The organism is Vibrio sp. 2-Bac 85 (assembly GCF_037546705.1).
GTDB lineage: Bacteria > Pseudomonadota > Gammaproteobacteria > Enterobacterales > Psychromonadaceae > Psychromonas.
This window is the reverse complement of the sequence record NZ_JALAAB010000018.1, coordinates 1-109475: the sequence shown is the minus strand read 5'-3', so window position 1 is coordinate 109475 and position 109475 is coordinate 1. Positions and strand designations below refer to the sequence as shown.

The window sequence follows — 109475 nt, the reverse complement described above, 5'->3', positions numbered from 1 at the left end:
TACAAAAACATAACATCACTTTTAAAACCGTTAACCTATGAACAGGAAATATAATGGAATACCTTCCCAAATTATTAGCCCGCCAGTTTAAATGGTTAAGTGATTTCTCTATATTAACCCTCTGGTTAATGTGCATGGGTGCAGCCATCTTATTACCCGTATTAGCAGGATTTTTAGTGAAAATAGATGGTTATTGGGCATTAGTTTTATTAAGTGCTTATTTAATCTGTTTAGTGGGAATGTTGACGGCTAAATACTACTATCAAACAGATTTACTAACAGGCAAACCAGTACCCTACAACCGAAAAAAACACAGACTATTTTTAGTCGTTGTGTATCTATTTTTATCGATGGCCATACTATTAATCTCATCCCCTCTTATTGCCGCCCTCTTATTACAGCCCTAATAGGGTAAACCTAAATAATAAAAACTAGTTAAAATAGCATCGTCTCTAAAGCGCCAAAAATGTAATGCGAGCAACATTACATTTTTGGTATTGAGTAACATCCAGGTTTACGTGGACAAACTGCCCCACGCGAGCAGATTAAACGTGCTTTTTCTTCGATCCCTCGCTCTATCCAATTAATATTAAGAATACGTGCAACGGCAATTAACACCTTTTTAATATGCGCGGGGATCACCGCTTCACCACCATTCTCAATACACAATTTTTTTAATTCATTAACTAAAGCTAACGCGTCATAGCCTTGCGCAGTGATCGCAGGACTTAACTCAATGCCTGCACACAAAACATGCGATGCATCGGTTAAATCTTTAACTTTAATCGACTCACAACAATAGATTTTTGGTATATCACCGTCATTAAGAATAGATAACTGTGCGGCAGTGCCTTCCTGATTAGCCGCGAGCATTCGAAACACAGACCAATGTTGACAAGGGTCATTAACAATACGCATATTTCCCCAAGGTAGTGGAATACCATTACCACGATATACCGCTTTTAGTTTACCGGGACTATAGGCATCAAAATAATGCCAGTGAGGATAAGCTGACACCGCGGTCATTCTGCGCATCACTACCGATGAAGAAACATCAATCACTTTACCGATATTGATTTCATAACCGTGTCTATCTAACAATTGTCTAAAAGCCACTTTAGGGCATAACAAAGCCGCGGCAAAAAAGCTGCATTCAAAATCACGCCATGCGTGTAAAATATCCTGGGATTCTAACTGAGTAGATGGGGGCGAACTGTTTGGTCGTTTCTTTTGCACATCATATTGGGCTCTATCCCCCGCGACCATAATGCTTTTTTCACCGTCATTGTTATGTAAAACACAGTGTGCAATATGTACAGCTAATTCATATTTCAAACGTGCCGAATTTTTTTTCAATTTCTTATTTAAATACACAGTAGATGGTGGTTGTAGATAAGAAGTCACCATGCTTTTCATACTTTGAGATTGTTCGTCCTCCGATAAGTTCTTTTGATCTTTAAGATCACTAAACCAGCGAATACTTAATCCTTTCTGCTCAGCAATTTCTTGTAGATCTTCCACATATAACGGCATTCTTTTTTGCCCAACCTCTTCTGCAGCACGCTCTAAGTCGGGAAAATGATTTTGATGGTGCTCTTGGTAAGCACGTATTAATAAATGTGCAAATTGGCGTCCCGTGGTACCCGTTTGAGACAGCATTTCAGGAATCGCTATTTGCAGAATATCTTGAGAAAACAAAAAGCTAGGCTCAAGCGCCATGCCGCTAATGCCGCCTCGACTCCCCTTTTCAGGCGTTAACTCATCGGGCGCGGGTGCATCATCTAAGAACCATTGCACGTTTTTTTGAAAAACCTGTGCAATTACCTCTAGCATTTCTTCACTAGGGATACGTTTTCCGCGTTCTATCATAGAAAGGTAAGAAACGGATGGTGCATTTTCAGGTGCTAATTTTACACACCTAGATGATAAGTCATCCAAGGTTAAATGGTTACGTTTCCGTAAGTTACGGATTTTTGTACCGAGAAAATGCGACTGTCTAGTTAAACTTTTATTTGATTTCATTTGTAAAATTCACACTGTGTAATTTTCTTTGTGAAATTATATAAAAAAATAATCTAATATCTCTCACATCGGTCACAAAGCAAACAATGAGTAGTGAACGGTTAACGCGATGAAAAGCAAGTTTGTGATCCAAGTTCGTGAACAACGAGAGCTAACAAGCAGTTTTCAACTGTCGGTTTTCAGGAATCGGTTTTCAACAATCACAAACAACGCATTAACTAACCCATATAAGGAATTAAATGATGAGCCTACTACAACAGCAACAAAATCAAATAGATCTTGGTTTTTACGATTTCATCAATAACCAAGTACTACCCCACACAGAGATTAGTCCGACTAATTTTTGGTATGACTTTAATAGTTTGATCAGTGACCTAACGCCACAGAATGTCAACTTACTTAGCATTCGTAAAAACATGCAACAACAAATCAATCAATGGCACCGTAATAACCCAGCAAATGACCCGACTGAATACGAAGCTTTTTTACGCGAGATTGGTTACTTGCAACCTGAAGTAGAAGTTTTTTGTATCGAAACAGAAAATGTTGATGCGGAGATTGCAACCATGGCGGGACCACAATTAGTAGTGCCAGTTCAAAATGCACGCTTTGCATTAAATGCGGCCAATGCAAGATGGGGCAGTTTATATGACGCCTATTACGGTACCGATGCAATCGCACCACTTTCTACAGAGTCAGGCTTTGATGCTCAACGTGGTGCAAGTGTTATTGATGCTGCTAAAACATTTTTAGATGAAGCTTTCCCATTGAATAACGGTTCGCACAAAGATGTGTCTAGCTACTTAGTTTATTTTCAACATCTGTTAGCTTTTTTCCCTGATGGTTCAGAAAGTGGTTTACGTAGTCCTTGTCAATTTGTGGCCTTCGATGGTTCAAAACATGAACCAAAATATTTACTGCTTAAAAACAATGGCTTACATGTCGGCATCACCATTGATAAATACGGAAAAATAGGTGCAAACGATATTGCAAATATTGATGATATTGAAGTTGAATCGGCTCTAACAACGATTGTCGACTTTGAGGACTCTATTGCGGCCGTTGATGCGGAAGATAAAGTTGATGCCTATAAAAATTGGTTAGGGTTAATTAACGGAGACTTAAGCGCGACGTTTAAAAAGCAAGATCAGTTAATCACTCGCAATATGAATCCAGATCGTAGTTACACCGATAAAAGCGGTTGCCCCTATAACGTGCATGGCCGCTCATTACTACTAGTACGTAATGTTGGGCACTTAATGGGCACTGAGCTGATTAAAGACAGCGCTGGTAACAATGCGCCGGAAGGCATTGTTGACGCGGTAGTGACCTCATTGATTGCAAGCATCGATTTGCAAAAAACATCTGGGCTACGTAATTCACGCACTGGCAGTATCTACATCGTTAAGCCCAAAATGCACGGTCCCGATGAAGTTGCTTTTACTAATCTGCTTTTCGAACGTGTTGAACAGATGTTAAACCTGCCAGAGAACACCATTAAAATGGGCATTATGGATGAAGAGCGAAGAACCACACTTAATTTAAAAGCCTGCATCAAAGCGGCAAAATCACGTGTGGTATTTATTAACACCGGCTTTTTAGACCGTACAGGTGATGAAATCCATACCAGTAATGAAGCCGGTCCGTTTTATCCAAAAGCTCAAATCAAACAACAACCTTGGATCCAGGCTTACGAGGACAATAATGTACAAGTTGGATTACGTTGTGGTTTTAGTGGCCGAGCACAAATAGGTAAAGGCATGTGGGCAATGCCCGATGAAATGCAACAAATGATGCAACAAAAAATAGCACACCCGCAATCGGGTGCTAATACAGCTTGGGTTCCTTCGCCCACTGCGGCTACTTTACACGCATTGCATTATCACAGTGTTGATGTCTTTAAGCAGCAGAAAGTAATTCAACAACAGCCAGCAGCAAAATTACGCGATTTGTTGCGCATGCCTGTGATGCCTGCATCTATGGTACTAACTGAAGATCAAATTATCAGCGAATTAGAAAATAATATTCAAGGGATTTTAGGCTACGTGGTGCGCTGGGTTGAGTTAGGCGTGGGTTGCTCAAAAGTACCAGATATTAGCAACACAGGTTTAATGGAAGACCGCGCGACATTACGCATTTCTAGTCAGCATATCTGCAACTGGTTACATCACAATATATGTAATGCCCAGCAGGTTGAGCAAGTTTTACAGAATATGGCCAGCATAGTGGATACACAAAACCAAAGCGTTGCGGGTTACCAAAATATGATGCCGAATTTTTCTAACAATATGGCATTCAAAGCCGCCCGAGATTTAATCTTTAAAGGCGCACAACAACCTAACGGATATACCGAACCTTTATTACATGAATATCGATTATTTGCCAAAAATCACTAGCGCCTATTGCTCTTTCCAATTTTCGCTAGCGTTTATAACCCCCTTAAAGTGCTTACATAACTTAATGACATCAAATGGAGAAATATCATGAACTATAGAACTGAAACAAATAATGCTCGCCAGTTTACTGAACAACAAGGACAAACGTGGAATGCCATTAATCCGGAATATATTGCACGTATGCGCTTACAAAACCGTTTTAAAACGGGGTTAGATATTGCCAAGTATACTGCCAAAATAATGCGTCAAGATATGGATGCCTATGATGCTGACAGCAGCAACTATACGCAGTCATTAGGTTGTTGGCATGGTTTTATAGGTCAACAGAAAATGATCTCCATTAAAAAGCATTTTCAAACCACTAAAGGTACTTACTTGTATTTGTCAGGTTGGATGGTAGCAGCGATGCGTTCCGAGTTTGGTCCACTACCCGATCAATCAATGCATGAAAAAACCACTGTGCCTATGCTTATCGAGGAGTTATATACCTTCCTCAAGCAAGCAGATGCACGAGAGTTAAACCATGTTTTTCAGGAGTTAGACAGTGCAGTCGAGAGTGGTGATCAATTAGCACAACAGGCCATTCATAAACGTATCAATGAATTTGAAACACATATTGTGCCAATCATTGCCGATATTGACGCCGGTTTTGGTAACGAAGAAGCAACTTACCTATTAGCGAAAAAGATGATTGAAGCCGGTGCATGTTGTATTCAAATTGAAAACCAAGTTTCTGACGCAAAACAATGTGGTCATCAAGATGGCAAAGTTACGGTACCACACGAAGATTTCTTGGCAAAAATTAATGCCGTACGCTACGCGTTTATGGAACTGGGTGTAGAAGATGGAATTATTGTTGCGCGTACAGATTCATTAGGAGCAGATTTAACTCAAAAAATTCCTGTATCGCAATATCCTGGTGATTTGGCTGAGCAATATAATGATTTTATTGATGGTGAATCGTTAACATCATTAGACCAATTACAATCCGGTGACATGGTATTAAGTCGAGGCGGAGAACTGATTAAACCACATCGTTTGGCAAATGGTTTAGTACGCTTCAAAGCTGATACGGGCGAAGACAGAGTGGTATTAGATTGCATCACCTCATTGCAACACGGTGCAGACCTATTATGGATTGAAACAGAAGCGCCTAACGTGCAACAAATTGCGGGCATGGTAAACCGTATTAGAGAGGTGGTACCAAATGCAAAATTAGTTTACAACAATAGCCCGTCATTTAACTGGACGCTTAACTTCCGTCAACAAGTATTTGATGCATGGCAAGCTGCAGGTAAAGACTTATCCTCATATCAACGTGGCGATTTAATGAGTCAGTTGTACGATGCTACCGAATTAGCAATAGAAGCGGATTTTAAAATCCAAAACTTCCAACAGGAAGCGTCACAACAGGCTGGGATTTTCCATCACTTGATCACCTTACCGACTTATCACACGGCGGCACTTTCTACTGATAACTTGGCAAAAGAGTACTTTGGTGAACGAGGCATGCTAGCTTATGTTGATAATGTTCAACGCAAAGAGATCAGAGAAGGATTAGCTTCTGTGAAACATCAAGACATGTCCGGCTCTAACATTGGTGATGATCACAAGGAATACTTCTCTGGAGATCAAGCGCTGAAAGCATCCGGTGTCAATAATACAATGAGTCAGTTTTCATAAGAAGTTGTCTATAAGTGCTTGTCCATAAGCTCTGGTTTATAGGCTCTTGTCGATAAGCAATCGCCGATAAGTGATGACGATAAGTAAAGCAGGTAAGGCAATAATGACAGGCTTTGCCGCTCAACAAAAACCAATCCAAGTGATTGGTTTTTTTATGGCAATAGGAATAAAAATAGAAATAAGAATAGTAGCCAGAGCCTAATTAGATTAAGTGACTAAAAACAGAAAAACACAAAAAATAATCAAAGAGCTGAAAATTATTTAGCTGGTATTGATGTAGCTTAACTTCTTTTGCTCTTAAAAAAGATATGTTTCTTAATACTTATTGGCAATGAAAGTTAATCTATCAATGACCCAAAATACGTTATTAAATATGCTAAAAATATCAATTACTATCGGCTTATGTTTAATCGCATTGGGTATTTACTTACACTTGTTCAGTGAAAAAATGCATCAACTTGGTGTCACAGGCATTATTATCAGTGCAACCTGTATCGCAATAGGATTCATATTTTCCTTACCCACTAAAATATTTTTGACCATTCTATTAATGAAGCGTGAAGCCGATATAAAGGCTGCACACACTCCCCATAACGAAACTAAAAGTCATTATAAAGGTTGTTTTGAAAATAGTATTGAAATCAACAGTGTTGAAAGTAATATTGAAAATAGCATCGAAAATAGCATTCAAAGTAGCGTCGAAATTAGTGTTGAAAGCCGCCAGAACAAAAATCAGCACAAGGAAGCTTCATATCCTCTCCATAATAAAGAGTTGAATTAGCAAATCCCTACCCACGACACAGTTTAATCAAACAATTGCTGAAAATAGAATAAATCATTGAAGATCAAGTAAATGTAAATTACTGTATTTTTTTGTATTATGAGCATTGTCATCAACATAGGCATAAAAACCTACACTCTCCATTCTCATTAGGCAGCGTAAAGGAAATCACCATGCAATCTCCTATTTCAACAGATCGTTTGCGCTTTTTACTCAATAGATTGCGAGAACGCCTTTGGGTCAGACCATTAGCCGTTTGTTTAATATCGATTGTAGCGGTTTTTACCGCAAAACTGGCTGATGACAGTGGGTTAGCAGACTTTGTTCCCGAAGTAACGCTGGACTCAATCGAAACACTATTAGCTATCATGGCAAGCAGCATGTTAATGATCGCCACTTTTTCTGTATCTTCAATGGTATCAGCCTATGCATCAACCAGTAATACAGCAACACCACGATCCTTTAGTTTAGTGGTCGCAGATGATGTATCACAAAATGCATTATCGACCTTTGTAGGTGCTTTTATTTTTAGCGTAGTAGCATTAATGGCAGTTAAAAATGCTTACTTTGAAAAATCTGGTTTATTCATATTATTTATTCTCACTGCAATGGTTTTCGCCATCGTGATTGTCACTTTTGTACGTTGGGTAGATAACATTGCTCGCTTAGGAAGGCTTGGCTCAACCATAGATAAAGTTGAAAAAGCCACTGAGCGAGCTTTACAACAGCGAAAAAAATACCCCACTTTGTGTGCGATGCCAGAAACGAGTACCGAGTTACAAGGACAGCCAATATTTGCCACCAGCGTCGGATATGTTCAACATATTGATATGGCGGCAATTCAAAGTTGGGCTGAAGAAACTCACTCACAAGTTTTAATTGCTGCGCTACCCGGAACGCTCGCCGCTCCGGATAGCGCATTAGCTTACATCAGTACTTCTAATCATCTGGTCAATAGCGCTCCACAGAATAAATTATCCCATGACAAATCAGCCGTCGACTGCAGCAGGGTGATTAAAGCGTTTCAGATTGGAAATAATCGACTGTTTGAAGATGATCCTCGTTTTGGTCTGGTGGTTTTATCTGAAATAGCTGCTCGTGCCCTATCGCCTGCAGTCAATGATTCGGGCACGGCGATCAACGTTATCGGCTCTCTATTACGATTATTAACCCTGTGGAATGGGGCGACTATTCACCCAGATAAAGAAACAGAAAGTGAGGAAGAGCAATGCAAATATGACCGAATAGCGGTCCCCACTCTTTCCGTACAAGATATGTTTGATGATGCATTCACAGCCATTGCACGTGATGGTGCGGGCGCTATAGAAGTGTCAGTGCGTTTACAAAAAGCATTGAATACCTTGTCTGCGATCGGAGATACTGAAATGAATGAGGCGGCATTATACCATGCGCGTTTAGCATTAAAGCGTGCTCGACTCGCCCTTGATGTGGAGGAAGACATTGCAATTGTTGAAAAAGCTGCCAGCTTTTCAAAACACACGGGCAAGCAATAACTTTGCTTATATGCTTATACCTAATGGATTCGAGTATAAGCTTAAACACGGCAAGTTTAAGAGCTTAAACATGACAGACTCTCAATATTTCAGAGCCCCATATTTCAAAGCCTAAGTATTTAAAAACCTAAGTATTTAAGAGCCTAAATCGATAAAAACCGAAAATTTCAGGCTCCTTAGCCCCAAGCAAATACCTATGCGAGTAATATTATTTTATCCTTTATAAAGGTTATCAAAATTTGGGATCGCCTCTTCCCATATAGGTTTATCCTTACCAATAAATTCGCGAACAGCATCTAAAAACAAACGTGTTCTTACCGGTAAATCACGATGCGGATAAACAGCATACATTGGGTTATCTTCAGCCATCTTAAGATCCGTTAACAAAGGGACTAAGATGCCATCTTTCACTTCATCTTTAATTAAAAAAGAAGGTAATAAACCATAAGCAGTGCCCGATAGTATTTTCATTTTTAATACTTCACCATCATTTGCCCTAAAAATACTACGCATCTTTTGCTCACAATCCTTGCCATCTTCATCGATATAGGAGATTCGATCTATTCTGACCTGCGAGTTAGCATAGCTGGCAGCCGGAAAGTCACTTAAATCTTCAATGGTTTTTGGAAGCCCATAGGTTTCAATGAATTCTGAAGTAGCTAAGATTAACCAACGATTACGCGCAATCGGTCTAGCAATCAATGAAGAGTCTTTTGGTTTACCTACTCTAAATGCTAAATCAAACCCTTCAGAAATAATATCAACCAAACGGTCATCTAAACGCATCTCCACTTCAACCTGTGGAAAACGTTTTTGAAAATCATTAATTACAGGTTGTAAATAACGTTGACCAATAATAGCGGAAGCAGTAATTTTTAATAAACCGCGAGGTTCTTGGTGATAATTTTCAGCCATACGCAATGTTTCAGATAATACCTGCCGCAACTCAGTGGCTTTTTTAATCATTTCAGCACCGGCTGCTGTTAATGAAAATGATCGTGTGGAACGATTCAATAATCTTACGCCTAACTCATCCTCTAAGCGGCCTATCTGTTTTGACATAACAGAGCGATCTACATTTCGAACTTCAGCGGCTTTAGCAAAAGATCCTTGCTCAACCACTTCAAGTAACATTAAAAGGCGACTGGTCGTATCCATTTTTTCATCCAAAATAGTTAATTATTAAAACATTGATGCGATATTGGCATTAATGAAATTAAAAAACCATTCTTTTTTATCACTACTTAGTTTCGTATTATAGCCTCAATATTTTATTGGAGCCTAGTCATGAAGAAACACCTAATCGCCGCGTCTATTGCAGCGGCAAGCTTTACATTAATCAGCTGTGCTGAAGAACCTGTACCGGCAGTAAGCCAAGCACCTTTACAATCGATTGATGTTGCAGAGGTTTTAATTAAACCAACTCAAAGTTGGCACACCTACACGTCTCGCTTAGAGTCGCCTGAAGAAGTTGCATTAATGCCACGTATTTCAGGATTGATAGAAGAAATTAGCTTTAAAGAAGGTGACCATGTTAAGCAAGGCGATTTATTATTTAAACTAGATAGCCGCCCTTTTGCAGCCGTAGTTGCTAGCTTAAAAGCACAAATGATGAGCGCACAAGCGGCATTAAGCCAAGCTGAAAGTGAAGCAAAGCGTGCAGTTAGTTTGAGACAACGCAAAGCTATTTCTACGGAAGAAGCTGAATCACGCACATCCACATTGCGTCAACGCCAAGCACAACTTGCTGCATTAAAAGCACAGCTAACAGCTGCACAATTAGATTTGGAATTTACAGCTATCCGTTCCCCTATTGATGGCATTATTTCTCGCGCTAATATCACCAAAGGAAATAATGTAATTGCAGGGCAAAGTGTATTGACGTCAATTGTGTCAAACAAAGCAATGTACGCTTACTTTGATGTTGATGAACGTACTTGGAATCGTTCGTTTAACGATGTAACTGCATCAAGCAAGCAACAGGTTGTGATGCAAAAAGTAGGTCAAGAGGACTTCCCGTATTCAGGTTACATCAACTTCATTGATAACCGTATTAACTCAGCAACGGGTACGTTACGTATCCGCGCTATTTTCCATGAAGCGAGCGATGAGTTACGTTCAGGCTCATTTGCACGTATTCGATTAGCGGCAAATGAAGTGACCAAACAGGTAATAATACCCGATCGTGCAATTGGTACAGATTTAAAAAATCGCTTTGTTTTAACCGTAGGTGAAGGCGATATTTTACAATATAAATTAGTCGAAGTTGGCGAGCGTTACGGTAGCCTTCGTGCAATTTCATCAGGTTTAAAGAAAGGTGATGTTATTGCGGTTAACGGCCCTGCACGTGTAGGTCCGGGTATGCCAATTTCTCCAAATGTGACCATGATTGATAGTAGCAGTGCTTCCTTTACGTTAAGTGAACCAGAACAACAATTAGCAGCAAGCCGTAAGGAACCATAATGAAATTTTCACACTTTTTTATTCAGCGCCCTATTTTTGCGGCTATGCTGTCATTGGTAATTTTAATTGCGGGTAGCATCTCGTTATTTCAATTACCAATCAGTGAATACCCTGAAGTCGTGCCTCCGACTGTAGTGGTGACTGCTAATTACCCTGGTGCTAATCCAACGGTTATTGCACAAACGGTAGCAACACCACTGGAGCAAGAGATCAACGGCACAGAAAACATGCTGTACATGTTTTCTCAAGCGACCAGTGATGGACGTATGACGCTAACGGTTACTTTTGCTCTGGGTACAGACCTTGACCGTGCACAAACGCAAGTACAAAACCGCGTCAATAGTGCACTGCCACGTTTACCAGAAGAAGTGCAACGATTAGGTGTGGTAGCTGAAAAGTCTTCGCCAGATTTAACCATGGTAGTGCACCTTTTTTCACCGGAAAAAACACACGATACAACCTACTTATCTAACTATGCTGACTTATATGTTAAAGACCAGTTAGCGCGTTTGGGTGGTGTCGGTGATGTACGTTTATTTGGTGGTGGTCAATATTCAATGCGAGTTTGGCTTAATCCCGATGCATTAGCCGCTCGTGAAATCACAGCAATGGACGTTATACTTGCATTACGCGAGCAAAACCAACAGGTTGCTGCCGGTAGTTTAGGTGCTCAACCCGCTGTAACGGATAGTCAATTTCAAATTTTATTGAATGTGAAAGGTCGTCTTGAAAGTGTTGAAGAGTTTGAGCAAGTTATTATTAAAGTGGGCAACAATGGACAATTAACTCGTCTTAATGATGTTGCTCGCATTGAATTAGGACAAGATAATTATTCTCTTAGGTCGATGTTAGACAGCCAACCTGCGCTGGCTATTCCAATCTTCCAACGCCCTGATGCCAATGCCATTGACTTGTCAGATCAAGTGCGTGAGACGATGAAGCAATTATCTAAAGCCTTTCCGGCTGGGGTAGAATACGATATCGTTTACGATCCAACTATTTTTGTTCGTGATTCTATTGATGCCGTTATTGAGACATTACTTGAAGCTATCGTACTGGTAGTGATTGTTGTTATTCTGTTTTTACAAACATGGCGTGCATCTATTATTCCACTTATTGCTGTGCCAGTTTCCTTGATTGGTACTTTTGCCGTCATGAACTGGTTAGGTCTTTCTATTAATACACTGTCGTTATTTGGCTTAGTACTGGCGATCGGTATTGTGGTAGATGATGCGATTGTGGTGGTAGAAAATGTTGAGCGAAACATTGAAAAAGGCCTATCACCAATAGAAGCAACGCGTGTTGCGATGAGTGAAGTAACCGGCCCAATTATTGCGATTGCATTGGTGTTATGTGCGGTATTTATTCCAACAGCATTCATCAGTGGTTTATCGGGTCAATTCTACAAACAGTTTGCACTGACGATTACTATTTCTACAGTCATTTCAGCGTTTAATTCATTGACGTTATCACCGGCTTTATCGGCATTACTGCTTAAGCCTCACGATAGCGAACCAGACCGACTAACACGTTTTTTAAATGCCCTATTTGGACGTTGGTTATTTAAACCGTTTAATAAATTATTTGACCGAGGAGCACAGGGTTACCAAAAACTAGTTAAAAAGCTAATACGTATGGCAGTGGTTGTAATGGTCGCTTATGTCGCTTTATTAGGTGGAACAATTAGTCTATTTAACTCAGTACCGGGTGGGTTTATTCCTCCACAGGATAAACAATACCTCGTGGCGATTGCGCAATTACCTGATGCGGCAAGTTTAGATCGTACTGAAGCAGTAGTGAAAGAGATGGAAAAAATTGCACTGCAAGTTCCCGGTGTAGCGCATACCGTTGCTTTCCCTGGTCTATCGGTGAATGGTTTTACTAATAGCCCCAATAGCGCCATTATATTCACAACATTAGATGCTTTTTCTGAACGTACTGACCCAAGCCGCTCTGCGATGGCCATTGCTGGAAAATTAAACCAACAATTTACTGCTATCGATGAAGCTTTTGTTGCTGTGTTCCCACCACCACCAATCCAAGGTTTAGGTACAACAGGTGGTTTCAAATTACAGATTGAAGACCGTAATAACAAAGGTTTTGAACCTTTATTTGATAGTTTACAAGCAGTAATAGGTAAGGCTCGTCAAGATCCTGCATTGACAGGACTCTTTTCAAGCTTCCGTATTCAAGTTCCACAAATGGATATTGATGTCGACCGTGAACAAGCATTAATTCAAGGTATTCCATTAGATGAAGTATTTAACGCACTACAAGTCTACTTAGGCTCCGTATATGTTAATGATTTCAATTTATTTGGCCGTACCTATAAAGTAAATGCACAGGCAGAAGCGGAATTCCGTGAAGACCCGTCGCAAATTCTTAATTTGAAAGTGCGTAATCGACGCGGTGATATGGTGCCACTAGGTTCAGTGTTAACCGTTACACCAGCAATTGGTCCAGACCGTGTAATGCATTACAACGGTTACCCAAGTGCTGAACTAAATGGTAGCCCAGCACCTGGTTATAGCTCAGACCAAGCGCAACAAGCAATTGAAAAGATTCTAGCGGATACGTTACCGGCAGGTATCGCATACGAGTGGACAGATGTTACCTTCCAACAAATATTAGCGGGTAATACCATGGTTTATGTATTCCCGTTAGTTGTGTTGTTAGTGTTTATGGTACTGGCTGCACAATATGAAAGCCTGCGTTTACCGCTAGCAATTATTTTGATTGTACCAATGACCATCTTCTCAGCACTATTAGGAGTGTGGTTAGTTGACTCGGATAATAATATCTTTACTCAGATTGCTTTGATTGTATTAGTTGCATTAGCATCCAAGAATGCAATATTAATGGTCGAGTTTGCTAAAGACAGAAATGATCAAGGACTCTCTCATTTAGATGCCATGATTGAAGCGTGTCGTATGCGTTTACGCCCTATTTTAATGACCTCTATCGCATTTACTGCGGGTGTTATTCCATTAGTATTAGCCACTGGCGCGGGTTCAGAAATGCGTCATGCCATGGGTAATGCAGTATTTGCAGGAATGATCGGTGTAACAGTGTTTGGTTTATTATTTACACCTGTATTTTATATGCTGATGAGTAAAACTAAGCAGTTAAAATAAGCAGCAAAAAATATAACGAAAGTAGCTTGGTAAGCTAGGGATATAAACCTAGCTTACTATTAAATTTTGATGATAGTGCTTGGCCTAATAAACTTGTATCTGATGGTACAGTAGTTATGCAAGTCAACCCACAGCCTGAAACACATCAATCTTCAGGCGGTTTTCATCAATATACTATTTTGTTGTATTAAAAATTTTAAAGAAAAATATAAATGTTGTGCTTTTGTTATTTACATCAATTTTGTTATTCATATCAATATTGCACAACGTTTTATTAGATAAAATTAATTTAAATCAATATGTTAGTTTAAAGTAAAAAAGCTAATATATTGATATAAATTAATTCAAACTAGCAATAATTAGATTATACAAGCAGTTATATCTGCCTCAAAGCTCATCAAAATATAAGTAAAGATAAGGTGAGTAAGTCGATAAATAAATGACTCGAGAGGATGGTTTTTTAACTTTGTTATAACCTAATTTAAAGTACCTTTTTGAATATAAGACAGGATGTTGTCACCGTGCGGAATTTACAAATCGTACAATTTTAACATTGCTTATTGGGTGCTTTCCTTATAGGCCTTAAGAGATAGAGTTTAACCATGACAATAGCAAATACTACAATAAATATTCCATCAACAATGTCCGGCATTGTATTAGATGAACCAAACCAAGATATCACCTTATCAAAGGTGGATTTACCTGTACCTGAATGTGATGATAATGAATTATTAATTAAGGTTGAATATGCAGGATTAAATTCCGTCGATGCGCTGTTCGCCGGGAAAGGCTTTTTCCAATGGCAGTACCCACATGTTTTAGGTTTAGATGCGGTAGGCATTGTCGTTAAAGCCAAAAAAGGAGTTTATCCTAATATTGGTGACCGTGTAATGTGGCATGCGAGTCTTGGCGATCAAGGTGTATTAAGCGGTTATGCAAAAGTGACTAATTGTGCAGTTTCTGTTGTGCCTAATAGCATTCCAGCGATTACTGCAGCTGCCTTACCCTGTGCTGGTATGACCGCATTAATTGCATTAGAAAAGCTTGATGTTACAGATGGTGAAGCGATATTTATAGACGGAGGTGCAGGCGCCGTTGGACAATTTGCGATTCAATTTGCAAAACAACGTGGTGCTACGGTTTTTGCTACCGCTTCGCCACATAATCACAAGTTACTTAAAAAATTAGGGGCCGATGCGGTATTTGATTATCACGATAAAAAGTTATGTGAAAAAATTCGTCGTGAATTAGGTCCACAGGGGTTTGATGCAGTGATCGACACCATTGGCGGTGAAAACACCGTACGCAATATAGATTTGATGCGTTTTTGTGGTCGTATTGCTTGTTTAAAAGCACTACCCGCCTTTGAACGTGAGCAAATGTTCCGTAAAGGCCCAACTATCTGTATCGTATCGCTTGCTGGCGCTTGGCTTGCAAAAAGCTTATGTGCACAACAAAAAATGAGCTTTATGAATAATGTACTGCTTGAAGGTGTCGCTAGTGGAGAAATTAAAGTGCCACAAATAAGCACGGTTGATTTTACTGCTGATGCAGTTTCAGCAGCCCTAAAAGGACAACTTGATGGTAGTTTTACCGGCAAAAAAGTGGTTAAGATTAGCGCTTAATATCCAGACAAAATAGCTCAACATTAGCGCTTAATAGCACTTAGTAGTACTTAGAATTAGGGCTTTGCAATGAAGCAGCTGTTGAGGAAAAACATTGAAAGATAGCATTGAAAGAAGCAGTGAGGCATAGCATTAAAACCGAGTGTTAAGCCTCAACTTTAGCTTCTTTCCCTATTGTGTTACATCAACTGCAACCAATACAGTAATGACACACCGAGGCTACAAGTAAGCAGTGACCCTATGGTCGTCATCGCAATCACATTTGCTGCCAAATCTGCATTATGGCCCATTGCACGCGCCATTACATAGCTAGCGGCTGCCGTCGGCGCCGCAGACATAAAGAACACAATACCTAACTCAATACCTGTAAAACCAAATAAATAAGCGCCCCCTGTTATAAAGATCGGCCCCACTATAATTTTTAATAACGTTGAAAATCGGCAATTAAAGCTATTATCTTTTAATGCTTGAATATTTAAGCTCCCTCCGGTGCATAACAGTGCCAACGGTAAGGTCATATCTGAAAAATACTGCCCAGTATTAATCACAATATCCGGTACTGGAATGGCAAGAACAAAGAACACCAAACCGAGCATGATACCAATAATAAGTGGATTTTTAGCGATCGATTTAAACACGCTGATTAACATTACAGGGTTAACGCCCTCTTTTTTAGGCGATAATATGATCACTGATAAAATGTTATATAGCATGGTATGAAAAGCCACATAAACAGCCGCTAATCCAATACCCGCATCACCATAAACATTTGCTACGTAGGCTAAACCGATAATCGCCGTATTACTACGAAATGCACCTTGGATGATCACACCATGATCCTGCTTATCTTTGACCCAATATTTGGTCACTAAAATACTAAACAGAAAAAAAGCAAAATTTGCAATAATAGAGTAAACAATTAAAGGGAAGTCGATTTCTGCATCACGGTTAGTATTAATAATGCCAAGAAATAATAAAGTCGGTAACGTGACTTTAAAAACAACCTTTGATCCTGTTTCAATAAATGCATCGTTAATAGTCCCCGTCTTTCTTAGTAACCAGCCTAAAAATAGCAGTAAACAAATGGGACCAATAATAGAAAATGAAAATTGTAACGACTCAAAAAACATAAAACGCTCTCGAATGAAGGTTGTATATCAACAACTAGAAATAGCGATAAACAGAAATAAACACTTAGCTCAAACAATATACAATCTATTGATAAAAGACTACAAATACCCTTTAAATCAGCTAAATAAACATAAATCCAAATGATTAATCAGGGTCAAACTCTTGTTTTAATAAACGTTTAATCGATGCTTAATCAATATCTAAATATTTGTGCATTTGTATTGATAAGCGCCAGTTTCGTTCAATGCATGTTTTCATACATAAAGCCGTTGCTTTAGGCTTTTGAGAGATCGGTTGCAAACAAATAGTTTTGTCATTTACAGATTTGAGTTGCTGCAATAACGCATCTAATTGTTCAATATCCTTTTCCGTTCCAACTGGATGTTTGATTTCATTGGCTCTGACTAATGCTGTTTTTAGCACTTCTTTTTTGCCACGCATATTAATTTTAGGAGACAGCGTAACCCAGGTTTGATCATCAACCAACACTGGATAAGTACCGCTAGTTTCTAATTGTATTTGAAACCCAAATTCATGTAATACTTGGGTTAACTCTCGCAAATCAAACATGCACGGTTCGCCACCGGTGATCACGATCAGGTTAGCGGTGTAACCTAAACGTTTAATTTCATCAACAATCTCTTTTGCTGAAACATCAGCCCAACGATCAGACTCGGTACTTTTGTCAGTTAATAGCATTAATTCTGATTGTTTTGACGGGTCAATATCCCAAGTATGTTTAGTATCACACCAAGCACAACCTACGTCACAACCTTGTAAACGAACAAAAATGGCAGGAACGCCGGTGTAAACACCTTCCCCTTGGATAGTTTGAAACAGTTCATTTACTTTATAGTTTTGTGTCATTGACGTAAAATACCTTATTTGATCTTGCTCACTTTTTTTGTGGGCTGTTTTTATACTCGTGATATAGCAAGATGTAAAGCCAGCAACATAAATAGCGCATTATGCAGCTACCGTGTTTCAGTGTTAAAGAAGTTGCATCGCTATCAAACAATACCAATAGGAAAAATAAGTGCTATGAGCAAAAAAGTCGTGGTTATATATTCAGGTGGAATGGACTCATACACTGTTTTACACAAAGCCATTGAAGAAGGGTTAACCCCTTACGCATTGACCTTTGATTATGGTCAGCGTCATGTAAAAGAAGTAGAAATTGCTCGACAGGTCTGCCAAGAGTTGGGTGTGCAGCACAAGGTTATTGATATTACTTCAATTAATCAAATCATAGGTGGGTCATCATTAACTGATAACACGATAGACGTTGCGCAAGGTGATTACGAAGAAAGCAATATGCTCAATACCGTGGTGCCTAATCGCAATATGATTTTATTATCATTAGCGATTGGTTATGCCGTTTCGTTAAAGGCTGAGCAAGTTTATTACGGCGCACATTCCGGAGACCATGATATTTATCCTGATTGCCGCCCTATTTTTCTTGAAAAGATGAACGATGTGGCAGCAGTTGCTAATTATGAAAAGACGGAAATCCACGCACCTTATTTAAAAACAGACAAGATTGGTATCTTAAAAGATGGCCTAAGAATGGGGCTAGATTACAGTAAAACGTGGACCTGTTATAACGGACGAGAAAAGGCCTGTGGCCAATGCGGTAGCTGTGTAGAACGTTTACAAGCCTTTGAGAAAAATGATATACGCGATCCAATTGCTTATGAATAACCAGTAATAAGTGGCCAATAACTAATAAAAGCTAAAGTAAGGTTTGTTGTTTAGGCCTTACTCTATTCACTGCGATTTTAAAATATAGCCTTTAGATATCACTTTGAACCGTTAATCATTAATCCACCAAATCGCCACTTTTAGTGCTAATACGTTAATAGATCCCCTCATCCATAGCTGTTTTTTATTCTCAACTCACTCTCTAAATAGTCACTTTAGTTCAAGTAATAAATGCTCGTTTTATTGAACATTTTATTGACCATTTTATTGACCATTTTATTGACCATTTTATTGACCATTTTATTGACCATTTTATTGCGTAATATCAAACCTTTTTCATTAAACCCCTCTATCTCTTTATAGATATTTGCAGTTTGTGTTAAGCCTGTCTACTCTCAATACTTACGGATAAAAATTATACAATAAAGCGGCACTTCTAGAGGTCATCATGATATTTAATTTCAATAAGAACAAAGAAATAACGCAATTAAAAGCACAAATAGAGATCTTACAAAAAGACAATAATAGTATTCAAAATGCACTAGAGGAAGCGACTCGATCTAATAGCGAACTGACAGAAAAATTGTATGAAACCAACAAGCGCTATCAGAACCAAGAAGAGTTAAATCAATTATGGTTACAATCCTCGGATTTAGTAAACCAAATAAGAGAAAGCTTGGCACAATCGACAACAGAATTAATTGAACATCGAGACAGCTTTCAATCTTCGCAAACATTATTTGATCAAATAATGTCGATGCTCACTGAAACAATCACCTCTACGACTCAAATAGCACAGGATACTGAAAAATCTTCGGTGGCCGTGGGCCAACTAGACACAGTGATTACCGACATTAATGACTTTGTGAATATCATTAAAGGCATTTCAGACCAAACCAACTTACTGGCATTAAATGCAGCAATAGAAGCAGCGCGAGCAGGAGAGCAAGGTAGGGGCTTTGCAGTAGTGGCCGATGAAGTTCGAACATTAGCACAACGCTCTTCTACCGCCTCTAACGAAATATCAACCTTAATAGAAAAAGTTAACCGTAATATGACTGACGTTATTTCTGGTATTAATAATGTCGGCAAAAAAAGTAGTGATATCTCAACCAGCACAGCGTCAATTGAAAATACCGCCAATGAGATTGTTAACTTATCGCAGCATATGTACTCAGTGATCACGCAATCAACGGCCGATTCGTTTATCCAGACGGTTAAAATGGATCATGTTGTGTGGAAACTTGAGGTTTATCAAGTGATACTCGGTATGTCGAGTAAATCCGCGCAGGACTTTGCAGATCATACTATGTGCCGTTTAGGTAAATGGTACTATCAAGGTGAAGGTAGTGAGAAATATACAAGTTATGATGCATTCAAAAAAATAGAAGGCCCTCATGCGGAGGTACATAAAAATGGCTTAGCGGCATTATTAGCCTTTGACCAAGGGAATGAAAAAGAAGCAATTAAGAAGCTAACCTTGATGGAAAGCGCAAGCTTTAAAGTGGTAGATTTACTCTCTGCTTTATCAAGTGAAATAACCACAACCACCTATCAATAAATGCATTGCAGCAGAATAAGTTGTGTAACTACTTCACAACAGAGAACAAATTATAAATAACCTTTAACTTGCAAGTAAGCATTAGCCTCAAAATCGATCTGATATCTTGGGGTGCTATTGATTAACTTGATTAACTTGATTAACTTGATTAACGCATTACAAGTTTAAAAAAGTTAAGGTCATAAAAAATGTGATGGCTTACCTCAGTAGTTAAATTGATCCATCACAGCGATTACCAAGTATAATGATTCTTAGAAAATTCAAGATCCCCCGCGAATAACAAATATTTTCAAATAGGTATGACATGGCTGATATAAACCTCGACTTTGCAAAAAAAGTCTTCATCGACACAGAACAACAACCTTGGATCAATAGCCCAATGGCAGGCGTTCGACGTAAGCCGTTAGCACGCGCAGAAGATGAAGTTCACATCACCAGTATTGTAGAATATGCAGCAGGCTCATATTTTAGCGAACACGCTCACCCACAGGGCGAAGAGATTTTTGTACTAGAAGGTGTGTTTTCAGATCAAAATGGTGATAATCCGGCGGGTACCTATATTCGTAACCCACCCGGTAGTCGACACACACCCTTTAGTGAGCAAGGTTGCCTTATTTTTGTCAAGCTTAACCAGTTTGCAAGTACAGACCTCACATCAGTCAGAATCGATACCAATCAAACACAATGGTTACAAGGCATAGGTAATTTACAAGTAATGCCCTTGCATGACTTTGAAGGTGAACATACCGCGTTAGTAAAGTGGCCTGCTGGAGAACATTTCCAACCACATAAACATTTTGGCGGAGAAGAAATACTGGTGCTTTCAGGCGAGTTTAAAGATGAATTTGCTAGTTATCCTAAGCACACATGGATACGCAGCCCGCACATGAGCCAACACCAACCTTTTGTTGAACAAGATACAATTATCTTAGTTAAAACTGGTCACTTACCTTTTGCTTAAGCTGTCTTTTTAGGTCGTTTATTTAACTTCTCTAGCTAGAGGTTTATGTTAAAAGGTTTCGTTAGAAGGTTTAGTAAAAATCCTTAGCTAAATCAGTTAAGTCGCATAGCGGAGTGATCACATTATGATAATGGGTTTTGTTAAATTTAAAAGGCACGATCAGAAGCAGACAATTTAATGACAATAAAAATAATTTACTTATTAATATTTAACAATATCATGTTGATTTTTATAGATGAAAACCTTTCTTTTAACTTCCTGCATGATATTTGTTAACATTTACTATTCCCTAAAAGTATTTTTTTTTATAAAATGTGAAGTTACGCCTGTATTTGGCACTTATTTTCTTTCCTTGATAAACTTTTATCGTTTTATATTAGAGAGCTGAAATGTTATTAGATCCGTATTATATCCAGCAAAACGACACCATTACGATTAGCGCAGAGCAAGCAAGTCATTTTGCTAAAAAAGAATGCCAAGATTTTAATCCTATTCATGATCCTGATTCAAAACGTTTTTGTGTTCCTGGTGATTTATTATTCTCATTGGCTTTAAAAGAGTACGGTGTGAGTAAATCTATGAGCTTTGCTTTTACTAATATGGTCGGTGATAGTATTCCTCTTAACTTTCCTGCTGCCGAAGGTGAAGATATTGTTGTGACAAATGCACAGGGTAAAAGTGTATTAGAAATAACAAAAAGTGGTGCTACTAGCCACGACCTAGAATTACTTGAATCATTAATTAAAAACTATGTGGTTTTTTCGGGACAAAATTTCCCAACATTATTAATGCCATTGATGGAAAAACATCAAGTGATGTTCAATCCAGCACGCCCACTTGTAATGTACAACAGCATGAACTTTGAATTGGACTGTTTAACGTTTACAAACCCACTACATGTTGAATTAGCAGAAAGTAAACTTGAAGTTGAATCAAAACGTGCCAATGAGTTCTTACATTTTGATATTTATGACGGTGAAAAAGTAATTGGCCGAGGTGTTAAAACAGTGGTTGTTGGCGGATTAAAACCCTACGATCATGATTCTATTACCGCGTTTGCTGAAAACTATTTAGCCAACCGTAACGCATTTTAATTTGCTATAAGACCATCAAATAAAAAGAAGCCAGTTCATAAACTGGCTTTTTTATAGCTGTTTTTTTATCGTATTTTTCTAGCCCTTTTTTATAGTTCTTTTTTCTAGCCCTTTTATATAGCTCTTTTTTATAATATTAAGATTAAGTACGAAAACGTAAATTATCACTGGATAGCTGATCCACTGCGGTTTTTCCCATTAATTTCATATCACGCTCTAATTCTGCTCGCATTAATCCTAATGCCCTTTCAACCCCAGGTTGCCCAGCGGCTGCAAGCGGGTATAAATACATTCGACCAATACCTACTGCCTTTGCACCGAGTGATAATGCTTTTAATACATGTGTCCCACGCTGTACACCACTATCAAAAATAACATCAATTTCATCACCGACCTCTGCCACTATTTCAGCAAGCTGATCGAAGGAGCTTCGAGAACCATCTAATTGACGTCCGCCATGGTTAGAAATCACAATACCCGTGCAGCCAATCTCCACCGCTTTTCTCGCATCTTCTCGGCTCATGATCCCTTTTAAACAAAACTCTCCATCCCAAAATTTAACCATTTCAGCAACATCATCCCAATTCATCGAAGGATCCAACATATTAGTAAAATAATCACCAATAGAGGTCGCACCGGAGCCCATATCAACATGCTGTTCTAGTTGCGGTAATTTAAAAGGTTCATGGGTCACATAATTAATTCCCCACATTGGTTTGAGCACAAACTGCAACATGCCGCGTAGGTTCAATTTAAATGGAATTGAAAATCCAGTACGCAAATCACGCTCACGATTGCCGCCAGTAATTGAATCGACGGTTAGCATCATCACCTGTACTCCCGCGGTTTTTGCACGTTCCATCATTGCTTTATTTAATGCTCGGTCTTTGTGGAAATAAAATTGATAGACTTGAGGAGTATTGGTTTGCTTTGCAATTTCTTCCATACTTACCGTACCCAGCGAAGATACACCAAACATAGTGCCATATTTTTCTGCAGCCGCAGCGACTGCTCGTTCACCTTGGTGATGAAATAAACGCTGTAATGCCGTTGGAGAACAATAAACAGGCATATCTAATTTTTGTCCCATCACGGTGACCGATAAATCAACATCTTTAACACCGGCCAATACACTAGGTATTAAATCACAATCTTCAAAGGCTGCAGTATTACGTCGATAGGTTGTTTCATCGTCGGCACCACCGTCGATGTAATTAAAAATAGGGCTAGGTAAACGTTTTTTCGCCAAGGTACGAAAATCTTGAAAGTTATGGCAATCCTTTAATCTCATTACGATCTTCCTTATCTTTTTAATTTTTTGTGAATAGGATCTTGTGACCCACTATAGTCCTTGATTGATTTCTAATAAATACAACATAAAATAATAAACTCTTTCCTAAAACGGCCTAATAAATTGAATTCAGCAGATTTAACACTTTTTGCCTATGTTGCAGATACCGGATCGTTCAGTAAAGCAGCACTGCAAGCAGACTTATCAACCCCCGCCTTAAGTAAAAGAATTACTAAATTAGAGCGTTCTCTGGGAGTGCAGCTTATTCACCGCACTACGCGTCGCTTAAGCTTAACCGAAGCGGGGGAAAATCTTTATATTCACGCTAAAAGTATAGAGGGCCAAGTCAGTGATGCCATTGCTTCTGTCTCAGCTTTTAGCCAAGGTTTAAACGGGCATATAAAAATATCTGTCCCCACTATTTCCGGAGAACTACTGCTCTCTGAAGCTATTGCTGATTTTTGTCAGAAATACCCTAACATCAGCGTGGATATGCGCCTTGAAAATAACTTCGTTAACCTCGTTGAAGAAGGTTTAGATCTAGCCGTTCGAACCGGTAAGTTGGAAGACTCAAGTTTAATCGCAAAGCCATTAATCAAATCTAACTGGGTACTATGCTGTTCGCCAAGCTACACAGATAAATATGGTGAAGTCACTACCATTGATGCGCTCAAAAAACACAATTGCCTTGCTTATACCTATCAAGCTCAAGGTTCATTTGATTGGCGATTCACAAAAGAAGGTATTGAAGAAACGGTTCGAATTAGCGGCAGCTTAGCGACCAACAATGCACAAGCCTTACGTAAAGCAGCCTTAGCTGGGTTTGGTATTGTTTATGTGCCCTGTTGTTGTGTTTATGAAGATTTACAAAAAGGCACATTGATTAAAATTTTGCCTGATTTTACTCCCAGACAACTCGGCGTTTATGCCATCTACCCTTTCACTAAGCACTTACCTGAAAAACTAAGGCTACTTATTGCACACATTAAACAAGCTTACCAGGATAAAAAAGAGTATTTTTAAACGCTAACTCCATATTTAAAAGCCAAATCGTAATTGATTTTAATGGCTAGCCATTATTAAGCATGTTCGATAAATGTGATGAACGCTTGCCCCCTAGTTCGCTTGATTGGCTTTCGATATGGTGCATCAGTAGGTTATTGATATTGCTTGAGAACAAACTATCTCTTAGCGCTTAACACGAGGTCACTAAAAGATAGTTTCTATTGGAATATTGGTTACAGCTTATGCCTGTCGAGCAGTTAGTTAACGTTATTTTTTATTAATGCTTTTTTATTAATACTTTTTTATTAATAATGCTTTTTCATTCGTAATGCCACATTAACCAATGCAATTAATACGGGCACTTCAATTAAAGGGCCAATGACACCTGCAAAAGCTTGATCAGAACTGATCCCAAATACAGCAATCGAGACAGCAATCGCCAATTCAAAGTTATTACCCGTTGCGGTATAAGCGATAGAGGCATTTTTATCGTATTCAATCCCCATCTTTTTACCAATAAAAAAGCTAATAAAAAACATCAAAACGAAATAGATAGTTAACGGGATAGCAATGCGCAATACATCTAAGGGTAACTCAATAATCATTTCACCTTTTAAACTAAACATCAGCACGATCGTACACAGCAAAGCAATCAGTGTAATAGGCGAAATACGAGGAATGTACGTATTATTGTACCAATCTTCCCCTTTCACTTTTACTAATACCTCTCGGCCAAGAAACCCAGCTAAAAAAGGCACACCAAGATAAATGAATACGCTATGGGCAATATCCAACATCGATATATCAACCATCATACCGGTGTAACCAAACACAGGAGGTAACACCGTAATGAATAACCATGCCATAAAGCTATACGTCACAATTTGAAATAGACTATTTAATGCAACCAATGCGGCACCATACTCTTTATTTCCGCCGCCGATATCATTCCACACCAAGACCATGGCAATACAACGTGCAATACCGATTAAGATAATACCGACCATGTAACCTGGGTGATCGCCCAAAAAGGTCAATGCTAAGGCAAACATTAAAATAGGTCCGACTAACCAGTTCATTATTAATGATAAAGTAATCGCTTGTTTGTCTTTTGTAACCTTACCTAACAGCCGATAATTTACCTTTGCCAGTGGCGGGTACATCATTAAAATGAGCCCGATCGCTAATGGAATATTAGTGCTACCAACGGACATTTCTTCGTTTAATGTCGCTATCTGCGGGAATAAAAAACCGATAGCAACACCAATTGCCATGGCAACAAATATCCATAGTGTTAAAAATCGATCTAAAAAGCTCAGTTTTGCAATCGGAGTATCGATGCTTATATTCTTATTCATGGTGATGCCCTTGTTAAAAGTAATTGCTCAAATTTGGTTTAAAATTTTTCACAACTATCCGCCTTAGTTTATCTATTCTTACTTTATCTATACTTACCTTATCTATATAGCTCAGCAAATAGAGTTGAAAAAAGCTCGAATTGTTTTTTATTAATGCGGTAACACATTTTTGGTGGCATCGCCTCCGCAGTAATAAATTCGGCTTTTTTTAGAATCCGCAAATGTTCTGATACCGTTGATTGCGCCAGACCAAGTTCAGACACTAAGTCGCTATTTAAGCATCCTCCTGACTTCTCAAGCGCAACCAAAATACTCAGTATTCGCAACCGTGCAGGATGTGCAAGTGCTTTTGCTTGAGCAGCCAGTTGTTGTTCATTAGCTAACTGCAGCTCATTAGCCTGTAAAAGTTGTTTATCTACAACGATACATTTTGTATTCATAAAGCCTCTATATAGTTAATCGTCGATTAACGATTAATATACTAGGATCATTTTAGAAATAAAGCGCTTTAGAGGGTAAAAATAATTTTAAAAAAATTACACTCCTACTATTGAAAACAATTTTTAGTGTCCCTAAATATATAAATGTAATGCGATGACACGTTAAAAACACCGCATCGCTTATTGTTTTATTTTGTTTAACCTCAAATCTGGTTAATAAAAGTGGAATTATATTTAAAATCATAAGGCTATATTTTTTGGCTATACAGTGCCGCTAGTTTTGCGCAGTTGACAGTTCAAGGCTAATTATTGAAGCAATAACTGGTTATTGATAGAGTGTTTAACGAAGAAATCCGCGGAAATAACGGTGTTGTATCGCTTTGCTTATCCAGAACTGAGGTTATTTACTCTAAGGAGAACTTATTATGAATACAATTGATTTAACTCCCCTTTATCGTAACAGCGTTGGCTTTGACCGTTTAGCATCATTGATTGATAATGCATTAACTTCAGAAACAAAAGCAACTGGTTACCCTCCTTACAACATCGAAATACTCGGTGAAAATAAATACACCATTTCACTTACGGTACCAGGATTTACACAAGAGGAACTGGATATTCAAGTTGAAAAAGGAGTCTTAAGTGTTTCTGGTAATAGGCAAAACACTGATAATAACCGTAAATACTTGCACCAAGGCATTCCAAATCAAGCGTTCGAACGTAAATTCAACTTAGCAGATTATGTTGAAGTGACAGGTGCAGATCTCTCCAATGGTTTATTGAATATAAACTTAGTCAAAGAGATTCCAGAAACCATGAAGCCGAAGAAGATATCCATTAATCAAATGAATAAATCATTAACACACCAGAAAGAAGAAAAGGTAATTAATGATAACAGTAAAGATAAAGTCGCTTAAATAGCATGTGTTTATGTAAACTATAAACACATCGAGTGAACGTTAATATATTTAAAAGAGGTAGTGAACACTGCCTCTTTAATCTTCGCTTCTTTTAGCTACAAAGTACGGAGATCTCCAAATCTACAAGATTGTTTTTATAAATGTTATTTTATTGCAGTGAACACATTGATATTTAGATTCATTTCTATGGCTTAAATATTTCTCTTTCAAAGTTCGGCGAGTTTTCATAAGGGGGAGTTCTTTTTTGCAAAATTCACATGTACGCATGACTATCCTGTATTTATTAATAAAAACCAAACTGTAATTAAATTACATTTTACAGCAAGATATTGATAAATAACAAACTTACTTTCACTTACTAAGCTCCATTTAGTTTAAAAATTACTGAATACATGAAATTTGGTAGGCATCTAACGAATCACACCTATTTTTTAAAACCCCAAGAGTAAAAAGTTTTAGACAAAAACTGATTTATTGGTCAAAGTTAATACATTTTGATCACCTTGTATGGAAGCTATTTATAGTATAGTTAATCAACTATGAAACAATTACAGCATAACTTTCATCATTAAATAGCCTTGATGCTTACAATCTAAAACAATCTCAATATAGGAAAATAAATATGAACGAATCTAATGAATTGTTACCTCTTATCTTCTCGCTTCTTGCCGGTGGTCTTATTGGCTTTGTTATTTATCATATAACACTTGGGAAAAGCAAAGCTTCTGAACAACAAAAAGAGCTTGATAAAAACAAAATAGAATTAGAAAAATACAAAGCACAAGTAAATGATCACTTTAATGAGAGTGCAGAACTAATGGGACAAGTAGCGAATAGCTACCAAGCCCTTTACAATCATATGGCAGGCCAATCAGAGTCATTATTAGGTGACACCGCAACAACTCACTTTCCATTATTAAAAACATCAGATGATACTGATCAAGAAAAATTGGTCACGCCAGAAAGTAGTGAATCGGAAGAAGTTGAAACAACGGTAACTGAAGTTAAAACAGAGGAAGCTGAAACAACTGTAACTGACGTTAAATCTGAAGAAGATGAAACAACTGTAACTGACGTTAAATCTGAAGAAGATGAAGCAACTGTAAATGAAGTTAAAACAGAAGAAGCTGAAACAACCGTAACTGAAGTTAAATTAGAAGAAGATGAAGTAACCGTAACTGAAGTTAAAAAAGAAGAAGCTGAACCCACTGCAACTGAAGTTAAAAAAGAAGAAGCAGAAACAACTGTAAATGAAGTAAAAAAAGAAGAAACAAAATAAAATTCATAAGAATACAGGCTATATAGTCGTAATTATGATCCTGTAAATAATTACGACTATATAGCCTGTTCCCGTCCTGAAATCTGCATAATTATCTTTTTTAGAGCGCATTTAAATATTGGTCAAAAGGTTTAAGTGTGCAGCCTTTTCTTCAGCAAGTAATACTTGGGATTGCCGAGATTGCATCAAAACCAGCTATCTCCGCGCATTTAAAACTGCATCATTTATAGGGTTTAAAAGATAGTTTGGAGCTGAATAATACTCAAAGTTAATGGCTGTCCTCGATTTTATACCCGACTTTCCACTTTTGTCTACCTCTTCAGTTTTTTTGTTCAATAAAATTAAATTTGTGTCTTATTCTGGATAACTTTAAGAATTAGCTATCTTTATTTTGCCCTTTCTTTATTTTGGTCTATATTACTTTAGTAGTAGTATTTAATTCTTTTCTTTCAAATACTAATCACTATCACTCAATATAAAATAATGAATTTTATAAGTAATTTTATAAAAAAATAACTGGAGAACATAATGTTTAAATCGCTATCTAGAATAGTACCAATCATATTTTTTACGTGCTTAAGTTTTAATGTGTCAGCAACAAACTTAGATGCACAAATTGCTGATTATAAAAAAATTACGGAGTCCATTATTCAATCGGTAGTATCTGGTGATGTTGATGTACCAACCATGATTGCTGATAATAAGAAATTAATTGCAATCGGCGTTGAATTAAGTAAAGCCTACCAAGAAAAGTATCCGCAAAGCCAAAAGATGATGCAGGCAATTATTGATAATGCAGATTCTATGCAGACTTTGTCTTTAGAGAGTATTGAAGAGCAGTGGCATGATAACGGTATATTTACTGAAGGCAAATACAAAACTGACTTTGATATTGATGATGAAGATGTAGAAGATTTCCATAACCCTAAAGGTGCTGTTGTACATCCAGCAACTGCAATTATAGCTATTCAAATGTGGGAAAAAGATAAGAATGAAGAACATTTGACTCTTATAAAAGAAGAGTTACAAGAAGTACTTCATCACCTTCAACTTATGAAAGACTCACTTCAATAAATAGGTAATAAATATAGGCCAAATAGAGCACATGTATTGTGCTCTACTAAATTCGATCTAATCAATAAAAGAGATAGAAAATAATGCAAAAGAAATTCCTGTTCGCAATAGTATCTCAATTAATATTGATCGTTTCGCTAGTTGGTCTTAGCCTCTACGAGTTAACAACAATAAATCAAAGGCTTGATACTCAAAATAATTTAATTGTTCCTTTTTCTGATGCAAGTAATTCTGTCAGTCGTGGTGTCGAGATGGTTACTAGTGCTACACAGCGCTCTTTCTTGTCAAATGATCCTGACGAAATGAAAGTATTAAGTGTTCAATTACAAACAGGCTTAAAACTTTTAGCAGAGGGTTCTAAAAGCCTTCGAGATCCTAAATTTATAGAACTACATTCCGCAAAGGTTGAGGGTAGTGAAAATACTTCCTTAACTAATAATGATGAAGTGACGTCAGAATTATTAACAATTAAATTATTAGTTGACTCATTAGATGAAACTTTAAAAGCATATAATAATACTGCTTCGCATAGTTTAGAGTTAGTAAAAGAAAGTTATGAACGAACCCAGAGAATTAAAAAATCAAAAACTCTATTTGATAAGAATGTAAGAAAAACATTACCACTTTATTTAGAACTTGATACCTCAAAACAAAAAAAAGAATTTGGTTATTATATTCGAGGTGCTAATGCTCTGTTGTTTGCAAGTGATGAATTAACATTAAGAAATGTTGCTGGGCTTAAGTTCCATAGAGGTATTAACTTTTTAATCGAACATTTTAAAGATAATAAAAAAACACTTACTCAATTAAAAAATCTGAGTAAAGATTTTGACCTTATTTATGATGATAGTCGGATACTTTTGACTGCTTCCGTCGATCGAGTATATTCAAGTAAGTTGGGTGATAAACTTGCAATAAAGGCAAATCGCCTTGCCTTTGAATCTAATAAATTAGGTAAGCAATATATTTTAAACTCTCAAGCGGAAGCAAAAAAATTCTCGCTTTACTTGGGAGGTTTTGCCTTATTAACAATAATATTATCAGCTATTATATTACAAATATTAATGCGGAAAATTACAAAACCTATTGTTGCGATGACTGAAAGTTTAAAAATTATCGCTTCGGGAGACTTAAGTATTCGTGTTGAAAACCACACCAATGATGAGGTAGGCACTGCAATAAAGGCAGTAAATGAGATGGTGAGTGGGCTTGAAGAAAAAGCAAAACTTGCCAGTTGTATTGCTGATGGCGATCTAACCATTAATGCACCTTTAGCTTCTGAGAAAGACTCATTAGGTTTAGCTCTCAAGTCAATGACAGAAAGTTTGAATGATACTTTACATCAAGTCAGTATTTCAGCCATTGAAGTGAATGACGGTTCCCAACATATTTTGAGTTCTAGCCAATCCCTTTCTCAAGGTGCTTTAGAAACGGTATCTAGCATTAAAGAAATATCTAATCAGATTGATGAGACTGAAGCAAAAACAAAAACTAATGCTGAACATGCAGATAAAGCAAATAGCCTAATTTTAACGGCTAAAAATGCCGCAACTGGCAGTATGGAGCAAATGGCCCTTTTAGCCACTTCAATGGCAGATATTGACGATTCGAGTAAAGAAATAGCCGAAATCATTAAAATTATAAATGGCATTTCCTCCCAAACCAACTTACTAGCATTAAATGCAGCTATTGAAGCAGCAAGAGCCGGTGAACATGGTCGAGGTTTTGCCGTTGTGGCTGATGAGGTTAGGACACTTGCCGCACGAAGCTCTAAAGCAGCAATTCAAACTGAGGCTTTGATTGAAAAATCTAATTCTAATGTAAAAAAAGGAATTATAATTTCTAATGAAGCAGCTGAAATACTGAATCACATTGCGGAAATCATCAGTCAAGTAACGGTATTAATTGGCGACATTTCCAGTGCTAGCCATACCCAAAAAGCAAGCCTTACCCAGATAAGTAGTGAGTTAGAATCAATTAATACTATTTCACAGAATAATTCAGAAGAGTCTCTGCAGGTTACAACTTCCTCTGAGAAGCTATCTCAACAATCTATACTTTTACAACAATTATTAGAACAGTTCAAGCTTGTGAAAATATAATGATTTTAAAAATATCGAAGACACCTATATCTATTAAAAGCTTCTTTGTTCACCCCGCCAACGTGCTACTAAGACAAGCTTAGAATAGAGCTGACACCAACGTTCACAAACTTACTCATTACTCAGCTTTTCGTTGTGCCGTTCATTCACATGCAATACTAAATGATAATGGTTAGGTACTTAACATTATCTAAAAGGGGCATAAGCACGACGAACACAACGTGAAACACAGTGATAATAAGGTGTACCTGATAACGATACTTAAGATTGGCGACACTGAGTCATAACAACTACCGGTTCGCATGTAAAAGCTACATAACTAAAAGATAGAAAAGTCATTATGAGTCATCAAATATTATGGCTGTCCCAAACTTTGATTAGATGTATTGTTCTTTCGCCATGTTTTAAAAGGCCTAAGCGGCCTTTTAAAATATTTGTATCATCGTTTTTTTGCCTCCCACGTTAATGGATTGATTTCACCATTTTCATAGATAGGTAGTTTTAAAGGTGCATCAGTTGGCAGGAATTGATCCCAAGTCCTGTTTAGACCACACACTCCATACTTTCTTACTTTTTTAACTTCATCACTATTAATAACATCCGTTAAAATAAAGTCAGAAACACCGGGTGATTTAGCCCTAATGTTACCTTCTGGGTCAATAATGATACTTTCACCGGTACCCGCTGGAGCTGCCGCATTGACACTCGCGATATAGACTTGATTTGTTATTGCTTGCGCCTGTAACAAGATCAATTCTTTACTTCGATCACAAGTAGATGTTTGAACTAAATTAATAATTAAGTCAGCCCCCATCCATGACAATTGGCGTACCACTTCAGGAAACCAAATATCATAACAAACACAAATACCGACTCGACCAAAACCAGGAATATCAAACACATTTAACTCTTTACCTGGTGTAAAAGGTTCATAAGGACGCCATGGAAAACATTTACGATAGCTAGTAACTAACTCCCCTTCCGGTGAATAAACAACAGCCGTACAATAAATATCATCGCCTTCACCTTTCTCAATCACTGTGCCAGGAATTAACCAAATCTCATTTTCTTTCGCTATTTTGGCAAGTCGCTGCCCTCTCGGTCCATCTAATGGTTCAGCTGCATCGTAATACATTTTTTTGCGTGGTAAACTAGGACATCCATTCATTTAAAATTTACAAATAACGTTGATCATTAATGGCAATAAATTGAATCGCTAACAAAAAGATACTGGTTGATAATAAAAAATTATAATTAATCGAAATTGAAGTAAATAATAGCTTTTTCAGATATGACTGATTTTAACGGCCGCTAATTAGTGTGTTTGTTATGTTTTTAATAGAAAAATAGACTAGTTAATGCAGCCGTAATTGGTTTTTACTGGCTATCCAACGCTTGCCAGTATTACCAGCATAAGCTGCTAACGCTTCTAAAGAGCCCACCGCACCGTGATAATCTTTTCCAAAACTACTTGCTAGTGATAACCAAGTATCATTATCTAAACCAAGTGTGGAGAGTATTCTTGGACGTTTGCTTGAAATCACACCGCGTTTATCTTCTCTAATGATACGACCACTCCAATCCACTAACTCAATATAATCTAATAATGAAAATGGAATACCTTGAGTTGATTGTTCATTTTCGTCACCTACGAAACCAAATAAAAGTTTTTTAGTAAAAGCGTATTCTAGTCGCTTTTCTTGTTGCTTAGCGACACCATGAATGCGCTCATAAGCAGAGGTATATTCTGATGTTTCAACGCTAGCAGCCATTTTGGCGCGAATTGGATTTAGGTCGACATAAGCCATACAGGTTAATAATGCATCTTCATCCAATAAAGCTTGAGACTTAAAACGTCCTTCCCAGAAACGGCCTGAACATTCATCTTCTTTATTCGCTTTACGTGCAATGAATTCATTTAAACAGCGCATAAACCATGAAATATCAGCTAATCGTCCTCTCCAACTATCAATAATAGATAATGCAGCTTTATTTTCGGCTTCTGAGGTGGTTTGCTCGGATTGCCAACGCTCAACTAATACAGGTTTTGAATAGAGCTGACACCAACGCTCACAAACTTCTTCAGGCGTTAAGCTTTCATTATGTTGCTCATCTATGTGCAATACGAGGTGATAATGGTTGGACATGATAGCGTAAGCGCAGATATCAATATTAAAAAGAGAAGCGAGGTAATGCATTCGCTCAACAACCCACTGACGGCGATGTTCAAAGGATTTTTCGGTGTATTTATCTTCACCACACAAGTAAGCTCTGCGAACACAACGCGAAATACAATGATAATAAGGCGTATCTGATAGCGAGACTTGAGACTGCCGAGATTGAGTCATAATAAACTACCTCCTAAATTCAAAATAAGCATTTATAAAAGATAGTTTTAAAATTTAAATCAGTCAAAGTTTATGGCTGTCCAGCTTTAGTTTTTTAAAAGCGGCTTATTTATTAGACCCTTTTTATCACGCTATCAACAATGGAATTCAAAGAGGTATACATTGCATTTTTGACTTAGCACCAGATCAATTTAAACAAACAAGTTATTTTTATGAGTATTATCAAGAGACAACTCTAATTGATGAGTTTTGTTTATTTTCACACATCAATCACAATACAACATTAACCGCCTGTTTTGGAAGAGATAAAAAAAGTGGGATACGGTTCGGTAAAACTGAACTAAAAAAAATAAAATCTTATGAGAATGTATTATCCACTTTATGTGAACAGCACTGGAGAAGCTATCAACCTAAAGAGGGAAAAAATATTGTTTTACCTCCTGTCAAACATCGATTAAGAACCATAATGAAAGATCAGCATAGTATCTCTCTTAGCCCTCGCCAAACAGAAGTCGCACTTTATATATTACAAGGTCATTCTTCTATATCGATTGCTCTTAACCTCAACATCAGTAAAGAAACTGTTAAGGTATTTCGTAAACAGCTTTATTCCAAATGTAGCATTAGCTCACAAGCAGAATTATTTGCTTTATTAATGCCTATTTTGTCGATGTTATAGTGAAGGTAATATTTATTTAAAAAATTGTGAAACATAATATACTTCTATTTTCGGAAGAAGCGACGAACACAACGTGAAATACAGTGATAATAAGGTGTATTTGATAACGACACTTGAGATTGGCGAGACTGAGTCATAACAACTACCTCTTCAGATTAAGCACTTCTCATTTGAAGAGGTAGCTGTTTTATATTCAATATACTCAAACATATCAGATTCACGATCACAAACGCTTATGATATTGTCCATGACATTTGGATATCGGATACTAATTTATTCCTACTAGCGTTGCCATTTAGAACATTATTTCATTTATTACTTACATCGTTATCAGTACCAAAATTTGCCTCTTTTCTGCACCAATGATGTTATGCGCCTAAGCCAATAATACGCTCTGTTCCTGCATTCACCATCAGGACAATGTTAGCTCCGGTAGCAATGAATTCAAACCAACGGTAGTAATGTTATCAGCATCAACTTATCATTGCGAAAAATGCGGTATGTTCCTTCACTTCAATCTAATTAATTTTAGTATAAGTGTCAGAGTCTGGCACAGTGTAGTGGTCAAGTAAATCTGGCCACGGATTTGTAGTCATTCCAATATAACTCTTCTGCTCTATTTGGACTTATTCTACCGTTATGTTGATGAGGCCTGGTTTGACTGTAATACCCAACAATGTAATCGGTTATCGCATGCTTAGCATCATCGATATTTGAGTAACCTATTTTAGGTGCCCATTCTGTCTTTAAGCTTCTAAAGAAACGCTCCATTGGTGCGTTATCCCAGCAGTTCCCTCTACAACTCATGCTCTGCTGGATCTTGAAACGCCGCAACAATTGGCGGTACTTTCTGCTTGTATAATGACAGCCTTGATCGGAATGAAACATGATGCCCTTAGGTTGACCACGTAATTCAAATGCCATTTTTAAAGCGTTACCAGTTAGTTCTGTATTAGGAGAAGATGAAATAGACCAGCCAATCGGTTTTCTTGAAAATAGATCAAGTACAACGGCTAAATATGACTAACGTTTTCCAGTCCAAATGTAAGTTACATCACTACACCAAACTTGGTTAGGTCCAAGTACATTAAACTCCCTGCTAATGTATTTGGAATACAGATATGCTCAGCAGTAGACTTTTTATATGAATGCTTACCAAGTTGACAACTAACTAAACTAAGCTGCTTCATCAGTCTACTTGCACGATAACGGGTTAACTCAAGCCCATTGTTTGTTGCAATACTAGCAATCGTTCTAGCACCTGCTGAACCATTACTGAGCTTATGTATTGAACGAACTTCACTATGCAACTTTACGGTTTCTGGTGATATCTTCCGATCTCGATTAATCCAATATTTATAACTACTACGATGCACTGAAAACACGTTACATAGTAGCTTGACTGAGTGGCTCTCTCGTAACTTCTTAACTAACGAATACTGTTCAGGGAGTCTGACATTAAGAGAGCGGTAGCCTTTTTTAATATGGTTTTCTCTTCTTCAATACGCGCTATTTTCTTTTCTAACTCTCTAATTTTAAGCTGATCAGGTATCATTGGCGTGGCTTTAGGGGCCACACCTTTACGCTCTTCTTTGAGTTGGCGAACCCACTTATCCATGGTGGACTTACCAACATTCATTGCGGTTGCAGCTTCTTTTACTGAGTAACCTTGATCAACAACTAATTGAGATGATTATAATCGAAACTCTGGAGTGAAATTACGCTTGCCTGCTCTCTTCATTTTGTCACCTATTTAATGAGTGAGGTGAATAATATCACCTCTAACTAGGTGGCCAAAATCACTGTACCACTACACAGGGAGCCTTACGAAGTTGCTTATCAGGGGTAAAATGCAGGGAGTCAGCAGCTCTATCGTATTATTCCTATAACTAAATGGTACTACCTCTAATATATTTGCTCCCTATGAGTGGTTACAAATAAATATTAATTGATTTTATTGTTATTATTCCATTACGAATTTTTAATCAGGTATAATTTGAATAAAACGACGTTTATATTAAGTTAAATTATAAATTTATTCTATTTTGATATTTGCATGAAAAAGAGGTTTTATATTTATATGGAAAGTAAAAAGTCACCACTATTTATTATCGGCATTACTCGTTCAGGAACTACAATATCTCATGATATGGTTATGAAAGCATGTCCAGAAGCTATAGATTTAACTTCTGACGATGATTTTGAATGTCGTAATTTTTGGCAAGCTTTTGGTTTAACAATCGGGTCTCGAAGAACAGGAAGTCTTTGTGAATGCGCGACGAAAGATGATATAAATACGGCCTCCAAAAAAGAAATTCAAAACTATGTATCTTTACGCCATGCACAAGGAGGTATAATCACAAAAAACCCTCATTTATTGAATAAAATTAGTTATGTTGCAAACACCTTACCTGATGCAAAATTTATTTTAATAGTACGTGATATTATGGGTGTAGTTGCTAGTGAAAAAGTAGGATTTAATCATGCATATAAAGGTGATGAAGACTCTCTGCCTTTTGTCCATTATTGGCCAGATACTAATCTTCCATGTTGGAGTTATATTCAATGTGACCACAAAGAAAATCAGATAACAGAGCCTAGTATTTTAGTTAAAGTGAAGTCAATGGTAAAAAAAGTAATTGTTAATTTAAAAAACAAATCATTAAAAGAGCCAGGAAAAGTATTTAGCCATCAGAAATTTAGTGAATTTTCAAAATCACACCCAGATAAAACCCGCTATTACCCAGGCGATGGGTTTCACAGAATTCCAGAATCCTGGATAACTCTTAATTTAAATGCAATAAATCAACTTAAAGAATTAGAAAGCTCACGTTGGATGACTATTGCTTATAATGATTTAGTGGATGATACCAAGGGTGTTGTTAGCAAAATACTTACTTTTTCTGGATATGAAGCACCTGAATTAGAAGCATTACCTGAACAACTCAATAAGGCTTCTGCAGATAAATGGCGAAAAAATCTATCAGAAGAAGAGCAAAATATTGTAAGAGCTGTTATTAAAAATAATAGCGAAGCTTTTGATACAATATGTAATATTGTTGGTTCCAACATGCTTGCTGATTAATCCCACACTTAATTTTGTAAAAATATTGGATATACACACAATCTGTACATCCAATATTTAGACTTCATGAATGTATTTCCATTACAGCTATAGTTCTGCCCCTGAATAAGGATTAAATTTCACTTGTAAAAACTCAGAGGCCCTCACAAAAATAATAATCTATCGACCGAAATAAATATTTGATAAAACACGTTTTCTTTTCCCTGCATTAGCTTACAAAGAATGATGTAAGTTAATCCACCTGTTTCTTTGAGTTCTTTGTAGGTATAGGTATCTTCTAACCAAAAGAAAGTAAAGTCGCCGACAGGGCGAAACCACTGCGAATAAACATCAAATAGCCCGGATGAGCGCAGACGAACCAACACCCCCCCATCCCCAAAAAAACATAAAAAAAGGAGATAACATCACTATCACTAGCAACATCACCTCCCTTTCTATAAAGAGAAAACTAAATCAAAGAAGATTAACCTTCTTTAGATTCTTCTTTCTCAACTTTAGCTTCTTTAACAACAGCAATATTCAACTCTGCAAGCGCTGCTGGATTAGCAAAACCCGGTGCATTGGTTAATGGACATGCAGCAGAAGCAGTTTTCGGGAATGCAATCACTTCACGAATTGAGCTAGTACCTGTCATTAACATTACTAAACGGTCTAAACCAAATGCTAAACCTGCATGTGGTGGAGCACCAAATTGTAATGCCTCTAATAGGAAACCAAATTTATCCTGTGCTTCTTCATCAGAGATATTTAGGATACGGAAGATAGCTGCTTGCATATCTTGTTTGTGAATACGAACAGAACCACCGCCTAACTCACAACCATTTAATACCATGTCATAAGCATTAGAAATTGCGCCTACTGGACTTGCTTCTAATTCTTCTGCCGTCATATTCATTGGAGCAGTGAATGGGTGATGTAATGGTGTTAATGCACCGTCTTCAAGTGGTTCAAACATTGGGAATTCGATAACCCAAAGTGGTTTCCACTCATCTTTAATTAAACCAAGATCTTCAGCTACTTTAAGACGTAATGCACCAATTGCTTCAGCCACAATGTTTGCTTTGTCTGCGCCAAACATAATGATATCGCCATCTTGTGCGTTAGTACGTTTAAGTAACTCTGCGACGATTTCTTCGTTTAAGAATTTAGCGATTGGTGATTGAACACCTTCAAGCCCTTTCGCCGCTTCGTTGACTTTCATCCATGCTAACCCTTTAGCACCGTAGATAGTCACAAATTTACCGTATTCGTCGATATTTTTACGAGACAGTTTTGCGCCGCCAGGTACACAGATAACAGCTACTCGGCTATCGGCATCATTAGCTGGACCTGAGAATACGTTGAATTCAACGTCTTTTAATAAATCTGCAACATCAACTAATTCAAAATCGATACGTAGATCTGGTTTATCACTACCAAAACGACGCATTGCTTCTGCATAGGTCATTTTAGGGAATGCGCCTAAATCAACATCTAGCATTTTTTCAAAAAGCTTAACGATCATCTCTTCCGTTTTAGCCATCACTTGATCGCCAGTCATGAAAGAAGTTTCGATATCTATTTGTGTAAATTCAGGCTGACGGTCAGCACGTAAATCTTCATCACGGAAACATTTAACGATTTGGTAGTATTTATCCATACCAGACATCATTAACAGTTGTTTAAATAACTGAGGAGATTGTGGTAATGCAAAAAATTGACCTTTATGTGTACGGCTTGGTACTAAATAGTCACGCGCACCTTCTGGTGTTGCTTTAGTTAGAATAGGTGTTTCAACATCTAAGAAACCATTATCATCTAAGAAACGACGCACAAAGCTACTTACTTTAGAACGGAATACCATACGCTCAGCCATTTCAGGGCGACGTAAATCTAAATAACGGTAACGTAAACGTTGTTCTTCAGAGTTCTTTTGATTGCTATCAAGTGGAGATGGCTCAGAGCGATTTAATATTTCTAGTTCAAGACCACGAATTTCAATGCCACCCGTTGTCATGTCTTTATTTATTTGACCTTCAGGACGAGCACGCACCTGGCCTTTCATTTGTACACAAAATTCATTACGTGCAGTAGCAGCGATTGCCGTTGCTTCTGGTGTATCACCATCAAAGAAAACTTGTACAATACCTTCACGGTCACGAATATCTAGGAATGTTACACCACCTAAATCGCGCTGCTTGTTTACCCAACCTACTAACTCAACTTCTTGACCAATGTTTTCCTCGGTCACTTCACCACAATACATAGTGCGCATTATCGATTCCTGTTTTAAATACGTTACAAAATAATTGCCGCTATTATAAAAGAAAACCACTGAGAGTCATATGCTTAAATAAAAAAATGACCCTGCAACACAATTTAAGTAAAATGCGCAGCAATACTCAATGAGTCACATTATTAAACCTTAAATAATTAGGTCCCCTTATGAGCCAAACCGACAATATTTTCAGCAAACCCTTAGATAAAGTAGAGAGTTTTAGTTTTGATCAACAGGTGGTACAAGTATTCCCTGACATGATCAAACGCTCGGTGCCGGGTTATGAAAACATTATTAATAGTATTGCGATGATCACTCAACGTTGTGCCATCGATAATTCCAACCTATATGACTTAGGGTGTTCATTAGGCGCAGCCACTTTATCGATGCGACGTGGCCTGAGCGATAAAAATGGCTGTAGAATCATTTCAGTTGATAACTCATTGGCGATGGTGGAATCTTGTCAGCAACATATTCATGCCTATAAATCCGATATTCCGGTGACCGTGTTGCAGGATGATATTTGTAATATCAAGATTGAAAATGCTTCGGTAGTTGTACTTAACTTTACATTACAGTTTTTAACGCCCGAAAAACGCTTATCTTTATTAACCAGTATTTATGAAGGTTTATTACCCGGTGGAGTTTTGATCCTATCAGAGAAGTTTATTTTTGAAGATGCTAAAAGCCACCAGCTATTAATTGATTTACATTTAGACTTTAAACGCAGCCAAGGTTATAGCGAACTAGAAATAAGCCAAAAACGCTCATCATTAGATAACGTGTTAATTTCAGATACCGTTGAACAACATTATCAACGTTTAACAGCAGCGGGCTTTAAGCATAATAACCTTTGGTATCAATGTTTTAATTTTGGCTCCATCATCAGCATTAAAGATTAAAGGTTTAATTTTAAAAAGTAACAGAATAAAAAGCTATAAAACACATTACCAGACAAGGCATGACATGATCGACTTTAGTAACTTCTACAGCATTATCGCTAAAAACCGTTTAAACCATTGGTTACGTACATTACCTGCGCAATTACATGAATGGGAAAATATCCATGTACATGGCACATTAGCCAGTTGGATACGCGTATTAAATAAATTTCCAAACATTAAAAGTGAGGCTATCGAACTCAAAGATGAAGTACGTATTGGTGATGGGTCTGAATTATCGGCCGGTGAAACTAAAAAATTAGAGAACTTATTACAGAAGTTTCATCCATGGCGCAAAGGCCCTTTTCATATTCATGGCGTACATATCGATACTGAGTGGCGAAGTGATTGGAAATGGGATCGTGTGCTACCGCATATTAGCCCATTAAAATATCGTTATGTTTTAGATGTTGGTTGTGGCAGTGGTTACCATATGTGGCGTATGCGCGGTGAAGGTGCTGAATTTGTTGTCGGCATTGACCCAAGTGAATTGTTTTTATGCCAATTTGAAGCGGTGCGTCATTTTGCGAATAAAGACCAACATGTGCATTTATTGCCTTTAGGTATTCAAGAGTTACCTAAGTTGGAAGCCTTTGATACGGTATTTTCAATGGGTGTTTTGTATCACCGTAAATCCCCTATGGACCATATAACGCAACTCCAAGATCAACTCGTTGAAGGTGGTGAATTGGTGCTTGAAACTTTAGTGATTGAAGGTGATGAGAATGATGTATTAGTGCCATTTGACCGCTACGCTAAAATGCGTAATATTTGGTTCTTACCTAGCGCCAAAGCATTAAAGTTATGGGTCGAAAAATGTGGTTTTGAAGATGTACGTATTGTGGATATTAACGATACCTTAACCGGTGAACAACGCAGTACAGCATGGATGAAAAATGAATCTTTAGAAGATTACTTAGATCCAGACGATACGACTAAAACAGTAGAAGGTCACCCAGCGCCGAAACGTGCTTTATTAATTGCTAAAAAAGCCGTTAAACCACTAAACTAGCTTGGTAAGTAGGTAGTTAATCAACTAACTGATCATTAATAACTTATTTTGTCAGGTCTATTTTAAACATCTGCTTTCAAGGTGCTATTTTTAAAACACTGTAGCACCAACCTAACTCAATAATCGTTCTAGTATTAACATTGTGTTTAAATACAATCTCACTTAATTTAGATACTTTTGCTTCTTCAGCTTTCCAATAATCAATTAAATACCTAAAAATAGGTGTTTTTATATGTATAAATTTCATTAACTTTGCTATATTCATCGTCAGAAAGCCCAGAGAATCAATTATTAAGCGAGTATTTAAAATGAAAAAATCAAAGATTATGTTGTCATCAATTATTGCACTTTCATTGACTGCTTGTGGTGGCGGTGGCGGCGATAGTAAAAATGGAAGTAGCGGTGGAGGAGAATCTGACAAAGCTATTACAAGTTATGTTAATGGTGAATTTAAAAGCATGACTGAGAACAACATTAACTTAAGTCGTTATATTGATAATACATCATTTAATTCTGGTCTAAATTCTTGTACTAAAGGTTCAGACAAATACTTTGAATCTTACACTGATAGTGGAGAAGTTGGTACAATCGTGTTTGCTTCAGGTAATGTACCTGAAAATGACTACAAGTATGCGGCAACAGTTGTTGAAGACAAGATTTCAGAAGTTTTGGAGAAGCTTAATTTATCAGCTTATGATTACCTTGAATATAAAGGTTCTTTAAGTCCAAAAGACTTAAGTTATCTTAATTATATTATTTCAAACGAGATTGATTCTTTGTCTTATGATGACCCTGATTTGGAAGTAGACGAAGAAGATTACAATAAAAAAAGACAAGAGTATGCTCTTAAGCAAATGAAAGATAACCATGGTTCTGTGTATGAACTTCTTTTATCATACTATAGTGAACTAATGAGTGATGAGGAAGCCAATAAGTTAATATACCTTGCTGTGACCGATAGGTATGATGAAGATACAGGAGAGATTTACATTCTTTCAAGTGTACTTCGCACTGTTCTTTTAAGTAACAGCCAAAAGACTGCCAAGCTAGCAGACGAATATATTGAGAGTGAGTATGAGTACGAGTACCATCCTGAAAAGATTGTTGTTTGTATTGATCCAAATAGAAGCAATGGTTCATGGGGTGAAGGGAATTTGGACGGTATTATTTTTGGTTCAAACACATCAGCAGGTAGAAATGATAGTCAACAAGTTATTAAGCATGAGCTTGTTCATCACTTACAATCAGTTTTAACTGGTGATAACATTGACTTAGAAAGATGGTTTTCTGAGGGAATGGCATCTTCTATTGCGAATCAATCGATTAAAGAAGGAAGTGTAATCAATGTAACCAATGTAATTAACGATATGGAAGAAGATGGTCGTAGCTTATACCCTGAGTATGGGTATGCTTACAGAGAATTTGAAAGCAAATACCTGTTAGGTAATGTTAGTGAGCTTTTATTGTCTATTAGAGAAAATTACACTGATGATGATAGTGGTGGATTTACTTACTATAAAAAGTTTGAGAATGCCTTTAATGAAAGTGTCGGTTATGTTACAAGCCTTTATGAATTTAAAAATGAACTAGGTGGCTTTGATTGTTCTGTTTATAGTCCAGTTCAGTTTCAAAACTCGTGGGGATTTGATGAAGAAAAATATGGTTTATTGATTCCTTATGATTCTAATAATGATGAAACTTTGTCTTGCAGAGGCATTTACTAAAAAACAAAAATGTAAAGGCTGATTTATTCAGCCTTTTTTATTATTTTATATAAAAAAAAGCTTATTGATATTGATTATTCAAAGGAGAATATAATGATTGAAATCAAAGGAAATTTTAAAGTCAAGTGAATAAACAATGTTTTCTTAATCGTTTTATCTTACAACAAGCTAATTTCAGTGCGCCTGTTTCCCATCACTTACAATCTCTTAATAAAGCCCAGCAGCCATTAAAAAAAGCAGCAGTATTAATGCCATTGATACAAAGAGACAATGGCTTACATATGATTTTCACACAACGGGCCTTGCACCTTAGACACCACCCTGGGCAAGTAAGCTTTCCCGGAGGCAGATATGAATTAAGTGATGATTCGCTCGCTATCACCGCATTAAGAGAAACACAGGAAGAGATAGGCATTGAGCAGGAGAATATACAGTTAGTTGGTAGCTTACCTTCGTTAACTACTAACAGCGGCTACCACGTCACGCCCTTCATTGGTTTTGTAAATAGCGAAGAGCAAGTGATTATTGACCGCTCTGAGGTTAAAGCCTGCTTTGAAGTCCCCTTTGCATTTGTATTAGACAGTAATAACTTTTCTAAACAATATTTAGTCGCTAATAAACAACGCCATTTTACTTATTGTTGTGCTTATCAAAACCATTTAATCTGGGGTGCTACCGCACAAATGTTAATCAACTTGCAGTCTCACTTGAAAGATTAATCTACCCAATCAACACAGCCCTAGTGACTAACTCCGCAAGACACACAGTACGATGCAAACAAATAGGTTCTAGTCATTTGCTTAATGGTTTGCTATAAACTCCTCCCCCTGCTGAACACAACTTGTTTTTTGAATACTTGTTTTTAAATAAAACATCACCATAAAGGGATAAAATACCAACAAAGAAGAAGGAACTAATTACCTGATAAGATTAATGTTTTATTTAACAGCCTTGATAAAACGTGATTAAGATCAAAAAAACACTTGCTCCAATACGCGAATTAGTATGTTATAGAGCAAAATTTAATGACAAAAAAACAATGCTTTTTGTAAAAATAATGATGCTTATTAACAGATATTAGCTAGCCTTATCTGGCTACAGTTACTTAACTAGGTGTACTTCGCTAGCGAGACATAACGAGATAGCGGCAATTTAAAGTTAATAGAAAAAGTAATAGATAGAAAAAATAGTAGGCTTTTATTAATAAGTGTTGGATTAAACATCAACATCACTTTTAAAGATAAGTAAAAAAACACTCCCATTTAATAACTGATTATTTTTGCTAATTAGATTAATAATTAGTGCATAACGCTGTGCTTATTTACTTAATAAAAGCGTTTTAGAATGCAATGAAAGTACAGATTTATAGGCAATATTTTTCATTATTTTGTCAGCCTGTAAATAATATTTAATGAACAAAATGGTACATATCAAGTTACCAAACGTATAAATTGCTCACGAATCATCGTGACCCCCATTGCAGGGTAGATAATTAATTTGCAATGGTTTGAAAAAAAAGGAAATAAATATGGTTGAACACATCACAGGCATGCTTGCACTGATCGGTGTACTGTCACTTTTGTGTCAATGGATAGGGTGGAAATTACGTTTACCTGCAATTCTCCCACTATTATTATGTGGTTTATTATTAGGGCCCGCACTTGGCATATTGGATCCCGATGCTATTTTTGGCGATTTATTATTCCCGATTATCTCATTAGGTGTTGCCGTTATTCTTTTTGAAGGCGCACTCACACTTAACTTTAAAGAGATTAAAGAGCATGGTCGAATGGTCACGCATTTAGTCACCATTGGCGCTTTTATCACTTGGGCCTGTATAGCACCAGCGGCTCATTATATTTTAGGCTTTGACTGGTCCATTGCGATGTTGTTTGGCGCCCTAGTCGTTGTGACAGGGCCAACGGTTATTGTCCCTATGTTGCGTACCGTGCAACCAAAATCTAATCTAGCCAGTATTTTACGTTGGGAAGGCATTGTGATCGACCCTATCGGCGCGCTGCTCGCAGTTTTAGTCTTTGAATATATTGCAGTAACGGCCGATCCTACCTCACATGTTTTATCTGCATTGGGATATACATTATTACTGGGCTTTGGTTTAGGGGCTGCAGCTGGTTATTTAACTGGGTTATCGATTCGTAAGAACTTATTCCCACATTATTTACGTAATACTGCGGTATTAACCATTATGCTAGGCGTTTTTGTAGGCTCTAATATCTACCAAGAAGAGTCTGGGTTATTAACCGTGACTGTAATGGGTATTTGGTTAGCAAACATGCGTGGCGTTGATATTGCTGATATTTTAGAGTTTAAAGAAACATTAACCGTACTGTTAATTTCTGCACTGTTTATTCTGCTTGCTGCACGACTTGATTCTAGTGCCATGTTAGACCTAGGCTTTGGTGGATTAGGCGTGCTGATGGTGGTGATGTTTGTCGCTCGTCCACTCAGTATTTGGATCTCTGGCCTTGGTACTAATGTATCCTCAAAGGATAAATGGTTTCTCAGTTGGGTTGCACCACGTGGTATTGTTGCCGCTGCTATTTCATCGTTATTTGCGATTAAATTAGAGACCGTTGGCCTTGAAGGTGCAAGCTCTATTGTGCCGCTGGTATTTTTAATTATTATCGGCACCGTGGTTATTCAAAGTTTAACCGCCGGCCCGTGGGCAAAATTTTTAGGGGTAAAACAAGGCGCGAATGAAGGTTTACTGATGTTCGGCGCCTCTAAGTTCTCACGCGAACTTGCAACTATTTTAATCTCTAAAAATGTAAAAGTGCTATTAGCAGACAATAACTGGGATAGCATTCGTAAAGCTCGTATGGAAAATATTCCCGTTTATTTTGGTAACCCAGCTTCCGAGCATGCGACCAACTATATGGATTTAAGCGGCATAGGTCGTGTCTTAGTGATGTCTCCTTACCGTCAATTAAACCCATTAGTTTCCTTTCACTTCCAAGATTTACTTGGCTCAGAGAAAGTTTATGGTTTGAACAATGCTGACAGTGCCAGCGCACGCCATCAATTATCGGAGTCATATCTAAAACGATTGAGCTTATTTGGAGAAAATATTTCCTACGCTAAGATTGCCAGCATCATGGCCAGAGGCGGTATTCTAAAAGTGACTAACATCACTGAGAACTTTACCTTTGAGCGCTTTAAAAGACGTTACGGCGACTCGGCTATGCCATTAGTGTACTTAACTAAAGATGGTGAAATTAAGATTGTTTCTAATGAAAAAGATGCTGATTATCCTGTAGGTATTGAGTTGATTAGTTTATTGCCGCAAGAAGCGCAAGATCTAGCAATTATTCAACGTGCTGTAGATGAAGAAGCAGAACGTGAAGCCAAAGCGCAGGCTAAAGCAATAGCAAAAGCAGAAGCCGAAGCGCGTGCAGAAGAACGTGCGATCCGTGAAGCAGAAGAGGCAGAACAACGTGCCCTTGAAAAAGCACGACGCAAGGAGCAAGCTGCAATTGAGGAAGCGCAAAAAGCAGAGCAAGAAGAGGCTATTCGATCAGAATCCGATGACGAAAAAATACAGGATACCGGTGAAAAAGAAACGCAGACAAGGCCTAAGTCAGCTTAATACTCTTTAGTCCTGCCTATAAAAAAAGGTCACACTGTGCAGTGTGACCTTTTAACAGTCTGCTCCCCTTAAACACTCAGATTTACAAAGGTATTGGTGCTTATCCAATAGTCAAAGCATCCAATTAACGCATCCACTTTTATGGAATACTATTTAAACAACGACTAAAGGTTCTGGCCTAGCAAAATAGTAACCCTGTGCATAATCAACACCTAATGCGGTTAATGCTTCAACTAACCTAAAATCTTCAACAAACTCTGCAATAACTTCTTGTTTGGCTGCTTTGCCTATCTCGCAAATCGATTTAACAGCGGTAAAATCTATTGGATTGGTGAGCATATTCGCCACAATTGCACCGTCTATTTTAATCTTATCCGTCGGTAATTGTTTGATATAAGCATAGGAAGAATGACCACTACCAAAGTCATCAAGGGAAAACTGACAACCTAACGCTTTAATGTTATTCATAAATAATCGAGCACGATTGATATTTTTAATAGCAGCCGTCTCAGTGATTTCAAAACAAATTTTATTAGCGGGTATTTGGCTCTGTGTCAGTTTATTAATAATAAAGGTTTCTAACTCATTATCAGTTAAAGAGTGTCCAGATAAGTTAATCGCAATTGTTTTAATCGATTTAAGTTCTTCAGTACGTGCCATAAAATGGTCGCATACGGCATTAATCACCCAACGATCTATTTTACCGGTGAGCTGATAACGCTCAGCAACGGGTAAAAAACAAGCAGGACTCAACAATTTTCCATCGTTGTCTAACATTCTTAATAATATTTCAAAGACCCTGCCTACTTTTTGTTGCTGTAGCGGCACAATATCTTGTTTGTATAATACAAATAAATTGTTATTTAATGCATTATTTAAGTGGTGTACTGACAATAATGGCTGTTTATTATCTGCGAAAACTTGATCGCAAGTATCGTATAAATAGACTGAATTCCTTCCCGCATTTTTCGCTAAACCACAGGCGATGTCTGCCGAGTTTAATAAATCAGTAGCACTAGATTCATTGGTTTGAGGAGCAATACCAATGCTGGCACTTAATTGAAAATTTTCACCTTGCCAGTGATACGTTAACTGGTTAATGCTTTGTTTAATCTGTTCAGCAATTTCAAGTGCTTTATCTACAGGGCAGCGATTGATCAAAATAGCAAACTCATCACCACCTAATCTCGCCACAGTATCGTAGTTGCGCACTTTTTGTTTTAATATACGAGCCACATCAACTAAGACTTGATCACCTATCGAATGGCCACAGGTATCATTAATTGTTTTAAAATAATCTAGATCGATAAAACATAAAAACCGATTATCTTCATTTATCCTTGAAGGTCTCTTTTTATGCTCAATAGCCGCATTTAGATCACGCTCAAACGCACGACGGTTATAAAGTTCAGTCAATGGATCATGAGACGCTTGATGAAATAGCGTTTCTGTTAATAGTTTAAAATCATGACTTAATTCAGTGATCTCGGTAGGCGCATCATCGCTAACTTTAAAGTCATTACCAGCTAGTGCATTGTGTGAAGAAGCAATTAGCGTGTTTAACGGATTACAAATTTTCCTATTTGCCCACCACCAAGCGGCAATAATTAATAGCAGTAAAAAAACACGTGCAATCCAAGCTGCAGCGGCGATAAAATGCTTTTCTTCGGCTAAAGATAACGCGTCTTGCTCAATCATATTATTGCATTCAGTAATTAAAAAACGAATACTTTCTACTAAAGATAAACTAACAGCATCATAATCTGGCAATAATTTACGTAAGTGTAAGATTAATTCTTTATCTGGTATTTCCGCTACAGTATCGAGGTGGGCATTAATTTTTTTAATATTAATGATAGTTTTTTCAATTTCATCATTCATTAAAGGAGGCAGGCTTTGGTTTTGCACAACGACCAAATTTCTGCTGATGTTCTTTCCTATATTTATAGCGCCCATTATGAGGTATGTATTACCCGATGCAATCACTAAATCTGCAGAGATTAAAAATTGTGAAATGCTATTTTCTATGCGCTCAAAATCTTTCGCTCGTAAAAGGCTTTGTGTATGTTTACTCGCTAATATTTGAACCTGATTGAAATGAAAACCCAATACTTGTTCTAGCGCATAAGCACCAATCAAGCAGGAAAAAACAAGGATCGCCAAATAACTTCTTATTCTCATTACATACCTTTAATTAACGTATAAATTCAGTTAGTGCGCTATTCACCGATGACTACTTTTAATAATTATTACTTTCATTTCATTAAAAATTACTGTCTATAACAGTTACTGCCATTAATTGTCACTTTCTATCTTTGTTATATATTTTGCCCAACTGATATCAGTAATTGCTAAGGTTTTTAATGCAGACCGTAAGACTAGCAACGCTAATGTTGGATAAGTAGAAAATGTATTTTTTCCCACTTCAGAAAGTGCTTCTCCATCAAGCGTCAGTAAGGACTTTAATTGCGCAAAATTTTTATTATGAAGTTGCTTGTTGATATCTTGTACGACGCTATCGTTACATTCGGGGCTTCGGCAACGTTGAAAATAGAAACCTTTTAAACTCCTATCTAAGTTGATAGCCCAGGCAATTTCTACTAAACCCCATTTAGCCCATTCTGAACGTGCTTGTAAGAAACCAGCAGCCTTACGATCCTTATAAAGCACGTATAAAGTATGCTTGTTAACTTCACTTTGATGGATTGTAAAAGGTAACTTGTCTTTAACCGCTACTCTATCTTGCTCAGTAACCGTCGCAACAATGGAACGATATTGGTATCCATCCTTATAGAGTATTTGCATTGCTGACACAGGGTCTCTTAAGGAACAAAAAGCTGCATAAGCAGGAGAGTTCATTAAGACCTGTGTCGCCATCAGGACGAGTAATGTAAAAAGTTTACGCTGTTTCATATTATTTGGGTTAATGCCTTATCATTTAATTTTTTTTAAAGATTTTATTGTTTAGGATTTTATTGTTTAGTGTATTGCCGTTTAATGTTCATCGTTTCATATATTATTATTTGACCTTTTAACCGTTAAAGCCATATGACGCTACATTCTATACCTTAGCTGCACACTTAAAATCGGTTCAATATTTTGGTTTTTTGCTTCTTTTAATTTATGTTTATATTGTGCGCTAACATCGAAACCATGGTCACTCATCCACTGCACACCCGCTACCCAATTACTTGTAGAACTGCTTTCACTACTCACGTTATGATCTATTTCTGCGCGTTGATAACGCAGCTGAGTATAAACAGAGAGGTTTTCTTTGGGAGTACGCCACATCACTTCAGCAAAACCATTAGCAGTATTATTTCCAGCTCTTTTACCAATAGAAGATTCCGCTATAAACCGCCATTGGTAATAATAATAGGAAAGATCTAAGGCCACTTTTTTCTGCTCAATAACACCATTAGCCGCTAAAATATCACCGCTTAACCATGAGAAGCCTGTTACTATATTTTTAGTACTGAGCGTTCCAATTCGACCAGAAAATAGGTGCGAGTCACTATTATTACTAATTTCAGCACCTGAACCTTGCGTTAGTGCAACCTCATATTCAAAACTGGGCATGATACCATTCAAAGAAAGCCCCCAATCCGTTTTTATGCCTCGCTGCTCAGTAGTTAATTGATGTAATGTACCGTTAGTATCTAGTTGGTATTCTAGCCCAAAAGGTACTTCAAAATGCCCTAATCTAATATTAAACTTGCCTTGATTTAAAGCCGTATAATTAAAGTTTGCGATACGCCATGTGAGCTTAGTATCGTTACCATCATCAAAAATAAAATGAGGTTTTTTAACATTATTTAATTTTACAATATAAGGTTGCAGTATTAATGTGCCGATATCTCCTGTTTCACTACTAAATACTTTATGTATATCAATTCCTAACACATGCATGAAAGCATGATTTTGAGTATCTAGGTTACTGCTAACACGAGAAGAAATATCAATGGATACACGACTGTTTTCCCCTAAAAATTCCGCCTGTGCCATGTTTGCAAATACAAAAAGAGGGAAAGATAATAAACAACGGGTACTGAACACTGTCCATGTGGGGTAACTTTTTTTCATAAAACGGCAACCCTTATTCGAGTTAAGACTGGAAAATTAATCACTTACTAACAGGTAAGGTTAATAAATTAATTTAAGTATCCCCCACCTCTCTATTTAGGTATTTATTGTAGTATAAGAAGGACAATACAGCGATTTATCAACAGGTGAAAAATCGCTGCTTTTGATTACGGCAATATTACGGTACTAAGCGTCTAATAAATGGCAACTTAACTAACAACATAGTTAATAATAATGACCCAACTAAGGTCAAGAAAGTAAGTATTGGGATCGCTATCCAGTTACTTTGAAACACTTGATAAAACCCATTATTTAAATCACGTATAGGGATCAATATTAAAGGGTGAACTAAGTAAATGCCCAAACTATACGTTGAAATAAGGGTCACTAAAGCGCGTAAACGCCCTTGTATTTTATGCGTATAAGTTTGTGCTAATACAAATAACATGCCTCCGATAATGGCAGTATTAAGTGTTTTATACCCCATGAATAATGAACTGTACGCTTGTTTTTCCGTAGCAACATACCAAGAACCAAAAAAGTTGAGCAAAAGCATAAAACTACCGGCTGCTATCCAATATTTTAAGTGTTCACGATTATCCCTATTAAACAGATACCAACCTAAAACAAGGTAGCCACTATATAACACAAGATTTTGCTGTAAAAAGTCCCCTATTTTTAACCAATGCATTAAAAATAAAATAGCCCAGCATGATAAGGCTAATTTAATATGATCAGCCGAGGCTTGTTTAAGTAAAGGTAATAAAAATGGGATCACAAAATACAGTGGAATAAAGTCGTAAAAAAACCAAAGGTGGTACCAGACAGGCTCTGTTAATGAGCTTCCTAATGTATCCATTGTAATATTACTCGACCATTGCCCAGTAAAAACACCGTCAACCATATAACCGCTGACTAGAGCAAAGATTATCGTCCACCCAATAAATGGTACAACAACTTTACTGACACGCTTAATCAGGTAAGGCCCCCATTTGAAAGATTCTTGTGATGCTTCTTGCGGCAATGATTTTGATCGTGATGGGTCTTGTGATAATGCTTTTGATGATAGTTTTTTTGGGGATAGCGCTTTTGAAGATAACAGCAGTGCCCCACTGATCATCATAAACACGGGAACAGCCCAGCGTGTAATACTATTAAGTCCAGCGGCGGCTAACCAATCGCTGTCAGGAATTTCCCCGTATAAATAACGAAAAGGACCAAGCACATGGATCATAATAACCGCGATCGCGGCAATGAAACGTAAGAAATCGATATAGAAAATGGACTGGCGTGCTGCCGTCATATAATTCACCTTATGTTATTACTTGTATATTATTAATAGAACTAGCGGGAAATTAATCACTGTCATGAATAATACCGTTTTGGTGTACAATATTATTAATATCAATAGGACAAGCATTCTGAATAAATATTACAGAAAACTTAAAAAAATTGATAATGACTATCAACTTTAACATTAGTATCGACCTGCTTACGGTCACTTATTGAATGGAATTCACTTAATATACAACATTTGTTTTTGCTCTAGAGGGTTATTTATAGAAACTAATTTATCGATAAGGATTTTCAATGATATTCACTAAACCTTCATGCTGTTTAGCATTCTCTATTTTGCCACTTTTAATCATAAGCCCCAATCTCAACGCTTCAGATAGTGATGTAAAGGAGACAAGAAATAACACTAATGATACAAGCACCTTGGCACTGGGCAAGCTCCCCCCTGTGCAGCCATTACCCAACATTGACTTTCATTCAAGCAAACTACCTTTAGCTGAAAGAAATCATCTACAACCTGTGCCACAATACTCAGGCTCTTCCTTAGATAAAACCCTAACAACTCACTTAGAAAGAAGCCTGGATCAAAACTCAGAAGCGAAGCAACAGTTGAGCGCGATATCAATACACAATAATCAACCAACGGATTATCAACCTGCTTTTACTAACTCTGCTTGGGAACAGTTTGAGGTTGAACAGGATTTTTACGATAACCCATATCAAGTGTCTTTATTTTCTCCACAACATGGTGAAGATGGAGAGCGACTTTGGTCACAAACTACTTCTATCTTTTATTATGGATTAGGCGTAGTCGGCGTATTAGCCGCATTACCTGAATCAGTGACAAATTGGGATAGTGATAACGACCAAAGCATCGGTGAAAAGTGGCTAGAGAATGTTAAAGAAGGCCCAGTATGGGACCGTGATGATGCTATTTTAAATTATGTTATGCACCCTTATTTTGGCGGCGTTTATTACCAGTCTGCACGTAAATCAGGCTATAGACAGTGGGATTCATTTTTATACTCAGCATTAATGTCTACGGTATTTTGGGAATATGGTGTTGAAGCGTTTGCAGAAACGCCTTCAATGCAAGATTTAGTGGTAACGCCAGTATTAGGATGGGTTTACGGTGAGTGGGCTTTTAATACAGAGCGCGAGATTTGGGCTGGCGGCGGCACCGTTTGGGGCAGTGAATACTTAGGTAATACCGCTTTATTTTTATTAGATCCCGTTGACTCTTTAGGTCGAAATGTAAATCGCTTATTTGGTAGAGACTTAATCAAAGCCGGAACAGGTTATGTCAAAATATCAGAGCAAAGTACGCCCGGCGGTTTACAAACGGACAAACAAGTCATGTTTGAAATAAATTACTTGTTTGGTGATGACAATAGCTTAGCGCAACCGGGTATCAGCGGTAAACGTAAGCTAGGTGAGCGTTACTCATTTGCCAATGCAAAAGACCCTGTTGATGTAGGCATTATTGGTTTAAGTGTTGGGACTGGTTATCTAAACTTTGACCGAAAACGAGGCCAGTTAAATAACAAATATGCGCAGATATCCTTAGGTTTATACTTCTCAAAACGCTTTTCAACGCGTTTAAATTATTCTTCTTCTAAGCTATTAAAAGAAGTCATCGAGCAATATAGCGCTTATGAAACCTTTAGTGTTGATGGTCAATATTATTTCAATACGGACTCTAATTTACGCCCTTACATTACAGCAGGCATCGGTGAAGAAATTTGGGACGAAGATAAAGACAGTTATAATTTACAACTTAACGCAGGCGTCGGCCTTCATTATCGTTTAAATGCAAAATGGGCATTACAGGCTGACCTCGTTAATTATTATACAACCGATGAAGAGAGCCACCATCAGCAACTGATAGGTAAAGTCGTGTATCGATTTGGTGCAGGGGAAAGAATGTAACTTTATCTAAAGAAAGTGATAGAAAGCGCATAATAGAGGACAAATAGAGGACAAAGCCCACTAATAAAAAAACCCAATGATAAGGTTTATCACTGGGATTTTTAAATCATCATATTAATTTAACCGCTCAGAGTTAAATCAAACTAAACCTTGCTTACTTCAACTAATGCACTAGCAAGATATTGAATTTGCTCTTGCTTTAAACCAGCAATATTAATTCTTCCATTCAACATGCCATATATTGCGTACTTATCACGTAGAACGTCCATCTGCTCTGCTGTTAAAGGTAATAAAGAAAACATACCTTTTTGCCTTGTGACTGCTTGAAAAGAGTCAGGTGCACCCATTTCAGCTAATAATTTCCCTAATGCGTTGCGTAAATCATTAATACGCTCTCTACACACTGTTAACTCTACTAACCAAGGTTTAGGATCTGAAAATAATAACGATGCAATCGCAGAGCCATGGTTAGGAGGCATAGAATAATTGATACGGGTGATACGTTCTAATAACATACGAATTTTTGTATGTTGAGAGTGATCTTTTGCTACCACCATGGCTGCGCCTGTACGTTCACAGTATAACCCCATATTCTTTGAGCAACTTGCTGCAACTAAAACCAGATCAACCTGTTCAACAAACATTCTTAAACCCGCAGCATCTTGCTCAGGGCTATCGCCAAAACCTTGGTAAGCGATATCGATAAAAGGAATTATTTTTTTCGCTGTACAAAAATCAATAAATTGTTGCCATTGTTTTAATGAAGGGTCCACACCTGAAGGATTATGACAACTCGCATGTAATAATAAAATATCACCTTCTTTAGCGTTTTCTAAATCTTTAAAGCAAGTTTCTATGTCTAATAGTCCCCCTTTATGCTGCCAGCGAAAGGGTTTAACCGTTAAACCTGCACCTTCCATAATAGGACGATGATTTAAATAACCTGGGTCGGTATTCCAAAGCACAGCATCAGGAGATAGAGCAGCTATAAAATCAGCAATCACTCTTAATGCACCAGAGCCACCAACGGTTTGAATTGCACATGGGTCAGAAAATTGCGCACTGTCACCTAATACAAACTTAGCTATATGATCATTAAACTCAAGGTTACCAGACAACATTTTATAAGATTTTGATTGTGCAGCTGTTGCTAGTTTAACTTCAGCTTTTTGTACTTGCTGCATAACAGGTGTTTTGCCTGTTTCATCGCGATAAACGCCCACCAGCATATCTATCTTGTGATCTCGTTGGTCTGCATTAAATTGATGTAACAATGCCCACAGGGGATCACCTTGAACGGTAGGTAAGTTTTCTAACATAATTGAATACCTTAAATAAAATTAAACACGATTTGATAAAATAACACCTGTTATGGTCAGGCTAATACCACAAAAAATAGCAATTGATAAAGGCTCATCAAAAATAGGTACCGCTAACAACGAGGTTATACCGGGCGACAAAGCACCTATTATAGATGACTTAGCCGACCCCAATTGACTCACTGCATAGGAAAAACCAATAGTTGCAACGATGCCAACACCAATACCTTGCACTAATAAAAATGGCATCGCCTGTTGCAGTGAGAAAGAGCCCCAATTACTTGCTACAGTACCAGACAAGACTAAAAACAGCATAATAAAGAATGAAAAATAAGAAATAATAATGGCCACGGTAAGCGCACTCAAACCAGCTCGTTTAAGCCCTAGAGTATAAGTGGACCATAGCAAACTAGCACACAATAAAAATCCAATACCAGTGAATATTTCTAGCGATAATTGTTCCGCTAATCCAGCAACCATAATAAGCACTCCTATTAATATCAGGGAAAGCATCAATAACCGTTGCTTAGTAATAACCTGTTTATAAAAAAGCATAGAAAGTATGGCCACAAAAAAAGGAGGGGTGCCGGTAAGTATCGTTGCAACGTATGCAGTAGGGACTATTTTCGCGCCTAAGGAAGCTAAAAAGAGGAAAGGTATTCCACCTAATAAAATAAGCAAAAAGTCTGATATTCTCACTTTTTTAATCACTGTAAGATGCTTGAGAAACCAGGGAGCTAATAAAACTAATGGTACAGAGAAACGAATCAACGCAACATCTGCGATAGTAAGGGGAGATGTGCCAATATTACGTACCGTCAATGAGAAACCAGACCAAATTAATAGCACCACTAGCATGGCTAAATAGCCATAAGTTAATGGCGACATAGCACTGTAATTGACTTTATTTACTTGTCGCAGCTGTAACTTGTTCATTCAATAACTTCCTATCAACTAGAGTTTCAAGTAGTATTATTGACTAAAATAAAAGCTCTTATTCGGCGAACAACCTTCTAAAAACTTAATTATTAACTGATTAAAGCGCATATATTTATATTCACGCTTTAATACACCAAGGAAAGTTATGGATAAAATAGATCGTCACATATTAGCTGTACTACAAAATGAAGGACGTATATCAACAGCAGATCTTGCGGATCGAATTGGTTTATCGCCATCTCCCTGTGCACGACGCTTAAAACGCCTAGAAGACGATGGTTATATTGAAGATTACCAAGCGAACTTAAATAAAAATCACGTGGGTATTACCATGACCTTTTTTGTAGAAGTAAGCCTAAATAGGCATCAGGAAGAGACAATTGAAGTCTTTGAATCTGCACTGCTTGATATGGATGAAGTGATTAATGCACATATCGTATCTGGTCGTTACGATTATCTATTAGAGGTGGTTAGCAAGAACTTGGCTGGTTATGAAGCTTTCACTAATAAGTTACATCGAATTAAAAGTGTTAAAGATATCCATACACATTTAGCAGTAAGGAAGATAGCAGACAAACGGGCTTTACCGATTTATGTTTAAACCTATTTGTTCAAACCTAGCAATGGTGTTCAAAATAGCCTGAAAAGGCTATTTATGAAGTAAATATGCTGTTGTTCGGCAAAAGATAAAAAACAGCAATTGAGGTGACTAAAGCCAAATAAGCCGCCTAAAAGTAACGCTCAACAATAAAAGAATGAGCGTGACACCTTAAAAATTAAACATAGCGGTGTAATAAAGCAAATAACTGTTGCTTACGATGATCACTACAAAAGCTAGCCTCAATGCTATTTTCTACTAGCTTTCTGGCTTGATCTTGATTCATATTCAACGAAGTCGCTAATGCTTCAAAGTTCTCTGTCATGTAACCACCGAAATACGAAGGGTCATCTGAATTAACCGTCACACAAACCCCTAACTTTAATAAATCTAAAATAGTATGTTCACTCATATCTGCAAATACTTTTAGTTTTGTATTCGATAATGGACATACCGTTAATGGCATTTGGCTTTCTTTTAAGTAATCAATCAACTTAGGATCATGAATAGCATTCACCCCATGGTCAACGCGTGCCACCTTAAGGTCATTAATCGCCGTCCAGATATATTCAGCGGGGCCTTCTTCACCGGCATGAGCCACCGTTAGTAAACCTAATTGACGCGCTTTAGCAAATACACGACTAAATTTCTCAGGCGGGTGCCCTTTCTCAGAACTATCCAACCCGACCGCTTTAATTTTATCTAAATAGGGTTCAGCCAAGGTGAGTGTCGCAAAAGCCTCTTCCTCACTTAAATGGCGTAGAAAACACATGATCAATTCACTACTAATACCTAGTTGCTTTTCTGCATCTTCAAGCGCACTCGTTATTCCGGTTATCACGGTACTAAAAGCAATTCCACGCTCAGTGTGTGTTTGTGGATCAAAGAAAGGCTCAACATGATAAACATTCTGCTCTTTGCATTTCAGTAAATAAGCCCAAGTTAAATCATAGAAATCCTGTTCAGTGACTAATACTTTTGCAGCTTGATAATAGATATCCAAGAAATCTTGAAGCTTGGTAAATTGGAATGCTTTTTTTACCGCGCTGACATTTTCATAGGGCAACTTAATATGATTGCGCACGGCTAAGTCGAACAACATCTGCGGCTCTAAGCTACCTTCTAAATGTAAATGTAACTCAACTTTTGGCAATTGAGATAACCAACTTAATGGGTTAGAGCAATGTTCTGAGGGTAATTTTGAATGTAGCATAATCTTCTCTTTGTTTAGATACCTGTTAAGCATAGCGAACTTTTCAACATAAAAAACTAAAGCAGCTTATATTCTTGTAATAAATAGATAAAAATTCATTACAGTAATTAATGCTTGTTTTGTATAACTTAACCATTATCATCGTTGCAACGAACATCCCTCCAAGATTTACTTTAAAAGACTAATAAGAAACTTTGCAACACTTAAGGAATTATCATGTATAAATTTTTTGAAAGTTTGGTGCCTGCGCTAAACGATCAAGAACCAACCCAGCCGCCAAATACACTCGTTGCCTTTTGCATGCACTATACAAAGGGTTATAAAACGGCACTTTTCTTTATGACCTTACTAACAGCTATTTTAGCTATATTGGAAGTGTCTTTATTTGGGTTCATGGGACAACTCGTCGACTGGTTAATCACTAAAAATCCAGAGACGTTATTAGTAGATGAAGGGCAAAAATTATTGTTTATGTCCTTAATGGTTTTAGTATTAATTCCTGTCTTAACTATTATACATTCTTTGATCGTACATCAAGTTTTGTTAGGCAATTATCCGATGTCGATCCGTTGGTTTGCACATCGCTATTTGTTAAAGCAAAGCGTGTCTTTCTATCAAGATGATTTTGCCGGACGAATAGCCACTAAAGTAATGCAAACAGCGCTGGCCGTACGTGAAACCGTAATGAAGCTACTAAACGTGATGGTTTATGTTTTAGTGTACTTTATTTCCATGGTGGTGATGATTGCAAAAGCCGATTACCGGTTGGCGATTCCAATGTTGGTATGGATGGTTATATATATCTGTATACAGTATTACTTTATTCCGCGCCTAAGAAAAGTAGCAACAGAGCAAGCAGATGCCCGCTCAACCATGACGGGGCGAATTGTTGATAGTTACACCAATATATCAACAGTAAAACTATTTGCGCATACGGACTCTGAATCGGCTTATGCCAAACAAGGAATGAAAGGATTTTTAGATACAGTTTATCGCCAAATGCGTTTGGCGACGGGCATCAATGTCAGCGTGCAAATCTCTAACTATGTATTAGCCTTTGCTATCACGGCTTTGTCTATCTCACTATGGATGCAAAGCGCTATTTCAGTGGGTGCTATCGCCATCGCGATCAGTTTAGCATTACGTTTAAACGGTATGTCACAGTGGATCATGTGGGAGTTTAGTGCTTTATTTGAAAATATAGGCACAGTGACTGACGGCATGAATACCTTAGCGAAGCCTAATATTATTGAAGACAAAAAAGACGCGAAACCATTAGTGGTGAGTGAAGGTAATCTCTACTTTAAACAGATGAGTTTTCATTATGGTGAGAGTAAAGGTGTCATTGAAAACCTGGACCTAAATATCAAACCTGGCGAAAAAATAGGACTTGTAGGCCGTTCAGGCTCGGGTAAGTCAACATTAGTGAATCTATTGTTACGCTTTTATGATGTTGAAAAAGGTCAGATTATTATCGATGGTCAAGATATTAAAGATGTTCAGCAAGAAAGTTTACGCTTACAAATCGGTTTGGTGACACAGGATACATCTTTATTACATCGCTCTATTCGCGAAAACATTCTTTATGGTCGCCCCGATGCAACTGAAGAAGAGTTATTAAAAGCGACTAAGCAAGCACAGGCGCATGAATTTATCTCTACCTTAACGGATAGTGAAGGCAATACTGGTTACGATGCACAAGTCGGTGAACGAGGAGTGAAATTGTCAGGCGGTCAACGCCAACGTATTGCTATCTCACGCGTATTATTAAAAGATGCCCCTATTCTAGTATTGGATGAAGCGACCTCTGCATTAGATTCCGAAGTGGAAGCCGCGATACAAGAAAGTTTATATGAGCTAATGCAAGGTAAAACGGTTATTGCGATTGCACATCGTCTATCAACTATCGCCGCGATGGATCGCCTCATTGTATTAGATAAAGGACAGATTATTGAACAAGGTAGTCATCAACAGTTAATTGAACAAAAAGGCGTTTATGCACAACTATGGGCACACCAGACGGGTGGATTTTTAGGGTGTGATTAATCACGTTATTAATTAACATAAGCAACAGAATTAACGCACATATAGCCAATTAAAGACGGCTCGTTTTACCCCGTTATCAGTCAAAATGCACCTCGATTGATAACGGGTATACTTTACCACTACATATCGCTTTCAGTTACTTCCAGCCCTGTAACCAACATTCTGAATTTTGTAGATCACGCCAACTAATTTCTGTTTCACGATGAGAAATAATCGCTTCTAATAAACAAAAAACAACATTGCCCTGCTCGTCAAAATCAACATCAGTGATCAGAAAGTGCTTTTCTTTGTTGAGTGGTTTAACGGCAGTCCATTTACTATTAAGCAATTTTTGCGGGTTAATTTTATTAATGGGAAACTCCTTCTCAGTAAAGGTAATAGTCTATTGCTGCGACTAGGCACAACTTAAATTTAGATAAAAAGCTTGAACTTAAATAAAAACCTAAATTTAAACCAGAAACATTAAGTTAAACAAATTCAATAAATAAAATTGCTATGAAAAATAGCATCTCATTGAGCTTAAAATAAAACACAGGAAAAGAGAAGAAACAACAGGCAAGGAAATACAAATAGATAGAAAGTAAAAAGGCTATTAATTACAAACAATAGCCTTTAGACCTTCATTATTAATTATTAATGCTGATAGCTTTTTTCCCACAGCTTAAATAAGTAAATAACAGAAAATGTTAAGCACATATATAACAAACCAGCTGCTAGATAAGCTTCAAAAGGCGCATAATAACGAGCATTAACAACACGAGCAGCACCGGTAATATCAACAATCGTCACCACACCTGCAATCGCACTGCCGTGTATCATAAAAATAATTTCGTTACTGTAAGCTGGTAAAGCACGGCGTAATGAATTAGGTAAAGTAATACGCTTAAGTGTTTGCCAACGACTCATACCATAAGCTTTAGCGGCTTCTAATTCACCAAGCGGCATTGTTCCTATCACACCACGTACAATCTCAGCAGTGTAAGCCCCTGTATTTAATGAAAAAGCGAGTAATGCACAAAACCAAGCTTCTTGAAAGTAATACCACATCCAACTTTCACGTATCGCATCAAATTGTGCAACACCGTAATAGATCAAAAATAATTGTACCAACAATGGCGAACCACGAAAAAAATACATATAAGCCCAAATAGGCCCTTTAATGAACCAGTTTGAATGACTACGTAAAATACCAACAGGTATCGCAATCACTAAGCCTATCAATAATGAGACTGCCACTAACCAAGTTGTTGTCCACAAACCTTGTAAGTAAAACGGGTATTCATTAACAATGATTGAAAAATCCATACTTACCTCGTTTGTATACTATATTTACGCTCGGCCCATTTTAAGACAGAGGTAGAAACAGCAGTGTAAAATAGGAAGATTAGCGCTACCACTAGATAGAAAGTGAAAGGTTTTTGAGTAGAACCAGACGCATCTCCTGCAATTTTAACCATATCTTGTAAACCGATGATCGATACTAATGCCGTTGTTTTTAATAATACTAACCAGTTGTTACCCAAGCCAGGTAATGCATGGCGCATCATCTGAGGGAACATCACACGTGAAAAACGTTTATATTTATTCATGCCATAAGCTGTTGCCGCTTCTAACTGCCCTTTTTCTACCGATAAAATAGCGCCGCGGAAGGTTTCTGCCATATACGCACCAAAGATAAAACCGATAGTCACAATACCTGCAATATAAGGGCTAATATCAATATAGTCAGGTAAATATGCTGTCCATTCGTGGTCAGGATAATAATTTGTCGCTACTTCGTTAAACCATTCGTTAAGGTTATAGCTGGTGTCATTAATTAACACTTGCCCACCAAAAAAAATAATCAACATTAAGATAAGATCCGGAATACCACGGATAATAGTCGTATACAGCGTCGCAATGCTGGTTAATATAATAGAATGAGACAGCTTAGCGAGTGCTGCTATTAACCCTAAGAAAACAGCTAATAATAAAGATAACAAGGCTACTTGCAGTGTTAGCCATGCTCCTTCTAGAAATATTTCTTGGTAACCGTATAAAGAAAACATATAAACTTCTTTTTATTTAATTCCAATCCACTAATACGTAATTAATAGCACTGGCATAACAAAAAAGGATGAGACAACATATAAAAGGTTGTGCGTCATCCTTTCTATTTTAACGCTCAGGTTAAAAAATTAACCGTGATAACGTTTATTCTTGACCGTATACATCGAAAGAGAAGTATTTATCTTGAATCGTTTTATAAGTACCGTTAGCGCGGATTGCAGCAATCGCTTTGTTTAATTGCTCAACTAAATCCTTGTTTTGTTTACGAACGGCAATACCTGCACCGTGACCAAACCATTTAGGATCATTTAGTTTAGGACCAACAAACTCAAACTTGTCGCCACCTTTTTTTGCTAATAACCCTTCAGAGATAGAGGCAGAGTCAGCGATAACATAATTAAGGCGGCCCGCTTTTAAATCTAAGTATGCTTCATCAAAGGTACCGTAGCGTTTAATTTTTGCAGAAGGGAAATTATCTGAGATGTATAAATCCATTGTTGTTGCACGTTGAACACCAATGTTTTTACCTTTCATGAACGCATCAGTCGCTTCAAATGCAGCCCCTTTAACAGCAGTAAAACGTGCTGGAATATGTTGGTATTTATTAGTGAAAGCCACTTGTTTCAAACGCTCTTCAGTAATATCCATTGTCGCAATAATTGCATCAAATTTACGTGCTTTAAGCGCCGGAATAATACCATCCCAATCTTGTTTTACTAACGTACATTTTGCACCCAATTCATCACATAACGCATTAGCGATATCGATATCAAACCCAGTAACACTGCCGTCTTCTTCTGTTTTACTAAATGGAGGGTATGCACCTTCAACACCAATACGTATTTGTTTCCATTCTTTTGCTTGTGCCGAATTAAATGCAAAAGCAAATAATGCGATTAGTAGGCTGATTTTTTTCATTGTATTTCCTTATATTATGATAGATAGCTGTTTTAAAAATTTTTACTAAATTGATTTATAACATTAACCGCTTTAATTAAGCACTTATTTTAATTAAACGTTTAGCAGTCTCATCTAATAAACAGTAGAGATAAACTGCTTAAAACGTTCCGATGAAGGATTCTGAAAGATATCTTCAGGCTTACCTTGTTCTTCCACTAAACCTTGGTGTAAAAATAATACTTTATTTGATACGTCTCGTGCAAAAGCCATTTCATGTGTTACCACTAACATGGTGCGGCCTTCTTCGGCTAAATCACGCATAACGGTTAACACTTCACCGACTAATTCAGGATCAAGTGCGGAAGTCGGTTCATCAAATAACATCACTTCCGGTTCAACCGCTAACGCCCGCGCAATAGCAACACGTTGTTGTTGTCCACCAGAAAGCTGGCCTGGGTAATAATCTTTACGTTCATATAAGCCAACACGTTGTAATAAAGCTTCTGCTTTTACAATGGCTTCTTTTTTAGGCACCCCGAGTACATGTACAGGGGCTTCGATGACATTTTCAAGAACCGACAAATGTGACCAAAGATTAAAACTTTGAAAAACCATCGCTAAACGACTACGAATACGTTCAACTTGTTTAATAGATGCAGGAATAGCACCACGTTTTTTATCCATCTTCATTTTGATTAATTCACCATTAACCAAAATATCCCCTGACGTCGGTGTTTCAAGTAAATTAACACAACGTAATAAAGTACTTTTCCCTGAGCCAGATGCACCAAGAATAGAGATCACATCACCTTGATGAGCTTCTAAGTCGATACCTTTTAATACTTGATTATCCGCGAAGGATTTATGTAGGTTTCTAATCGAGAGAGTAGGTGCTGTCATTGCTAATATTCATTATTGATAGTTGGATTCATTATTTATTGTACCTATTTTGGAGAATAAATTAATAAAATTAATGCAAACCTTTACTCTGCATCAATTTTTTAAGTTGTACAATATAATAATTCCCTTTAATTTTCTAAAAACATCTCAAAACTACGCATTAACGCCGTTAAATTGATGCAAAACAAGTGCTAGGCCAAACTTTCACATATTCCTTTACAAAAAAGTCGAGCATGTTATCGTGCGCGCGATCCCAATTTCTTACAAATTATACAAAAAAGGTACATGAAGTGTCACAATCAATTAATTACGCTAATCCTGCCCCATTAGGCCTAATGGGCTTTGGCATGACTACAGTTTTACTAAATATTCACAATGCTGGTTTCTTTCCAATCAGTGCCATGATCCTTGCTATGGGTTTATGTTACGGTGGTATTGCACAGATCATCGCTGGTATTTTAGAATTCAAAAAAGGTAATACTTTTGGATTAACCGCTTTCACATCATACGGCTTTTTCTGGATCAGCTTAGTCGCACTTCTATTATTTCCTCAATTAGGTAATGAAGGCGTAACACAAGCAACACCACATGCATTTATGGCTTGGTACTTAGTAATGTGGGGCATGTTTACTGCATTTATGTTTGTAGGCACTTTACGTGGTAACCGTGTTTTACAATTTATCTTTGGTAGCTTAACGGTTTTATTCTTCCTATTAGCTATCCGTGATTTCACAGGTTCTGAGTTAATTGGGCGTATTGCTGGTTATGAAGGCATTGTTTGTGGTTTAAGCGCAATCTACTTAGCAATGGCAGAAGTGATCAATGAGCAATATGGTCGCACCGTTTTACCTATTGGCGAACGATAAGCACGATTGCTTTTAAAGTTAGCACTCGCTTTAGTACGACAACAGCTTTAAATTTAATTTTAATAAACCGAGCCATTATCGCTCGGTTTTTTTATACCTAATAAAAGCTGCTAATAGCATAAAGAGATCACTTCCATGCCCTAGGTTAATAAATGGCATATCAGTAAAACTTGCTTTACATTAACTTCCACCTTCTAACTCTCTTCTTCTTATCTTTTGTTCTACATAGCTTATTTTTTCTACATAATTCTTTTTCTTTCAATCCACTACAAAAATTCTGCAACAAATGATTAACAATTCTATTGAAAAACATTTAGACTGGAACAATGCTTAAAAATGTGACGCAGATCTTACTAGTTGGTTATTTTTTGTTAACTAAGTAGGATTTTTTAATACTGGCCTTAAATCAGGAAAAACAATGAAAGCTGTAAAAACCATTGATAGAAAACAAGTTAGACCAACAGACGCTTATATCGAAGATAATATGGAACCCAAAACAGTTGCATTCAGCACTATAACTGTTGTTCAGCAGATGATGGATGTTGATGCCAATATCGCAGGCAATGTTCACGGTGGCTCAATAATGAAGCTAGTCGATAACACTGCTTGTATGGTAGGAATGCGCCATACTGGCGGTAATGCCGTAACTGTTTCTTTGGATCGCCTAGACTTCCACTCTCCAGTATATGTAGGTGATATTCTTAGAATTAAAACCAGTGTTAACTTTGTTGGCTCAACGTCGATGGAAATTGGCGCTCGAATCGAAGCAGAATCAGTATTAACAGGTGAAGTTCGCCATACTGCATCCGCTTACCTGACCTTTGTTTCTTTAGATCCAGAAGGAAAACCGCGTCAAATTCCGCAGATCATTTGTGAAACAGAGAAACAAAAAGACCGTTTTGCAGCTGCACTAAAACGTAAACAAAAACGTTCAGATGCGAGAAAAGAAGCCAAAGAACGCTCTCAGCAGAAGCAATTACTAGCAAGTTAAAAAATAACTTAAAGCTAACGGCTAAAGAGGTTAAAGCTGCGGTCAGGATCCTTCCAATCTGAATAGACCCAGGTTTAACCTTTTTAAATAACCTCAGTACGAAATAAGTAACGCTTTAAATGACTTAAAAAACTATTGCTTACATACCGACTCTTCTCTTTAAATAACCTTGATATAAAAACGTTAAAGCTTAAAATTGTCTTCAGCATTTTTCAGTCGCCCCTATTTTTAGCAATCAGAGCACGAAAAAATAAAACAGGAAATAAATGTCACATCATATTGAAGATTTATTAGCACAGTGGAGCAGATTCCCAAATGAAAAATGGGTTATGGCTGTCATTACCAAGATTCAAGGATCCTCTTATCGTAAAACCGGTGCAATGATGTTATTTCACTCCTTAGGGAAAAGTATCGGGTTAGTCAGCGGTGGTTGTTTAGAAGGCGACTTACTGCGACATGCTCAACGTGCTATTCAGCAAGACCAAGCGATTAATATCACCTATGATGCAAGTGATGAATCAGATGCAAGCTATCAACTAGGTTGCGGTGGTATTGTTGATTTATTATTAATCCCCGTTACTGCTGAAAATAACTATCTGCATTTATCAACATTAATGGAAACATTAACATCGACTAATTGCGAATATCACTTGCCCTTAGTAAAAACAGGCACTCAAGCCGCCTCTATTTCAGCAAACGTAATACCAATTACCAACAAAACTGATTATGATTTCAGTAAAAGTACATACGGTAAAGCTAACGATACTTCTGATGTGACAGTACTCCAAATCCCCTGTCGAACAAGGTTCCATCTCGCTATTTTCGGTGGAGGGTTAGATGCGCAACCTTTAGCAAAGATGGCGATACAGTTAGGCTGGAAAGTAACCGTGTTTGATGAGCGATCGAGTTATGCACATCAACATCACTTTCCTGATACCAACATTATTAAACAACCTATTTCTGCATTAGGAACGAAACACTTGCTAGATATTGATGGCGTCATCGTCATGCAACACAATTTAAGCTTGGATGCATTAGCACTCAAATTAATTAGTCAAAGTAACCAAGCCTATATCGCTTTATTAGGTCCCCTACATCGACGCGACCAAGTTTTTAATAAAGCCAATATTAGCTTAAATGACTTCAAAGGCTTCTTTTCAGCTCCAGCGGGATTCAATATAGGTGGTGAACTACCGGAATCTATCGCATTAAGTATATTAGCGGAGTGCCATGCTGTATTTCATCAACGCACTCAATTACTAAACTGATGCTATTACTGTTACTGAATTTAAAAGTAATGAATCAACTTCAATCAATAAAATCCAGTGAAGTGTTGTGGTTACTTTAATAGCAGTAATAAAGCAAAGTTCATCAATCAAGGTAGTGGAGTATTGTGGATAAAATAATAGAAGCGATAAATAATGGCCCGCAAAAAACCATAACCTTAGTGTTATTGGCGGCAGGTAAAAGTAGTCGATTCAAGGGGATTAAATTAGCCCAACCGATTATTGACTTTAATGCGCATAGCACTTTAATCGAGCAGCCGTTATTACTGCATAGTTTAGATAAATTAAACTATTTGGCAGATTATTTAATCGCCAACAACATCAATAGTCGAGTGGTTGTTGTACTTGGCTCTCACCACAAGGAATTAAGTGCACTACTGCCCAAATCGACGGTTTTTATAATCAATAAACAAAGTGAACAGGGTTTATCAACGTCTATTAAAGTAGGTGTTAAAGATGCGATATCAACGAATGCTAGCGGCTTAATATTAGCCCTTGCTGACCATATTGGCGTGAGTTATAGCGACTATGTAAAGTTAGCTGATCTTTGGATATTAAAAAAACACAGTATTTGTGCCTCATACCAATCGCAGTTAGGAGTTCCAGCGCTATTTACTGCCGATCAGTTTTCAGCTTTAGCGCAGCTTAATGGCGACAAAGGTGCCAAACCTTTATTACAACAATTAGCACACAATAAACAATTAACTTGTTTAGATTTACCCAGTGCCATTAATGATATTGACACTCAAAATGACCTTTTGAAATGGCAAGAATCCAAGTTAAATCAATCACTAACTTAAATAAGTCATTAAGTTAAATCAGTCACTAACTTAAATAAAAACTTTAAATAACCACCAACAGTTCAAAACAAAAAAACCCGAAAAATCGGGTTTTTAAATCACATGGTGAACTATAAATTATGCTTTTGCTAAAGCACTTTTTAATTCACTCGGACGCATTGGGATTTTACGTAAACGTACCCCCACAGCTTGATAGATTGCATTAGCGATTGCAGGTGCAACAGGTGTTACAGCTGGCTCGCCTAGCCCCGATGGTGGCATTTTACTGGCAATAAACTCAATCTGAACTTCTGGTGTTTGGCCTAAACGTAAAGGCGTATAAGTATCAAAGTTTGTATCTTTGTACTGACCATTAAGCAACTCAGTTCCTTCGTATAGGGCCATTGATAATCCCCATAATGCAGCACCCTGACATTGCGCTTCCGCACCATTTGGATCAACAATAATACCGGCATCAATGGCAATCACTAACTTTTGAACATTGACAAGACCATTACTTTTATCCACGTGGACCTGAACAGCACAGGCAACCCAAGTAGGCATATCTCGTTCTTGACCAAAGGTAGAAGCAATACCAAGTCCTGTATCTTGAGCTTGTTCAGTGCCCCAACCAATCATATCAGCAGCTTTTTTAAGTACCGCAGCTTGACGTGCAGCACCACCTTCAGAAACCGCATTATTGCCTGCATTTCGCCCTTCAGCAATGAGCATATCCAAACGGAACTGCAACGGATCTTTACCGGCATGATGCGCGGCTTCATCCATAAAGCTTTCCACCGCCCAACCAGTCCAGCCCGGCCCAACTGAACGCAACCAGCCCGGTCTAAAAGTCGCCATTGCTAAGTCATTTGAAACAGCACGTACTTTTTGTGCGCCAACGCTATACCAATGATCTGCGCCTGCAATTGCAAAGGGATCATAAACCTCGCCATTTATACCTTTAGGCATAAAACCAGGTGCTAATTCCTGCGTTGGCCAGCCTGCGGTTGCGTGATGTTCCATGGCAGTCACCGCTTTGTTATCGTCAAAGGCCATTTTTAATTGTTGAACAGAAGCAGATCGCGCACTATCAAATAACATATCTTGCGGGCGCATCAATATCATTTTAACTGGCTTACCGCCTAATGCTTTAGAGGTTAACGCAGCAGGGATCGTATAATCACCATTCAGTCTTCGCCCAAAACCACCACCTAACATATAGGTACGGATCACAATATTTGCGGCATCTTCACCCAATGCAGTCGCTAATACAGGCAAAGTAAGCGACTGCCACTGACAACCTGAATGCACTTCCCACACACCATTCGGATTTTTAAATACCAACGCATTCAAAGGCTCCATTTGTGCATGTAATACTGTGCTAGTGATATATTCATGAGCAATAGAACTGCTGGCACTCTCAAAAACAGGCTCAGTTTTTACATTACCCGTATCTAAAATACCGCCTTTACTTGCATCATCAAGTAACGTTTTACCATGGGCGATGATATCTGCTTCAGAGACATCAACCGTTTTACCCGCATCCCAGGTCACTTTCACTAATTTTGATGCTTTTTGTGCTGCAATGAAACTACTAGCGATCACCATTAACCAACCAGGTACGCTGCCACTAGCATCTTCTAATACGATTGTTTTTTGGTAACCTTTGACAGCTTTTGCTGCTGAGTCATCAAATGAAACAACTTTAGCGCCATAACGCGTTGGGGGTAATATAGGGTTCGCATACACCATGCCATCGACTTTAGCGTCAATACCATAGATAGTTTTACCATTGGTTTTGTTAGCTACGTCAAGCGACGTCACTTGTTGCCCTACTAGCTTAAGATCTTGATTTGGTTTAAGCGGTAATGTTTTTAACTCTTCTTCGGTAAACTGACGAGTTAAACCTAAGGACACTAATTCACCAAAGGAAAGCTCACCTTTACTTGAAATTATTTTACCGTTTTTAGCTTCACAATCTTTTGCTGAAAGCCCCCATTTTTTAGCTGCTGCTTCAATTAACGCTGTACGACCTGCGGCACCAGCTTGACGGTAAACTGGCCAACTTTGTGAAATAGACCAACTACCACCAGTTACCATGTAACCCCAACGTGGGTCACTATCAACATGGATAATTTCAACATCATCCCAGTCGGCTTCTAGTTCATCGGCTAAAATACGCGCGATCGCAGTACCAACGTGCTGCCCCATTTCTGAGCGCATAATATTGACTTTAATTTTGCCGGCAGTATCAATTGAATACCACAATGAAGGCTCATAAAGTTCGCCTTCACTTGGTAACACTTTACCGTCAGCACTTTCAGGATCCATTGCCGCCATTAAATGACGAGGAAAACCAAAGCTGATACCAACCGCTGTCATACCAATTAAAAAACCACGGCGGGTAATGCTCGGTGAACCACGTTTAGGTAATCTACTCATGATTGCACTCCTTTAATTTCAATGGCATTTGCAGCTTCATGAATAGCACTGCGGATACGTACATAAGTCATACAACGACATAAGTTACCACCCATCACCGCATCGATATCTTTATCCGTTGGTTTTGGAATATCTTTCAACAATGCAGCCGCCTGCATAATTTGTCCTGATTGACAGTAACCACATTGAGGCACTTGTAAGTTTTTCCAAGAAATTTGCAAAGGATGATCGTCTTTTTCTGACAACCCTTCAATAGTTGTTATTTCAGCACCTTCCACCGACGAAACCGGTGTAATACATGAACGTGTCGCACGTCCACCTACATGGACGGTACAAGCGCCACAGGTACCAATACCACAACCAAATTTAGTACCGGTCATATTAAGTTCGTCACGAATAACCCACAGTAAAGGAGTATCGCTTTCTACATCGGCAGTTTTTGCTTCGCCGTTTAAAATAAATTTTGCCATTGTCACTTCTCCTGTGAATTATTGCTCAAATCGAGGTTGATTGCGGATTTCAGTTACTTTCTGTTGCAATTCAGGCCAAGCCTCTTGACCTGCCGATTGACGTAAATATGCTGCGATTGCACTAATATCTTGATCGCTTAATGCATCACGGAACCCTGGCATCACAACACCACTTATACCTTGATCGCTGCGCACACCATCTAATATTACGTTAACCAAGTTAGTTGGTTGTTCAAGGTGAGTTGCTGAACCTAGTGTTAATAATGGACGACCTTTAACGAGTTCTTCACTGCTGTAATGACAAGCTTGGCAAGCCGTTGCATATAAGCGAGCACCTTCATCAATACGAAGATCAGTTTGGGTATGTTGCGCAGCAATAGCAGTTTGTAAATTAGCATTAGCAGCAGGATCATCACTTTCATTAGCGCCGCTATGGTCAGCAAAATACAAACTAATCGCTTGCACATCCTGCTCTGGCAATGCAGATAAACCTTTGTGCATTACCGGTGCCATCGGACCTGCAGCACTACCGTGATAAGGTGAGTTACCCGTAGTTAAGTATTCATAAAAATCCTGCGCACGCCAAGGGATCGGGGAAGTACTTGTTGCCGTTAATGAAGGAGCTATCCAACCATCAATATCCGCACCTTGATACATTTGGTCGTATTTTTCACCACCAAGCGCATTACGCGGCGTATGACATGCGCCACAGTGTGCAATACCTTCAGCTAAATAAGCGCCACGATTCCATTGCTCTGATTTGTTTTCATTGACTTTAAATGCATCGCTATCGGCAAATAACAACTTCCAACCAGCTTGTAACCAACGAATATTAAGCGGGAATGGAATACCATTTTCTTTTTTCACTTGATTAACTGCTGGCACTGAGGTCATGATATAAGCATAAATAGCGCGAATATCTTCATCTGTCATTTTATTAAAGTGCTCAAAAGGAAATGCTGGTAATAAATGATGTCCATCACGGCTTACACCACTACGCATAGCACGATTAAATGCTTCCTCTGACCAACTGCCAATACCTGTTTCAACATCTGGCGTGATATTACTCGAATAAATCGTACCAAACTCAGTGTGCATTTCGTAGTTACCTGCGTAAGGTGTACCACCTGTGGGTGTATGACAAGTACTGCAATAACCGGCAGCTGCAAGTACTTTGCCTTGCTCAATAACTTGTGGGGAATAATCACTCTTAACTGGAGGGGTTATTGGATCAATAGAGGGGTTCCAAGCATAAAAGCTGAATAAACCAAGTCCAATAATTACTGCGCCAGATACGCCATAAACAATACGTTTTAGCATATTACATTGCCTTATTTAAAAAATATTTCGGGGGGCAGAGAGTGAACTAACACTCCCTGTTTGACTTCGTATTACAGGTAATATTTATGTAAAAATTATTTACCATGATTTGAGACAATAAAACCTATAATCGACGCCAATTTTAATGTTAATAAAATGTGAAAGCAACCTTCAGAGGCCAGTAATCACTTAACAAGTTAACTGATTAGCCTATTATATGTTTGAATATCTAATAAGAGTTAAAGACTCGACAGTGCAAGTCAGTAATGAATAACAAAGTAATAATATTCGTTATCATTTAGATGCAAAAATTAACTGTTCTTAAACTAATAAGTCCCAATTAATAAAGCTTAACTGAGAGATAAAATTGAGAACTAGCATTGTAGAGTTAAGGTTAATATTTAACGAGAATATTTAACGAATTAAGCTTAGCTAGTTCAAAGCAGGCCATCAATTAAATAGCCCGCTTTGTATTTTTCTTTACTTTAGATTCTACTTAACTCAAGCGGCTGTTTACTATGGTTGCTGCATCGTTGGAGCAAGCACCACTTCTCTTATGCACACTTGTTGAGGTTGTGCATAAACATACTCAACTGCCTGCGCAATATCATCAGGCATTAGCACGCCGCCCATTTCCTCTTTCCATGCTTGGTAGCCGTTTACAATATCTTTTGATGTTGTATGTGAAAGTAACTCAGTTTCTACCGCTCCAGGGGCAATAGTACATACACGCACATTACTGCTTGCAACTTCTTCACGTACGTTTTCAGTGATAGCGTGTACTGCAAATTTAGAACCGCAATAAGCAGCATGATTTGGGAAAGTTTTACGACCGGCTACCGAGCTGATATTAATAATGGTTCCAGTTTTACGTGCTTTCATCGGTGCTAATACCGCTTGCATACCATTCATCAGACCAATAACGTTAACATCAAACATGGTTTTCCATTCTTCTGGATTTTGTACATCAAGTTCACTTAATAACATTACACCGGCATTATTGACGATACAATCAGCTGCGCCATAAGTCGCTTCTGCTTTAGCAATCGCAGCGGTAAATGAGGCTTTGTCAGTAACATCTACTTGTTCACATAGAGTATTAGGTAAGTTAAGTGCCTGTATACGCTCAACTCGACGTGCCAATAATAATAATGGATGACCACTGTTACTTAGACGACGTGCAATCGCTTCACCAATACCAGAACTCGCGCCAGTGATCACTACTAATTTTTTCATATTCAACTCCATTACTTTTTATACCTACACAGCTAGTTTGCTGCAATGGATACATTATAAAAAATGAATCTATGTTGATATATATGGCTGAAGTTAAAATACTGTTGTTGTACAGCAACAATAGACTCATGTTCGAGAAACATCCTTGAAAAAGGTAGTGCTCGCTTTTAATCCTGAATGCTGTGTTCATCCAAATATAAAATCAGCTAGTAATGAGGAAAATAGATTCTAGCCAAATAAGTGAAAGAGCAACGGCTATAGAGTACATGGGCTTGCTGCAGCTAAAATTGTTGTAGATGAAGTTGTTGTAGATGAAGTTATTGTAGATAGAATTGTTGAAGCTGAAACTTTTGCAGATTAAATTACTGAAGATGTTCCTCGAAACGGTTTTTTATAAAATCAATAAATTCACGTAAGCGCTTAGGGCGATATTTATCACTGTGGTAAATGGCTGAAAATGCCACCAATGGTACATGCCACTCTGGCAGTAGTTCTATAAGGGCACCCTTTTCTATTTCCTCCTCACAATACATTTTAGGCACTCTGATAATACCAGAGCCTGCCAACGCTCCCTGCAAAAGTGCATGACCATTTTTACAAATCAACTGCCCTGTTATATTGATATCACAGTGTTGCTCTGGATTTGCTACACGGTTAAAACTCCAGCGCTTAACCGAGCCAGTCAAACAACGATGTAACGCAAGCTCTTGAGGATGGCTTGGGCTACCATAATTTTTTATGTATGCAGGACTAACAAGCGTCACAATATTGATATCCATGAGTTTTTTGGCAACAAACCCGAGATCCTCAATATCCCCCATTCTAAAAGCGATATCAAACTCATCATTGATTAAATCAACGCGATGGCTGCTAAAATCTAACTCAACTTTTATTTGCGGATATAACGCCATAAATTCACTGATATACCGAGCAACAATTTCTTCGCCAATATAACCGCCAACACAATTGATACGAATAAGACCTCGGGTTTGTTGTGTATCGTCTACCGCTGCAATAAGTGCCTGATCAATATTTTGCAATGCACTTTCACATTGTTTAAATAATTGCTCACCGGCAACGGTCAACTTAAGCGTGCGTGTAGTTCGTGTCAGTAATTTAACCGAGATTTTATTCTCTAATGCAGTTATTTGACGTGACACATGAGAACGAGAAACACCTAATGCTTCAGCTGCTTTAGTAAAGTTACCCAACTGTGCAATAAGCACAAATGAGCGAATATCGGCTAGGTTAATATTATTCAGCATAGTAAGTTCCAAACAAATGATATGTTCAAGTTAATCATCAACTTCAAATCGGCACAAGCAAATCAGCATTGTAAAGTTTAAAGCTTAACTTGTTAATAAGATGCCTGCTTTCACTTCGATTATCCCAGCAGAGATGAGTTATCTTTTCATCATACTGGCCATGGTTTTCAAAGCAGTATTTAGTGAGTGTTTAGTGAGTGTTATACCCGTTATAATTTGTCTACACCACTAAAAAAATAATGATATAAATCATAAAATATTACAAAAAGACTGCAATCAATCATTAATTTTGTCTTTTTTATCTATTTAGGTCTAGCCTGAAGATTAATCAAATATTTAGGCTGGATGCTTACAATGAATAAAGAAAGACTGTTTCCTGAAAGTGAAATATTACTATCAACGACGGATCTAAAAAGTCACATCACATACGCCAATAAGAGTTTTTGTGACATTGCAGGATACTCTTTAGACGAGTTGCAAGGACAAACACATAATATAGTGCGGCATCCCGATATGCCCAAAGCTGCATTTGCAGATTTATGGCAGTATACCCAATCAGGGAAATCGTGGATGGGACCAGTAAAAAATCAATGTAAAAATGGAGATTATTATTGGGTTAATGCTTTTGTCACTCCAATCAAAAATAAACAAGGCGAAGTTTTTGAGTATCAATCTATCAGAACGAAACCAGATCGAGAAGTTGTCGACCGTGCTGAGCAGGTTTATAAAAAAATTAATCAGGGTAAATTACCTTTCCTTTTAAAATTCACTATTGACCTTACGCTATGGTTTCAAGTCTTTTTTATCGCCTTCTTCCTATACTCTTTATATATAGTCGCTTTAACTGAAATCAGCTCACTTATTAGCCTGCCAATGTTATGTATTTCAGGCATATTAACAGCGCTTTTTTATAATTGGCGTAAAAAATTCAAAAAGTTAATCCAACAAGCCAAAAGTGTTTTTGACAATCCCTTAATGAGCTACATTTATGCAGGCAATAATAATGCAATCAGTGCAATTACATTGGCATTAAACATGCGAGAAGCTGAACTGAAAGCTATTGTAGGAAGAGTTTGTGATGTTTCAGATGAAATTACTAAAACGGCCAAAGAATCAGAACAATCAGGCGCCAATATTTCAAAAATATTATCGCAGCAAAATAATGAAACAGAGCAAGTCGCTACGGCGATGAATGAAATGTCTGCAACGATACAAGATTTGGCTTTGGTCATAGATCATTCTGCTCAATCTGCAAAGCAAGGACTAGCAAGTAGTCATCAAGGGCAACAAATAGTTGAAGAAAATATCAATGCGAATGATTTGCTAGCGAAGCAGTTGAATGAAGTAGATCGAGCGATATTAAGGTTAGTTAATGCATCACAATCTATTGAAACAGTATTGAATGAAATTAGTGGCATTGCCGATCAAACAAATTTATTGGCACTCAATGCAGCAATTGAAGCTGCTCGAGCAGGTGAACACGGACGAGGTTTTGCAGTGGTGGCTGATGAAGTGAGAGCACTTGCAATGCGTACCCAACAATCAACATCTGAAATTAATAAATTGTTAGGACAATTACAATCAGAATCTAAACTTGCAAATACGGCAATGAAAAAAGGAGCCTTACTCTCAGATAATTGCGTGCAACTTTATGGTAAAACGGGCGAAGCATTAGAAAATATAACGTCGCAAGTCAATGAGCTATCGAACTTAAATATACAAATTGCAACAGCGATAGAAGAACAATCTTTAGTTTCTGAAGAAATAAATCGCAACATCGTGGCCATTTCTGACATGTCCAGAAATACCGAAATAGAAGGCCAAAAGTCTGTACAACTATCGACTAGACTATTACTTAAACTTGAGCAACAACAGGTTCTAGTGACTCAATTTATTTAAAACGGTAGCATTACGATCCAAATAAAAGTTTATTTTTATCATATGAATAAGCTTTTGCTAATTTAATATCTATCTCGTAAATGATATAGAATGGTTAGTTACAGTTGAATTAACTGGGTTATGGTTGTGGGTAAGGGTAAGGTGAAAATTAAGTAATATGAATTTGAACCTAATTATCCGTTTATTGAACATTAGCATCAGCAAAATAAGCTGGATAATTATTATGTTATTCAAAACATTTTTTGAATAACATAATCTGGGTTAACGAACTCCATATACAACACAGCTCGTTATTAATAACTCTTTCTTTGGGGATCTGTTCCCTCACGAAACTCATCGGATAGTTCTGTTAATAACGTTTGGTCAGCAAGCCCTTCTGAACGAATCGCTAACAACTGTGGCCAAGCTCTTGAACGGCTATGCCCATCAAATAATACAGCCATCTTCTCATCTCTTTTTTGTAGCAACTTATAGATCAACAAGTACTTGTTATGTGCACTTTCATCTTGCTTCGATATTACCGTTTGCGATGCCTCTAATACCAAGTTGCAATATTTTTCAATAGCAATCTCTTTAATAGATTTGAATATTTCCCAGTCAGATTCTTTCAAATTACAGTCCCATATTATAAATATGCCGATTCGATAATTGTACAGAATAATTTCACCTTAACAGTAAAAATCCACAATAGAATAACTGTAATTTGAACTCGGTTATGACTTATTCAATTCCACTACAACAACTTACTCTCTATTTGATTAAACACTAAAAAAAAATAAGTCATTGTTTTAAAGGAAAATAATAACTTAATTTAAAAATATTGTTAATTAACACCATAAAAACCATAAGCACCATTTATTCGTGACGTTAAATAGCTTCTGCTCACACTTACTTATTAAACCGATCAGTATGCTTACAACCTCAGTTAATTCAGTTAACAAATAACACACACTTTATTAACACAGAAATAAAGCAGAGGTTTTATAAACCCTGCTCTGAGAAAGAAAATAAAGCCGGAATGGGCAGCTACTAGCTCAATACTTATTCTATTTAAGAAACAAGGAAGGATGTAAGTTAATGATGAAATTAAAAAAACTATTCACTGGCGCAGTAGTTGCGACCGCAGTACTTATCTCAACTAATTCTGCTATTGCAGCAGATTATCCACCTCATACTATTAATATGGTAGCGCCTTCAGGTGCAGGTGGTGGTTGGGATTTAACTATTCGTACCGTGGCTAAAACATTAAAAGATACCGGTATTGTAGAGTCCAACATGCCTGTAGTGAATCGCCCTGGTGGCGGTGGTGCTGTGAACTTAGCTTACATGCAAACACAAAAAGGAAAAGGCGATCTTATTTCAGTTTATTCGCCACCTATTTTATTAACTAACTTAACGGGTTTAACTCAATACAGTTATAAAGATACAACCCCTATTGCACGTTTAATCACTGATTATGCGGCTTTTGTTGTGCCAGAAAATTCAAAATACAAATCGATTAAGCAGATAATGGATGCACTTAAAGCAGATCCTAAATCAGTCAAAATTGGTGGTACGTCTGCTGCGGGTTCAATGGACCACATTCAATTTTTATTAGTGGCTAAAGCTGCGGGTGTTGAGAACCTTCGTCAAATTGATTATATCTCTTTTCAGGATGGTAGCTTAATTGCGCAAGCTTTAGGTGGCCACGTTGACATCATTTCAACAGGTTTAGGCGATGTTGCAGGACTTGTTGAGAGTGGAAAATTACACGCATTAGCACAAACTGCCGACAAACGAATTGGCACTGGCTTAATCGCTGATATTCCAACTGTTAAGGAAGAAGGCATTGATGTCACCTTTGAAAACTGGCGTGGTCTATTTGGTCCAAAAGATATGCCTGAAGAAGCTGTAAATTACTGGCGTGATGCGTTACAAAAAATGGTCGAAACGACAGAATGGAAAGCAGCATTAAAACGTAATGGTTGGGACAATGCTTATCAAGATAACCAACAATTCACTACCTTCTTAGCAGATACTAACGAGCAATATAAAACCTTAATTAAGGAAGTATTTGGTCGATAACTGCTGCACTTAAATTCTGTATTTTCAATTAGGTACTTAAGCACCGTGTTTAAGTGCCTAGTTTAAGTACCAAGTTTAGTTATTAAGCTTAAGTAATAAGTGAAAGCAATAAGTTTAAATACAGGGCTAAATCAATCGCAGCCTCGCTTTAAAATATAATGAAGCTTTGTGTAAAAAGCAAAGCTTACTCCCTTAAGATTATGCACATAAAAAAAACCATAATAGGCAACATTATTGGTTAAAAAGCATAACTTAATCACTCGATTTTTTAGGTGTCATATGTCAAATATAAAATACAATTGGGATGGCCTTACAGGGTTATTTAGCATCGTATTTGGGCTTGCCTACGGTGGGTATGCATATAGTTTACCTCAACCAATGTTTGGCAATCCATTAGAAGCTATCTTTCTACCACTTGCCGTTTCAGCTATTTCTATTTTTATTGGTGTGCTGCTTATCCTCACCAGTGGTTTCATGCCTTCACTATTAGCGATTAAAGCGTTATTAAATGAAAGCCCACAACGCAAAAGCGATCGCAGAAAAATAGCGATTACATGTATCATTTGTGTCCTTTATGCAATGTTATTTGAACATGCCGGATACGTAATCAGTACTTTCCTATTCATGTTTTCCATGCTGACAGTGACATGTGGTAAAACATTCTGGAAAAAAAGCGCTTTAATTTCAATCATTTTTGCGGGTGGTATTTTCATTACTTTTAATGAAATGCTGTCAGTTAATCTTCCTCCATTCCCATTTTTTAATTAAAAGAGCTCATTACCATGGATATTTTAACGAATTTAATGAATGGCTTTGGCGTCGCTCTTCAGCCTTATTACTTATTTTTAATCTTAGTTGGCGGTATTTTAGGGACGGTTATTGGCATGCTTCCCGGCCTAGGGCCTGCAACTGGAGTCGCCATTTTATTACCCATGACCTTTTCAATGGGCCCAACAGCGTCACTTATCATCATGATGGGGGTTTATATTGGCGCCATGTTTGGCGGATCACGTAGCTCAATTTTAATCAATACCCCAGGTGATGGTGCAGCACTTGCCGCCACTTTTGACGGCTACCCCATGGCAATGAAAGGCCGTGCTGAAGCGGCGCTCGCGATCTCTGCAATTGCTTCATTAATCGGCGGCACCATTGCTGCAGTATTAATGACATTAATGGCCGAGCCAGTTGCTGGGTTAGCAATCAAATTTGGTCCTGCTGAATACTTTCTATTAATGGTCGCAGCACTTTCTATGACCGTTTCTATGTCCAAAGGTAATATGCTAAAAGGCTTTTTATCGATGTGTATCGGGTTAGCGATATCGACCGTTGGAATTGATGGACAATCGGGCTTACAACGCTTTACTTTTGGTGTATTAGAACTGCAAACTGGAATCGATTTCTTAGTCGTCATTATTGGTATTTACGCATTAGGAGAAGTATTTAAAAGTTTCCGTACATTGAGTGAAGGCACTAAAAAAGCACAAACTAAATTTAAGAAAATTTGGATAAGTAAAGAAGATTGGCAACGTTCAAAATGGCCAATCCTTCGCAGTGCGCCAATTGGCTTTATCATTGGTGCACTTCCTGGCGCCGGTGGCACCATGGCATCGCTTATGTGTTATAACAATGAAAAGCAATTATCTAAAAATAAAAGTGAATTTGGGCATGGTGCCATTGAAGGATTAGCAGCGCCAGAGTCAGCCAATAATGCAGCATCTATTGGCGCGATGATCCCAATGCTATCACTTGGTGTACCAGGGTCAGGTACTACAGCTGTAATGATGGGTGCGTTATTGATGCTAGGTATTCAACCAGGTCCTTTATTATTCGCTCAACACCCAGATACAGCTTGGGGCTTAATCGCGAGTATGTTTGTTGCCAATGTGGTACTTGCTATTGTTAATATTCCACTTGCTGGTGTGTTGGTGCGCTTATTAGCCATTCCGCCTAAAGTACTTTATCCAATTGTGCTTAGCTTAGCTTTTGTCGGTTGTTATGCGATAAGTGCTTCCGTTGTTGATTTCTATATATTGATAATTTTAGGTGTTGCAGGTGTGATCATGGCTCGTGCAGACATCCCTACTTCGCCAATGATTTTAGCGGCTATTGTCGGTGGACAAATGGAACAGTCATTCCGTCAGGGATATAGAATTTCGAATCAAGATTTAAGTACTTTTATGGATTCTAGTATCGCTCAAGGGTTACTAGTGGTTACATTACTGTCGGTACTGTTACCTATTATTGGTGCGATTCGCGCTAAAAGAATCGAAAAGAAAATCGTGACTCCTTAAATTAATCATTCAGCGCTCATCACTCATCTGTATAAAAGGTAAAACATGAGATATGTCTGTTATTAATATTGCTCTGTGAAAAAGAGTACTCTGCAGCATATTTCACCATCATGATTCTTTAATCCCAAATAATGTAAGTTACAATGGCTTGCGTTATTTGGGTTGTTTCATTATAGGCTCCTAAATTATTGGCTACGTAACAAATTCAATGCCTTCTTTTACCAAAAAAAAGACCTAATGCTAATCAAGCGGATGCTCTCAATGCTTAATTTATAGGAAGTAACACACAATCCACTCTTTACACGCACAGCGACTAGCCTTTATGAAAAGAAACCTTTCTTCTTTATCTAAATTAACCTTTCGTATAAAAGTATTCTTATTACTATTTGGGCTGTTAATGCTGCAAATGTCCGTCATGGTATGGCATTTCGACAGCACCTTATACGAATCGATTAAGCATCAAGTTGGTACTCGGGCGCTCGTTCAGGCTAAAGAAATTGCCAGTGATCCCGTACTAATCAAACAAATTCAAGTAAAAGATCTTGCTTCCTTAAAAATAAATATCGATCGATTATCCACCATATCCGATGCCAGTTTTATTGTGATCGGTGATAAAAATGGCATTCGATTAATACATCCAGTAGAAGAACGTATCGGCCTGCCCATGACAGGCGGTGATAATGCCGGAGTATTAGAACGTGGCGAATCTTATGTCTCGTTAAGGGAAGGCAGCTTAGGTTATGGCGTGCGAGGCAAAACGCCTATTTTTGACAGTAATCATAATGTTATTGGGGTTGTCTCGGTTGGTTATTTATTGAATCGTTTTCAACAATGGCTTGATGTGTATATGACACCGCTTCTTATCGAAGTATTTAGTATTGTTGTACTGACTTTGTTTGCTGCCTGGGGGTTCTCTCGCCATATTCAAAAACAAATGAATGACATGGAACCAGAGCAAATTGCACTTGCGCTTAACTTACAAAAATCGATTTTAAGTTCAGTTTACGAAGGCTTAATTGCCATCGACCGTGAAGGTTATTTTCTGACCATTAACAAATCGGCACTTCAACTATTGGGTATTGAACATCAAATTAAGTACCTAAAAACTAGGCAAATTATTGAATTTGTTTCAAACTCAGAGTTCTTTTTTCGCCATCCTCTGAATGAAAATATCAAAGATGAAATGATCCGTTTGAATGAACACGCTTTAATCGCTAATCGAATTGCTATTTTCAAACAAGATCAACTTATTGGCTGGGTTGTTAGTTTTCGACAAAAAAGTGATATTGACTCCCTCACCACCGAGCTTACCCAAGTTCAACAACACAGCGAAAGCTTACGTGTATTACAGCATGAATTTTCTAATCGCTTAGCGACTATTTCGGGGCTAATTGAAATGGGCAGATTAGATGAAGTAAAACAACTTATTGCGCAAGAAAATAACAGCAAACAAGAATTATTAGATTTTATCCACCAGCATATTCACTTGTCTCAAATCGCGGGATTATTGCTGGGTAAATCTTTACGCGCCAAAGAGTTGAATATATCATTGCGCTTTGATCCTACTTGCCAGTTACATCGACTTAATTCAACACTAAGCGAAACTGAACTTTGTGCAATACTCGGCAATTTAATTGATAATGCCTTTGATGCAACTCAGCAGAACCTTTCTAGCAATCGTATTATTGAAGTTTTAATTACTGACTCAGGAGACGATTTAGTGATTGAAGTAACTGATAACGGCACCGGTATAAAGCCTCACTTAATCGATGACATATGGAAAAAAGGCATTACCAATAAACAAGACAGCCACAATCATGGTATTGGCTTATATTTAGTTCAGCGCTATGTCACTCATGCCAATGGCTTTATCATCGTCGATAATGCTGAACCTCAAGGTTGTATTTTCTCTGTTTTTATCCCCAATAAACGTTAAAGGTAAATAAAATGGACTTAATTGATGTATTAATTGTTGAAGATGATGCAAAAATTGCACAGATTCACAGCCAAATTTTACGCCAAACTCCGCGTTTTAATCCCATTGGGATAGCAGAAAACCTGCAAATGGCTAGAACCATGGTAAAAGTACATAAACCAAAGCTAATCATTTTAGATAACTATCTACCAGATGGCACCGGTATCGATTTATTCCGAGAGATAATTGCCGATAAAACGACCCACAAAACAAATGTTGTATTAATTACCGCTTCAGATGAAATTGAGACCGTTAAAACTGCAATGAAACTGGGATGTTTTGATTACCTACTCAAACCTGTTTCATACGAACGATTACAACAAACACTTAATCGTTACTTAACCCTTAATACAGCGATGAACGCATACGATAATCTTGAGCAAAAACACATTGATGAACTCTTTAATATTCAACTGCGTGACAAGTACCAGCAATTACTACCCAAAGGTATAGAGAGCATCACTTTAGAAACGATTAAACGTGTGTTTTCTCAAAATGTGGGTGTCAAATTTACTGTTGATCGTTTAGTCCAAGAGACAGGTATTAGCAAAACAACCGCTCGTCGCTATTTAGAATACTGCTCAGCCAATGGTTTATTAAGAGCAGAAAATGAATATGGAAAAGTCGGACGACCAGAAAGAGTGTATGTGAAGTGATTGACAGAGTGTGGATAATCATAATCACCAGCGCCACTTTCAACCTAACAGCCCTATTTCAGGGCCGCACTTAAAGCTGAAGGTTAAAGGTTAAAGGTTAAAGGTTAAACCTTATATCAATTCACAATCTGCAATCACTTCAATCACTGAAAACAACAACGTCCAATTACGTTAAAACCTAACGCTTTGTAAGCCCTTTTTTATTCAAATATGGCAGGATATGTGGGCGTGACTCTTTCGATAATTGTCCAGTGACTTGCTCAGACCAAGTACTTTGCTTTTGGTTACTCGAACGGCTTGCATAATAATTGTGTATCACCTGATCATAATCTTTAATATCATCCATCTTCAGTGGCTGATATTGATTTTCGTGCATAATAACATGAGCGGGTAAACGCGGTTTAATTTCAGGGTCTTGTGCTGGGTAACCTAAACACATGCCAAATAATACCGATGTATTTTGAGGTAGCTCCAGCAACTCATCCACCAACTGTATTTTATTACGTAATCCACCAATATATACACCACCTAATCCTAATGATTCAGCGGCTAATAAACAGTTTTGTGCCATGATGCCACTATCAACTGCACCAATAAGCGTAAGCTCAGTAAAGTCGGCTTGCACATCTGGATTAATCGTCGCATGGCGTTGATAGTCAATACAAAATACTAAAAATTCAGGCGCGTTTTCAACGTAGGGTTGATTACCCGCATACTCAGCTAGTAATTTACGTTTACTTTTATCTGTCACCCTAATGATAGAGACAACCTGTAGCATACTCGAGGAAGAAGCGGCTAATCCAGCTTGAATAATACTGTCGAGTTGGTTTTTCTGTATCGGCTGTTGCGTATATTGACGAATCGAACGATGGTTTAACATCGTCTCAATAGTTTTGTTCATAAATCAGTAATCCTTGTCGCTATAATTGAAGTTATAAGATGCAATATAAGATTGTAATATGAGGTTGTAATAAAAGATGCAATGTACTCTTAATGGCTCGAGTAAAACATTAAAATACAGATAATAGAATACCATTAAGTATCAAAACACTAACCGCCCATTAATAATTATTTTGCTGTAGGCAGCTTGAATGATTTACTTTATCATCTAGCATGAAATTTTTCGGCTTAATAATCGAGAAATAAAATGCTAAATTTACATAAATTGTATAAGCGATAAAAAATGATTCAAATAGTTATTCGATTTTTAGGCTTTCAAAGTAGCGTAGTTAATTCTGAAAAGACGGTGGCAACAATTGGTGGAATGTTAGCCATTTTTTGTTGTTTTTATACAACAATCTATTTTACTGGTGCCGCAGGTTCTGTGGCTATCTTACCCTCAATGGGTGCTGCAGCGGTATTGCTCTTTGCCGTCCCCCACGGTCAGCTTTCCACGCCTTGGGCTTTTTTAGCAGGAAACCTTTTCTCAGCGATTGTAGGTGTAACCTGTGCAAAATTTATAGACGCTACCTTTTTAGCTGCCTCATTAGCCGTCGCTTTATCTATTTTGGTCATGCATCTCACGCGAAGCTTACACCCTCCAGGTGGTGCAACAGCCTTAGCGGCTGTAATAGGAGGACCCGCCATACATGACTTAGGTTATTGGTATGTGATTACGCCAACATTAATTAATTGCGCTATATTGCTTTCCGTGGCGATGCTTTTTAATAATCTATTCCACTGGAGGCGTTACCCACAAAGCTTTATGCACTATCAAAGTGTGGGGTATCATCCAGATACTCGCCGTATCAAGATGCAGCATATCCATGAAGCAATAAGGCGTTCAGATCTGGTTATTGATGCAAGTGATGAAAAAATAAAGCATATTGTTGATTTAGCCGACGCTATTTATCACGAAGAATTAATCACGCAGTTTGTGCTCGAACTCGGTGCTTTCTATACAAATAGCAAACCAGGAAGACAGTGGTCTGTACGTCAAGTCATCGACCAACGTGAACATGCAAATCCTTCTCTGCATCTAGTCATATATCGCATTGCAGATGGTGAAAGAAAAGGCTCGACAGATAGTTGCACTTTACAAGAATTTGCAGAGTGGGCGAATGAAAAAATGCGACCTAAACAAAAAATACTCTCAAAGAATGTTTGAGAGCTATAGAACACAATAACACTTACCTACTAATTCCTTGTGAAGAGTAATATTTCAATAGTAGCTTTTGGCAGTACTGCTTTAGAAAATAGTACATTTAATAAAGGTAGCATTTAGAATTTTTGTATAAATGCTACTCAGACTTACACCACCAATGCGAGAAATGTTTAAATTTCTGCAACTACTTTATTTTACCGGCGCTTCTTTCTAAGGTGAGATTAATACGTATAAACATGCCTTTAATCGCGTCTATTTGAGCAGAATCATGCCCTTCAGCAACAAGCTCTTGGTGCAATAAATCAGAAGCTTGTTTAAAATCGTCATTACACTTGCCTTGGCTCGCTAATAAAAAAGCATCTGCTAGTTTGTATTGCCATTTTTTTAAATACTTTAAATTTTTGCCTTCCAACCTTTCGTCCACTAAGTTTTTGCTGACTGATTTTTTGCCCACTAAGTTTTCACATATTGATTGCACTCGAACCATTGCATGACCTAAATTAAGCCCAGTTAAAGCAAGATCGGTAATAGCACGAGAATGAGATCCTTGATCGTAATTAATTAACCTTAACAATCTATCTGACATTCGACGGTTGTACCATATGGCTGGCATTTTCTGATTATCTATCTCCATTAAATCTTTATGCGTCGCTTTAAAAACTCGGCTAACTAATAACTGAATGCTCGGCCCTGTAAATAAGTGAAAAATCCAAAACAAAATACTAACACCAGCAAAAATAGCCATCGCAGCACTTAATGTATAATCGATTGTAAAAGCTAAGCTCATGTCAGTGCTGGGGCGAACTAAAATTGAAAATGGAATGCAAAACCCTAAACCGTAAGGTAGTGTTTCGCGATCAGCGATTAGCAAAAGCCCTAAAAAGTAGGGTCCAGCTAACACCAATAATAATATTTCTAACTGCCCACCGCTCTGCGCGAGTAAATTAAGAGCGTAAAAGATAGTGACCACAGAAGCGGCAACTACCCCAACTAACAAGCGTTTTATAACCACACGTAAAATAGCCAAAGGTATTCGCGCTAACATAATAGAAAATATGACGGGTAAAATCATGATCATCAATGCCGCCGATGAACCTGTACTTATCCAAATACATGCACCAATCACAAATACTAATGAAGTTCTAAAACCAACAATAATTCCTGCTAACGGATCTCTATAAGTCAACATACTTGGCGCATTCAACAATGTTTTATCACGTTCTTGTAAGGCTTTATAGGCACGCAATAAAATGGTTAAATCCCCAGTGATATCTAAGGCGACATTAAACATGTGTGACTCAAAAGGGGCTTCAAAGGCATTATTTACTCGCCATTCTGTCAGTTCCCTACGAAAGGCTTTAACCTCCTCAGCACAAAACGCATAGTTGTCAGATGCAGCAATACTCGCTAGCACCTGTTTTAATCGGTTAAACAATTGTGCTAAATCAGCAGTGATGAGATCAGAGTGATTACGTTGCAAACGACCAAATATTTGAATTAAAGCCAGTAACGACAATACTTTTTGCGCAAGTTGATTTGCCGCTCTTGATCGCCCTGGACCTTTTGGGCCTTCGTAACGCACAGCACTTGAATCATCATTGATAACCCCTAAGGTAACCATTACGCCATCTATTTGTGTATGGCGTTTTTCATGTGTTCCTTTAGTGTCTAGCTCAGACACTAAATAATCTAAGGTTTGGTTGATCACCGATCTAGCTTGAATTTGTAACGAGTTTTTTATTTTTACTGGCCAGAATAGATGGCTGACAATCCCAGCACAAATAGACCCGATGATAATCTCACTCATGCGCGCTTGTGCTATTTCAAATATACCTGCACTACTAACAGTTGTAGGACTCACCATCACTAGAAGAACAATAATTTCCGCAGTCACAGCAGCCATTGCAAAGGCATAAACAAAGTTTGCTTGTCGTACCATAGCGGATAAAGCAGAATTTAAGCCTAACCAAATGGCCAATACACCTAATGCTAAATAAGGATATGACATCAACTGGCTTAATAATAATATGCCAAATAAACCACCGATAATGGTGCCTACTATTTGGCAAAGCGCTTTTTCAATCACCAGACCACTTTCTGGGCGCAACTGTAAAAAAATAGCAGAAACTAATGCCCAATACGGACGGTCAAGGTTCAGCGCCATTGCAATCGATAATGCCATCGACATCGCAATCACACCTTTTATCGCAAAAATAACGGCCTGTTTTTTAGGAAAAAACAAATTACGTAGCACCACGCCCAAGTTATTCCCCTTAGTCTGTCGTGAGATGAATAGTCACTGTCATACCGGCACTCAGCTGAATATCTTTTGGTAATGTGTCTAATTGAATATCAATGGGAATACGTTGTGACAAACGTACCCAATTAAACGTTTGTTGAACTTGCGGTAAAAGTTGGCTGTTACTTTGTGTATTGGTATTAGCAATCGCTTTGCCCACACTCACAACATGACCAGTTAGTTTTTTGCCACCACTGAGCAATGCTATTTGGGCTTCTTGATTTTCATAGATAAGCGGCACTTTAGTTTCTTCAAAATAACCTGTCACATAAAATGAATCAGATTTTACAATCGCAAAAACAGATACTCCCTGTCCGATATAATTCCCCTGACGTAAATTTAAATTAATGACTTGGCCTGATACTGGAGCAACAACTTCTGTTCTATCAACGTTTAATTGTGCTAAAGCTTGCTCTGTTTTAGCCAAGTCATAATTCGCTTTGGCAATATTTCTATTGATACGCGTTAGCTCTAACCCTTCTTCACTGATTGCTTTTTGATTGTTTAATGCTTCGCGGCGATTGTATTTATGCTTAGCTAGTTCCCACGCTAACAATGCACCTTCGGTGTTCGCTTTGCTTTTTTCTAAAGCAGCTTGGTAACGTTTGTTATCAACACTAAACAGTAATTGGCCTTTTTTAACTAATTGCCCATCTTTAACATTGAGTGTTGTTACCCACCCCGAAACATCAGCTGCGACGGTAACAATATCAGCTCGAACACGTCCATCGCGAGTCCAAGGTGTATGCATATAATCAGTCCAAACCCAACGCCCTGCAAATACCGCCATGATCACAACAGCAAGGGTAAAAAGAATACGTAGATATTTTGTCATAATGTTTATCTTCCACTCAGTAAATATACAGTTAAGGCGAAATAGCATACAAAAAGAGATACTTCAAACCAGGCGACTTTCCAAATACGATCGTGCCAATCTAGACGATGTAAAACAAAACGAGTTAATGCAGATAAGATAAAAGCAATCGGAATATAGATAACCAAAGGGCTAAACTCCATTCCACCTAACACTACAGTTTGAAGCATAAATAAATACCCTATTATCACATTGATTAAGTATTAAATTGGTTAAGTACTAAATTGGTTAAGTATTAAATTGGTTAAGTATTACATTGATTAAAAAGACTATCGTAAAAATGAAGACCTGAATAGTTTATTAGCAAGACAGTTTAAAAATATCACTCCTTGATTGGCACAATAAGATAAAGCCCTCCCCCAAATGAAATTTTTCATTACCAACAATTTAAATCAAGTTTACTAATAAATAACCTCATTTAAAAGTATCTAAATACGTTTTAGTTTTAAATAGATACCCGTTTTAAGTACGGTTTTTTCATACAAATACTACCTTTAAACCTTTGATCTGTATAAATAAACAACGTATTTTTTATTTATAAAAAAAAATTGAAATTTAAACGTATATTCAGTGGTCTGTTGGTGACGGCCTTTACTTTTTCTTTTTGTGTGTAAAACCGTTTTCGTTTATTAAGGGGCTATAGGCCCAGTTATAGACTCAGTTATAAACTTCTTAGATTCAAATAAGAAGTGCATAACTTTAACAATTTAACTTTACAGGTATTTTATAATGATTCGCTTTAAAAATTTTATGATTGGCTTACTAATATCAATGAGCTTAACGTCAACTTTTGCATACTCTCAAAATTCAGCCTCAAATCAACCAATAAAACCAAAGGTCATTTTCTTTGATGTTAACGAAACGCTCCTAGACTTAGGTAATGTAGGTAAATCAGTTTCTAAAGCCTTAGGTGGACGAGATGAACTAGTCCCTTATTGGTTTACTACCATGCTACATTACTCTTTAGTTGGCAATGTGATAGGTGAATATAATAGTTTTGCTGAAATAGGCATCGCATCATTAGAAATGATTGCAAACCAACAAAATATTAAACTAACACCTGAACAAGCACGTACCGCAGTACTAACCCCCTTTAGAGACCTAGCACCGCATAAGGATGTCGTTGAAGGCTTGAAAAAGATACGTGCTCTGGGTTATACCATGATCACATTAACCAACTCCTCTGATGCAGGCATTGCAGCTCAACTTAAAAACTCAAATCTAGCACAATATTTTGATGGATCATTAACCGTTCAAAACTTAAAAACCTTTAAACCGGATTTAAAAGTGTATGACTGGGCTCAAAAAGAAATGAAAGTTGCACCTGAAGATGCGATGTTAATAGCCGCACACGCATGGGATTTAGCAGGAGCAGATAAAGCAGGTTGGAAAACCGCATTTATTATGCGTCCAGGTAAAGCGCTCTACCCTCTTGCCGCGAAGCCAGATTTAATTGGCCGAGATCTTATTGAGATAGCAAACCAGTTAGAGGAAAATGCTAAGTAGGCTTTGTATTTAACCTTTAACCTTTAACCTTTAACCTTTAACCTTAACCTTTAACCTTTAACGAGTATTGGTTAGGTTTTGCTATATTTAATACTTTTATAAACACAAAAGGCAGCCGAAGCTGCCTTTTTTATATCACTTTTTAAAAGTCATAAATTATTTCATGAATTTTTTAAATGGTGCATCAACTGGAGTATCTGCAAGGTGGTTTGTGTAGTTACTCATTACTTTTTGAGATAAACCAACAATAATTTCCAGTAGTTGCTGCTTGCCATAACCTGCAGCAAAGAATTTCTCGATTTGCTCATCACTAATAACACCGCGGTCACGCGCCATTGCCAATGTAGTTTCACGTAACGTTTCTAACTTAGGATTAGCAAGCTCTGTTTTGTTCACAAGCGCATCAACAATATCTTGGTCTACTTTCATTGAAGCCGCAATTGCACTGTGTGCCGGAACGCAGTAGTGACATTCGTGCTCAACGTTAATTGATTGCCATACCACTGTTAACTCTTCAGCGTTAAACGATGTTTTTTGGAATAGGTCATGCAGTACTTGATAGCCCTTTAGTAAAGTTGGTGCTTCAGCCATTACTGCGTGTAAGTTAGGTAGCATGCCAAATGCGGCTACTGAATCAGCCATTAAAGGTTTTGATTCTTCAGGTGCGTTTTCTGCTGTGTATAAAGTAAATTCTGTCATGTTTAGCTCCAATAAATAATGGGTTTTAAGTAACTTCAGGACACATACTAGTTGATTTTGAGCGATTGCTCAAGTTAAAATTGAGCAAGTGTTCAAATAAATTGAGAAATAACATGGCTAACAAAATAAAGTTTGAGCGAGAGTCGGTTGTGCGCCTTGCAAGTCAGCTCTTTTGGCAAAAAGGTTTTCATGCAACCTCAACCCGTGACTTACAAGAAGCTATTAACATGAGACCGGGCAGCATTTACTCTGCATTTGGATCTAAAGAAGGGCTATACAGCGAATCGTTAAAAGATTACACCTTACAAATGAAAGCCCAAATAGAAAGCTTTTTATCAAACGCGGATAGCGTACTAGAAGGTTTACATGCCTTTGTGGAACATGTGATCATTGAAACAAAAGATTGCAGCCCCAGTGCTATCTGTATGTTGGTTAAAGCAAACAGTGAATTTGCCGAAAAGGATGCTAATTTATATGAGTTAAGTTTAAATCAAGCAGCTGAATTTGAAGTTTATTTAACACAATTATTTGAGCAAGCAATAAATAATGGTGAATTAAATAGTTCGCTGACTGCTCTTGAATATGCACGTTTTTTTCAAGTGCAATTTACCGGTTTACGCGGTTACTTTAACCGCCCCGACGTAACACAACTAGCTCAACCAATGATCGAGCAAATGTTTTTGCTGATCAAAAAGCTATAAAATCAGATTAACAATCATACTCAATCAGTTATCTGTTCAAGCCCTGAGCAGAGAAAAAGCACACGATTAAAAGGAACTTTGATGATAAATATTAGTCAAGGTTGTTGGGCGGTAATAACCGGTTCAATCAGAACAAGGTCAATCAAGTTTTCTGCGTAAAACACTGCCCCTTTTTTAGAAATTAACAGGTTAACGTCTCTGTAATAACGTGATTGCCAGTTATTATTCTTTTTTATTTTTTGTCCTAATAAGGTCTTGCTGTGCTTCATAAATACATGTCTATTCGTCAACTACCCGTGGCTAAAGCCAACGGGCTTGAGATGTGAGTATCGAGATAGGTCTTCGGACTGAATAGGTGATTAGTCTAAGTTCTTCGAGAACTACGTTGTTTAAGTGACGATACCAGTGAATGCCTCCCAAGTTTGCTGCCCTATCGCTTAGTATTAAAAGACCTCAACGGGTCGGTGTGCTAAGTGTAAAAAGCTTTTACAACATTGACGATGGGAATCAACCTCGTGAGAGGATTAGTTAATTTTACTAACTAAATATGTTAAGGATATTATGCGCGTTTTTGTCATTAATAAGCATGGTGAATCATTGATGCCATGCCGCCCAAGAAAAGCAAAGATACTGCTCAGAGAAGGCAAAGCAACGGTTATTAAACGCAATCCGTTTACCATACAGCTAAAATTTGGATCTGCGGGCTATAAACAGCCGCTGACGCTTGGCGTTGATACAGGTCACGGCGAAGTCGGTATATCTGTCGTCTCAGATACGAAAGAGGTTTTTTCGGCTATTGCGACTATGCGCAATGACATTTCAGACAAAATGACGACACGCAAAATGTACCGCAGACAGAAGCGCAACAAGTTACGTTACAGAGCGCCACGCTTTTTAAATCGAGCAGCTAGTACCAGAAAAGGCCGACTAGCCCCATCCGTACAATGGAAAGTGGACGCTCATGTAAGATTAATTAATCAGTGCAGATCATTAATGCCGGTCACTAAAACTGTTTTGGAAACGGGTACGTTTGATATGGTAAAGATGAACAATCCTAATATTTCAAATGAACAGTATCAACAAGGTGTTCAGTATGGTTTTGAGAATGTTAAAGCCTATGTATTAGCGCGTGATAACTACAAATGCCAGAGCGGCAAAAAAGGCTGCTGTGATAAGCTTGAAGTTCACCATGTAATATATCGTTCACAAAGCGGCTCTGATGCGCCAAGCAACCTAAAAACGCTTTGTAGTAAGCATCATAAAGCACTGCATGATAATAAGTGGTCGTTAACGAGTACAAAGCAAAAGAGCTTAAAACCTGCCACAACTATGAATATTATACGCGCTCAATTACTAAGCATTTTTCCTGACGCGATAGAAACTTTTGGCTACGTGACCAAGGCAAACCGCTATCACCACAATATTGAAAAATCGCACAGTAATGATGCATTTGTGATCGCAGGTGGGTCAAACCAAGAGCGGAGTACTGAGCGTAAAATAACATTTAAACGTAAGAATAATAGATCATTACAAAAGAATCGAAATGGCTTTGCGCCATCTATTCGTAAACAGCGCTATACGATACAACCACAAGATATTATTGAGTGGAACGGTATTAAGTGCATCGCCAAAGGAATACAAAACAAAGGCGCATATCTTGCTTTTATGCACGGTACTAAGCGATTAGTTAAAAACATCAAAACAATCAGATTAGTATTTCAAAACAAAGGTATTGTGTATGCGTAACAAAAACGATGAAATTCATCCCTGCGCTAAAGCACAGGGTATTCTTTCACCAAAGGGTGATAAAAGTAAACTATGGACTGCATTATTAATATTAATAATAATCGCTGTCGGTATTCTCCTCTATTTAGATTCCATGGTTAATTCGACTTTTAAAGATAAGCAGTGGTCAGTTGCATCAACTGTTTACGCGCGACCTTTAGAGATATACGAAGGATTGCCACTCTCATTGACTGATTTACGTGAAGAAATGACCATGCTCGGATATCACTTTGTGAGCAACGTTAATAATCCCGGTGAGGCATTAATTGAACAAAATAAAGTAACCATTTTCATCCCTCAATTTCAGTTCAGTGACGAATTAGCCGCAGCACAAAAAATAAAAATCACCTTAAATAATGGCTTTGTATCCAAGCTAGAAAATAAAGACAATAAAGCGTTAGTGCGTTTACAGCCCTTGGTGATAGGCGGTATTTACCCTTCCCACAATGAGGATAGATTATTAGTTCAACTTGCTGAAACGCCAGTTTCTTTACAAGCAATGCTGGTTGCTGTTGAAGATAAGAACTTTTACGGCCATTTTGGTATTTCGCTACGCGGTATCGGGCGAGCAATGGTTACCAATATTAAAGATGGTGGCTTCTCACAGGGAGCGTCGACACTGACACAGCAATTGATTAAAAATTATTACCTCACGCCGGAGCGAACATTAATTCGTAAAGCGCAGGAAGCGTTGATGGCGGTGCTATTGGAGTTACATGCAAGCAAAGCTGATATTTTAGAAGGATACATGAATGAAATATACCTTGGTCAAGATGGACCACGGGCTATTCATGGCTTTGGTTTAGCAAGTCAGTATTATTTCAAAAAAAATATTATGGACTTATCGCTGTCGCAACAAGCACTGTTAGTTGCACTAGTGCGCGGAGCCAGTTATTACAATCCATGGCGTAACCCTGAACGTGCATTAAAACGCCGCAATTTAGTATTAGATATTGCAGTCAGAGAAAAACAACTTGATGCAGACCTTGCTGAATTAGCTAAGCAAGAACCACTAAAAGTGGGTGAACGCAGCGTTAGCAGTACTAAACGTTATCCTGCTTATTTAGACCTTGTGCGCAGGCAATTACAAAATGATTACAAAGCTGAAGACTTAAGTTCCGATGGCCTGTCTATTTTCACCCATTTTAATCCATTAATTCAGCAAACTGCTGAGACTAGCTTGGTTAAAATGATGGCTAGTAATAAAAAATCTGAGCCTAATGCGAACTTGCAGGGAGCGATAATTGTTACGCAACCGAATATAGGCGCAGTAACGGCTATTGTTGGTGGTAGCGACACGCGATATGCGGGATTTAACCGCGCAATTGATGCCCGTCGACAAATCGGCTCGTTAATGAAACCCGCCGTATATTTAACGGCGTTAGAAAAAAGTGAACAATATACGTTAGCGACTTTAATAAGCGATGCAGCCTACGAAAAAAAATTAGATAACGGCGATACTTGGGCACCTAAAAACTACGATTTAAAAGATCATGGCGATGTACTTTTATATAGAGCGCTAGCGCGTTCATACAATCAGGCAACGGCGCGTTTAGGCAATGAGTTAGGCTTAGATAATATCTTATCAACAGTAAAACGACTTGGCGTTGATAGTGACATTCCAGCACTCCCTGCGATCACTTTGGGCGCAGCGGAATTGAGTCCACTTGAAGTGGCTCAAATGTATCAAACCATTTCCTCAGGTGGTTTTTATACACCGTTATTGGCGATCCGCTCCGTTGTTGATCCGCGCGGAGAAGTACTAACAAGTTATCCGATTGATATTGAAAAACGCTTTAGTTCTAGTTCGATTTATACGTTACGCCATGCTTTACAAGCTGTTACGCACGAAGGTTCAGCTAAAGCATTACAATGGTTATTACCTGATTTTGCTGTTGCAGGAAAAACCGGAACAACCAATGATTTGCGAGACAGTTGGTTTGCAGGTTTTTCAGATGATATGCAAGCGGTTGTTTGGCTTGGTCGTGATGATAATAAAACAACGGGATTGACCGGTTCAAGCGGTGCACTTCGAGTCTGGGCGGATATTTTTAAAGCGCGTGCTCAGCAACCTTTGCAGAACTTTCCACCAAAAAACATCACCCTAAGTTGGGTTGACAGCGAATCAGGCATCGGTAGCCAAGATCGCTGTGATAATGCAATACAATTGCCTTTTGTGAGCGGTACTGAGCCAAAGGAAGAAATACGTTGCGGTACAACTGATAAAGTCATCGATTGGTTCCGTAATTTAACCAACTAAACCAACTAAACCAACTAAAGAGATCATCATCATGAATCATTATAAAATTGCTGTTGTTTGTTTATCTAGTTTTTTATGGGCCTGTAGTACAAAACCTGTTACATCGCCAACGACTGAGCCCACCACTCCAAGTTCAGTTAGCACGCCAACTGACGGTATTGATAATACAGTGAAGGGAAGCGCTGCCTTAGACTCATTATTTAGTCTTGCTGAGCAGCAAGAAAGCAAGGGTAACTTGCGCGGTGCAACGGGAATTTTAGAACGTGCGATCAGGATATCTCCACGTAATCCTGAAATCTATTTACGCCTAGCAGAGTTAAATTACCGCCAAGGTAAAAATGCACAGGCACAGTCTTTTGCTGAGAAAGCACTTAGTTTAAATCCGAATAAAGCAATAACGGGTCAAGCTGAATTATTACTAAAAAAGCTGTATTAGAATTTTAATTAGGAAACTGCATTAGAAAAGCTTCCCTTCAAAGAACAGGTTAACCGCTTCATTAAGTAAAGTTTTTATTGAGGGGAATTGCAGTGCATCAATCAATACAAGTTATCGGGTCTACACTTTCTCATCGATATTAATAAAGTTGATTGAGGCTAGAAGCTTTAAAAGGTCATCGGGATGTTGATGACCTTTCATTTAATCTTTATTTAGCTAAAAATCCAACTTTTGATTTTTTTGCTATTTTTACTGTTCTTTTTTCTTTTGCTGTCAAAAGCGGTTTTTTCTTACCGTCTTTTTTGCTGTCTTGGCCTTTACTCACGATGCTTTCCTTTCATTAAGATAAACAACTAATAACCCTATGACGTACGTTACACAATGACTTTAAATGATCTGGTAACGGCGAGATTATGTTCCTAAGAATTAATAATAGATAGCAATATTTATCGTAAAATTGAAAATAATTTAGCCCGAATTTACAGCATAAATTCAGGTGATAAAAAGTAGAATTAAAAGGATCAGTAGCAAAGACTTAGTACCTAAAGTAGCCTAGATTGAATCATAATAATTCAGCACAGAATAGTGTAAAAGGTACTATTTAAAAGCTACAGTACCCTGCTTTTTCAAATAAACTTGCACCAAATAAGATAACCTGTTTCCGCACAAAGTTTACAACCCTTGGCACTTTTTCAAATATTATTTTTGTTTAAAATAATTTTTTACATTTACTATATGATTTGTATAGGTTTGCATTTACCCTAATAATATATTTATCGTTGCTATTGATAAGTAATTACTCGAGCGACAAAGTTTTTAAGGAAGGTTAAATTGGATAATACAACCGATAGAGTTATTACCATTCACCCTAATTCAAAACGTTATACGCATACATTTATATGGCTTGGATGTATCTCGCTATTTGTTTTTTGGATTTTGAGCTTATTCCTTTGGCAAATCTTTAAAATTCAATTAATTTTCCTCATATCAGCTACGTTAGTGCTTATTTTAATAGGTGTACTTAAGTATTTAGAGCCCGGAACCAGCCTTTTTATCACCCCAAAAACGATTAGATATTGTCATCGCCATGGTCAGTGGGCACTACCATGGCAAGATATTATACGTTTTGGTGAACTTAAAGCAGATGTCCAAGGTGAGCATATACAATTACCCTATGTCGGCATCAAACTAAATAATTTAGATCACATAGCTAAAAGCATATCACCAAGACTAGCGAACAAATTAATTCACGAACAACAAGAATTGCTCATTTTAGCGATCACTAATAAAGAAGTTGATTTTGAAGGTAGTCTGATTAATTTTGAGCCCTATACGTTAAATGAAGTAATATATAAAGGCCCAATCGCAGCATGGTTACATCGTAGTGAACAACTCGCCAAGGCATATGGTTATCACCTCTTTTTACCCGAAAGCAGTCTGGATCGAAATCTAAATAGCTTTTTAAAATTATTAAAAAAATGCCATGATTACACCATTGTAAATGGACCTAATTAGGCTGATGCCAGCCAGTTAAAAACCCTCGTTTTTTTCTTATTTTTTCTGCATTCCTTTAGCTTAGCCTTAACTACCCTAGAAAAATTCCTTTCTCACCGTTGCTGTAATACAAGTGTACCGATATCTTTAGCAATATATTTAGCTGTTGGGCATCCATAAACTATAAGGAATCCTTTTATTTTAATGATAAGAGTTCATACCAGTTCACCCTTACTATTAACTGTTTCACCCTTAATTACTTCATTTTTATGTGACTTAAAGGCGATAGTTTGTTTTTTAAAAAAGAGATTTTGGTTGAACACTTGAATAACTCATTTTTTGCCTATATGGTGGATTTTTAATCATTTATAAGTTACTGGCTTGATTGTAGTTATTAATTTATGTTGCTTGTTAGTTTATGTTACTTATTAGTTTTAATTGCCCTTTAATAGACTAACAAAAATCCACCTATATTTATGACCGGTTCAATTAACTACAACATATAATCAGTTAAAGAGTTCAATCAGCTAAAAAATTCAATGCTAGATTTAACAACAATTATTTCAATAATCATTTAGTAATAATACAAGGAATCAGTAATGCGACTAACCAAGATTGGTACTAAATTATTTATCTTAATTGGAATATTTACACTTAGTGCTTGTGCGACTCGAGAACAAGTAGCATTAGATGATGCCTTGTTAACTCAATATGCATCCACTGGCAATTTACCAATAAAATCCGCCACGGTGATCACCGATAATGATCAGGCCTTTGCCAGTAAACTGGCTTTGATAAATGCAGCTAACACCCACATTGATCTTGCTTATTATATTTTTTCTGACGACCACACCTCTTCCGTATTAGCCCAAGCTCTTATAAACGCTGCAAAACGAGGCGTAAAAGTCAGGTTATTATTAGATTACCTCAGCACCTACAAAGATTTAGACCGCCTCAGTTATTTGCAACAAGCAGGAGGCGGCAACATTCAAGTTAGGCTGTACGGAAGACCTAGTCAAAATATCGTTAAAGATGCAGTCTATTTAACTTTAGGTTGTGGTCAATCAAGCAAAGCAGACGCCGCTTGTAATCAAGACAAGTATGCTGAAATTGAACAACTCTTTGATAATGAAAAAATCAATAATCGCTTAGCTTCAGACATTGGTATTTCTAATTTATCGACTCCTATGTCTGCTATTTTCCTGTCTGGCTTATATGCCAAAAACCCCGAGTTAATGGCTTTTTCCCTTGAACATGGCCAATCAATAGATGTAGCTGCATTATCCGCTTCAACGGATGCTGACAGTGCGGATACCCAAGCTCAGTTAAAAAAATTAGGTAAATTATATTATCAAGCTAATTACCAAGGTGGGTTAGCATCGTTAACAGCAAAAATAAAATTAGCGACAGCTACATTAGTATTAGGCGATCAAATTAACCCTGTATTAAATTCCGTTAATAGCTTTTTACCGACCAATCGAGAAAACAATTCCATTGCCCGCAGAGATTGGGATTATCTCACTGAATTTTTACATCATAAATTACTCTTAGTTGATCAACAGACCATGCAATTAGGCGGTCGTAATGTTGAAAACTCTTATCACATGAACCCGAGCCCCTTAGCCAGTAAATACATTTTTATGGATACCGATGTACGATTAGAATTTAATGCGCCTGATCCACAAGTAACCTCTACTTTTGACCGACTCTGGAACTTTACTACAATGGTGGCCTCGCTTGATGAAACCCGCGAACATGCTCCCAATGACTTTTTAATGAATTTGGATATTTACAAACAATCACAAAAATTTTGTACTAACCAAAGTACCAACAATCCAACTTGTGTTGACCAATATTATCAACAACACTTTGTTAGTTTAGATCAGCGTTTAATAAAAGTTGAGCAATCTATGACTGAAATGATTGCTAGTTATAACAACAACTATCTTCCATCGACCAAGGGAGTCAGCCAATCTTTTGCTTTAGATGATTCAGCTCAAGTTTACTACTTAGAAAACCTACCCTTCTTTGAAAGTAAAAGAGGTTATGGGTCTATTGATGGCAAAGAAGCTGATTATGGAAAAGCGATTCACGCAACTTGGCTAGCGTCCTTGAAAAAGACCTGTGAACAGGCAACTGCAAATGACCCACAGCAAGTTATCATCCATAATGCTTACTTCTTTATGCCCGGCAACCTACTCGCCGCGCTAGGTGCGATGGTTGACGGCAGTTGGGACTGTACACATGTAAGCTTGCAAATCATCACCAACTCTATTGAAACCACCGATTTAAATGTAGTGAATCTACTCGCAATGTGGCAAATGAAAGCATTTGAAGACTATAGAGCGGAACAAACGGCAACAACAGCAGCAACGTTTCACTACAGTGAATATCAACAAGCGAATGAGAACGACACCAGCACCTTATCTTTACACTCAAAAGTTATGCTGTTTGGCGATGATTTATTTATTGGTTCAGCAAACGCGGATGTTCGTAGTTACATGCTGGACACCAATAATGGATTAATGATCATCAATGCACCCAACTTTGTGAACCAGTATAAAAAATGGCTAGCGGCTGAGATTAATGCAAGACCAAGCATCGCCGAAAGAACCCAACAAATAGGCATTTCCCAACAAAAACTTAAAGTTAAAATGAATCATGTAATGGATTTATTACTAGCTAAATACGACAAAAATAATCGAATTGATCATCAACAAGCTGAAAATTTTAAAGAAAAAGTTCAAGGCGTTACACAGCGTATTTATAATTTATCAACTAAGATTTTAAATGGTGATAACAAAGCCCAAAACGAATTTAATAGTTTGTTTAAAACCATTTAATACTTTAATGCAGTTGATTACATCGTCAACTCGCCTTTACGTTTTAATTACTCTTTTGTTTTTATAACAGAGAAATAAAAAGCGTATGAAATACAGTTATTTTATACGCTTTTTAAAAAATTATATTTAACCTATTTATATTTAACGGATAGTTTTGGCCACTTTACCAATACTCAAGCCTTGAATTAAAATAGAAAACACCACAACCGCATAAGTTAGCGCCAATAAAATATCGCGCTCTGTCCTATCAGGTGCTAGTAAACAGTAAACTTAGACATCCATTCATTTAAAATTTACAAATAACATTGCTCATTAATGGCAATAAATTGAATCGCTAACAAAAAGATACTGGTTGATAATAAAAAATTATAATTAATCGAAATTGAAGTAAATAATAGCTTTTTCAGATATGACTGATTTTAACGGCCGCTAATTAGTGTATTTGTTATTTTTTTAATAGAAAAATAGACTAGTTAATGCAGCCGTAATTGGTTTTTACTGGCTATCCAACACTTGCCAGTATTACCAGCATAAGCTGCTAACGCTTCTAAAGAGCCCACCGCACCGTGATAATCTTTTCCAAAACTACTTGCTAGTGATAACCAAGTATCATTATCTAAACCAAGTGTGGAGAGTATTCTTGGACGTTTGATTGAAATCGCACCGCGTTTATCTTCTCTAATGATACGACCACTCCAATCCACTAACTCAATATAATCTAATAATGAAAATGGAATACCTTGAGTTGATTGTTCATTTTCGTCACCTACGAAACCAAATAAAAGTTTTTTAGTAAAAGCGTATTCTAGTCGCTTTTCTTGTTGCTGAGCGACACCATGAATGCGCTCATAAGCAGAGGTATATTCTGATGTTTCAACGCTAGCAGCCATTTTGGCGCGAATTGGATTTAGGTCGACATAAGCCATACAGGTTAATAATGCATCTTCATCCAATAAAGCTTGAGACTTAAAACGTCCTTCCCAGAAACGGCCTGAACATTCATCTTCTTTATTCGCTTTACGCGCAATGAATTCATTTAAACAGCGCATAAACCATGAAATATCAGCTAATCGTCCTCTCCAACTACCAATAATAGATAATGCAGCTTTATTTTCGGCTTCTGAGGTGGTTTGCTCTGATTGCCAACGCGCAACTAATACAGGTTTTGAATAGAGCTGACACCAACGCTCACAAACTTCTTCATGCGTTAAGCTTTCATTATGTTGCTCATCAATGTGCAATACGAGGTGATAATGGTTGGACATGATAGCGTAAGCGCAGATATCAATATTAAAAAGAGAAGCGAGGTAATGCATTCGCTCAACAACCCACTGACGGCGATGTTCAAAGGATTTTTCGGTGTATTTATCTTCACCACACAAGTAAGCCCTGCGAACACAACGCTAAATACAATGATAATAAGGCGTATCTGATAGCGAGACTTGAGACTGCCGAGATTGAGTCATAATAAACTACCTCCTAAATTCAAAATAAGCATTTATAAAAAATAGTTTTAAAATTTAAATCAGTCGAAGTTTATGGCTGTCCAGCTTTAGTAACACAGCTTTAGTTACAGTGTCATAACAACTACTTCTTAGCATGTAAAAACCACATAGCTAAAAGATAGAAGATAGAAGATAGAAGAGTAATTATGACTCGTCAAAGTTGATGGGTGTCCACGATATCTGATGGGGATCTAGAGGGAGTGATACTTGTTATTAAAGAGTTGTATATTCAGACAATCGACAAAAAAAGCCTCGATTAATCGAGGCTAATATTATTTTTAGTTATTTACTTTCAATTTTCTTGTTAATCCAAAACCAACTAGCGCTATACCAAACAAAATCTGAGAAGCAGGTGCTGGAACTGAAGCAACTGCTAGTACATTAATATAAAACTGTTGAGGTGTACTATTAGTACGAAAATAGAAACTATCACTGATTAATGTGCTGCTAGTATCCATAAATGCCCAACTACTTCCATTATTTAAACTGATATCAAGCATTGGTGAAAATACGTTGTGACTATCATTTTTAAAAACAGTTTGACTGAAGTCAATACTAACAAGTTGGTCAAATGTTATTTGTAAAACTTCATTTACTGTCACATTATCATCGCTGTTAGGGTTACATTGATTATTGCCTTTCAACCCTAAGCTACAAACACCTAAACCAGCACTTCCAGCATCTAAGTATGCCCATGATTTGAGGTTATCACCTGCGCTGTAAGCACCTGCATATGTATCTGAGTAAGTACCTGTCCCAGCAAATGACGCAGAGGCCGTAAGTGAAACACCACTTTTGCTCCAATCAAAAGAATTAAATGCTATTTCACCTGAATTCGCTAGAGGAAAAGCATTACCATTAGCTAAAGTACCAGAAATTTGTCCCATATTGGTATCTGTTAATTCTTGAAAGTCAAAGATTACAGATGCATTTGCTTGAGCTGTAGAAAATAGAGCGCAAGTAACTAATGTGCTAACAATTAAATTTTTCATAATTCATCCCTAATTATGAGGAAAGACATTTAATACTCATTAGTTGTTAGTTAAACTTTCTAAATGAAGTATTAAGGTTAATTACAATAAAGCAAGTATTGCACCAATAAATAAACCTGTTCTAACTAGCTGTTTTACATGAGGTGAGATGAAAAGATGATTTAAGTTAGTTATAAAATGTAAACAAAACCGACGTTTTATAGTAAAAAGCTTTTTTATTAAAAAATCTTTCAAAAAGATAAATAACAGTTTATCGATGTTTGGATTAGTTGAGGCTAGTACATGGATGAACGTATACAAGCGAACAGTTTAAAATTCAAAACACAGTCAATTATTTTAGCTGAAAACTTAATAAAAGAGCAGGGAACCTGCATGGAGCGATTTATGCGACAGCATAGTGTTATGAGCGGACTAAGCTCTGCGTGTCCTTTGCACGTCCGAAACGGTACGTTTAAAATGAAAGTGTCGAACAGATAAAAGCTTTACTGCCCTGGAATATTAAAAATGAGCAGTTAACCGCTTGGGATAAATTTAGCTAGGTGAGTTGGTAGATCGCTTACATAACAACTATCTCTTAGCATGTAAAAACCACATAACTAAAAGATAGAAGAGTAATTATGACTCGTAATAGTAGCTGGGTGTCCACGATCTTTCCTATTAACTATTAATGTCACGCCGTTTAATGCTTTCTAGCCTCTTGATAACGCCTCAACAGGATTTAACCTTGCCGCATTACGAGCAGGTAAGAAACCAAATAAGACGCCAATAGCAGTAGAGAAAGCAAAAGCAGCAATAATAGACGTTAATGAATAAACCATGGTTAAACTACTGCCCGCTGCAGAAAGAATAATACCAATTAAATACGCAAAACTAATGCCTAATGTGCCACCTAAAATACAAATCAAGACCGCTTCAATTAAGAATTGTTTTAAGATATCGGATTGTCTTGCACCAACGGCCATACGAATACCAATTTCTCTAGTACGCTCAGTGACTGAAACCAGCATAATATTCATCACGCCAATCCCGCCAACAACAAGAGAAATAAAAGCAATAGCAGAGATAAGCAAAGTCATCGTCGATGATGTTTTTTCAAGATTTTCTTTCACTGTATCGGTATTAATCGTAAAGAAGTCTTCAACACCATGGCGCATTTTTATTAAGTTAATAATCGCTTGTTCTGCCGCTGTACTTGATACCGTATCACTGACACGTACCGTAATATCATCAACGTTATTTTGACTATAAATACGTGCATTCACAGTGCTGTATGGTAACCAAACATTTAATGAATCACTATTACCAAAGGCCATTTCTCGGGGTGCCGTCACCCCTATAATCCGAACCGGTAAACGCCCTAGAAAAATAACTTTACCCAGCGCATCTCCACTAGGGAATAAGTCATTGAGCGTATTATTGTCAATAACGGCTACTTGCTCTAAATCTGTCACACTATCTTCTTCAAATAACTGCCCTTGAGCTAATTCAAAGCCACCCACTCTAAAATAATCCGGGCCAACACCTTGTATTTCAGCGGTCACGGCTTCGTTGCCATAACGCACTGCGACATTAACGCGTACCGTTGGGGTAACACTATCCACAAAAGAGAGACTACTCAATGCTGTTGCATCATCTGCGGTTAAGGTTTGTACTCGTCCCGCTCTCCTATCACCATAACCAGATCCTGGTTTTATCACTATGCTATTGGTCCCCATTGAGGCCATACTTTTTAACACAGATTCCTGAGAGCCATTACCGATAGCCACTACTGAAACAACAGAGGCAATACCAATAATAATGCCCAACATGGTTAAAAATGTTCTTAATCGATGACTTGCCATCGACTCTATTGCCATTTTTAAGGTTTCGCTAAAACTAAACCAAGCACTGATCTTTTTTTGTTTTTTAGGATCTAACCGATTACCTTCTGTTAGCTGTTTTTCTTCTGATATCGCAGAAGATTGGCTCGAAGGTTTATCGCTAATAATATTGCCATCAGCAATTTCGATGATACGATCAGCCGTTGCAGCAATTTTAGGATCATGGGTAACAAGGATGATCGTATGCCCCTGCTGATGTAACTCCCTTAACAAAGCCATCATTTCATGGCCACTTTGGCTATCCAACGCTCCAGTCGGTTCATCCGCTAAGATGATATTCCCGCCATTAATTAATGCACGCGCCACACTTACACGTTGTTGCTGACCACCACTCAACTGGCTTGGTTTATGATCTAATCGATCACCTAACCCCAATCTTTCTAACAGACTTTGCGCCCTTGCTTGACGAGAGGCTTTATTTTCCGCTGAATAAAGTGCTGGTATTTCTACATTCTTAAGCGCGGTTAAATCTTCTAACAAATGATAGCGTTGAAAAATAAAACCAAAATAATTACGACGTAATTGAGCTAATTGTTCAGGCCCCATAAGCGCAGTATCATCACCATTAACTTGATAGCTCCCTTCACTGGGTTTATCCAAACACCCTAATATATTCATGAGTGTTGATTTACCTGATCCAGATGCCCCAATAATGGCAACCATTTCCCCTCGGCGAATGGTTAAATCAATATTGTTAAGTACCGTTAACTGTTGGTCACCTGCAGGAAAATGACGGCTTAACTGATTAACTTTTAAGAGTATATCTTGCATTATGGACGTCTGCCTCCACCGGGTTGCTTATCATTTAATTGAAGTGCAGATCGGGTTCTCACCTCTTTGACACTTGATTGCCCAAGAATGACTTGATCACCTTCGTTTAAGCCACTTAATACCTGTGCTTGCACTTTATTATTGATGCCAATCTCAACCTTTCTTTTTTCTATTTTTCCATCCACTAAAATAGACACTCTATATTGATCATTTCTTTCTGATTTACTGGTCAGCACTTGTGAAGGAATTAATAATGCCTCTTCCGCAGAACCTAAAACAATAGAGACTTGTGCTGTCATACCAACACGTAATAAATTCTGCTTATTTTCAACATCAAATAACGCGTTGTAATAAATTGCATCACTATCCCCAATAGCGAGTTTACTATCGTCACCCGTTAACAAGGTTGGGCCAGGCTCAATAGAGCGAAGTACCCCCTCAAACTTTTTATTAGGGGCGCCTAAAATAGAGAAGTACACTTTTTGGCCTGCTTTCACATTGATAATATCCGCTTCAGAAATTTGCGCTTTAATCGTCATTACATCTAACTGTGCAACTTCAATAATCGAAGGAGTTGATTGATTGGTGTTCACGGTTTGCCCTTCTTCAACAGAAACGTAAATAACCGTGCCATCAATCGGTGAAGAGATGGTTGTATAACCAAGATCTATCTCGGCATTGTTAACACTAATTAATGCTTTCTCTTTTTCTGCTAACAGTTGCTCTAACTCCGCTTTATAAACCAACAGCGCAGCTTCAGCAATATCATAATCAGCCTGTGAACTAAGCTTTTTCTTGAGCATTTTCGCTTGGCGTTCAAATGCTAAGTTTGACTCATGTATTTGAGCTTGTTTTGCACGGTATTGCGCATTAATGTTATTAAGAGAAGCTTGCGCTTCTTGAAGTAGATTTTTTTGCGTCAGGTTATCAATTTGCGCAATCAAATCACCTTGTTTGATCGTATCCCCAAGATTAACTGCAATTTTTTGTAGCTGCCCCGATACCTGAGCCCCAACATTAACCATTTTATAGGGATATAAAACGCCATTGCTTAATACAGTATTTTCAATATTTCCAGTCACCACAGGTTGAGTCGAAAAAGTGACCTCAGGCTCTGAGTTTTTAACATAAAAATAGATGGAGGCTCCTGCTACCAAGACGATAACAAGTACAATACTCAATGTTAGCTTTAAGTTTTTCATTATGATGTTTTACCTTTATTTTTAACTTATTGGATCATAACGAACAAATGTGTAGACAATTTGAAGAAAACAAAAATAAAAGAAATTTAATTTACTGAATGATAGGTAAATGAGTAAGGAGTTGATGAGTGGTTCTAACATGGCACATTAAGTTATCGAGAAAAGCAAAAGGCTGTTGATTTAAAAAGTGGATAATATCTTGAGACTCATACAACCACTGAGCACTTTTGCCCTTTTCACAAATCAATAGGCAAGGAACTTGCACTTTACCGCCGCCCGCCATTAACTCGTTTGCAAAATGGGCAATGCCCCATGTGATAAAGGGTTAGTTTCATGATACTTCCTTTCAAATAAGAGAGTGTTTAACATGACTCAAACAGAGATTAATTAGAATATAAATTCTTGTTAGAAATGATGACCAAAGAGAATATCAACTTAGTTTATTAACCAAATAAAATTGCTAAGTTCGATGCTTGAGTGTTCATAATTTACCTATGACGTGCAAGTATGCGCTGACTTGCTCTGCGCAACTTCGCTTGTTTACGCTCAAGTTCATCAAATGTGCCACTCCACTCTTTACTAGCATTCGAATGAATTTTACATCCATCAATCGCAAACATATTACGGCCTATCAAACCTTCACGGTCGCATATCATTAATACTTGAGTAAAAAGTGGTTCAATTTGGTCTTTCATTTTAGCGACAAAACTTGCAATTGAAGTGTAATGAGGTTGTACGTCACCCGATAAACTCATGAAGGTAATATTGGTTTCACAAGCATTTGCAATGCGACGACTGCTGACCAAGCCTCGTGAATAACCAAACAAGATTATTTTAAGCATGACTGAAGGAGGATAAGCAGCCGCGCCATTTTTATCGTTGTTGTACCATTTATCAAAAGTACTTAAATCAAGGTGTTTGTCGACGATATGAGAAAGTGCGTATTCAAAAGTACCGGGGATAATTTGCTGTGCAAAATCAATCGGAATGAATTTACTTTGGCAGGATAAGTCAGGTTTATAGTTAGCCATTACATTTAACTCTGAGCGAATAATAACTATTAGATCACAGTGGATCACCGCATTAAAGGTCGTATTTTGTACAATGAGACATAATTGAAAAAAGAGCGATAAACGCTCTTTTGGGAGAAATTATACAGCCTCAACGCCCTTAATAACCTGCGCGTAGGTTGGCATTGTTTTTGCCATGTTTTTCTTTTGCAAAAACGATGACAACCGTTATGCGTCCGAGTTTATTCGTTTGTTAGGTTTTGAACTCATCGTTATGTATTTTTCTATCAATGATGTTCCAAACTTTTCTATTTAGAATACTTGAATGAGATATTCTATTGTCAAAGTTACCTTTCTGTTGCCATTGCCACTTACATTCATCATTAATACAACTAACAAGCGGCCCTGAATTATCGTTAATCTCTAAACTTGATTTACAGTCGGGACAACGAGAACGAAGGTTTTTAATAGAATAATTATCATTATGATAATTAGGTTTTGACCAGTCCCACGTCCAATCGATTCCTAGGATTTGATCTGATTTATAATTAATGAAAGAAGGTTCACTATCAGGAATTGCAGATTGAATTAAAGGAATAAGAAACACAAGAAATGGAATTATTAAAAATAGAGCCCAAACGGGGATCAGAACGTCGTACACTAACCATGATATAATATATAAAAAGGCATCCTTTACTTCAGGCCAAAGACCAGATACCCATGTAAAAATGGCTACGAAAAGGAATATCATCCCCGTTGAAATCACTTTACTCCAAACAGGGTCTTTCCAAATTTTAAGTACAAAATTCGTAACTACTCAGCACCTAATTCACATTTTTGATAGTTTATAGAAGATCAAAAAGGATCAACTTGATTGATCCTTTTTAGTCGTTACTCTAACTACTTTCTTCCTATTCCTATGATGAGGCAAAATGAAAGTAAGTGGTCTCGATATTGAGAGTAATGTCGAAAAGATAAAACAACAGATAGAAGCCGATAAAACATTATCGCCTTCTATGCGCACAACGTTAGATTTATTACTGCTTATTGTTAATTTGCTTTGTCAGCGTCTCGGCCTCAACAGTCGTAATAGTAGTAAGCCACCATCAAGTGA

The 109475-nt window shown here is 37.6% G+C and carries 84 protein-coding genes and 4 pseudogenes; 46 read left to right on the top strand and 42 right to left on the bottom strand.

The genetic code is table 11. The features are described 5' to 3' along the window. Window positions 1–53: 53 nt before the first annotated feature. Window positions 54–407, top strand: a complete 354-nt coding sequence (locus MT390_RS16545) for a hypothetical protein (RefSeq protein WP_499442199.1) — start codon at window positions 54–56, stop codon at window positions 405–407. Between the two features lie 76 nt (window positions 408–483). On the opposite strand, the gene MT390_RS16540 is transcribed toward MT390_RS16545, so the two are convergent. Further along, window positions 484–2022, bottom strand: a complete 1539-nt coding sequence (locus MT390_RS16540) for a DUF3612 domain-containing protein (protein ID WP_499442197.1) — start codon at window positions 2020–2022, stop codon at window positions 484–486. 239 nt (window positions 2023–2261) lie between these two features. On the opposite strand from MT390_RS16540, the gene MT390_RS16535 reads away from it, so the two are divergent. The 4 genes from MT390_RS16535 (at window position 2262) to MT390_RS16520 (ending at window position 8396) form a co-directional block, all read left to right on the top strand. Then, window positions 2262–4418, top strand: coding sequence for a malate synthase G (locus MT390_RS16535; protein WP_499442196.1), 2157 nt, complete (start codon window positions 2262–2264; stop codon window positions 4416–4418). A gap of 87 nt (window positions 4419–4505) precedes the next feature. After that, window positions 4506–6101, top strand: coding sequence for an isocitrate lyase (locus MT390_RS16530; protein ID WP_499442195.1), 1596 nt, complete (start codon window positions 4506–4508; stop codon window positions 6099–6101). Between the two features lie 349 nt (window positions 6102–6450). After that, the gene (locus MT390_RS16525; protein ID WP_346774322.1) at window positions 6451–6882 is read left to right on the top strand and encodes a hypothetical protein; all 432 of its coding nucleotides are present in this window, start codon (window positions 6451–6453) and stop codon (window positions 6880–6882) included. Between the two features lie 173 nt (window positions 6883–7055). After that, complete coding sequence (locus tag MT390_RS16520) at window positions 7056–8396, top strand: DUF2254 domain-containing protein (protein ID WP_499442193.1); 1341 nt, start codon at window positions 7056–7058, stop codon at window positions 8394–8396. A 213-nt stretch (window positions 8397–8609) separates the two neighbouring features. Here MT390_RS16520 and MT390_RS16515 read toward each other — a convergent pair whose 3' ends face one another. Further along, window positions 8610–9554, bottom strand: a complete 945-nt coding sequence (locus MT390_RS16515; RefSeq protein WP_299666001.1) for a LysR family transcriptional regulator — start codon at window positions 9552–9554, stop codon at window positions 8610–8612. Between the two features lie 129 nt (window positions 9555–9683). Between MT390_RS16515 and MT390_RS16510 the strand changes: the two genes are divergently transcribed. The 3 genes from MT390_RS16510 to MT390_RS16500 all read left to right on the top strand — a co-directional run bounded on the left by MT390_RS16510 (window position 9684) and on the right by MT390_RS16500 (window position 15618). Further along, window positions 9684–10859: an efflux RND transporter periplasmic adaptor subunit gene (locus MT390_RS16510; protein ID WP_499442191.1), complete on the top strand. Its 1176-nt coding sequence runs from the start codon at window positions 9684–9686 to the stop codon at window positions 10857–10859. Further along, window positions 10859–13993, top strand: a complete 3135-nt coding sequence (locus MT390_RS16505; protein WP_499442189.1) for an efflux RND transporter permease subunit — start codon at window positions 10859–10861, stop codon at window positions 13991–13993. The genes MT390_RS16510 and MT390_RS16505 overlap by 1 nt, the downstream gene beginning before the upstream one ends. A 602-nt stretch (window positions 13994–14595) precedes the next feature. Continuing rightward, window positions 14596–15618, top strand: coding sequence for a zinc-binding dehydrogenase (locus tag MT390_RS16500; RefSeq protein WP_166369579.1), 1023 nt, complete (start codon window positions 14596–14598; stop codon window positions 15616–15618). 179 nt (window positions 15619–15797) lie between these two features. Here the strand turns inward: MT390_RS16500 and MT390_RS16495 are convergent, their stop codons facing one another. Beyond that, the gene (locus tag MT390_RS16495; protein WP_166369577.1) at window positions 15798–16748 is read right to left on the bottom strand and encodes an AEC family transporter; all 951 of its coding nucleotides are present in this window, start codon (window positions 16746–16748) and stop codon (window positions 15798–15800) included. 190 nt (window positions 16749–16938) lie between these two features. Beyond that, window positions 16939–17616: a 7-carboxy-7-deazaguanine synthase QueE gene (queE, locus tag MT390_RS16490; protein WP_166369575.1), complete on the bottom strand. Its 678-nt coding sequence runs from the start codon at window positions 17614–17616 to the stop codon at window positions 16939–16941. Between the two features lie 174 nt (window positions 17617–17790). Between queE and queC the strand changes: the two genes are divergently transcribed. The 4 genes from queC (at window position 17791) to MT390_RS16470 (ending at window position 22066) form a co-directional block, all read left to right on the top strand. After that, window positions 17791–18450, top strand: coding sequence for a 7-cyano-7-deazaguanine synthase QueC (queC, locus tag MT390_RS16485; protein WP_166369573.1), 660 nt, complete (start codon window positions 17791–17793; stop codon window positions 18448–18450). A gap of 448 nt (window positions 18451–18898) precedes the next feature. Beyond that, entirely contained in the window at window positions 18899–20011 is a 1113-nt protein-coding gene (locus MT390_RS16480) for a methyl-accepting chemotaxis protein (RefSeq protein ID WP_499442186.1), read from the top strand. A gap of 304 nt (window positions 20012–20315) precedes the next feature. Further along, a complete protein-coding gene (locus MT390_RS16475; protein ID WP_499442184.1) occupies window positions 20316–20972 on the top strand; it encodes a cupin domain-containing protein in 657 nt (218 codons plus the stop codon). Between the two features lie 389 nt (window positions 20973–21361). Further along, a complete protein-coding gene (locus MT390_RS16470) occupies window positions 21362–22066 on the top strand; it encodes a DUF3581 family protein (RefSeq protein ID WP_499442182.1) in 705 nt (234 codons plus the stop codon). 142 nt (window positions 22067–22208) lie between these two features. On the opposite strand, the gene MT390_RS16465 is transcribed toward MT390_RS16470, so the two are convergent. Continuing rightward, a complete protein-coding gene (locus tag MT390_RS16465; RefSeq protein WP_499442181.1) occupies window positions 22209–23357 on the bottom strand; it encodes an alpha-hydroxy acid oxidase in 1149 nt (382 codons plus the stop codon). Between the two features lie 123 nt (window positions 23358–23480). On the opposite strand from MT390_RS16465, the gene MT390_RS16460 reads away from it, so the two are divergent. Next, on the top strand, window positions 23481–24380 hold the full coding sequence (locus MT390_RS16460; RefSeq protein ID WP_499442179.1) for a LysR family transcriptional regulator: 900 nt from the start codon (window positions 23481–23483) through the stop codon (window positions 24378–24380). A gap of 287 nt (window positions 24381–24667) precedes the next feature. Here the strand turns inward: MT390_RS16460 and arsB are convergent, their stop codons facing one another. Next, window positions 24668–25720: an ACR3 family arsenite efflux transporter gene (gene arsB, locus MT390_RS16455; protein ID WP_499442177.1), complete on the bottom strand. Its 1053-nt coding sequence runs from the start codon at window positions 25718–25720 to the stop codon at window positions 24668–24670. Between the two features lie 98 nt (window positions 25721–25818). Then, window positions 25819–26160 carry an ArsR/SmtB family transcription factor gene (locus tag MT390_RS16450; protein WP_166369557.1) on the bottom strand — a complete coding sequence of 114 codons (342 nt, stop codon included), beginning with the start codon at window positions 26158–26160 and terminating at the stop codon, window positions 25819–25821. 425 nt (window positions 26161–26585) lie between these two features. Between MT390_RS16450 and MT390_RS16445 the strand changes: the two genes are divergently transcribed. The 4 genes from MT390_RS16445 to MT390_RS16430 all read left to right on the top strand — a co-directional run bounded on the left by MT390_RS16445 (window position 26586) and on the right by MT390_RS16430 (window position 31535). Next, the gene (locus tag MT390_RS16445; RefSeq protein WP_499442175.1) at window positions 26586–27077 is read left to right on the top strand and encodes an Hsp20 family protein; all 492 of its coding nucleotides are present in this window, start codon (window positions 26586–26588) and stop codon (window positions 27075–27077) included. Between the two features lie 625 nt (window positions 27078–27702). Further along, window positions 27703–28359: a Z-ring associated ZapG family protein gene (locus MT390_RS16440; protein WP_499442173.1), complete on the top strand. Its 657-nt coding sequence runs from the start codon at window positions 27703–27705 to the stop codon at window positions 28357–28359. 528 nt (window positions 28360–28887) lie between these two features. After that, window positions 28888–29433 carry a hypothetical protein gene (locus MT390_RS16435; protein WP_499442171.1) on the top strand — a complete coding sequence of 182 codons (546 nt, stop codon included), beginning with the start codon at window positions 28888–28890 and terminating at the stop codon, window positions 29431–29433. Between the two features lie 83 nt (window positions 29434–29516). After that, window positions 29517–31535: a methyl-accepting chemotaxis protein gene (locus MT390_RS16430; protein ID WP_499442169.1), complete on the top strand. Its 2019-nt coding sequence runs from the start codon at window positions 29517–29519 to the stop codon at window positions 31533–31535. 439 nt (window positions 31536–31974) lie between these two features. Here MT390_RS16430 and MT390_RS16425 read toward each other — a convergent pair whose 3' ends face one another. Continuing rightward, window positions 31975–32703, bottom strand: a complete 729-nt coding sequence (locus MT390_RS16425; RefSeq protein WP_499442167.1) for a carbon-nitrogen hydrolase family protein — start codon at window positions 32701–32703, stop codon at window positions 31975–31977. A 187-nt stretch (window positions 32704–32890) separates the two neighbouring features. After that, on the bottom strand, window positions 32891–33883 hold the full coding sequence (locus MT390_RS16420; protein WP_499442165.1) for a transposase: 993 nt from the start codon (window positions 33881–33883) through the stop codon (window positions 32891–32893). A gap of 466 nt (window positions 33884–34349) precedes the next feature. On the opposite strand from MT390_RS16420, the gene MT390_RS16415 reads away from it, so the two are divergent. Further along, window positions 34350–34562 carry a helix-turn-helix domain-containing protein gene (locus tag MT390_RS16415; protein ID WP_240923761.1) on the top strand — a complete coding sequence of 71 codons (213 nt, stop codon included), beginning with the start codon at window positions 34350–34352 and terminating at the stop codon, window positions 34560–34562. Between the two features lie 564 nt (window positions 34563–35126). On the opposite strand, the pseudogene MT390_RS16410 reads toward MT390_RS16415, so the two are convergent. Continuing rightward, window positions 35127–36303, bottom strand: a pseudogene (locus MT390_RS16410) (IS3 family transposase). Window positions 36304–36642: 339 nt separating this feature from the next. Here MT390_RS16410 and MT390_RS16405 point away from each other — a divergent pair. Further along, complete coding sequence (locus MT390_RS16405; protein WP_166373155.1) at window positions 36643–37647, top strand: sulfotransferase; 1005 nt, start codon at window positions 36643–36645, stop codon at window positions 37645–37647. A 143-nt stretch (window positions 37648–37790) separates the two neighbouring features. Here MT390_RS16405 and MT390_RS16400 read toward each other — a convergent pair whose 3' ends face one another. Together MT390_RS16400 and aspS are read right to left on the bottom strand one after the other, a co-directional pair. After that, window positions 37791–38012: a hypothetical protein gene (locus MT390_RS16400; protein WP_166373154.1), complete on the bottom strand. Its 222-nt coding sequence runs from the start codon at window positions 38010–38012 to the stop codon at window positions 37791–37793. Window positions 38013–38110: 98 nt separating this feature from the next. Further along, the gene (aspS, locus tag MT390_RS16395; protein ID WP_499442163.1) at window positions 38111–39901 is read right to left on the bottom strand and encodes an aspartate--tRNA ligase; all 1791 of its coding nucleotides are present in this window, start codon (window positions 39899–39901) and stop codon (window positions 38111–38113) included. 170 nt (window positions 39902–40071) lie between these two features. Here aspS and cmoA point away from each other — a divergent pair, with 170 nt between their 5' ends. From cmoA to MT390_RS16370, 5 genes and pseudogenes are all read left to right on the top strand, one after another. Then, window positions 40072–40806: a carboxy-S-adenosyl-L-methionine synthase CmoA gene (gene cmoA, locus MT390_RS16390; protein WP_499442162.1), complete on the top strand. Its 735-nt coding sequence runs from the start codon at window positions 40072–40074 to the stop codon at window positions 40804–40806. A 64-nt stretch (window positions 40807–40870) separates the two neighbouring features. After that, window positions 40871–41857 (top strand): tRNA 5-methoxyuridine(34)/uridine 5-oxyacetic acid(34) synthase CmoB, encoded by a 987-nt coding sequence (cmoB, locus tag MT390_RS16385; RefSeq protein ID WP_499442160.1) that lies wholly within the window; start codon window positions 40871–40873, stop codon window positions 41855–41857. Between the two features lie 308 nt (window positions 41858–42165). Further along, window positions 42166–43581 (top strand): hypothetical protein, encoded by a 1416-nt coding sequence (locus MT390_RS16380; RefSeq protein WP_499442158.1) that lies wholly within the window; start codon window positions 42166–42168, stop codon window positions 43579–43581. A 125-nt stretch (window positions 43582–43706) separates the two neighbouring features. Continuing rightward, window positions 43707–44300: a CoA pyrophosphatase gene (locus MT390_RS16375; protein WP_499442156.1), complete on the top strand. Its 594-nt coding sequence runs from the start codon at window positions 43707–43709 to the stop codon at window positions 44298–44300. Window positions 44301–45109: 809 nt separating this feature from the next. Then, window positions 45110–46897 (top strand): annotated as a pseudogene (locus MT390_RS16370) (cation:proton antiporter); the annotation flags it as partial. Between the two features lie 444 nt (window positions 46898–47341). Here the strand turns inward: MT390_RS16370 and MT390_RS16365 are convergent. The 4 genes from MT390_RS16365 to MT390_RS16350 form a co-directional block, all read right to left on the bottom strand. Then, window positions 47342–49369: a putative bifunctional diguanylate cyclase/phosphodiesterase gene (locus tag MT390_RS16365; RefSeq protein ID WP_499442154.1), complete on the bottom strand. Its 2028-nt coding sequence runs from the start codon at window positions 49367–49369 to the stop codon at window positions 47342–47344. Window positions 49370–49483: 114 nt separating this feature from the next. Further along, window positions 49484–50101, bottom strand: coding sequence for a hypothetical protein (locus MT390_RS16360; protein ID WP_499442152.1), 618 nt, complete (start codon window positions 50099–50101; stop codon window positions 49484–49486). A 141-nt stretch (window positions 50102–50242) separates the two neighbouring features. Further along, complete coding sequence (locus tag MT390_RS16355) at window positions 50243–51271, bottom strand: hypothetical protein (RefSeq protein ID WP_499442150.1); 1029 nt, start codon at window positions 51269–51271, stop codon at window positions 50243–50245. 178 nt (window positions 51272–51449) lie between these two features. Next, window positions 51450–52574: an acyltransferase gene (locus tag MT390_RS16350; RefSeq protein WP_499442149.1), complete on the bottom strand. Its 1125-nt coding sequence runs from the start codon at window positions 52572–52574 to the stop codon at window positions 51450–51452. A 287-nt stretch (window positions 52575–52861) separates the two neighbouring features. Here MT390_RS16350 and MT390_RS16345 point away from each other — a divergent pair, with 287 nt between their 5' ends. Then, window positions 52862–54496, top strand: coding sequence for a DUF3943 domain-containing protein (locus MT390_RS16345; protein ID WP_499442148.1), 1635 nt, complete (start codon window positions 52862–52864; stop codon window positions 54494–54496). A gap of 143 nt (window positions 54497–54639) precedes the next feature. Here MT390_RS16345 and MT390_RS16340 read toward each other — a convergent pair whose 3' ends face one another. Both MT390_RS16340 and MT390_RS16335 read right to left on the bottom strand, forming a co-directional pair. Further along, window positions 54640–55815 carry an amino acid aminotransferase gene (locus MT390_RS16340; protein WP_499442147.1) on the bottom strand — a complete coding sequence of 392 codons (1176 nt, stop codon included), beginning with the start codon at window positions 55813–55815 and terminating at the stop codon, window positions 54640–54642. A 21-nt stretch (window positions 55816–55836) separates the two neighbouring features. Continuing rightward, entirely contained in the window at window positions 55837–56751 is a 915-nt protein-coding gene (locus tag MT390_RS16335; RefSeq protein WP_499442145.1) for a DMT family transporter, read from the bottom strand. 148 nt (window positions 56752–56899) lie between these two features. Between MT390_RS16335 and MT390_RS16330 the strand changes: the two genes are divergently transcribed. Beyond that, entirely contained in the window at window positions 56900–57355 is a 456-nt protein-coding gene (locus tag MT390_RS16330) for an Lrp/AsnC family transcriptional regulator (protein WP_499442144.1), read from the top strand. A 175-nt stretch (window positions 57356–57530) separates the two neighbouring features. Here MT390_RS16330 and MT390_RS16325 read toward each other — a convergent pair whose 3' ends face one another. Then, entirely contained in the window at window positions 57531–58565 is a 1035-nt protein-coding gene (locus tag MT390_RS16325) for an adenosine deaminase (protein WP_499442143.1), read from the bottom strand. Window positions 58566–58781: 216 nt separating this feature from the next. Here MT390_RS16325 and MT390_RS16320 point away from each other — a divergent pair, with 216 nt between their 5' ends. Further along, entirely contained in the window at window positions 58782–60611 is a 1830-nt protein-coding gene (locus MT390_RS16320; RefSeq protein ID WP_499442141.1) for an ABC transporter ATP-binding protein, read from the top strand. A 136-nt stretch (window positions 60612–60747) separates the two neighbouring features. On the opposite strand, the gene MT390_RS16315 is transcribed toward MT390_RS16320, so the two are convergent. From MT390_RS16315 to MT390_RS16295, 5 genes are all read right to left on the bottom strand, one after another. Beyond that, window positions 60748–60963, bottom strand: a complete 216-nt coding sequence (locus MT390_RS16315) for a TIGR02450 family Trp-rich protein (RefSeq protein ID WP_499442201.1) — start codon at window positions 60961–60963, stop codon at window positions 60748–60750. A gap of 281 nt (window positions 60964–61244) precedes the next feature. After that, window positions 61245–61916 carry an ABC transporter permease gene (locus tag MT390_RS16310; RefSeq protein WP_166373138.1) on the bottom strand — a complete coding sequence of 224 codons (672 nt, stop codon included), beginning with the start codon at window positions 61914–61916 and terminating at the stop codon, window positions 61245–61247. A 2-nt stretch (window positions 61917–61918) separates the two neighbouring features. Beyond that, window positions 61919–62659, bottom strand: coding sequence for an ABC transporter permease (locus MT390_RS16305; RefSeq protein ID WP_166373137.1), 741 nt, complete (start codon window positions 62657–62659; stop codon window positions 61919–61921). 145 nt (window positions 62660–62804) lie between these two features. Beyond that, window positions 62805–63578, bottom strand: a complete 774-nt coding sequence (locus MT390_RS16300) for an ABC transporter substrate-binding protein (protein WP_166373136.1) — start codon at window positions 63576–63578, stop codon at window positions 62805–62807. A gap of 114 nt (window positions 63579–63692) precedes the next feature. Next, window positions 63693–64460 (bottom strand): ABC transporter ATP-binding protein, encoded by a 768-nt coding sequence (locus MT390_RS16295; RefSeq protein WP_166373135.1) that lies wholly within the window; start codon window positions 64458–64460, stop codon window positions 63693–63695. A gap of 290 nt (window positions 64461–64750) precedes the next feature. Here MT390_RS16295 and MT390_RS16290 point away from each other — a divergent pair, with 290 nt between their 5' ends. The 4 genes from MT390_RS16290 to MT390_RS16275 all read left to right on the top strand — a co-directional run bounded on the left by MT390_RS16290 (window position 64751) and on the right by MT390_RS16275 (window position 68403). Continuing rightward, window positions 64751–65326 (top strand): acetate uptake transporter, encoded by a 576-nt coding sequence (locus tag MT390_RS16290; protein ID WP_346774375.1) that lies wholly within the window; start codon window positions 64751–64753, stop codon window positions 65324–65326. Window positions 65327–65744: 418 nt separating this feature from the next. After that, on the top strand, window positions 65745–66317 hold the full coding sequence (locus tag MT390_RS16285; protein ID WP_205963123.1) for an acyl-CoA thioesterase: 573 nt from the start codon (window positions 65745–65747) through the stop codon (window positions 66315–66317). A 266-nt stretch (window positions 66318–66583) separates the two neighbouring features. After that, window positions 66584–67585 carry an XdhC family protein gene (locus MT390_RS16280; protein ID WP_499442140.1) on the top strand — a complete coding sequence of 334 codons (1002 nt, stop codon included), beginning with the start codon at window positions 66584–66586 and terminating at the stop codon, window positions 67583–67585. A gap of 125 nt (window positions 67586–67710) precedes the next feature. Next, window positions 67711–68403: a nucleotidyltransferase family protein gene (locus MT390_RS16275; RefSeq protein ID WP_499442139.1), complete on the top strand. Its 693-nt coding sequence runs from the start codon at window positions 67711–67713 to the stop codon at window positions 68401–68403. A 117-nt stretch (window positions 68404–68520) separates the two neighbouring features. On the opposite strand, the gene MT390_RS16270 is transcribed toward MT390_RS16275, so the two are convergent. From MT390_RS16270 to MT390_RS16250, 5 genes are all read right to left on the bottom strand, one after another. Next, window positions 68521–70824: a xanthine dehydrogenase family protein molybdopterin-binding subunit gene (locus MT390_RS16270; protein WP_499442138.1), complete on the bottom strand. Its 2304-nt coding sequence runs from the start codon at window positions 70822–70824 to the stop codon at window positions 68521–68523. After that, window positions 70821–71294, bottom strand: coding sequence for a (2Fe-2S)-binding protein (locus MT390_RS16265; RefSeq protein ID WP_299665880.1), 474 nt, complete (start codon window positions 71292–71294; stop codon window positions 70821–70823). Before MT390_RS16265 ends, MT390_RS16270 begins: the two co-directional genes overlap by 4 nt. 18 nt (window positions 71295–71312) lie before the next feature. Continuing rightward, window positions 71313–72614, bottom strand: coding sequence for a cytochrome c (locus MT390_RS16260; protein WP_499442137.1), 1302 nt, complete (start codon window positions 72612–72614; stop codon window positions 71313–71315). 516 nt (window positions 72615–73130) lie between these two features. Then, the gene (locus MT390_RS16255; protein WP_166373128.1) at window positions 73131–73850 is read right to left on the bottom strand and encodes an SDR family oxidoreductase; all 720 of its coding nucleotides are present in this window, start codon (window positions 73848–73850) and stop codon (window positions 73131–73133) included. 362 nt (window positions 73851–74212) lie between these two features. Next, window positions 74213–75115, bottom strand: a complete 903-nt coding sequence (locus MT390_RS16250; RefSeq protein WP_499442135.1) for a LysR family transcriptional regulator — start codon at window positions 75113–75115, stop codon at window positions 74213–74215. Window positions 75116–75469: 354 nt separating this feature from the next. Here MT390_RS16250 and MT390_RS16245 point away from each other — a divergent pair, with 354 nt between their 5' ends. Beyond that, window positions 75470–77014: a methyl-accepting chemotaxis protein gene (locus tag MT390_RS16245; RefSeq protein ID WP_499442134.1), complete on the top strand. Its 1545-nt coding sequence runs from the start codon at window positions 75470–75472 to the stop codon at window positions 77012–77014. Between the two features lie 293 nt (window positions 77015–77307). Here the strand turns inward: MT390_RS16245 and MT390_RS16240 are convergent, their stop codons facing one another. Next, window positions 77308–77625, bottom strand: coding sequence for a hypothetical protein (locus MT390_RS16240; RefSeq protein WP_299665866.1), 318 nt, complete (start codon window positions 77623–77625; stop codon window positions 77308–77310). Window positions 77626–78091: 466 nt separating this feature from the next. Between MT390_RS16240 and MT390_RS16235 the strand changes: the two genes are divergently transcribed. The 5 genes from MT390_RS16235 to MT390_RS16215 all read left to right on the top strand — a co-directional run bounded on the left by MT390_RS16235 (window position 78092) and on the right by MT390_RS16215 (window position 84000). Beyond that, the gene (locus MT390_RS16235) at window positions 78092–79078 is read left to right on the top strand and encodes a Bug family tripartite tricarboxylate transporter substrate binding protein (protein WP_499442133.1); all 987 of its coding nucleotides are present in this window, start codon (window positions 78092–78094) and stop codon (window positions 79076–79078) included. A gap of 279 nt (window positions 79079–79357) precedes the next feature. Continuing rightward, the gene (locus MT390_RS16230; protein ID WP_499442132.1) at window positions 79358–79846 is read left to right on the top strand and encodes a tripartite tricarboxylate transporter TctB family protein; all 489 of its coding nucleotides are present in this window, start codon (window positions 79358–79360) and stop codon (window positions 79844–79846) included. Between the two features lie 14 nt (window positions 79847–79860). Next, the gene (locus MT390_RS16225) at window positions 79861–81369 is read left to right on the top strand and encodes a tripartite tricarboxylate transporter permease (protein ID WP_499442131.1); all 1509 of its coding nucleotides are present in this window, start codon (window positions 79861–79863) and stop codon (window positions 81367–81369) included. A gap of 322 nt (window positions 81370–81691) precedes the next feature. Beyond that, window positions 81692–83305, top strand: a complete 1614-nt coding sequence (locus MT390_RS16220) for an ATP-binding protein (protein WP_499442130.1) — start codon at window positions 81692–81694, stop codon at window positions 83303–83305. 11 nt (window positions 83306–83316) lie between these two features. Further along, entirely contained in the window at window positions 83317–84000 is a 684-nt protein-coding gene (locus MT390_RS16215; protein WP_499442129.1) for a response regulator, read from the top strand. A gap of 178 nt (window positions 84001–84178) precedes the next feature. Here the strand turns inward: MT390_RS16215 and nfsA are convergent, their stop codons facing one another. After that, window positions 84179–84901 (bottom strand): oxygen-insensitive NADPH nitroreductase, encoded by a 723-nt coding sequence (nfsA, locus tag MT390_RS16210; RefSeq protein WP_499442128.1) that lies wholly within the window; start codon window positions 84899–84901, stop codon window positions 84179–84181. Between the two features lie 282 nt (window positions 84902–85183). Here nfsA and MT390_RS16205 point away from each other — a divergent pair, with 282 nt between their 5' ends. After that, window positions 85184–86107 carry an HPP family protein gene (locus MT390_RS16205; RefSeq protein ID WP_499442127.1) on the top strand — a complete coding sequence of 308 codons (924 nt, stop codon included), beginning with the start codon at window positions 85184–85186 and terminating at the stop codon, window positions 86105–86107. Between the two features lie 181 nt (window positions 86108–86288). Here MT390_RS16205 and MT390_RS16200 read toward each other — a convergent pair whose 3' ends face one another. From MT390_RS16200 to MT390_RS16190, 3 genes are read right to left on the bottom strand one after another with little or no spacing between them, the layout of a single operon-like run. Then, entirely contained in the window at window positions 86289–88361 is a 2073-nt protein-coding gene (locus MT390_RS16200; RefSeq protein ID WP_499442200.1) for an FUSC family protein, read from the bottom strand. Between the two features lie 16 nt (window positions 88362–88377). Continuing rightward, window positions 88378–89238, bottom strand: coding sequence for an efflux RND transporter periplasmic adaptor subunit (locus MT390_RS16195; RefSeq protein WP_499442126.1), 861 nt, complete (start codon window positions 89236–89238; stop codon window positions 88378–88380). 5 nt (window positions 89239–89243) lie between these two features. After that, on the bottom strand, window positions 89244–89447 hold the full coding sequence (locus MT390_RS16190; protein ID WP_166372209.1) for a DUF1656 domain-containing protein: 204 nt from the start codon (window positions 89445–89447) through the stop codon (window positions 89244–89246). Window positions 89448–90006: 559 nt separating this feature from the next. Here MT390_RS16190 and MT390_RS16185 point away from each other — a divergent pair. Further along, window positions 90007–90783 carry a haloacid dehalogenase type II gene (locus tag MT390_RS16185; RefSeq protein ID WP_499442125.1) on the top strand — a complete coding sequence of 259 codons (777 nt, stop codon included), beginning with the start codon at window positions 90007–90009 and terminating at the stop codon, window positions 90781–90783. Between the two features lie 156 nt (window positions 90784–90939). On the opposite strand, the gene MT390_RS16180 is transcribed toward MT390_RS16185, so the two are convergent. Next, the gene (locus MT390_RS16180; RefSeq protein WP_166372208.1) at window positions 90940–91482 is read right to left on the bottom strand and encodes a carboxymuconolactone decarboxylase family protein; all 543 of its coding nucleotides are present in this window, start codon (window positions 91480–91482) and stop codon (window positions 90940–90942) included. A 113-nt stretch (window positions 91483–91595) separates the two neighbouring features. On the opposite strand from MT390_RS16180, the gene MT390_RS16175 reads away from it, so the two are divergent. Continuing rightward, window positions 91596–92183 (top strand): TetR/AcrR family transcriptional regulator, encoded by a 588-nt coding sequence (locus tag MT390_RS16175; RefSeq protein WP_166372207.1) that lies wholly within the window; start codon window positions 91596–91598, stop codon window positions 92181–92183. Window positions 92184–92278: 95 nt separating this feature from the next. On the opposite strand, the gene MT390_RS16170 is transcribed toward MT390_RS16175, so the two are convergent. Further along, the gene (locus tag MT390_RS16170) at window positions 92279–92452 is read right to left on the bottom strand and encodes a hypothetical protein (protein ID WP_499442124.1); all 174 of its coding nucleotides are present in this window, start codon (window positions 92450–92452) and stop codon (window positions 92279–92281) included. Between the two features lie 292 nt (window positions 92453–92744). Between MT390_RS16170 and iscB the strand changes: the two genes are divergently transcribed. From iscB to MT390_RS16145, 5 genes are all read left to right on the top strand, one after another. Then, a complete protein-coding gene (gene iscB / locus MT390_RS16165) occupies window positions 92745–93929 on the top strand; it encodes an RNA-guided endonuclease IscB (RefSeq protein WP_499442123.1) in 1185 nt (394 codons plus the stop codon). Further along, window positions 93922–96228: a penicillin-binding protein 1B gene (gene mrcB, locus MT390_RS16160; protein WP_499442122.1), complete on the top strand. Its 2307-nt coding sequence runs from the start codon at window positions 93922–93924 to the stop codon at window positions 96226–96228. The genes iscB and mrcB overlap by 8 nt, the downstream gene beginning before the upstream one ends. A gap of 31 nt (window positions 96229–96259) precedes the next feature. Continuing rightward, window positions 96260–96664, top strand: a complete 405-nt coding sequence (locus MT390_RS16155; protein WP_499442121.1) for a tetratricopeptide repeat protein — start codon at window positions 96260–96262, stop codon at window positions 96662–96664. Between the two features lie 831 nt (window positions 96665–97495). Beyond that, window positions 97496–98179, top strand: coding sequence for a DUF2982 domain-containing protein (locus MT390_RS16150; protein WP_499442120.1), 684 nt, complete (start codon window positions 97496–97498; stop codon window positions 98177–98179). 578 nt (window positions 98180–98757) lie between these two features. Beyond that, window positions 98758–101001 (top strand): phospholipase D-like domain-containing protein, encoded by a 2244-nt coding sequence (locus MT390_RS16145; protein WP_499442119.1) that lies wholly within the window; start codon window positions 98758–98760, stop codon window positions 100999–101001. A 473-nt stretch (window positions 101002–101474) separates the two neighbouring features. On the opposite strand, the gene MT390_RS16140 is transcribed toward MT390_RS16145, so the two are convergent. From MT390_RS16140 to MT390_RS16115, 6 genes and pseudogenes are all read right to left on the bottom strand, one after another. After that, window positions 101475–102383 (bottom strand): transposase, encoded by a 909-nt coding sequence (locus tag MT390_RS16140; RefSeq protein ID WP_499442118.1) that lies wholly within the window; start codon window positions 102381–102383, stop codon window positions 101475–101477. 401 nt (window positions 102384–102784) lie between these two features. Then, window positions 102785–103498, bottom strand: coding sequence for a PEP-CTERM sorting domain-containing protein (locus tag MT390_RS16135; protein WP_499442117.1), 714 nt, complete (start codon window positions 103496–103498; stop codon window positions 102785–102787). Between the two features lie 689 nt (window positions 103499–104187). Next, the gene (locus MT390_RS16130; protein ID WP_499442116.1) at window positions 104188–106149 is read right to left on the bottom strand and encodes a MacB family efflux pump subunit; all 1962 of its coding nucleotides are present in this window, start codon (window positions 106147–106149) and stop codon (window positions 104188–104190) included. Next, complete coding sequence (locus MT390_RS16125; protein WP_499442115.1) at window positions 106149–107351, bottom strand: efflux RND transporter periplasmic adaptor subunit; 1203 nt, start codon at window positions 107349–107351, stop codon at window positions 106149–106151. Before MT390_RS16125 ends, MT390_RS16130 begins: the two co-directional genes overlap by 1 nt. Window positions 107352–107842: 491 nt before the next feature. Next, window positions 107843–108382 (bottom strand): annotated as a pseudogene (locus tag MT390_RS16120) (transposase); the annotation flags it as partial. A gap of 232 nt (window positions 108383–108614) precedes the next feature. Beyond that, window positions 108615–109127, bottom strand: a complete 513-nt coding sequence (locus tag MT390_RS16115) for a hypothetical protein (RefSeq protein ID WP_499442114.1) — start codon at window positions 109125–109127, stop codon at window positions 108615–108617. Between the two features lie 166 nt (window positions 109128–109293). Between MT390_RS16115 and MT390_RS16110 the strand changes: the two are divergent. Continuing rightward, window positions 109294–109475, top strand: a pseudogene (locus MT390_RS16110) (IS66 family transposase); the annotation flags it as partial.

Bases quoted from the DNA above. Each gene is read 5' to 3' on its own strand.
- MT390_RS16545 (WP_499442199.1), top strand. From the start codon at position 54: ATGGAATACCTTCCCAAATTATTAGCCCGCCAGTTTAAATGGTTAAGT.
- MT390_RS16540 (WP_499442197.1), bottom strand. From the start codon at position 2,022: ATGAAATCAAATAAAAGTTTAACTAGACAGTCGCATTTTCTCGGTACA.
- MT390_RS16535 (WP_499442196.1), top strand. From the start codon at position 2,262: ATGATGAGCCTACTACAACAGCAACAAAATCAAATAGATCTTGGTTTT.
- MT390_RS16530 (WP_499442195.1), top strand. From the start codon at position 4,506: ATGAACTATAGAACTGAAACAAATAATGCTCGCCAGTTTACTGAACAA.
- MT390_RS16525 (WP_346774322.1), top strand. From the start codon at position 6,451: ATGACCCAAAATACGTTATTAAATATGCTAAAAATATCAATTACTATC.
- MT390_RS16520 (WP_499442193.1), top strand. From the start codon at position 7,056: ATGCAATCTCCTATTTCAACAGATCGTTTGCGCTTTTTACTCAATAGA.
- MT390_RS16515 (WP_299666001.1), bottom strand. From the start codon at position 9,554: ATGGATACGACCAGTCGCCTTTTAATGTTACTTGAAGTGGTTGAGCAA.
- MT390_RS16510 (WP_499442191.1), top strand. From the start codon at position 9,684: ATGAAGAAACACCTAATCGCCGCGTCTATTGCAGCGGCAAGCTTTACA.
- MT390_RS16505 (WP_499442189.1), top strand. From the start codon at position 10,859: ATGAAATTTTCACACTTTTTTATTCAGCGCCCTATTTTTGCGGCTATG.
- MT390_RS16500 (WP_166369579.1), top strand. From the start codon at position 14,596: ATGACAATAGCAAATACTACAATAAATATTCCATCAACAATGTCCGGC.
- MT390_RS16495 (WP_166369577.1), bottom strand. From the start codon at position 16,748: ATGTTTTTTGAGTCGTTACAATTTTCATTTTCTATTATTGGTCCCATT.
- queE (WP_166369575.1), bottom strand. From the start codon at position 17,616: ATGACACAAAACTATAAAGTAAATGAACTGTTTCAAACTATCCAAGGG.
- queC (WP_166369573.1), top strand. From the start codon at position 17,791: ATGAGCAAAAAAGTCGTGGTTATATATTCAGGTGGAATGGACTCATAC.
- MT390_RS16480 (WP_499442186.1), top strand. From the start codon at position 18,899: ATGATATTTAATTTCAATAAGAACAAAGAAATAACGCAATTAAAAGCA.
- MT390_RS16475 (WP_499442184.1), top strand. From the start codon at position 20,316: ATGGCTGATATAAACCTCGACTTTGCAAAAAAAGTCTTCATCGACACA.
- MT390_RS16470 (WP_499442182.1), top strand. From the start codon at position 21,362: ATGTTATTAGATCCGTATTATATCCAGCAAAACGACACCATTACGATT.
- MT390_RS16465 (WP_499442181.1), bottom strand. From the start codon at position 23,357: ATGAGATTAAAGGATTGCCATAACTTTCAAGATTTTCGTACCTTGGCG.
- arsB (WP_499442177.1), bottom strand. From the start codon at position 25,720: ATGAATAAGAATATAAGCATCGATACTCCGATTGCAAAACTGAGCTTT.
- MT390_RS16450 (WP_166369557.1), bottom strand. From the start codon at position 26,160: ATGAATACAAAATGTATCGTTGTAGATAAACAACTTTTACAGGCTAAT.
- MT390_RS16445 (WP_499442175.1), top strand. From the start codon at position 26,586: ATGAATACAATTGATTTAACTCCCCTTTATCGTAACAGCGTTGGCTTT.
- MT390_RS16440 (WP_499442173.1), top strand. From the start codon at position 27,703: ATGAACGAATCTAATGAATTGTTACCTCTTATCTTCTCGCTTCTTGCC.
- MT390_RS16435 (WP_499442171.1), top strand. From the start codon at position 28,888: ATGTTTAAATCGCTATCTAGAATAGTACCAATCATATTTTTTACGTGC.
- MT390_RS16430 (WP_499442169.1), top strand. From the start codon at position 29,517: ATGCAAAAGAAATTCCTGTTCGCAATAGTATCTCAATTAATATTGATC.
- MT390_RS16425 (WP_499442167.1), bottom strand. From the start codon at position 32,703: ATGAATGGATGTCCTAGTTTACCACGCAAAAAAATGTATTACGATGCA.
- MT390_RS16420 (WP_499442165.1), bottom strand. From the start codon at position 33,883: ATGACTCAATCTCGGCAGTCTCAAGTCTCGCTATCAGATACGCCTTAT.
- MT390_RS16415 (WP_240923761.1), top strand. From the start codon at position 34,350: ATGAAAGATCAGCATAGTATCTCTCTTAGCCCTCGCCAAACAGAAGTC.
- MT390_RS16405 (WP_166373155.1), top strand. From the start codon at position 36,643: ATGGAAAGTAAAAAGTCACCACTATTTATTATCGGCATTACTCGTTCA.
- aspS (WP_499442163.1), bottom strand. From the start codon at position 39,901: ATGCGCACTATGTATTGTGGTGAAGTGACCGAGGAAAACATTGGTCAA.
- cmoA (WP_499442162.1), top strand. From the start codon at position 40,072: ATGAGCCAAACCGACAATATTTTCAGCAAACCCTTAGATAAAGTAGAG.
- cmoB (WP_499442160.1), top strand. From the start codon at position 40,871: ATGATCGACTTTAGTAACTTCTACAGCATTATCGCTAAAAACCGTTTA.
- MT390_RS16380 (WP_499442158.1), top strand. From the start codon at position 42,166: ATGAAAAAATCAAAGATTATGTTGTCATCAATTATTGCACTTTCATTG.
- MT390_RS16365 (WP_499442154.1), bottom strand. From the start codon at position 49,369: ATGAGAATAAGAAGTTATTTGGCGATCCTTGTTTTTTCCTGCTTGATT.
- MT390_RS16360 (WP_499442152.1), bottom strand. From the start codon at position 50,101: ATGAAACAGCGTAAACTTTTTACATTACTCGTCCTGATGGCGACACAG.
- MT390_RS16355 (WP_499442150.1), bottom strand. From the start codon at position 51,271: ATGAAAAAAAGTTACCCCACATGGACAGTGTTCAGTACCCGTTGTTTA.
- MT390_RS16350 (WP_499442149.1), bottom strand. From the start codon at position 52,574: ATGACGGCAGCACGCCAGTCCATTTTCTATATCGATTTCTTACGTTTC.
- MT390_RS16345 (WP_499442148.1), top strand. From the start codon at position 52,862: ATGATATTCACTAAACCTTCATGCTGTTTAGCATTCTCTATTTTGCCA.
- MT390_RS16340 (WP_499442147.1), bottom strand. From the start codon at position 55,815: ATGTTAGAAAACTTACCTACCGTTCAAGGTGATCCCCTGTGGGCATTG.
- MT390_RS16335 (WP_499442145.1), bottom strand. From the start codon at position 56,751: ATGAACAAGTTACAGCTGCGACAAGTAAATAAAGTCAATTACAGTGCT.
- MT390_RS16330 (WP_499442144.1), top strand. From the start codon at position 56,900: ATGGATAAAATAGATCGTCACATATTAGCTGTACTACAAAATGAAGGA.
- MT390_RS16325 (WP_499442143.1), bottom strand. From the start codon at position 58,565: ATGCTACATTCAAAATTACCCTCAGAACATTGCTCTAACCCATTAAGT.
- MT390_RS16320 (WP_499442141.1), top strand. From the start codon at position 58,782: ATGTATAAATTTTTTGAAAGTTTGGTGCCTGCGCTAAACGATCAAGAA.
- MT390_RS16310 (WP_166373138.1), bottom strand. From the start codon at position 61,916: ATGGATTTTTCAATCATTGTTAATGAATACCCGTTTTACTTACAAGGT.
- MT390_RS16305 (WP_166373137.1), bottom strand. From the start codon at position 62,659: ATGTTTTCTTTATACGGTTACCAAGAAATATTTCTAGAAGGAGCATGG.
- MT390_RS16300 (WP_166373136.1), bottom strand. From the start codon at position 63,578: ATGAAAAAAATCAGCCTACTAATCGCATTATTTGCTTTTGCATTTAAT.
- MT390_RS16295 (WP_166373135.1), bottom strand. From the start codon at position 64,460: ATGACAGCACCTACTCTCTCGATTAGAAACCTACATAAATCCTTCGCG.
- MT390_RS16285 (WP_205963123.1), top strand. From the start codon at position 65,745: ATGAAAGCTGTAAAAACCATTGATAGAAAACAAGTTAGACCAACAGAC.
- MT390_RS16280 (WP_499442140.1), top strand. From the start codon at position 66,584: ATGTCACATCATATTGAAGATTTATTAGCACAGTGGAGCAGATTCCCA.
- MT390_RS16270 (WP_499442138.1), bottom strand. From the start codon at position 70,824: ATGAGTAGATTACCTAAACGTGGTTCACCGAGCATTACCCGCCGTGGT.
- MT390_RS16265 (WP_299665880.1), bottom strand. From the start codon at position 71,294: ATGGCAAAATTTATTTTAAACGGCGAAGCAAAAACTGCCGATGTAGAA.
- MT390_RS16260 (WP_499442137.1), bottom strand. From the start codon at position 72,614: ATGCTAAAACGTATTGTTTATGGCGTATCTGGCGCAGTAATTATTGGA.
- MT390_RS16255 (WP_166373128.1), bottom strand. From the start codon at position 73,850: ATGAAAAAATTAGTAGTGATCACTGGCGCGAGTTCTGGTATTGGTGAA.
- MT390_RS16250 (WP_499442135.1), bottom strand. From the start codon at position 75,115: ATGCTGAATAATATTAACCTAGCCGATATTCGCTCATTTGTGCTTATT.
- MT390_RS16245 (WP_499442134.1), top strand. From the start codon at position 75,470: ATGAATAAAGAAAGACTGTTTCCTGAAAGTGAAATATTACTATCAACG.
- MT390_RS16235 (WP_499442133.1), top strand. From the start codon at position 78,092: ATGATGAAATTAAAAAAACTATTCACTGGCGCAGTAGTTGCGACCGCA.
- MT390_RS16230 (WP_499442132.1), top strand. From the start codon at position 79,358: ATGTCAAATATAAAATACAATTGGGATGGCCTTACAGGGTTATTTAGC.
- MT390_RS16225 (WP_499442131.1), top strand. From the start codon at position 79,861: ATGGATATTTTAACGAATTTAATGAATGGCTTTGGCGTCGCTCTTCAG.
- MT390_RS16220 (WP_499442130.1), top strand. From the start codon at position 81,692: ATGAAAAGAAACCTTTCTTCTTTATCTAAATTAACCTTTCGTATAAAA.
- MT390_RS16215 (WP_499442129.1), top strand. From the start codon at position 83,317: ATGGACTTAATTGATGTATTAATTGTTGAAGATGATGCAAAAATTGCA.
- nfsA (WP_499442128.1), bottom strand. From the start codon at position 84,901: ATGAACAAAACTATTGAGACGATGTTAAACCATCGTTCGATTCGTCAA.
- MT390_RS16205 (WP_499442127.1), top strand. From the start codon at position 85,184: ATGATTCAAATAGTTATTCGATTTTTAGGCTTTCAAAGTAGCGTAGTT.
- MT390_RS16195 (WP_499442126.1), bottom strand. From the start codon at position 89,238: ATGACAAAATATCTACGTATTCTTTTTACCCTTGCTGTTGTGATCATG.
- MT390_RS16190 (WP_166372209.1), bottom strand. From the start codon at position 89,447: ATGCTTCAAACTGTAGTGTTAGGTGGAATGGAGTTTAGCCCTTTGGTT.
- MT390_RS16185 (WP_499442125.1), top strand. From the start codon at position 90,007: ATGATTCGCTTTAAAAATTTTATGATTGGCTTACTAATATCAATGAGC.
- MT390_RS16180 (WP_166372208.1), bottom strand. From the start codon at position 91,482: ATGACAGAATTTACTTTATACACAGCAGAAAACGCACCTGAAGAATCA.
- MT390_RS16175 (WP_166372207.1), top strand. From the start codon at position 91,596: ATGGCTAACAAAATAAAGTTTGAGCGAGAGTCGGTTGTGCGCCTTGCA.
- MT390_RS16170 (WP_499442124.1), bottom strand. From the start codon at position 92,452: ATGAAGCACAGCAAGACCTTATTAGGACAAAAAATAAAAAAGAATAAT.
- iscB (WP_499442123.1), top strand. From the start codon at position 92,745: ATGCGCGTTTTTGTCATTAATAAGCATGGTGAATCATTGATGCCATGC.
- mrcB (WP_499442122.1), top strand. From the start codon at position 93,922: ATGCGTAACAAAAACGATGAAATTCATCCCTGCGCTAAAGCACAGGGT.
- MT390_RS16155 (WP_499442121.1), top strand. From the start codon at position 96,260: ATGAATCATTATAAAATTGCTGTTGTTTGTTTATCTAGTTTTTTATGG.
- MT390_RS16145 (WP_499442119.1), top strand. From the start codon at position 98,758: ATGCGACTAACCAAGATTGGTACTAAATTATTTATCTTAATTGGAATA.
- MT390_RS16135 (WP_499442117.1), bottom strand. From the start codon at position 103,498: ATGAAAAATTTAATTGTTAGCACATTAGTTACTTGCGCTCTATTTTCT.
- MT390_RS16130 (WP_499442116.1), bottom strand. From the start codon at position 106,149: ATGCAAGATATACTCTTAAAAGTTAATCAGTTAAGCCGTCATTTTCCT.
- MT390_RS16125 (WP_499442115.1), bottom strand. From the start codon at position 107,351: ATGAAAAACTTAAAGCTAACATTGAGTATTGTACTTGTTATCGTCTTG.